Here is a 115,343-nt window from a genome sequence, read left to right as displayed (position 1 = left end):
GGCTTTTTTCCACTCGGTGAGGATCAAACCTACCGGATTGCAGGCGATGAGAAGTGGCTGGTTGGCACCTCGGAGGTACCTATGGTTACCTATTATGCGGACGAAATTGTAGAGGTTGGAGCGCCAATTAAGCTGGCTGCTGCATCGGTATGCTTCCGCAGCGAGGTCGGATCGGCAGGCAGAGATGTTCATGGCCTTTACCGTGTACATCAGTTTGCAAAGGTCGAACAGGTCATTTTGTGTAAGGCTGATCCAGCGTTGTCGGAGTCGCTGCTGCAGGAAATAACGGCTAATGCAGAGGAACTGCTTCAGTTCCTTGAGCTGCCTTATAGGGTCATGGCGGTTTGCACGGGAGATATGTCGCAAAAAACGTATAAGCAGTACGATATCGAGACATGGATGCCAAGCAGGCAAGCATACGGGGAGACGCATTCGTCGTCGAACCTGCATGATTTTCAAGCACGCCGCTCGAATATACGCTACCGTGCCGAGGATGGCTCGTTAAAATTTTGCCATACACTGAACAACACAGCAGTGGCAAGCCCGCGTATCCTCATTCCGCTCATCGAGAACCATCAGGAGGAGGATGGCTCGATTCGTATCCCAGCCGCACTTCAGCCTTATATGAATGGCTTGCAGCGATTGACCATTTGAGTAAACCAATAAAATATTCTGCCATACGGGTAATTGGCAGATTGAGCAAGGAGCCTTGTATATGAAAGAAGGCTGGGAACGAACCGAGCAGCACATTTCTCTAGACCTCAAGCAACTAAATGAATTAATTAAACCTGCTCTTTCGGGAATACGGGTTATTACAGCGGAAAGATTAAGTACCGGCTTCAGCAATTCCAATTACAAAATCATTTTGGAGGGCAGCTCGACTCCCTATGTGGTTCGTTTGTTCCGTGGAGATGGAGAGATTGCACAAAAAGAGGCGGCTATTGCAAAGCTTGTACGAGAATCCGTTCCAGTAGCTGACTATATCTACCTTGATACAAGCTGCAGTACATTCGATAAAGCTTGGGCAGTGCTAGAGTGGAAAGAAGGTTTTCTTTTACGTGATGTGTTGAAAGCAGGAACTAGTGAGGATGTAGCAGCAGCTGCATCTTCTGTCGGCAGCGTGCTAGCACGTATTCATAGCTTCACGTTTCCGAAATCTGGATTTCTAGATAAGGACTTAACTGTCACTCAACCATTCCAAATGGACGACGGCCCGTTTATCTCTTTTATCGAACAATGTCTCTACAACAGCCCATGCGGTAAATGGCTAGGAGAGGAACTTACAGAGCAGGTATGGTCTTTCTGTCAAACACATCGCTCAATATTGCCCGAAAACATGGAACCGCCGGTGCTTGTACATTCGGATTTCAATGGTTTAAACATATTGATGCGAAATGAACGGGAAGGATGCTCTGTATCTGCTGTTCTTGACTGGGAATTCGCCTTTTCGTGGAGACGGCATGCTGATATTGCCAATATGCTGCGGTATGAGGAGGACGGCTCTTTATTTGAAAATCATTTTATCCGGTCTTATCAGGAAAATGGGGGAGTTCTTAATGGAAAATGGAAGCTTCTCTCGAGGCTTGAGGACCTTGTTGCCCTGTGCGACATGCTGAGTCATTCAACCGTTGATTCCCCTAATCGGGTTCGTGATCTTAAGCGCTTAATTGCCAGAACCGTTCAACGCTATTGATAGTAAACGTTTGATTGTGGGTTCAATTGTGATTGCAAAATGAGGCAAGGTGCGTTGCGATAGCATTTCCTTGCCTCATTTTTTGTTACGCACCTACTTTAGGCAGTGGTTTGCCCTCTACAAGCAGTCCGACTCCCTCGGCACATACTCCGTATTTCTCCCAAGGGCAGGTCGTGCAGAGATGACTGATGTCCTCAGGCACCATCGTTTCAGCTACGCGGTCACAGATGGATTGCCAGCTGCCGCTTGAGCCTACTTGAAGCCCAAGCTTTGAGAGTATTGCCTCATCCAAGCTGTAGACGGTTCCCTCACAGTGGTAGGCTTTGTCCGGCGGATACGCTTTGCAAACATCGTCTGGGCCTAAAATCATCTCAATTTCAGTTTCAGGATTTACCCGCAGCTTCTCGTAAATAGCGGTCATATTTACACAGAAATCATCTGAATACCCCATGCCTCGATAACCTAGTAGACAAAGCAGATGGTGTCCTCGTAATCGAATCGTCATAGAAGTACCGCTCCTCATACTAAAAAGTCCTATATGTTAACCATTTTATCACAATAAAAGGTTTACATATAGGACTTTATCTGGTTTCACGTTATGTTAACAATCAAATTAGAGAAACGATTTATTTCCCTAAATACTTATCCTGAACGATGTTCAAATGATGAATCTCATGTCCAGCAATAATATAAGCGAGCGCTCTAGCTGAAATGTTGCCGCCATTAGCTACGCCTATGCGATGCCAAGCTTCTTCAGACAAGCCGCGCAATAAAGCGAGCGTAGCTCGGCGAACGGAAATGTAATCCTCGATAATTTGTGATAAAGACCAATCTTGAAAGGAGGCACCGTTCATGAAATCATCCTGATCATAACCGGCAAGAGGCGTCTTATCACCCCGTGCTGCGCGAAGCAAACGGTAGCTCATGACGCGCTCATTATCAGAGATGTGACCGATTACTTCCTTAAGCGTCCATTTTCCTTCCGCAAAGCGGTAGTTGGCCTGCTCCTCGGGAATATCGGAAAGCAATTCAGTCGTGCTTGCCAGCTGCTTTGTAAGCCATTCCGTAACAGATCCTTCGCCCACAAGGCCGATATACTGTTCATAATAAGCATTGTATTCTTCCGCTGACGGTCGTTGTGTCATGCGTATAGCCTCCTTCTCATATTGAAGAGCAAAATATTTTCCAAATGCTTTCATTATTTTTATCGGTTATCCGCTGCGTTTTTTATAGCGGTATTGTCCGGGCGTAATTCCCTCTTGCTTACGGAAGGAACGGATGAAGTTTTGCGGGTTGTTGTAACACAGCTTTGAGGCGATGTCTTTAATCGGCAGCTCGCTCTCTGCAAGCCACTGTTTTGCCATTTTAAAACGATACATCGACAAATATTCACTAAACGAATAATTCGTCTCCTTGCGAAAAACACTGCTCAAATAATTCGCATTATAGTGGAGTCGCGACGCGCATTCCTCAAGTGTGAGGTCGGTGTCGTACTGATGCTGCACAAGGTCAATAATTTTCTCGGAAATGTTATGGTACTGCGCCTCCTGACGATCCTTAAATATGTTAATCAACGGATAGACAACACTCGTCCAGAACCAATCATCGATCTCAGCAGACGTATGCAGTTCAAGCAGCTCCTCGAGCAGCGAGCCTTTTAATGGATGGATCTGGTTTAGGCTTACGCCTGATTCCTGCATGACAATCAGCAGGTTATTGAGCAGCCGAGCAAGCGGAATTTGATATTCCTGCGGCGATAGCTCTACGATAAATACGGCTTGCAAAAAGGCTTTTAGCAGCTCTTTCGATTTATCCTTCTCTGCCAGCTTAATGGCATCCATAAGCTCATTCTCGATATGCCCCGGATAGTTAAGGTTCAAATAATGTTTGCCAGCATTCACATTCTCATACTGAATAATGATGCCTACGCCTAGTTTCATGCGCTGCTTCAGCGCCTCAAGGCCTTCCCTATAGGCTGTCGCCAGCGACGAGAAGGAGCTGAAGGGCAAGCTCATGCCAATGCTGACCTGTACGTTAAGGTAGCTTGCAATCTGCTGCTGGAGATGCTCGGTTAACGCATATTTGGCATTGTGGAAAGCTTCTTTGCCCACTTCCGCACTGCCGATAATCGTCACAATCGTTTGATCCATAATGATTGGCGCTAGCCTCTGCTCGAAGGGGATGAGCTCCTCGATAATGTTATGCACGGCGAATAGAAGCAGCTCAAGATCATTCTTTGAGTATCGGCTGTTGTCGGTAAAATCGATTTGCAGTGTAATAGCTGCCATCGTTTTCCACTCTTTTAGCTGAGATTCGTAGCCAAATTGCGTTAGCTTCTCGGGAACTTCACTTGGCTTGATATGGCCTTGGAAGGCCTTCATGAAGAAAAAGGTGCGCACTTGATGAATATGCTGCCTAACCTCCTTCTCAAGCTCGGTTTTGGATTGGAATAAATGGGTGACGCGTTCGCCAATCGCTTGAAACTCATTTGTTTTCCGCTTCTGAATATCGGTCAGACGCTCGCCGATTTGATTCAGCAGCAATTGAATCGGTGAATACATACGCCGCGAGCCGAGCCAGGCGAGCAGCATGGACAGCATAAGCATAAATAAGCAAACATATAGCGTATACGTGCCGATTTTATTTGATTCCTTCGTCATGCCGGCAATGGATGTGGCTGAGAGGTAGACCCAGCCGTTAAGCTCGGAACGGTAATAGGTGACGGAATAATCCTTCTGATCAATCGATTCAGTAAATTGACCGGAGGGCTCAGTGAGCTGTCCCATATGCAAACCGCTTTCGAGGACGGGTTTGCCGATCAACGTTTGGTCGGGATGAAGCAGAATACGGTATTGGTCATCCAAAATCATAATTGTAGAAAAAGGGTCTTCATCGCTCTTAAGCAGCTCCTGCAAGCTGCAGGTCGGAATGTTGGCGAGCGCTAAGCCGTATTTTTCAAGCCCATTCGTCGGAAGCTTCTTCACGAGGCTTATGCTGTAGCTGCAAGCAGCACTCTCTGCTGCCTCCTCGCTATAAAACCAGCTGGATGGGTTAAGCACCCATGAGGTTCCTTCAGGTACTTGCATTAGGCTGGATAGCTCCTCGAAATATGCATATTGCTCAAAGGAATAGAGCCCGGAATTCTTGATCATCCAGTTGTGGCGATCGTTAATCAGGACGACGTCCTCAAGCTTGGTGTCAAAGGATTGCATATGGCGGATTTCGTTCCGCAAGTCATCATACATGACAAAATCGTTGACGGTGAGCGGCTGATTCATCGCTTTTTTGAGCACGGTCGAGTTAATCACCTGATTCAGCGTGTGGTTGACAGTCGTCAATTTCTGCTCTACATTTGAGTTGATTTGCATTATAAGCTGCATTTTTCCACGGTTTACATTTTTCTGGATTTCACTGGAAGAGGTTGCATAAGAGAATGCGCCGATAAAAATGACGGGAAGCGTGCTGAGCAGAAAGCCGAAGATCGTCATCTTGCTTAAAAAGGTTAAGGATCGCACAGCTATCAACACCTTCTCTAGGAATGAACGAGCATTAGCTTTATTTTAGTAAACGCATACATTTTGAGCAATAATCATCTGTCGCGCAGATAATCATTTCCTTAGATTATGAAGAGAAAAGGCTGATAAGACAAGGGGGATTAAGGTGGGAATCAGTTCACAGAACACAGGACTACGCTTAAGCTGTCGCTTTTTTATAGTGCTGCTTATCCTCTTCATATGTGCTTCATGCACCGCATCTTCTGCTCCGAATGAGCGAAGAGACGTAAATGCAAAAACGACGATTTCAATTATGGCGCCGCTCCACTTTCCCCACCCGCCAAGTGAGGAGATCATTACGCTCATCGAAGACTTAACGAATGTGAAGCTTGATATTAACTGGGTACCTGACGGTATTTACACAGATAAAATGAACACAGCGCTCTCGACCAATTCGCTTAAGAAGGCGACGTTCGTGAAGCATACCGATTATATTTTTGTGAAAAATGCGATTCGCTCGGGGTCTTTCTGGGAGATCGGCCCTTATTTGGAGCGGTTCCCGAATTTAAGGCATTTGGATAGCGGCATTTTGGGGCAGTCCGCGATTGATGGCGGCATTTACGGGCTGTACACGGAGCGGCCATCATCTAGGCAGGGCATTATTATAAGGGAAGACTGGCTGGAAAATCTCAAGCTAGACAAGCCCGGAACGATTGAAGAGTTGTATGAGGTGATCCAGCAGTTTACGCTGGGGGATCCTGACCGCAACGGGCTTAAGGATACCGTCGGGCTGGCTGATCGTAATGATCTGGTATTTGGAGCGTTTAAGACGTTAAGCTCTTATTTCGGCACACCGAACAATTGGGGTATTGTTGATAAGAAGGTGGTTCCGGAGTTCGAAACGGCAGCGTATATGGATACGATGAATTTCATGAAGCGGCTGTACGATGAACAGCTCATAAACACGGATTTTGCGGTGACGAGCAAGGAGATGCAGCGTGATAACATTATACGTGGTGCCGCAGGCGTATATATCGGCAGTATGACCGACGTGCAGCGGCTCTCGGATGAAGCGAAGCAGATTAATCCTGCAGCGAGATTTACATTAGCGAATCGCATACAAGGACCGGAAGGGTACCGTGTCTGGTCGATTCCGAACTATAATGGTCTTTATTTATTTTCCAAAAAGGCGATTCGGACGGAGGAGGAGCTGCTAGAGCAGCTTGCGTTCTTCGATTGTACGATGGATAAGGACGTTGCCAATCTTATGCGTTACGGGATAGAGGGCAAGCACTATCTTATGGAGGGGGAGCAGGTTCAACTTCCCGAAGAGACGTCGCAGCTTCGCGTAACAGAGGTCAATGCGCTTTATCCGCTTATGATTGCCGACCTAAGTAATCCGAATGTGCTGAAGGTAGCGGAGAAAGAAACGATGTGGGAGATGGCGGAGCGCCTCAGTGCAGATAACGATAAGTTTATCGTGACGGACAAGGTGATTGGACTGGATTCGAAGACGTATGATGAGAAAAGCATGGAGCTGAACAAAATTATTTCTGACGCGACGTACAAATATATTCTCGGACAAATTAGCGCCCAAGGCTTCTATCAGGAGGTCGAACGCTGGAAGCGCAGCGGCGGCAGCTTGATGATTAGCGAATATACGGATGCTTATTTCAAAAAATAATGAAAGAGTCCCATATCTAAATAGAGCAGCCAAGCAGGTTATTTATTTCCTGCTTGGCTGCTCTATTTTTTGCGAATAAAAGTAACAAAGAAGGCGAATGAGTACAAAGAACTAGTATAAAAGTATCGATTTCAAACTAAAAATTATATATAATTGTCGAAATAACTCGTAATTTGTTTAGAAATTGCATAGAACAACAGTATATAATAAGAATCTGATTTAAGTTGTTGATGGATGGCTGAAGTGAAAAGACGACATGGAGTGTGACTTAACATGAAACCTGATTTTTTCCAAGAAGTACATAAGCTCGGATATGATAACGAATGGAGATACCAGCTGCTTATACGAGGTCTGCGCAACATACAGGAAGAGAAAAAGACCCAAGGTTTTTTTAAGAAGCTGGAGAGAAGATTGGTGAACAAATATAAGAAGATCAAGATTTCCGCTTGGAAGTAAGGGACATGCTGTTATGAGTGCCCTTTCATATAAACGATAACCATGTACATGATTTGAGGGTGAAGAGCGATCTTCATCCTTTTTGTGTTGCGGCCATTATTATTCTGACACAAGTGTCACCACAAGCGGTGATAATCATTAACTCAGATGCCTCTGAAACGATACGCCATATGTACAAATGATTGTTTCGGCACTCTCTATCGTGATGGTAGCTTGAAGGGGTAGCAACCAAAACGTTATATGGAGGTCAACGCTGTATGAAGAAAAAATCGGTTTCGATTCTGATGGGCGTGGTTTTGACATTTAGCTTATTGCTCGCAGCTTGCTCAAGCGGCAGCAATAACGGAAAAAACAATACGCCGCCAGCAGTAAGCAATGACAGCGGAACAAAGACTGAGGAGACAGACAAACCCGTGGAGCCGGAGAAGCCGACCGAAATTACGATCATGCTTCCACTTAACATCGCTGAGACACCGCCAGATACAATCAAAAATGAGTTGGAAAAGCTAACGAATACAAAACTAACGTATCAATTTTTCCCGGCAGACACATATGAGGAGAAGCTGAACGCTTCCTTTGCGACGGGCTCGCTGCCTCAGGTTACTTATTTGAAAAACCAAGCGACCTTCGTTCAAATGAAGGAAGCGATTCGGGACGGTCAGTTTTGGGAAATTGGCGCTTATTTCAGCGAGTTCCCGAATCTGAGCAAGCTGAAAGAAGAGATTCTGAATAATACCAAAGTGGATGGCAAGCTTTATTCGGTATACATCGGCAGGCCGCTCGCTCGCCAAGGAATCATTTACCGTAAGGACTGGGCAGATAAGCTGGGCATCGCCGCACCGACTAACGTAGATGAGCTGTTTGCGATGATGGAGAAATTTACGACGGGCGACCCGGATGGCAACAACAAACCGGATACGATTGGTTTAGCTGACCGCAACGATCTCGTGTATGGCGCTTTCAAAACGGTTTCTGCATGGTTCGGCACGCTGAACAACTGGGGAGAGAGGGACGGGCAGCTCGTTCCGGATTTTACGACGCCTGAATATGCAGCCACGATGGATTTTATCAAAAAGATCCGTGATGCGAAATTGATGAACGTAGACTTTGCCGCTACAAGCAAAACAGATCAAGTAAATATGTTCACAAGCGGCAAGGCGGGCGTATACATCGGCTCCATGCAGGATGTTGACTCGCTGGTTAAGGACCTTGTTAAGAACGTGCCGACAGCAGTTGTTGATACACATAGCTTGGTTGCCGGACCAGACGGGAAGCTGGCATCATGGTCCATTCCGGGCTATAACAACGTAGCGTTGTTCCCGAAATCAGCAATTAAAGACGAAGCCGAGCTTAAGAAAATTTTGGCCTTCTTCGATAAGCTGATGACGCCAGAAGTGGCGAACATGATGTTCTGGGGAATTGAAGGCACTCATTATACGGTAGTGGAAGGCAAGGCGAAAGCATCGGCAGATAAAGAGCTGACGGAACGCGAGGTCAAAGGCTTTAAGGACAGCGTCATAGGCGAGCCTGAAACGAACGGCATGTACGATGGTTTCCATGAGCTTCCGGCACGAATTCATGCAGAGCAGCTCATCATCGAGAACGAGAAGATCGCCATTGCCGATCCTACTGCGCCGCTTGATTCGAAGACGTACACAGAGAAGGGTACGGAGCTTCAGGAAATTATGAAGGATGCCACTTACAAATATATTTATGGATCTATCGATAAGGCTGGATTTGACAAAGCGGTTGAGGATTGGAAGAAGCGCGGCGGGGCTCAAATTATCGAAGAATATAATGCTGCCTACAAAAAATAAAGAATAGCCCATAGAGGCTGCTCGCTTGCTCGAGCAGTCTCTAAAACCTCCCGTGGAAAGGAAGAACCCATATGCAAGAAGGTCATCAGGAAACCGCAGTTCAACTGGCAAGGGTACCTCAGCCTAGAACGAGCGAGCTTAAGAAGCGGCTTTGGAAAAACAAATGGCTTTATGTCATGCTGCTGCCGGGCGTGCTCTTCTTTATTATTTTTAAATATATTCCGATGTTTGGGCTTGCTATCGCGTTTCAGGACTATAAGCCGTTTAAGGGTATAGGCGGGAGCGAATGGGTTGGGATTAAGCATTTTGAACGTCTGTTCACGGAACCGGATTTTTTGAGCATTTTGACGAATACGCTGCTGCTGTTTGGCATGAACTTATTATTCTATTTTCCAGTCCCGATTTTACTAGCGCTAATGCTGAACGAGGTTCGATTCTCTTTTTTTAAACGAACATTTCAGACGCTTGTGTATTTGCCGCATTTTATGTCGTGGGTCATTATCGTGTCGATCAGCTTCGTCATGCTGACGTCGGACGGCGGTATTGTGAACGAGCTGCTTGTGTACTTTGGATTCGAAAAAATCAATTTCCTGCTCAGTCCCGAGTGGTTCAGACCAACCTATATCATTCAGGTTATCTGGCGGGAAGCGGGTTGGGGAACGATCATATATTTGGCGGCTATCGCCTCCGTCGATCCTGGCTTGTATGAGGCAGCGCGCATGGATGGCGCGGGTCGGCTCAGGCAGGTATGGCATATCACGCTGCCTGCGATTCGAAGCGTTATTATTATTTTACTGATTCTAAAAATCGGCGATGTGCTTGAGCTTGGCTTCGAGCATGTATATCTATTGCTGAATGCGATGAATCGCGACGTTGCCGAAATTATCGACACCTATGTTTATACAGCCGGTCTTAGGCAGGGACAATTCAGCTACAGCACGGCGATCGGCTTCTTTAAATCATTTATCGGGCTGGTGCTTGTTATAGCGGCCAATAAGCTTGCGAAGAAGATGGGCGAGGAAGGTGTCTATTAAAATAGGGCGGTCGGTCGAAGACGAAGAAAGCTTCGCTACTAAAACTTAAGGAGGGTTCAGCATGGTAGAGGATAAAACGTTCAGCGGGCGGCTTTTTTCAATAGTGAACTTCACGCTACTTGCCATTATCGCGCTCGTTACGGTGCTCCCGTTCCTGCATGTTGTTGCCGGATCGTTCACGACCAGCGCCGAGATGGCGATGAAGAAGTTCATCCTCGTGCCTACGATTTGGAGTTTTGATGCCTATAAATTTATTTTCTCGACCAATACCATTTTTCGTGCGATGACGGTTTCGACTGGCGTTACATTAGTTGGCACACTGTTCAGCATGTTCACGACAGCATTGATGGCATATGGCTTGTCGCGAAGAGATCTCGACGGGCGCAAGGGAATCATGTTTCTCGTCGTATTTACGATGCTGTTCAGCGGCGGACTCATTCCGACGTTTCTCGTTGTACGGGAGATGGGATTGATCGACAGCTATGCGGCGCTTATTATTCCGTCGGCGATCAGCGCATTCAACCTTATTATTTTGAAAAACTTTTTTCAAAATATTCCCGAAGGGCTGGAGGAATCGGCGAAAATCGACGGCTGCAACGACTTCGGCATCTTGTTCCGGATCGTTCTCCCGTTATCTATGCCTGCTATTGCGACGATTTCATTGTTTTATGCGGTAACTTATTGGAACACGTACCTCAGTGCCATTCTGTACTTGGATGACAGCGCCAAATGGCCGATTCAGGTGCTGCTTCGTCAAATCGTCGTGCTTGCTAGCGGTCTCGATTACAGTTCTGACTTAGATGCAGCAGTACCTCCGCCCGACCAGACGGTGAAGATGGCTGTCATCGTTGTAGCGACGCTGCCCATTCTGATTGTTTATCCATTCTTGCAAAAGCATTTCTCCAAAGGCGCGATGCTTGGCTCAATTAAAGGCTGATGGCGTGAGCTTGAACCGTAATAGGGAAAATGGAGAGGAGTTCTGTTTGGATGCCAAATAAAGTGAAAATGACACCGATTGAATGGGCGAGAGCTGCTTGTGATTCTTTAATGAATGCTTATTTGCCGGAAAAGCTTCCGCCTGCTGGCCGTTGGCATTATCACCAAGGCGTGTTTCTTTGCGGGATGGAGATGCTGTGGCAGGAGGAGCGGGATGACCGCTACGCTGCCTATATCAAACGATACGTAGACAAGCTAGTTGATGATAACGGCAACTTTGATTTTGCCCGTGACGAGCTGGATGCTATACAACCGGGGCTGCTCTTGTTTCGGCTTGATGAGCACGGCAGTGATCGCAAATACCGAGTCTCTGCTGATAAGCTGCGCGGCCTGTTCAATACGCTGCATCGGACCTCGGAGGGCGGCTTCTGGCACAAGGATAAATACGCCTACAATATGTGGCTGGACGGTTTGTATATGTGCGGGGTATTTGCGCTCAAATATGCTAACGCGTATGGGGATATAGGACTGCGCGATATGGTGCTGCATCAAGAGCAGTTGATGCGCCGTTATATGAGGGATGAGCAGACGGGACTGCTGTATCACGCTTGGGATGAGAGCAGGCAGATGCCTTGGGCAGATCCAGTGACAGGCTGCTCGCCTGAATTTTGGGGTCGTTCACTTGGTTGGTATGGTCTTGCGGTAGCTCAATTTCTTGATGAAATAGCAGAAGGTGAAGCGGGGTGTACCGAGCTGAAGGCTGCACTGGCTGATTTTTCGCGGACGCTTGTTAAATATCAGGATGCGGAGAGCGGTCTATGGTATCAGGTGGTGGATAAAGGTCATTTGGCAGACAATTGGCTTGAGACCTCCTGCAGCTGTTTGTTCGTTTATACGCTTGCTAGAGCATACAAGCTTGGTCTCGTTGGCGATGAGTGCTTGGCTGCGGCTAGGCGCGGGTTTGAAGGGCTTGTACGAGTGGTGCAGTCTGATGAGAAGGGTCGCTTTGTCCTGCCGGATATTTGCATCGGCACCTCGGCCGGCGATTATGAGAACTACGTCACGCGTCCAACGAGTCAGAATGATTTGCACGGCGTCGGCGCGTTCATCATGGCTTGTGTGGAGATGGAATCGCTTGTTGCTCGGAAAAAGTAGCGGATAAAGAGAAAGCTCTGCGGCTAAATGAGCCGCAGAGCTTTGTTTGTAGTTGTTGCTATGGGTTAGCAGATGGCTGTTCTCTGCTTTCTGCTTGGTTGAGAGCGATGTTCGGCTCGGTGCCCCCCATGTTGTAATAAGATGAAGGCAGGGCAGTCAGCAATTGATTAGCTGGCTAGCCATTTACCGATAGCATCAGAGGGCCATGGGATGGGCCCCTCAAACGTCATTCTACTGTAGAAACTACAATAGAATGCTCGAGCTGCGGCTGAGCGAATGGCTATGTTGCAGTAAGTGCAGCAGAATCAGTCAATTCAGCCTTGGATGCAGCAAAACCGACCCATTCTGCTGCAAAAGTGCAACGTAGTTCATTTAACTAAGACTCATGTAAGGTATCTGTTGCAGAAACTACAACGTACGTTTCAGTGCTAGCTATCTGCGACTGAGGTTACTTTTTTGATAATCCGCCTGAAGTGTGGGAGACTCATTCACCCTAGCCGTTCTAATCCTGAAAAGTAACCTATATTGGCAGCTTATAAACACACAACCTGTTAGCGCCAACCTTCGATCGAGTTGATTAGAGCACCTGCTCCAGAAACCGTGCAGCGCGCTCGCTTTGCGGCTTTGTGAAAAACTGTTCAGGTTTCGTTTTTTCAACAAGCTTGCCGTTATCCAGGAAGTAGATCGTGTCCGCAGCTTCGCGGGCGAATTTCATCTCATGCGTAACGATTAGCATCGTCATGCCGCTATCCGCAAGGCCGCGAATAACGTTAAGCACCTCTTTCACCATCTCAGGATCAAGCGCCGAAGTAGGCTCATCGAACAGTAAAATGTCGGGTTCCATAGCTAAGCTTCTCGCGATGGCTACACGCTGCTTCTGCCCTCCGGATAAGCGGGATGGATAACTATCTGCTTTGTCCGAGAGACCTACACGAGCCAGCAGCTCCATCGCCTTCTCGCGAGCTTGCTCCTGCGATACTCCTTTGACCTGAATCGGAGCAAACGTAATATTATCGATGACGGTCATATGCGGGAACAGGTGAAAATGCTGGAATACCATGCCAATCCGCTGCCGTACGCGGGCTATGTTCGTTTTGGGATCGGTAATCGGCGTTCCATCAATCGTAATCACACCGGAAGTCGGTGTCTCAAGCATATTTAAACAACGAAGAAAGGTGGATTTACCTGAACCGGACGGTCCAATGAGTGCAACGACCTCTCCTTTTTCAACGGTTGTCGTAATGCCTTTCAGCACTTGGTTTTTGCCGAAGGTTTTTGTTAAGTCGGTTACATTAATCACTGCGGCGCAGCCTCCTTTCAAGCATACGGGCAAACGATGTTAAGACGAGCACAAGCACGTAATAGATCGCGGCAATAAATAATAATACTTCGATGGAACGGAACTCAATAGATCGCACCACATCTGCTCGGCGCATCAAATCGGAAACACCAATGACGGATACGAGTGACGATTCTTTAAGCAAAGCAACACATTCATTCACGAGCGCTGGCAAAATATTACGAAGTGCCTGCGGGAAAATAATGCGCAGCATCATTTTTCGGTAAGGAATGCCGAGTGCAATGGCGGCCTCGCGCTGTCCTTTGTCCACGGCCATAATGCCGCCGCGGATCGTTTCGGACAAGTAAGCCGAGGAATTGAGTCCGAATGCTAAACCGGCAGCCATCAGCGCAGGAATGTCATAGTTGAATAGCTGCGGGGTTGCATAATAAATAATCGTCAGCTGGACAAGCAGCGGCGTGCCGCGGAATATGGATGTATAGGCGGTTGCGAACCACTCGAGCGGCTTAATACCGGATATTTTGAACAGTGACAGTACCGTTCCCCACACAAGTCCGAATAATGCGGAGACAAGGGTAAAGAGAAGCGTTACGTATACACCTTTTAGAATATAAGGAATGTATCCCTTCAGCATGCTGAAGTCGATGTTCAGGTTAAGCAGCGAATCGGATTCTTCCTTCTCAACAGTAAACCACTTCTGCACGATTTCTTCGAGCTTTCCGTTGTCCTTCATTTCCGAGAGGACGCCGTTAAACTCGCTCACAATAGGTGATTTCTTAGGAAATGCAATGGCATAACCATTGTCTGCCGATTCTGCTGGCAAGAAATGCATCGCTAGCCCTGGGTTAAGGTTGGTCATTTCTATGGCGACAGCGTCTTCTACGATAGCGGCATCGACGCGGTCGGAATTCAGCTCTTGAATCAGATCTGGAATCTTATTGAGTTTTTTTAGTGTAGCTCCCTCAATCGTTTCCGCGTATAGATCCTGCGTAGAGCCAAGCTGAGTCGCGATTAATTTGCCAGATAATGAGGCTTCAGTCTCCAGCGGCGCAGACTTTTTTGAGACGATCGTATTGCGGGCAGCGTAATAAGTATCGGAGAAATCGACATTCTGCCTTCGCTCATCCGTAGCGGACATGGCGGACATTACGAAGTCGACTCGGCCTGTCTGAAGCGCGGCAACGAGCCCATTGAAATCCATGTGTGTGATTTCCAGTTCGTATCCGAGCTGGCTGGTGATATACTTAGCAATATCGATATCTAATCCAACGATTTCACCGTTGTTTTTGGCGTCGACATTTTCGTAAGGTGGATAATCGGCAGATGTGCCCATTACAAGTTTCTTTTTTTGACCAACTGCTGGAGTGCTTGCTGCACTCTCTGCACTAACGGAATAAGCGCTGTTTTTCCCCATAGGGAAGGCTTGTCCAAGTCCGATCAGCAGAACCGTAAAGACGATGAGCGATAAATAAATGACTTTGAGCTTTTTTCGATTCATGATGTCCTCTTTCTTCTAAGTTGATAGGTTTAACAGGCTTATCTTTTATCACGAGATGAGTTTATGTCGAAAAATAGATCTGATTCAGCCGTATGCGCCTGCAACATTAGAAATTATATGGTGTTCCATATCCTTTGTAAATAACCAATAAGTCGCTTTTGTGAAAATTTCAGCATATTTATTAGTACCCACTTATAATTATGCTGAAATATTTATGCGAAAAGACTGCATTTATTGAAGATGAGGCACTTGCAAATTTCGTTTGAATATTTGAAATTTTGACAGTCGTCATTTGATGAGAATTACTGTTATAATATCCAGATAGAATGAAATCTATTTTGAAATGAAGGGAGGTGAGTACATTGTTCGAGCTTGAGCTGCATGACGTCATACCGTATCTGATTTCAATCAGTCTTCTTTGTTCTTTAGCGTATGCTTACGCTTCGCATTTGCATTCTGGTGCTTATGAGTACTGGGAACGGAGCCAGGTTGTAAGTATATTGTATAGTTTGATGCCGCAGGTATTGATTCGATCGATTCCGCTGCATCACTGGTTAGTTCGAAAGGTGAAGCGGAAAGAATCGCCTGATGACGACATAGCAGATTGTTCCAACTCGTTTGCCCAGCTATTTTCAAACAAACGAGGAGGATTTTTATGGAAACGAACAATGTATTCCCTTCTTTAAAATATGGACGTGTATTAATGGCCGGCATGATGCTGGCAGGACTTCTTCTAGTAAGCGGTTGTAGTACAGCAAGCGGTACGATCGATGGGAATACGCCGGGCATATTTAACCACTATGTCATTTATCCATTATCAGCGGTTCTTCAGTATCTTGCTGATATGTTTAGTGGAAATTATGGCTTTGCGATTATTGGTATTACGCTTTTGATCAGACTTGTTCTACTGCCGCTCATGATGCGCCAATATCGCTCTCAGAGTCAGATGAAGACAAAGATGGCGGTACTTCAGCCGGAGCTCAAAGAGCTCCAAGATAAATACAAAAACAAGTCAGATGCAGCATCCAAGCAGAAGCTGCAGCAGGAAACGATGCAGCTTTACCAGAAGCATAAGGTCAATCCGCTTGCTATCGGCTGCTTGCCGATGCTCATTCAAATGCCGATTTTGATGGGGCTATATTCTGCTATTAAGCTGACGCCTGAGCTGGCGGATCATTCCTTTCTCTGGTTTAAGCTAGGTTCGCCGGATATCGTGCTGCCGATCATCGCAGCGATCGTTTATTTTGTACAGTTCAAGGTGTCGCAGACGACGCAACCCAATGCGAATGCTGCACAGCAGAAGCAGATGGCTTTCATGGGTTATCTATCTCCGATCCTTATGGGCGTATTCGCGCTATCGGCACCGGCGGCTATCTCACTTTACTGGGTAACAGGTGGTTTATTCATGATTGCGCAGTCCTATTTAGCCAAAAAAGTGTATGCGCCGAAGGTGGATGTAGCACTCGAGGGCAGCGCCTAAATATGAAGGAGACGATCAGATGTCAGTCGGTGTACTCGCTCATTTATTCGGAAGCTTGCCGTACAAGGAGCTTGCTCCTAAAGTTGCGGAGAGCGGCTTCAGCCATGTGCAGCTAGCATTGTGGAAGGCGATTAGCGATGTCGATTTCAGCAAGCCTGGGAACTTGAGCCCAGGCCTTGCCAATGCAATCGGCGAGCAGTTCGATAAGCATGGGGTTTCGATTTCGGTGCTTGGCTGCTATGTTCATTTATTTGAACGAGACGAGCAGCTCCGCCTTGCAAATGTGAATCGCTTTAAGGAGCTGCTGCGCTATGCGAAGTTTTTTGGAGCGCCGATGGTCGCTGCGGAAACGGGACGGAATGAAGGCGGAGACTACACTGATCGAGATTGGTCTGTGATGAAGGCGACATTAGAGGAGTTAGCTGAGGAAGCCGAGAAATGGGGCGTCTTTGTCGGGTTAGAGGCGGCTAACGACCATTTGATAGGAACGGCTCCTGAGCTGGCCCGGATGCTGGAGGAGGTTCCTTCCTCCAATATTGGTGTCGTTATTGATCCCGGAAATCTGCTGACGTCTGCTAATTTTGCGAGGCAGGATGAGGTCATCGAGCAAGCGTTCGAGCTGCTCGGCGACCGTATTATCGCGGCACATGCTAAGGATCGCATTTTGCTTGAGATTGGCGAGTTGGCTACCGTAACTGCCGGCCTCGGACAGATGAATTATGAGCTGTATATGAAGCTTTTGAATCAATATAAGCCACATGTACACATCATCATGGAAGAAGCAAAAGAGCACCAAATGGCCACGTCGAAGGCTTATATAGATGGAATTCGTGCGCGGGTTTAGGTGAGTATAAAAGTAAAAAAACAGTAGACCATTGGTGTTCCCAGGGGGCTGCTGTTTTTGTTTTTGTAGTGGGTGAGATTATGTTTAGCGTGTGCTGTCCAGCTGTCGTTTCATCTAAATGACCTGTCCACTCGGTACATTTCGGAGTAACGCAAGTAATTTTGTTTTCGAATCAGCAGGAACTATTCCACGTAAAACTTGATGTTTTGTATGTATGTCGAGTGTGAATTTCGTATGAAAAGGATCTGTTTCCTTCAATTGATAACAAACAATCTCCTCCCAAGGAATGACTGAGTTTGCATGGTAAACGCCATCACTACCAATGGAATAGTTAATTTTACCGCCAGAGAATATGGTTATGAGCATAATTGGAAAAACATATGCAAACCAGTGCTTATACACGATATCGCTTATTCCAAAGATAAGCAGTATCCACAAAGTCGTAACTATGACTACATAAGCGAACACCGTTAGAGTTAATTTTTTGTCGGAAATAAGGAAAGACGGGTTATATACTTGAACATTGTTTTTTGATTTTTTAAATATCCGAAATTGTTTATGTTCATTGTAAAAGGACCAAATGAGGATCAAGCAGCTGAGTAAGTTCAATAATAATGTAAATATAAAAGCTATGTGCAATCCGGTCACTCCTCGTCATTTGCCGTAGTTGTTAGTGATAAGGGATATATATCCGTAAGTGTAGAGGAGAGATTGAAAACAGTCGAATAGGAATGGTCACTCTTCACTTGATTATAAAGATGGCAATACTTTTGCACCAAGGGACTTATTTCCTATTTCATTTAAAGTATATTTGATTTAAAAGAGCGCAAACAACGAAAGATGGATTAGTATTTTCCGAAAGAGGTTTTGCGTGAAACGAATAAACAGGAATAGTTAATAAAGGGAGTCCGATGATTGATGAAGGGGATAACATGTTTTCGAGGCGAGATTGGTTTTGCAGCTTTGCATATGCAGTATTAAAGAGTAAACTTTACTACAGAATCAAAGGAGACCAATCATGAGCCATAAAATATGGATGGGTATTGGAGTAGCTTTAAGTTTATTCTACGGATACGATTTAATCAAACAATGGATAGACACCCATGCTATATCGTATTTTCGTCTGCTGCTTTTTTTTGGTTGCCTTTTGCTTGTTTATACTCAGTGGACTGAACTGAAAAAGAAAGCTAAAAAAGATTAACTCTATTGAGGTGTAAACATTTCTAGTAGGAGGGAGGTTCGTAGAGATGACCTCATTGCGACCTATAAAGAGAAGTCAGTTAAGGATATATTTTGGGAAAAAGTATTACCGATTTAAACGTTATCTCGATTGGTACTTTGGGGAGAAAAATTTCGCGAAATGGCGCACGAATAATGAACTGCTGCCTTATCGAATTTTTGAACACCGCACACCGTTGCTGCGTAAGCTGCGGGATGTGGATATGTGGCTGCAGCATAATAAAATTACGAACCTTAGCATTGCCTCAAAAAAGTTAAGCGGCTTGGTGATCCATCCGGGCGAAACTTTCTCGTATTGGCGATTGATCGGCAACCCTGCCAGAAGAGATGGTTATGTGGATGGCATGATCCTGCACTATGGAAAGGTTACGACGGGGGTAGGCGGTGGGTTGTGCCAATTATCAAATTTAATTTATTGGATGACCTTGCATTCTCCTTTAACGATTACGGAGAGGTACCGCCACAGTTACGATGTTTTTCCCGATTCCAATAGAAATCAACCCTTTGGCAGCGGGGCAACTTGTGCCTATAATTATTTGGATTTGCAGATTAAGAATGAAACGAATCATGCGTATCAACTGTGTTTGAATTTGACTGATACACATTTGGTTGGGGAATGGAGAGCGGAGGTTCCTGGGATAAGAACATATGAAGTGTATGAAAAAGAACACTGGATCACCCACGAGTTTTGGGGCGGTTATGTCAGACATAATAAAATACATAGAAAAGTGTATAACACAGAGGAAATTCTGGTAGATGATGAATTTATTACGGAGAACCATGCGATTATGATGTATGAACCCTTATTGGGTGAAGCTACCTATTCTGTTCATGATGAGGATCAATTAGGCTAAGGGTGAACCTGAGTAGACATTTGCTACTCGGGTTCATCCTCTTAGTCATTTTACAATACATTTAAATGAGGAATAACGAGTCCGCCATATGCGAATGCGATAACAATGACGATGGCAGGATGGATATTGCGGAACTGCATCGCCCAGAAAGCGACCGCTGCAATAATGAGTGATTGAATAATACCAATGGATTCGATAGAGCTTTCAGCCATTTGCCAGGTAAGAAGCAGCATCATAATGGCGATCACGGGCTGTACAAGCAGCGTCATTCCTTTGACTACAGGCGATTGGCGATGCTTTTGCAGCACCTTAAGCAGTAGAATAAGCGCGATAGCGGATGGCACAATCGTTGCAGCCAAAGCAACAACCAAGCCGATCCAGCCGCCGACATCATAGCCGACAAAGGCAGCAATTTTAGTTGCAATCGGACCTGGGAGTGCGTTGCCGAGTGCAAGGATGTTAGAGAACTCTACCGGCGTCGTCCACCCATGGTTCGTCACGATCTCCCTGTACATAAGCGGAATGGAGGCGGGCCCGCCGCCGTAGCCAAGAACGTTGGCAATAAAGAATCCGATTATTAAATTAATCCATTCCACGAGTTACGCCCTCCTTTTGCTGCCCATTGCGGAGCTGCTTCTGCTGTTTTTTTCGTTGAAGGGCTGCAACTGTTCTTAGATGAAAAGCGCCGTAACCAAGAAATAAAAGAATGACGATAGCAGGGTGAATATGAATGCCTTGCAGCAGTCCGAATGCTAAAGCAAAAAAACCGAAGCCGACGTATTTGCCAAGTCCTTTGACGGCCCGTTCTCCGAATTCATAAGCCATCATGCCAAGCATTACGGCGATGACAGGCGTTACAGCGCCGATCATCCCTTGTATGAATGCGGCGCTGCTAAGGAACTGTACAGTCGTTAATAGAAGAATCATCGCAATACCGGAAGGAATGATATGGGCGAGAACAGACACGATGGCACCCAAAGTACCCTTTTCGCGATAACCTAGATAAGCTGCTATCTTTGTTGCAATAGGACCAGGCAGAGCATTCGCCAGCGCAAGAATTTCACCAAATTCCTCATCTTCTATCCATTTATAGTTCGTAACTGCCTCATAACGAATCAGCGGAATGACGGACGGGCCGCCGCCGTAGCCGATAATGCCTGTCTTCATCATCGCCCACGATAGCTGCATGTAGCGGTTATTCATTATTTTGCTAGCCATCATTTACAGCCTCATTCCCATTCGACTCTTGTAACGATTAATTAACACCTGACAATCGACGCTCATAATGCCGGGCAGTGTGTAAAGCTTATCCTTAAGAAAATGCTCCATTTCCTGATTGTTGCGAAATAGACCGTGCATATGCAATTTACTCGGGCCGGTCATATGGTAGAGGCTTGTAACGAACGGCTCTGTCGAGAGCTGATCAGCGACGGCGTGCAGATGTTTAGGTTCAACTTCCACATTGAAGAAAGCCGATACGCTTATGCCGATACGCTCAGGGTTAATGACGGCCGTAAACCGTTCGATTACGCCGCCATCCATCAACGCATTGATCCGAGATTGGACAGCTACGCGCGATAATCCAATTTCCTTCGCTAAGTCTGTGTAAGATATTCTTCCATTAATATTGAGCTCTGCAATGATTTTGCGATCAACTTCATCAATTTCTATCGCTTTTGGTTCATCAAAAGGTTTTTCTTGCACTTGTTCATCAGCTCCAATTGTATTTCATTATATTGCAAGGTGTCTTGTAATATCACGTTTTGATTACCATATGTATAAATATATACACATTACTATTCGTTTTCAACAAAAATGAATAAAAAGAAGTTACATTTTTATTGCCTATCATTCACTGAGATGGTATTTTAAAAGAATACACAATGTTATATTATCTAACATATAAATAAATGATTTAAGAGTTTTGTTAGAGTTATAAACATTTCTGGGGGTGGTAGACGTGAATCAATCCGTGATTGGAACAAAAACAATGGTTGTCAGCCCTCATTATTTAGCTACTGCGGCTGGCGCTCGTATGCTTGCGCAAGGCGGAAATGCCTATGATGCAGCTGTCGCTGTGAGCGCATGTCTCGCAGTCGTTTATCCGCATATGACAAGTCTCGGAGGAGATTCCTTCTGGCTCGGCTATCATCATAGTGAAGGCAAGGTCCGGGGCTATAATGCTAGCGGTCGATCAGGCTATAAGGCTAACATGGGTGCTTACGCTGGCTTGGCGGCCATCCCAAATCGGGGTATGGGCAGCATCGTAACCGTACCCGGCATGGTGGATGGCTGGGACGCGGTTCACCGTCAGTACGGTCGGCTGGGCTGGGCACAGGTGCTGGCTCCGGCCATTAACTATGCCGAAAACGGTTTTCCGATGTCGAACGATCAATATCAAAATACGGTTCATAATGAAGCAGTGCTTGCGAGAACGCTTGAAACAGCAGATATTTATTTGCCTGGCGGGCAGGTGGTCAAGGTTGGCGAGCGCTTCAAGCAGCTTGCGCTTGCGAAGACGCTGCGCCGTTTAGCTGAATTTGGGCGTGATGAGTTTTATAAAGGTGAGACAGCGAAGGAAATAACAAGTTTTCTGGGCAGACATGATGGACTCCTGACGGCGGATGATTTTGCTGATCATCATGGTGATTGGGTAACCCCGATTGAGGGCTCTTATCGAGGTTATACGCTTCATCAAATGCCTCCCAATTCACAAGGCTTTTCCGCTATTATGGCTCTTCAAATATTGGAGAAATTTAAGCTCGGCGAAATCGAGCATGGCTCGCATGATTATTATCAGCTATGCATCGAGGCGCTAAAGCTAAGCTTCCGTGACCGGAACAAGTATTTATCAGATCCTGCCTTTACAAACGTGCCGCTTGAGCGGCTTTTGGACAAAAATTATGCGGCAGAGCTTGCTGCTTCTATTGAGCTAAATCGTGCTTCATGCGAGAAATCAGAAGTGCTTGGCAGCGATACCGCCTATGCAGCGGTCGTAGATGAAGAAGGGAACTCCGTCTCCTTTATTCAAAGCTTATATTTCGAGTTCGGATCGGGCGTTGTGGCGGGCAACACAGGTGTTTTATTGCAAAACCGCGGCTCCTTTTTCTCACTTGACCAAAGTCATGTGAACAGCTTGAAGCCAGCGAAAAGGACGTTCCATACCTTAATGCCAGCTATGGCATGTCGTGATGGCAAACCTGTCGTGCTGTATGGCACGCAAGGCGGCGAAGGTCAGCCACAGACGCAAACGGCGATATTTACACGGATGATTGACTATGGCATGAATCCTCAGCAAGCGATAAATGAGCCTAGATGGGTATGGGGGAGGACGTGGGGAGAGCCTACCCAGGAGCTGAAGATAGAAGGACGGGTTTCTGCAGATGTACTAGCTACGCTTGCGCAAGCAGGGCACACGGTCAAAAAAGTGAAGGATTTCGACGGTATTATGGGCCATGCCCATGCCATTATGCGCGATGAGCAAGGATTCCTGCAAGGTGGATCGGATCCGCGCTGCGATGGCGCGGCAATCGGATGGTAAGGTTGAAAGTGGTTGAAGGGAGGCGGGGAGCTTGATGAAGCAAAGCTGGAATGTTTATGCGACGGAGCAGCTTGTGATAGAGCCTTTAGCTGAAGGTGTCTTAAGCGGCAAAACGTTTGCGATAAAGGATGTATTCGATATTGCTGGCCACGTCTCTGGAGCGGGTAACCCGGATTGGCTGCGAACTCATAATGAGGCGACTAATCATGCGGCGGTCATAAAGCGGCTGCTTAGCAAAGGCGCAAGATTAGAAGGGACGACGATTACGGATGAATTGATGTACAGCATTAACGGGGAGAATGCCCATTATGGGACTCCGGTGAATCCAAAAGCGTTAGGTCGGATACCCGGAGGCTCCTCTAGCGGTTCAGCAGTTGCGGTAGCAGCAGGCTTAGCGGACTTCGCTATTGGGACCGACACGGGAGGCTCCATTCGCGTGCCATCCGCTTATTGCGGAATTTATGGAATACGGCCTACACATGGGGCAGTAGATACGACTGGGCTTATACCGCTGGCGCCTAGCTTCGATACGGTAGGCTGGATGGCTCGCGACGCGCAGACACTTCGTAAAGTGGGAAGTGTACTGCTCGATAAGCAAGAGAAAAGTAAAGCAAGTTTCTCGCGAATGGTATTCGCCGAGGATGTATGGTCATTGACGGATGAGCATACATCCTCGGCTGCAACGCAATATTTCCCATTGCTGAGGGAATTAGTTGAGAGGCATGAACAAGCAATCGTCGCGCAAAGCGGGTTGCGGGAGTGGATGAATGCTTTTCGCACCATTCAAGGATTAGAGATTTGGCGTGAGCATCGGGATTGGATATTGCGAGAGCAGCCTGCCTTCGGACCTGGCATTGCGGAGCGATTTGCTTGGGCGAGCACATTGAAGCAAGAGAACAGTGATACGGCATACATAATGAGGGAGAAGGCACGAGCTCTTTTGGATGAATGGCTCAGGGAGGATACCGTGCTCGTTGTGCCGACTGTGCCTGCCATAGCGCCGCTGCTTGGTTTATCAGGCTCAGAGGTTGAACAGCGACGTGCACAAACGCTTGAAATGAGCTGTTTGGCGGGGCTTGCAGGACTGCCGCAGGTTACGGTTCCGATTGCAGGAGAACTTAGCTGTCCAATTGGCATTTCGTTTATAGCGGGAAGAGGCCATGATATGAGGCTGCTGGAATGGGTGGCTGATCGCGTCTCGACTCGAATAAGACCATTAAGTTAAAGAAAAGGAGCCGCTGGCGATGAAAATATCAACGGTAAAAGTGAATGGCAAGGAGCTTGCTGCGATCCCGAGCGCAAAGGGGCTTGTTCTCATCGAAACGATTAATGAGGCTGAACGAACCAGCTGGAATACGGAGCTGTTCGAGCTTATTCGACTGGGCGAGCTGGAGCCTTTAACAGAATGGTACGTAGGAGCGGGTAAGGAAAAGCTAAAGCGATTGCCAGCAATTCCTTACGAGGATGTGCAATACGCGCCACTATATCGTCACCCTCGCAAAATTTGGGGCATCGGCATGAACTACGTAAAAGATGCAGCGGAGCTTGCATTAGCAGACCTGAATGAGGAGCCGGTCAGCTTCATTAAACCGGACACAACGATTATCGGCCCGCTTGATGCCATTCAAATTCCACATGGCGTTGGGAAAATTACAGCGGAAGCTGAACTCGGCATAATTATCGGAAAAACCTGCAAAAACATAACGGTAGCCGAAGTGTATGACGTCATTGCAGGCTATACGACGACAATTGACGTAACGGCATCCGATATCCACGCTAGACATCAGCGGTACTTATCGAGAGCCAAAAGCTTTGATACCTTCTTCAGCTTTGGACCGGAGTTTATTACGAAGGATGAGTTTCCTGATTTGTTAGAGCTGTACGTGGAGACCACGATCAATGGTGAAGTTGCGCATCGAAACAAGGTGTTCAATATGAAGTTCCGTCCCTTTGCTGCCGTAGCTTTTCATTCCAGAGTGATGACGCTGCTGCCTGGCGATATTATGATGACAGGAACGCCGGGAGCTGTCGTTATTCGCGGCGGAGATATAGCAGGCTGTTATATCGATGGTTTTGAGCCGCTGCTGAATGCTGTTCAAGATTAAGCTTGCTAGGAGAATTGAAAACTGCTATAAATAAGTAAGTAAATAAAAAGTTGTTTGGAGGAGAGACGATGATCGATGTATTCCCCGCGGCATCGCGGCATTCGGCGGATCTAGGGTGGCTGCGCAGCCAACCAAGCTTCTCATTCGGAGCTTATTATGATCCGAATCGAACAGGCTTTGGTGTGATGCGTGTGTGCAATGACGATTATTTGGCTCCGGGAAAAGGCTTTGGCGCTCATCCCCACAGCGACATGGAAATCGTATCTATCGTATTGAATGGTCTAATTAGACATGAGGATAATTTGGGCAACTCGGTCGTATCCTCGTTTGGCGAGGTACAACGAATGTCAGCTGGCACCGGCGTCATCCATACGGAATTCAACGCATCTGAAGATGAGGAGCTGCGTTTGCTCCAACTTTGGTTCATGCCGCAGGAACGAGGAATGACGCCATCCTATGAAGCGATCCGATTTGATGTGAGCAAGCTGCATAATGCGCTGCTTCCTGTTGTTTCTAATCAGGTTGTAGAGCAAGCTGCCTCCATTAGTCAAGATATGACGATCTATCTGAGCAAGCTGGAGCAAGGAAAGCAGCTCGAATACGTTGTTGAGCCGGGACGCAAGCAATTTATATATATCATTGATGGTGAACTGTCGGTTCATGGAGAAACGCTCATGACAGGTGATGAGGCGCAAATTGAAGCTGTAGAAGAGCTCATGCTCACAGCTACTGCTCCAGCCTTTTTTATGCTAATCGATTTGCCGTAGGCTTTCGAAGTAAGTTTGCTATCGCAAACTTAAGCATATGCTTTCGAAGTAAGTTTGCTATCGCAAGCTTTAAGCAAAGGCTTTCGAAGTAAGTTTGCATTCGCAAACTTTTGAGGAGGGGTAAGAGATGAAACAAACGTTTCTTGTTAAACATGCGGTAGGCGGACGGATGTTTATTGATTCGAATAAGCAGGAAGTACCCTATACGCTCGTTCCGCAGGGGGAAGGCTGGCGGTTCACGGTTTCTGTGCCATGGAGCGAGGTCATTGAAGACCTGCTTGCGCATAAGACAGAGCTGAATGTATTTGTTTTCCATGAGTTTGACGATCAGCCGACGCTAAAAACCTGGTATTACGTCAAAGACGGCCCAGTTGAATATGATGCTGACGAGAATAGCCTCACGATTTTTGCAGATTCCCATATTGCTTACTACCCTCACGAGTATTCCGTTTAAAAGCTCGAAGAGATCATGTGCTTATGGTCAATAGGTTATAAATATAGACCAGTCAAACATGGTATCACATGTAGGGCTGGTTTTTATTTGTGCCAATACTTAACGGAACTCGCTAGCCAAGCTGCACAAAATACAATAGAAACCTGACACAAGGCGCTGCATAACGGCTCCCATTGCAGAAATGCAATAGAAACTGCTGCCGCAGCACGGAAAGAAACAATTTTAGACGATTCTGTTGCACGAACTGCAATGGAGCATGATTATTGTGGTGTGAGAGGGAATTCTATTGCACAAACTACACTAGAATCTGCGGCTGCGATGTGGTGCGCGACGTCTAAGGTGTTCAATACATTATCGATTACATACTTGCAGGTAAGTTAGAGGATTTATTGTACGCTGGGCAGTAAGAAACATTAATGTAGATTACATACTTTCGAGTTAGCTATCGAAGCAAGAAGTAGGCATCACTTTATGTGATATCCAATAAGTAGAGACAACTGTCTCCGCATAACAAGGTGCTGCCATCCAACAATGACAGCACCCTCTTTTGCGATGAACATCTTTTTTAGCGAAATTAGCATTTTCAGCTAATGAACATGAATAGGCTTAATGAGCGTATTCATTCATTTGTTCATGTAATGATTTATTTACTTATTGGTGCTGTGCTGTTTGGTGGCTAGTCTCTCTGCAGGGTTGCCGTTACCGTTTCTTCTTTTGTTGAGCTCGGCTTTACGCTGCGTATCCTGTACCTTTTGGACAAACTCACTCGTGCTTTCCAATTGTTGTTCCCTCCTCGGTTATGGGCATTTCTTTCAACTGCCTTTATTAGAATATCCAACATTAAAAAAAACAGGCGTTGGCATCATTTTTTTTGAAAAAATCGATAAATTGTAGCGGAGAGCTCCCTTATGGTACCGTTATATACGACAAGAACAGAGTCTTTCTCGCACAACTAGGTTGGGGCCCACCATACCTGAGAGGAATGATTGATGTGTTGTATACCAGCGTCTTATTTATTCATGTGTTAGCTGCGGTGATGGGGCTTGGAGTGGTATTTGGTTTTCCGATATTAGTGAGAATGGCGAAGACGGCTACTCAGGCTAAGTATACCCTGCAGCTATTGAAAAATTTAGAGATTTTGCCCAAGGTGGGGAGCATCAGCTTATTACTGACCGGTCTTATCATGGGGATTTTGGAAACCTCATTGTTCACGGAGGCGTGGTTTATCGCGTCAATCGCCATCTACTTGATTACTCAGATATTTGTGATCGGCATGCTGCCGAGAAACTTGAAAGCGCAAGCGGCCATCTTGGAAAATCATAAGGGAGAAGAACTCCCTCCCGAGTATAAAGCGATAACCAAGCAGTCAGCAAAAATAGAAGGCATAACGCATGTTTTTGCATTTCTGCTCATCTTACTGATGGTGTATCAGCCATTTTGATAAAGTTAATTAGCGTTTAAATATAGAGGGAAGTTATAAGATTAAATGAACTTCAGTTAACCATACGAGCGGAGCGGGAGATTTTATGTTTAGAGTCATTGCAAGGGCACAAATCAGAGAGGGCTTTGAATCGGAAGCAGTCGAAGCGGCGAAGCAGGGAAAAGCTGTTCAGCAGCTAATGGAGCAAGGGGAGATCATGACGATTGGATGCTTCAAATGTGGGCGCAACGTGTTCATTTACTGTGATAACTAGACCGAGTGCTCGAACCAGAGGAGCTGCTACCGGTGCTGCCTAGAAAGCTAAGTACGACGGGGACACCGGCGGATTGGAACGATTCCAGAATGGATACTCATTTTCAGCCGTGGGAGGATGGGCATCTATATTTCAAGCCGATCGAGCAGCTGTTTGCTTATTACTGTGCTTCTCCAAAAAAAAGGCGCTAAAGTATAGGCTGATATTTGCCTTTATTGGACGAAATATGGTACAATAAAATCAATTGCAAGTTTGAAGCAAATATTCACAATACACTGCTGTTTATAAATGATAACTGCCCCTTACTCTAAGTTCGAGGCAGTTTTTCCTTTTTTATCGCGAAGGGGGCTGACCACATGTACAATCGTAAAAAACCGCTTGAAGAAATTCCGGAAGAAAACACGAAGGTATGGACATGCGAGACGGAAGGGTGCAACAGTTGGATGCGCGATAACTTCGCGTTTGATCACGTTCCTACTTGTTTAATCTGCCATGAACCAATGGTCAGCGGCGAGAAAATGCTGCCCGCGCTCAATAACTCCAATAGTGACATGAAGACGTTGAAGAAGGGTACACCGATCATGTAGGTGTCCCTTCAGAGGCAAAGAGAAGCTGAGTTTTGCTCGGATGGCGAATGCCAACTGAACGAAGCTCAGCTTTTTTTTGTATTAATCTCAACTTTTGAATCCGTTTATATAGCTGAGCAAGATGACAGCATTTGCTGCAAAAGACGAACGCTAACGTTTGAGCTTGAACCTACAGTTAATCCGATTGCCCGCTAATTATCTCCGCTGTAGTGATGTTTCCTATAGTCGTTCGGCGTGCAGTTTGTGCGTTTCTTGAAGACACGGCTAAAATATTTCTCGTCTTGGAAGCCAACCAGCTCAGCAACCTGTGAAATTTTTAATTGCCCATTCCCCAGCAGCTCCTTCGCCCGCTTGATCCGAACCTCCGCAATAAAGTCTGACAGATTTCCGTTTGTCTCTTGCTTGAATTTACGCGAAATGTATTCCCTGCTTAAATAAAAGCGCTCGGATATATCCTGAAGCGTAATCTCCTCATGGGGATGCTGTTCAATATAGGTTGCGATGTCCTCGATGACACTTCGTTCCTTGTCATGTTCAGTCATTCTCATGGAAACATCGCATGTTTCCGTAAAGATGTCCTGCTTCCACTGCTCATAATCGAAAAATCCATGGGCATCCAAAGATAAGAGTGCCTGTTCCTCAGCTAAGTCATGCTTACTGTCACTTTTGCTTTTTTCGCTTTTGTATTCCCAAATGGACTTGGCTAACTCGAATTGCTGTCTCCAGTGGATCAGCTGCTCTAACGAAATGAAGCCAGCTTGATCAAGCGTATCGAACCATGGCTTTAAAGCGCGGCGTATCTGTTCTTTATTTCCGCTCTGTACCGCAAACTTTATTCTTTCCTCGTGCTCACTAAAGAGCAGCAGTGTGTTGTTTTGATGATGAACAGCCGCGTCAAAGGTATGGCAATACGAATCGTTAACGAGCAAGTTTCGGCGTAAAAGCGCATGCTTCGCTTGTTGATAAGCGATGGCCGCTGATGCAGGAAAGGCAGCAGAATGCCCGAGTCCAAAATGAAACCGCGTCTTGAGTATCATAAATATGGCATCATTTATTTCTTTAATCAATGCAGGCGCCGGCTCTCCATCTCCCCAGAATAGCAGCAATAGCTCTTGATCTTGTCCTCGGTGGCGAAGCGCGAAGCCGATTTCTTTGTCCTTTAGAAATTCATTGCAAATATTCGTCAAGGAGAACAACAGCAAATCGAGTCCTGAAGCGAATTTTTCTCTTATGAAGGGAGAGGTGAGCTCAAGCTTAACCAGCGCAATGCGTGCACGAGGTATGGGCTTCATAATACCCAATTCCAGTCTGAGCGTATCGGCAAAGTTAGGGTAGGAGCCAGGTTCGTTGATCAACGTTGAAAAATATTGCTCCAGGTACATCGGCTTAAGCTGATTAAGCTCGATGTTCATCCTATTTTTACGGCTTCGCTCCTGCTCCTCTGCATTATAGCTGCTTACCGCTTTCGCCAAAGCACTAATGAGCTGCTCTGCATCAATAGGCTTTAAAATATAATCGATACCGCCGTATTTTACGGCATGGCGAACGAGGCTAAAGTCGTCATGTCCGCTGATGACGATGATTTTACTAGCGGGCGCATGCTCAGCCACCCATTGCAGCAGCTCCGTGCCATCCATATTAGGCATCATCATATCGGTAAAAATAATTTCTGGCCGTTCCGTGCGAATTAATGCAGTAGCGGCCATGCCATCCTGTGCTTCGAGCAGCCTATCAATGCCGAATTCATCCCATGGGACAAGTAAACGAATCGCTTCCCTAACATGCTTCTCATCATCAATGATTAGTGCCTTCATCCTTCATTCTCCTTTGCTAGCGGAATATGAATCGTAACGGAAAAGCCCTGCGGCTTCACGTGACGCAGCTCCATAGCAGCCGTTTTGTCAAAATGCAGGCGCAGGCGCGAAAGCACATTATGTAGACCGATGCCGCCCTCCTCTTGATCATTCTGCTGCGCAGCTCCTAGCTTTGGAACCTTCTCCAGCTGAAGGAGCACCTCCTGAAGCCGCTCCTCGGATACACCACAGCCGTTATCCTGTACGGTAATGGAGAGCCATTCCCGCTGCTTATCCAAGCGGCTGCTAATTAGAAGTTCCGATGGCTCCTCAGATGATTGCACAAAGCCGTGCTTGAAAAAGTTTTCGAGGAGCGGCTGCAAAATCATTTTGGGAACGAGAATATGCCTTGTCTGCTCGTCGATCAGCAGTTGAACATGAAGAGCAGTGTCAAAGCGCTGCTTCTGCAGATCGAGATAAGCCTGTACATAATCGAGCTCCCTGCGCAGTTCCACGACCGAATCCATTGTGTTCATGTGATAGCGCATCATTTTGCCGAGAGACGTTAGGAGTGAATAGGCTTTGGTGTCGCCGTGCTGAAGTGAAACCGTACCAATCGATTGCAGCGCGTTATAAAGAAAGTGTGGATTTACTTGAGCTTGCAGCGCTTTCAACTCATTGGTTTTATTAGCAATCTCAAGCCGATATTCGGTCAAAATCAAATTGTTGATGGTCTGCATCATCGATCGAAACCGTCTTGCGAGCAGACCGATTTCATCATTGCTGTGTATATCAATCGATACGTTCAAATTACCCGTTTCAATCTTGTTCACATAACCGATTAAGCGCAGCAGCGGCTTCGTAAACCGAATCGAAATAAACAGTGTAGCTAATACAACGACACCAAGAAAAGCGATTCCGACTGCCGTATTAATGCGGGCAATGCGATCGGCAGCGCTAAAGAGATGTTTGTATGGCGTCTGCTTAATTAAATACCAGTCCATGTAGGGCGTCTTAATTCGATCATAAAAGATCATTCCTTTGAAATCTTCTTCCTTCCAGTCAAAATGCCCGCTGTCTTGTCCCGAGCCAAAAATCGTCCCGAGCCAGCTCTGCTTTGCGGATGTACCGATTTCGTTTTTGTTAGAGGAAAGCACAATTTGACCGTTGGAGTCTGCGATATAGAAGCTTTCTTCACCTCCGTCATAGAGCTGGCGGTTTAAATCCTCTAATACATGCAGCTTTACATCGATAGACAGCTCAGCGAGCAGCTCGTCACTGGGAGCGAGAAAGATTGGACGATGGAGCGTAAATACCATTTCCTCGCTTGCTGACGATTTGAGATCAACGAGTCCGTAATTATGGCTCATATGCGTAGGCTCAATAAATGCTTTCTTAAATGTCTGCGGGATAGGGACATTGTTTCGCCCAACCTTAATGTCGTCATTCCATAGTAGATACGTTGCGTTTTGGTTGACCGCATAAAGCCTTACTTTATGAAATTCACTGACGCTTTGATAGATGTTGTACAAATGATCCTTCAGCAGGTTGCGATTGCGGATGACGTCGGTAATATCGTTCGGGAATACCTCGTCCTCCATGCTGTGCTCCAAAATATAATACAAGGAGCGTGGAACGTTCATCGCGTTGTAGACAGCGAGAGACTTCTGATTGATGTTGTTCATATAGTTCATAATGTTGGTTTTCCCGAGCGACAGCAGTCGATTGTTTCGGGCAATTGCATCCTCTGTAATCGATTTGGTTGTCGCATTATAGGAGATAATCATCGAGGTTGCAATCGGCAAAATCGTAGCTGCGAGCAGCAAAAGCATGAGCTTTTTGCGAATGGTGTTAAATGGCTTAATCGTATTCATGACCGCAATCGCCCGCTTTCTGTTCAAGTCACTCTTGCATACACAGTAACCGATCATGCTGCGGATGGTCAATATAGTCCACCTACCTTATCATCATCCTCTGTGGTTTGAGGGGGGACTCGGTTTTATACTGTGAATATCAACAGATATATTCCGACATAGGGAAAGAGAAAGGGGACGAGAATGATGTCCAAAAAAATCAAGTGGAACGAATGGATACAGCAAACGGTATTTGTTGGACCGGGACTCATTGCCTTTATATTGATTGTGCTTGCGCCATTCGTGATGGGTTTTTACTACACCTTTACGGAATGGAACGGGATGGATTTGGGCAACGCCAAATGGGTAGGAATGAAAAATATAGTTAAGATTTTCTCCGACGATGAGCGTTTTTGGAATGCATTTTGGTTTACTACTAAATTTACGGTTGCCGCGGTTATCGTCACCAACCTGCTGGCATTTCTGTTATCTCTGCTGCTTACGCGAAACCTGAAGAGCCGCAACATTCTGCGAACCGTATTTTTTCTGCCTAACGTAATCGGAGGGCTGCTGCTCGGCTACATCTGGTATTTCATATTCGTAAGGGGCTTTCGTGCGATAGGGGAAGCAACGGGCATCGGGTTCTTTAACCTACAATGGCTTGGCACTCCAGATACCGCTTTTTGGGGCATCGTTATCGTATTCGTATGGCAAACAGCGGGGTATATGATGATTATTTATATCGCAGCCATGATCAGCGTGCCCAAGGATTTAATCGAGGCTGCCAAAATCGACGGGGCAGGAGCATGGCAAATGCTGCGTTCGGTAACCGTGCCGCTTATTATGCCAGCCATTACGATCTGCTTGTTCCTGACCACATCAAACTCGTTCAAAATGTTCGATCTTAACCTGTCGCTGACGGCTGGCGGACCCGGTAATGCAACGGAATCCATTGCACTAAATGTGTACCGCGAGGGACTGGTCAACAATCGGTATGGACTCGGAACGGCAAAAGCGATGATTTTCTTCTTCGGTGTTGCTTTAATTACGGTGACGCAGGTATGGTTCACGAAGAAGAAGGAGGTAGAGGCTTAATGGAAAACAGACAGCGTTATACACCTCTTATTTTATTGCTGGAGCTTATAGGGATTGCGGCTGCGCTCATCTTTTTGGCACCGTTCTACTTTTTGATCATCAACTCGTTCAAGGAGCTCAAGTTTATTTTGCTCAACGCCGCTTCGCTGCCTGAGAAGCTGGGGCTTGATAACTTCAAGCGTGCATGGGTTGCCATCGATTTTCCGACTGTGTTTCTGAATTCATTTATGGTAACTTCGATTAGCGTCCTTATGCTTGTCATCGTCAGCTCCATGATGGCTTATCGCTTGGTTAGGCGTCCGACGACCTTTAATAAAATTTTGCTGACGGTGCTTATTGCTGCCATGATCATTCCATTCCAATCGGTTATGCTGCCGCTTATGCGCATTACGTCGATGTTCGAATTACGCGGACATTTGTATGGTATCGTTATATGTTATATGGGCTTTGGCATTTCCTTATCGATGTTTCTGTATCATGGGTTCATTAAATCTGTTCCGCTAGAGGTAGAGGAAGCGGCGGTCGTGGACGGCTGCTCACCTTATGGCGTTTTCTGGCGAATCGTATTCCCGCTGCTGAAGCCGATCACGGTTACGGTCATTATTTTGAATGTGCTGTGGGTTTGGAATGATTATTTGCTGCCTGTGCTTGTCATTAATGATAAGCTGACTACGATTCCGCTCGCCGTGCAAAAGTTTTTTGGCCAATATTTGCGCAAATGGGATCTCGCCATGGCGGCGCTCACGCTTAGCACGATTCCGATTATCTTGTTTTTTTTGTTTTTACAAAAGCATATTATTGAAGGAATTACGGCCGGTTCTGTAAAAGGTTAACGATAAAAAAATTTAATATGGAAGTTATCAACATTTTACACCTAGAAGTACAATATATTCGGTGTTGTGCCACATTGTTGCACAATTATAATGACGTTGTAAGCGATACAAAAATAAGATATATAGAAAATTTGCGGGAGGTCATAAGATGAAAAAAATGTCCTTACTCATGTTAGTTGCTATTATGCTCATCGTTCTGGCGAGTGGCTGTGGAAGCAACAACAATAACGGCGCAAAGGGTACAAATGCACCAAAAGAAACAGAAAAAAGCGGTGAGACAGAGGCGACGGAAGCACCGAAGAAGAAGGACGTTACGATCAAGGTATTCCAGTTCAAAGTAGAGATTGCCGATGCACTTGCCAAAATGGCTGCCGAGTACGAGAAGGAAACGGGAGTTAAAGTAGATATCGAAACGCATGGCGGCGGTGAAGACTACAGTGCATTGCTGAAAGCAGAGCTAGCAGCGGGTGAGGAGCCTGAAATTTTCAACTCTAGCGGATGGGCAGGCTTCGATCCTTATGTGGATCGTGCGACTGACTTGACCGGTGAGGCTTGGGCGAAGGATTTGGTGGAAGCATCGAAAGCGCAAATTACGCGTGACGGAAAGCTGCTGGGCATGCCAATGAACCTTGAAGCTTACGGCTTCACATACAATAAGGATCTTTTTGCAAAAGCAGGCATCACAGATCTTCCGCAAACACTGGAGGACCTTGAAGCAGCAGCTAAAAAGCTGAAGGATGCGGGCATCATTCCATTCGCGCTTACTTCGGAGTGGTGGTCGATGGGCATTCATACGCTAAATATCGCATTCGCTAACCAAGCTGATCCAGCGGCATTTATTGAAGATGTGAAAGCGGGCAAAGTGAAGCTGAAAGACGATCCGATCATGAAGCAATGGATTCGCCTTGTGGACATTATGTTCGCGAATGGTCAAGACAATGCGCTGACAACGGATTACAATACACAGGTAGCTGAGTTCGCAGCAGGCAAATATGCGATGATTCAGCACGGCAACTGGATTCAAGGCATGATTGATGAAATTGACCCAGCGCTTAACCTTGGTATGATGGCTGTACCTCTTCAAGGAAAACCTAACGTATTTACCGGAGTGCCGAACAACTGGATCGTCAACAGCAAATCCGACCAAGTTGAAGAAGCAAAAGCATTCTTGAATTGGATGGTTACGTCGGAAACGGGCAAAAAATTCATTTCAACGGACTTCAAATTTGTACCGGCATTGTCCTCTATTGAGCCGAATCCAGAAGCGGTAGGCAAAATCGGCGGAGACTTTGCGACCTTCGCGAATGCAAACCCAGAGCAAGTGAAAAGCTGGAACTGGGATCGTTTCCCTGATGGCATCACACAGCAATGGGGTGCGGCTATGCAAGAATATCTCGGCAAGCAGATTACTAGTGATCAATTGCTTGAGAAATTCGACAAAGCGGTACAGGATATTGTGAAAAAATAATATTTTGAGCTAATAGAAGATCATGATGCTCCCGTATCTTCTATAATAGAAGAGGCAGCCCTAAGGTCATTGACCAAAGGAGCTGCCTCTTATTCGTGAGAGAACTTACCCGTAAACGAGATTATACGATGTCTCTATCCATCGCCTCGCAAATCAACATGGCGAATAGGCTGTTGGACCAAGCGAACCATTCTCGCGAGAATATGGACGGATCATCCGGATGGAAGCCCTCGTGCATAAAGCCCGTATCAGCATCCGTATTCACGAGCATATCGATAAGCTCTTTTATTTCTTCATTATTGTCGGCAGTCAGCGCCTGCATCGACAAAGCCATATGCCATACATGTCCGGCAGGCGTATGAGGGCTGCCTATGCCTTTGGCAAATTTGCCTTTAAAGTAAAACGGATTTTCGTGGCTCAGCGCAAACCTGCGTGTGTTTTGATAAATGGGATCGTCCACAGACGAATATCCGAAATAAGGAATAGACAGCAGTCCAGGTGTACCCGCATCATCCATAAGACAGTAGTTTCCATACCCATCCGTTTCATACGCATAAATTTTGCCGAATACCGGATGACTGACGATGCCGTACGCTCTGATGCCGAAGTCGATCTCCTGCCGCAGCTTTTCTGCTCTTCCCGCCAATTCTTTGTCTCCATACACTTGATCCGCAATATCCCGAATGTAGCCCAAAATAACGACGGCAAACATGTTGGATGGAATGTTGTAGCCGAACAGGCAAGCATCATCGCTTGGACGGAAGCCCGACCAAGACATGCCTGTGTAGTTGACCGGCAATCCTAACCCGTCATTTTGCAGCGTTTCGGTTTCTTTAAAGCCTGGTCGCACGAAGCGGTAAGGCGATTTCTCTTCATGTCGCTGCTCTGTTTTTATTACATTTACAATCGAGTTTAATGCTTGATAGCAGGCATCATCGAAAATATCGCTTTTGCCCGTTTCCTGCCAGTACATATAGGCGAGCTGGGTAGGGAAGCACAAGGAATCCAGCTCATATTTGCGCTCCCACATCCAAGCTGTCATATCCGATTGATCGCCTGCATTATAATGCTTGCCGCTTGCCGTTTCGTTAAACGCGTTCGTATAGGGATCTATATTAATGTAGAACATCTGACGGCGAATCACGCCGCTAATAATACGCTGCAGATCAACATCCTCCTTGGCATAGGGGATGTAATGACGAACCTGCTCCGTTGAATCCCGCAGCCACATAGCCGGAATATCTCCTGTAATGACAAAGGTTGTGCCGTCGTCCATCAGCTTGATCGTCGTCTCCAGCGTATTTGGAAAACAATTTTTGAAAAGCTTTTGCAGCTTGGGACGATGCGCAAGGCGCTGGTCCGCTTCAGATAATACGTTAATAATGGAATCTGGTAACTTCATAGGGTAAACCTCCTGATTAGTTCAATTGTAGAGAGTAGGTTATAATTTTTGCTTTTCCAATGGTTTGGCGTACTAGGCTGTTCTGGATGCTCGCGGCCTCTTGGCGGCGTTCCAAAATATCGCTTTGATAAATATGATCTACGCCAAAATTAGCTTCAAACGCCAGCTCATGCGGCTCGCCCGCAAGGTTATACCAACGAATAATGACATCGCCGCTTTGCTGCGATACTTTAAAGGCGGACAAGGCGAACCCTTTGCCTTCCCACTTCAGGGGCTCATAGGTTGCCGGGAGCGAGCCTTGTTGATTTCCGGTTTGCAGGGCGAACCAAGGGGCTTGGAATTGGTAAGCTTCCACAAATGCCTCCGAAGCAATAGCATCGCCGGCGTGCGGGAATAGGGAGAACTCTACCGTATGCTCGCCAAGACATTGCGCCTCCGGTGTCGGGAATACTCCCCAATCTCCCAGCTCAGAAACAGAACGGAGAAGCGTTACAGCTATGGTATTAGATCCATCGCGAAGCACTTCGTATTCGTTAAGACCTTTATTAGCGACACTTAAGCCGTGTTCGCCGTCCGACACACTAACAAACGCGTGTTGATGCTGTGCATTGCTTGGATTCACCCACTCTTCCGCTGGCGTCGTGTCACGGGAAGCGACCTCGAAGATCGAGTCAGCCAAATGCTTGTCAGACTTCAGCCCAGTAGGGAACAATACGCGAAGACGATGATCCTTGGCCTGATTATGGAAGGATGCCTGCAGCTGCAGCCCTTTGCCGGAATGCTCTAGGCTAACGCGAGTGACGATGCGCATCGAAACCATATGCTCTACGCGTTTGGCCTGCCGATCGCGGAAACGTACCATTTTTCGTTTTTCTGTGGTAAATGTATCATCGGCCCTGGCTGGAACTGCCCATTCATGGACAATCTCGTACGTGACCCGATAAGCTTCGTTCTCAACAAGTGTTATGGTTGCCGGGACACCCTTGGTCGTAAGAGGCTGTTCTCCCTCAGGCTGCCTGAATACATATTCATTGCCAATATCACCACAATCCTCGTAAATACCAAGTCCCGGGAATGTCTTACCGGTTACTTTATCCGTTAAATTAAAAGATCCGTCTGCTTCAAAGCTTACAGCAATATATTGATTTTCCATGCCGCTTGGGCTGGCGATTAGTGATGTACTAGGCGTTAACGCCGATGATGTAGCGGATTCATGCCAAGCATACGTTTTAAAGCCAAGTGCGGGAACCCGGCTTGCTTCAAACGTTAACTTTATTTTGCGAGCCATATAAGGCTGGCGGAATTTATCCTTCGGCAGCTCATAACCGAAATGAACGCCTAAATCCTCCACTTTGGCAGCAATAGCATAACCCTCGTCATCCAGCAGAGCCCCATTCTCCAAATGAAGCGGAAGCTTCTCAAGCCGCTCAGCAATGGCAGCAGGGTTAGGCCCTTCCTTGAAATAAGCTTTGGCAATGATTAGCTCCACGCTAACTGTACCGCTGCGCTCCCAACCCGTCATGTTGAAAATAGCAACAGGCACACTGGATTCTGCCCAGGCTTTAACCCCGCTTGTATCGATCTGTCCCGTAATTGCACGCAGGCTCTCCGCTATGATGGATTCGGCCGTATGGCGGCTCTTATCGAATCGCGTCACCATTTCCTGATGCACTTCGTCTACGCTGCAGCCGCAAATACTGTCATGAGGATGATTTTGCATAAGCGTCTTCCAGGCATAGGTCAATAGCTGATGCGGATAGCTTTGACTGCTAACCAAATGAGCAAGTGCAGCTAGAGGCTCAGCGCCTTTCTCCAGCAAGGTTTGTCCCTGTTGATTGAGCTGCTTCAAGTAAACCCGAGCGGAAGCCGTGTTGACGAGCGTACTCCATCCGTCTGTATGCTGGCTGCGCAGCTCGCCTTCGACCGTCGTCAAATGGGAAGGCAGCTGTCCCTTCAACGCTTCGATATATTGCTCAAAGCTGGAATGAACAAAGGTGACGTCTGGGAAAAGCTCGCTTGCCGTGCGGATGCCCTCGGTTAAGTTGGTCTGAATAGGCTGATGGTCACAGCCGTTCATGAATAGAAGCTCTGGTGTAGAAGCATATTTGCTGGCATCGCCTAGCCGTTTGGTCCAATAGGCTTTCGCTTCTTCTGGATCAGTCGGCACTTCCATCCCGTTGTTGTACCAGTTTGCGAAAAGCAGTCCCAGCACGGTCGAACCGTCAGGAGAGGTCCAGTGCATTTCTGAATAGGGAGATTCATAGCTGGAGCCAGTCGTTTCACCGACCATATTATCGAAGCCGGTCGGCTTAACACCCCGTCCAAACACAGCGGTATCAATATCTGCTTGTTTCAGCATTTGTGGAGCCTGCCCCATATTGCCGAAGGAATCGGGGAAATAACCAAGCTTCGAAATAACGCCATAATAAGCAGCATCTTGATGCCCAATTAACAAGTTGCGGACATTCGCCTCGGAGCTTGTCAGAAATTCATCTTGCAGCACATACCATGGACCGATAATAATCCGGCCTTCTCGAATGTATTTCTCGAGCACTTCCCGTTTCTCAGGATGAATCTGTAGATAGTCTTCAATAATGATCGTCTGTCCGTCCAGATGAAAGCTGCGGAAGCTGTCATCCTCTTCCAAGATGCGAAGCAAATCGTTCATTAGCTCTGCGAGCAGCGTATGGTGGTATTCGTAAGGCATGTACCATTCACGGTCCCAATGGGTGTGGGAAATAAGATGGGCGGTTTTGTTTGTCACGGTCAAAAGCCTCCTGAATTGGATTGGAATTGTATGCGTGTTCATAAGAGATAATTGATAACGGCTGTTCAGAAACAGGCATTCGTAAGAAAGGTTCACACATTTATCTGCAAAGCACAATATGTATCACTTGCACCCCATTTTCGGACAGCATATCTAACACATTAAGAGCGTTCTGATGAGCTCAAATAGGACAACTGTCATTGCGAAAAGCCTGTAAATCCCTATGGTTACGGCGTTTTCGAATGACAATGCAGATCATACATATTTACCGTTGCTGATGAAAACGAATACAATTTGGAATGTAAGCGCTAGTCAATTACAATGCCGTTTGCCGGTAGAGTGAAGCTGCGAATAACAACATAGAGAGAGGAGGATTCGAGAGAGATGGAAGGAAACGAATTGCAAGCTGTTCCATTAAACAAGAAAACAAGCGGAAACAAGCCGCTCGCAAAAAAGATGCTGCAAAACTGGGAGCTCTACTTATTTATGACTCCTGTCATGCTGTACTTTCTTATCTTCCATTATGGTCCGATGTACGGTATCCAGATTGCTTTCAAAAATTTCATTCCGACAAAAGGCATTATGGGGAGTCCGTGGGTAGGCTTCGAGCATTTCGAGAGATTTTTTAACTCCTATTATTTTTGGGACTTATTGTGGAATACGTTCAGCATTAGCTTATATGAGCTGGCCATCGGTTTTCCGCTGCCGATCATTCTAGCGTTAGCATTTAATGAAATTAAGAACGGCTATTTTAAGAAAACTGTGCAAACGGTTACTTATGCACCGCATTTTATTTCTGTCGTCGTAATGGCCGGGATGATCATAACATTCTTGTCGCCATCATCGGGAATGCTTGTAAGACTGATCGAGCTGCTTGGCATGGAGCCGGCTGCCTATCTTACGGATCCAAAATGGTTTAAGACGGTGTACGTCTTGTCAGGCGTGTGGCAAAGCGCGGGCTGGGGGACAATTATTTATCTTGCAGCATTGTCTGGCGTAGATCCACAGCTGCATGAGGCTGCTATCGTCGATGGCGCAAGTCGACTCAAACGAGTGCTGCACATCAACTTGCCGACGATTGTACCGACCATCACCATTTTATTGATTTTGAACATGGGCAATATTTTGGGCGTTGGCTTCGAGAAAATTTTGCTGCTGCAAAATCCATTAAATATGGGGTCATCGGATGTCATCTCTACATTTGTTTACCGAACCGGGCTAGTAGATGCACAATATAGCTTCTCTACGGCCGTGGGCTTGTTCAATTCAGTAGTGAATGCGCTTTTGCTAATTATGGTCAACAAAATTGCGAAACGCACAAGCGAAACCAGTCTTTGGTAGGAAGGAGGAGCAGAAACGTATGGTTACAGCAGTAAAAGAATCAAAGGGCGACAAGCTGTTTCTCATTTTGAACTATATTTATTTGCTACTCGCGCTAATCGTTGTGTTGTACCCGGTACTCTATATGGTCAGCGCTTCGATAAGTGATCCGAAATACGTCAATTCAGGCGAAATGTGGCTGTTTCCGAAGGGAATTACGTGGGAAGGGTACAAGCTGGTATTCGATAACGCGAAAGTTTGGAACGGATATCTCAATACGGTCATTTACACGATCGTTGGTACTCTGCTCAATCTAGTCGTTACCCTGCCTGCCGCGTATGCGCTGAGCAGAACCGATTTCATAGGACGCAAACTGTTCATGGGCATCATTCTAGTTACGATGTTCTTTAGCGGAGGCCTTGTGCCGAGTTACTTGTTAATTAAAAACCTAGGCCTCATTAACAGCATGGGTGCGCTTATTTTGCCAGTCGCGGCCTCGGTATGGAATATCATCGTGGCGAGAACCTTTTTCCAGTCTACGATTCCGAAGGAGCTGCAAGAAGCTGCACATATGGATGGGTGTACAAACTTGAAGCTATTTGTCCGTATTATTTTACCGCTATCCTCACCGATTATTGCGGTTATGGCTCTCTTTTATGGAGTAGGGCATTGGAATAGTTATTTTTCCGCGTTGATTTATTTGAATGACGAGGCGAAATATCCGCTTCAAATGATTTTGCGTCAAATTCTAGTGCTGCAGGAAATGACGGCAGAGACTACGGGTGCCGCGGTTAGCGGTGAGGTAGCGATGGCTATGAATTCCAAGGCAGATGCAGCTTCTTTGGTCAAATATGCGGTCATTATTGTATCGACACTTCCGATCATTGCTGTTTATCCGTTTTTGCAGCGTTACTTCGTACAAGGCGTCATGATTGGCTCTGTAAAGGGTTAGTTGCCTTGTTCGGAGCTTTTCCGAAGGACTTTGTGAGATAATGGACGAAGGAAATCATTCCTTTGCTTATTATATAGCTCCATTTAAATAGTATAGAGGAAAAAAGGGAGGATTTAAGAATGTACAAATCGAGAAAAGCTTTAACACTTCTGATGGCAGGAGTGATGACGGTTACATTGTTGGCTGGCTGCGGCTCGTCCGGTGACAAGGAAAAAGGAAATACGGCGGGAGCGGGAGCAGGAGCAGCTGAAGACGTGAATAAGGAAGGCTTCCCAATCGTTAACGAGAAAATCACCTTAACGCTAATGGCGCCGGACATCGGTATTCAGAACTGGAATGACATGCCGGTAATGGACGAAATGGAGAAATTGACGGGCATTAAATTTGAGTATTTGAATGCGCCTAGAGACAGCTTTGATACGAAGAAAAACCTAGTTTTTGCAAGCGGCGATTATCCTAATGTATTGTTTGGCGCAAAGCTAACTCAGGCTGAGGAGCTGAATTATGGTGGACAAGGCATTCTCATTCCACTGGAAGACCTTATTGACGAATATGCACCCAATGTGAAGAAGCTGCTTGAGACTTACCCGGATATTCGCAAATCCATCACAGCACCGGACGGGCATATTTACTCCTTGCCAAGATTTGATTTAAACCAGCCATGGTACCGCAATCCGCTTTGGTATAACGGCGACTTTCTGAAAGCGCTTGATATTAAGAAAATTCCTGAAACAACGGAGGAATTGTACACCTATTTGAAGCGGGTCAAAGAAGAAGATCCGAACGGCAATGGCCAAAAAGACGAAATTCCACTCGCTTCCTCCTCGAAGATGAGAGATTTGAGGACGTGGATTCTAGGAGCTTTTGGCGCATATGAGGAAGAAATTTATGTAGATGAGAAGGATGTTGTTCATTATACGCCTATGGAAGAGCCTTACAAGGCGTACCTGGAATATATCAATCGTCTTTGGAGTGAGGAACTGCTCGATCATGAGTCATTCTCTCAAACGGATGATCAGAAGAAAGCAAAAGCTAAAAACAATCAAGTCGGGTTGTTCTCGGAGTGGCATGCATACTTTACACTTGGCGGCGAGCCAGACACAGAAGATGTGCTGTTCAGCCCTGTGAAGAGTGATATGGTAGCAGCTCCTGCAATTGCAAAAAATAGAGGTTATTCAACAGGTGCCTTCGCAATTACGAGCAGCAACAAAGCGCCGGAAGCGTCGATGCGTTGGGTCGATTATTTGTACTCCTATGATGGAGCAATGCTGTTTGACAAAGGACCTGAAGGTACGCTCTGGAAATATACAGACAAAGCTTCAATGACGAAGGAATGGCTGCCTGTTCCAGGCGGCGGCGATCGGGAGGAATACCGCTCAACACTTACACCTAACTATGGTATTGCCGCGCCTATGGTTATTAGCGATGACCTTACAAAGGGCTTGAGAACAGAGTTCGATGAGTGGGTAACCAAGGAAAATAAGGAAAAGCTGTTGGATCGCGGTGCAAAAGTTCCGTTTCCAGCTTTGTTCTTGACTGCAGAAGAGTCGGCTGAGGTTACAAAACTTCGCTCTGACCTGAGCACTTATGTTATGCAAATGGAAGCAAAGTTTATTACAGGTCAAGATTCGATGAGCGGTTGGGATAAATATGTTGGAACGATCAAGAAAATGGGTGGAGAACGGATGGCGGAGATTTATCAGACGGCATACGACCGCTGGAAAACGAGCTAACATCTAAGTAAATAAGCCAACTCTTGCACCGGAAACGGTGCTTAAGAGTTGGCTTTGATTATGAGCATTATGACAATGATGGGCTTTACTCCACATGGTGGACTTCGGGAGCATTAAGCTTACGGTATTGCCCTGGGGTAAGGCCTGTCTCTTTCTTAAATTTACGAATAAAGTTCGGTGTATCCAAGTATCCGACTTGCTCAATAATGTCTTTAAGTGGAGCATCGGTGCTCAGCAGCAGGCGCATGACTTCCTCCATACGGCAGCGCGAAATATATTGTGAAAAGTTGAGACCTGTTTTTTCTTTAAAGCTGCGGCTCAAATAGGAAGTTGAGATCGCGTATTTCAAGGCGATATGCTCCAGACTGAGCGTGTAATCCGCATATTGTTGATCCACGTACGCTACGATATCGTCCATTAAAGAATGCTGCTCGGTTTCGGTATTTCTCTCTACCTGCGCGCAGATTTGTGCGGCTAGTCCGTTCAGCTTGTGCTCGGTTTCTTCAAGTGTTTCAAATGTAGCCAAAGACGAGATATGCTGAATGACGCTGTGCATGCCCATCTCAGATGCTGTTCGCAGCATGGCGTTCAGAAGGTCATAGCAAAAGCATCGCAGCAAGGAAACGGATAAGGACTCATTTTTCATATCATCAATTATACTGCCAATCATTTGTCTTGCTACGGATTCATTGCCTTGCTTCAAACTTTGCTCCAGCTTGAGCAGTGATTTCTTGGGAATCCAGAATGTCTCTGTATCAGGCGAGCTGAGCTCTGCCAAGTGTTCAAAGTAAGTGACATGGCCATTACCTCCTGCCAATCGGAATTCCAGCGCGGTAGCCGCTTCGATAAAGGATTGATTAAGCTCTGCCAGATTCTCGTATGGTGTACCAACCCCTAGCGATGGCAGCAGCTGCGAGTTTTCCATAATCATGAGCTTTATGGACTCAACGATTTGTTCAATCTGCTGCTGCAAAGGTACGGACTCTGATGGTACAAGGCTAACCATGAACGCAAATTGCTCTGCTGGAGAGAACTCGATGCCATAAACTCGCGAATGGAGATCCGGCAGCTCCAATTCATGGAGCATTTCCTGCATCTGCTGGCGTTCCTGACGGGAATTTTCGCCCGTATTGGAAGCATTCCAAGCCAAAATAACAGAGAAATAATACCCTTGCCCCTGCGGAAGCTCAAGTCCTGCATCCAAGACTAGCTGCTCGATCTCTGGGTCGTCAGGTTTGCCATGCTTGAGTAGAAGCAGCAAGCATTGATTGCGAACATAAGGCTCCTGTATATCTATTCGAGCATTATAATCATGAATGGTCTGCTTAATCCAATCCCATTCGTTGCTGATTTTTGCTGAATCTAATGCAGTGCTTTTGCTCTTTTGTTTGGCGAACTCCATTAAATCTTTAATGGGATGGTATTGACGCTTGGCCAATAACATAGCTGCGGCAATGCCAGTCAGTACAACGATACTGAATACAAGCAGAATCAGAGTTTGAATGTGAACGACACGGCTGAAAAATTGATGGCTCGGCATTGCGGCGACGTAAGTCCATCCATTCTCTTGCGATAGCACAGCAACAACAGACTGCTTCTCACCGTTAAGTGTCAGGCTGTGAATGCCTGGCTGCAAAGCAGAAAGGACAGATAAGTCGCCCTGCGGCATGCTTGCCCCATGATTATTGGCCGTCAGCATTTTGCCGTCCTGATCAAAGATATAGCTGCTGCCGGAAAAGTTGTTGAGGATGGAATCCATGACACCGGTCAGCTTGGACTCTTCCATCAAATAGACAACGGTTCCATAAGGGAAAGGATCATTTGGCATAATCGGAACGAGCAGAGTAAGCATAGATTCCTTGCGATAGTTAACGTTGACCTGCTCAGCAGGACGCATAATCGGACCTTTGGCTTCATTTAGGTCATGAAGCAAATCCTCTTTACTCGCATGATTAAACTGATAGGTTTGGCTAAATAAAACATCTACATTGGTGAGACCGCGAGATGAGTAAATAGTAGAATCATCATGGAAATATAGGAATAAATCTTCCAAAATGCTGCTGTTGGCTTTGTAGGTAGAAAGTTGACGAATAGCTTCCCAGCCGAAATAGGGATCACGAACCATATAAGGCGTTAATTGCTCGTCGTAGGCTATTTTGCTGGCGATTTCCTGAAGCTCTCTCATCCGGTCATCAATCGTCATTTTCACTTGATTCAATTGATTCACATTGGACTGTTCAATCTCAGAGCGAAGACCAGTGACTGCGTTTTCATAAACGAATATGGTAACTCCGGTCAAAGGGATTAGAAAGATGAGTATGTACGACAAGGCGTATTTCAGAAGTAAGCTTGATTTCAAATGATTCCAATTTATTTTGGCTCGTGACAACGAAGTTGACTTAGATGTGTGCTTTGACACGACTGTGTTCGCCTCCAGTACGTAATTGTAATCCATGTTCAATCATGATGCTTAGTCTTCCATTATGCAATAAATAGCGAATCATGGAAAGTAAAGATCCATAAACAATAGAGAAATGATAGGAGCGAGAAACATGAAAGCAGTACTATTTTATGACCCTACTTTTCCGTTAGACGGCTGTGCGCCAGATTCAGAGGCACTTCAAAAGCTGAATAGTCTGTTTAAAGTAACCGATGCGGAGGGATTGTCAGCAGCACTTAGAGAAGACGGGGTAGACTGTTTCGTTCATTTGCACGGATCGTATTTTCCGAAAGCGTCATGGCCGGATATACTCGCTTTTGTACAGCGGGGCGGGGGATTGATTCACGCAGGCGGAGCCCCTTTTAAACAGCCGGTGAGCCGGGATGGCGAGCAGTGGGAAGTCCAGCAGGAGATGACAGCGTACCATCAGGAACTATTTATTCATGAGGCGCTTGCTGTCGATCATACGCGTTCAACCGCACTGTGCCACAATCTGGAGCTGCCTTTGCTGCAGGGCAAGGAGCATTTGTTCACGATTGAACGTACGTTTGGACTTATTTTGCATGTGACGCATGAGCGGGATCAGCTGAATCAGGCTACGGGCTCGCAGGGGCCGATGAATGCACACATTCGACCGCTTCTGAAGGGAATGTCTGCTGATGGCCGGGAAGTATCGGCTCCTGTCGTTCTGATCGAGCATAACAAGGGTGATTTTGCAGGCGGACGCTGGTTATTTGTGAATCAACAGCTGACAGACCGTTTCTGGTCGGGCGCAGGTGCGGATGCTCTTGCAGAATGGGCGGCATTTTGCGCAAGGGGTGTTACTGAGCTTTGGATTAAGCCGAGCTACGCGGTTTATTATGAAGCAGAGAGACCGCATCTGACGCTTCAAGCACAGCAAACTAAATCGGCATATGGCTACGAGCAAAGCAGCAAGCAAGAGAACTGGTCGATGGCTATTTCCATTTATAAGCAAGGAGAGGCTGAGGCGTTATGGCAGCATCGTTTGAGCTTGAGAGTTGGAAGCGAAATCGAATACATAACCTTGAGTGTACCGCTTGCTGTAGAGCCGGGCTTGTATGAGATCGTGTGTGAAGCAGAAGCTGAAAGCGGAGAAAAGAGAGTACTGCGGCAGGGCTTCTGGGGGCATGACCCAGAATTGCTGAAGAGAGGTACGCCACTCGCGGTTGGTCGGGATTATTTTGAGAAAAATGGCGCTCCCTTCCCTATTGTAGGAATGACGTATATGACCTCGGATGTAGGCCGGAAATTCGTGTCTATGCCGAATGCTGCGATCTGGGATCAAGATATGGCGACGATGAAGGAAGCCGGCATCAACCTGATCCGTACTGGCTTATGGACGGCGTGGCGGCATCTTATGTTTGAGGACGGGCATGCATCGGAAGAACTGCTCAGAGCTGTGGATGCTTTTATTTTGACAGCGGCTAAGCATGAGATTGAAATGACCTTCAGCTTCTTCGCCTTTGCTCCAGAAGCTTGGGAAGGCAAAAATCCGTATCTTGATCCAAGAAGCGTACAAGCACAAAAACGGTTTATTGCAGCGATCGTATCCAGGCATAAAAACACGTCCAATGTACAGTGGGATTTGATCAATGAGCCGTCATTATTTGATCATATGCGCATTTTCTCAGGACCTCGCTCCATGCATGATCCTTTTGAAAAAGCAGCCTATGTGAATTGGCTGAAGCAGCGGCACGCATCGATTGGCAAGCTGCAGGCGCGGTGGAATATGACGAGTACAGAGCTGCCGGACTTTGAAGCGGTCACCTTGCCGGAGCAAACGGACATCGCTTTTGATATCCAAGACGTGAAGAAGCTGAAGAAAAATACGCGCTGGCTGGACTATACACGGTTTACGATGGATATGCATAACCGCTGGGTAGGGGAGCTTACGGCAACGATTCATGCCATTTCCCCGCGTCAGCTCGTGACTGTTGGTCAAGACGAGGCGCTTGGCATGGGGCCGCGTCCTTCTCCGCTAATCTATGCGGAAAGCGTCGATTACACAACAGTACACACTTGGTGGCTAAATGACAGGCTGCTATGGGACAGCGTATATGGCAAAGATCCTAGCAAGCCGACCTTGATTCAAGAAACGGGCATTATGTATGTGGAAATGCCGGATAACCGGGCGAAGCGTTCAGAGGAAGAGCTGAGGAACATCTTAGAGCGCAAATACGCATACGCTTTTGCCGCAGGCGGCGCAGGCGCGGTGCAGTGGCTGTGGAATACGAACTATTTCATGGACAACGTTTGTGAGTCGAATATCGGAGCTCTGCGGGCTGACGGGACACAGAAGCCGGAAGCGGATGTATCCTATGATTTCGGCAAATTTATTGCCCGAATTTCGAGCATGTTTGAGGAACGCCAGCTAGAGGAGATTGCGGTTGTATTTCCTTACTCCAATGATTTCTCCAGCCGCCGTTTTGCTTGCGAAGCGACAGGAAATTTAACTCGTGTGCTGGGCTACGAAATGAAGCTCCCGCATCGCGGGATTGGAGAGTTTCACTTGGAAACCTTGCAGCGAGACAAGCCGAAGCTCATTATCGTTCCGAGCGCTCACAATTTCAGCGATGCTGCGCTGACGGAGCTGCTTGCGCATGTTGAAGCTCACGGAGGCACGCTGCTGTTCACCGGACCTATTGGGCTAGATGAATACTGGAAGCCAACTTCACGGGCGGAATCGATTGTGGGACCGTATCGCTTAAGCAATATATCACGGGAAGAAACGCTGCAAATTGGCGAGCGCATCTTCAAAGCTTCTTTCGGAGGCAAGAAGATTGGCGAGCTAAACAAAGAAATCGCTTTGGACAGCAGCGGAAGCTATTCGGATGGCATTTCAACCGTTCGAACCTTATCCCATGGATTAGGCAAGGTCATGTGGTGTCCACTGCCGCTGGAGCTTAACGAGCGTACGGATACACTCATTGCACTTTATGAGGCTGCCCTGCACGAGGCTGAGGATTTGAAACCAGGCATCGTATGGGAAGCAGGCGGAGACCACCCGGGGATCTTTGGCAACAAGCTGCAATTTAAGCAGGGAAGCTTATATACTTTTATCTCGGAAGCGGGTATGGACTGTCCTGTTACTGTGCGTGATGCGCAAACCAATAAGAGCTACAGCTTCGTGCTGGAGAGTGAACGCTCGGTTCTATTTGCGACGGATTTGGAAGGCAACGTGCTGGCATCTTATCGCGATATTGTCGTTTGACCGATGTAGTAGGATTAGCTTAGACCATTGCAACGTTTATGAAGAGGCTGTTTCAAAGGTAGATAAATCTACTTTTGGAACAGTCTCTATTTCATTTAAGGATCTGCTATATAGGATGAGATTGTACCGCAAGGCTTTTTACCTTGTAGGAGAACATCTTCTTTATGTACATTGCCTCCTTTCCGACTAAGAAGTTACTTAAAATGCATTTTCGCAACTTATGGTTTCGGCATAAATCGCTGCTTACGCAAATAAAATGGTAGATGATGGGCGGGAAGCTGAGGCGAGGCGGGGATCGGATGAACAGAAGATGGATAATCAAAGGTTTGGCTATTGTTTTATTGCTGCTTGTGACCGTCTATATCGGAGTAGCGGCGATTCCGGATAAGCAACGGGAACAGCTATGGAACAACCAGCAAGGCGAGTTTATTGAGATTGCGCTCGCGAGCGGCATGATCGGCTTTGGAGTCATACTCATCATGTTAATCGTATTTGATCTTCCCGCTAGCAAAAGGGGCAAAAGCGATCGTGGCGTTGGAGTGGATGAAGCTGCTCGAACGAAGACGATGTCAAGATCAGAGATTGCCGTAACGCCTACATGGGTGCCTCCAGCCGTCCCTCTAAAAACACCTTCAATCGAGCAGATTATAGGAGCCGCAAATGCTGCAGCCGGGTCGATTCCGAATAGCCGTAATGCTGTCGTCAATATGAAGGTCATCACCGGGCATGCGCAGCATATTGGCGAGCGTGAGGAGCAGCAGGATGCTTATGGCTTCTCGTCACTCGACGATGAGGAAGCTATTGAGCATCGCGGTGTGCTTGCCGTGATTGCTGATGGAATGGGCGGTTACGCTATGGGTAAAGAGGCAGGACAGCTTGCGATCCAGATGATGCTGAACGAATATAAAGCGAAATCAGCGGAGGAGTCCATACCGAAGGCATTGGAGCAGTCGCTGCATCTTGCGAACCAAGCTGTCTATGAGATGGCGCTTAGTCATGAGCTGGAATGGAGCGTCGGAACGACGCTGATTGCGACTGTTATTCATCAAGGAGAGCTTTACTGGATATCAGCGGGGGACAGCCGAATCTATTTGTTTCGAGGGGGTGTGCTCATTCCACTGACAAGGGATCACATCTATGCGAATCGGCTGAGGGAGCAGGTTTTGGCGGGTATACTCACACAGGAAGAAGCCGGGTCGCATCCGGAACGCCATTTATTAACGAGTTACTTGGGAATCCCGCGCATAACGGAAATCGATGCCAATCAAGAGCCGCTGCTCCTTTTGCCGGGTGATCTGGTTATATTATGCAGTGACGGGCTCTATGACGATTTATCGGATAAGCTGCTGGAGGAAGCGTCGTGCTTATACCCTCCGCTTGCCGCAACTCACATTTTGCAGCATGTTCTTGCAGAGCGGAGGCCTTATCAGGATAACGCAACCATAGCTATTTTAGCTTGTGTTTAGGCTTATGGTTAGAAACACCCAGATAGTGGGTAGTATAAGGTAGATAACAGGATGAAGGAGGTATTCAAAATGGATAATGAACATGATCACGATCAACGGCATGCTAAGAGTTTAGTGACGGAAAAAGACATTGATCCTGACTTTGGTCTGTTTACGGAGGAAATGCGCGGGGGAGCTGTGCCTCATGCATCGGAGCTGCTGGAGAAGCAGCATCCGAATGAGAATGCGCATGTGCATGAATCTCATATCCCTGCTTCGCTGGATAATCGTGAGGGGCTGGTCGACGAGGTCGATACGGCAGAGGAAATTTCAGAGGAGCTGGCCTCCGTGCCAGATGCGGATGTTATGGCGAAGGACAGTCCGATCGATCCTGCGTCTCCCGGTGAGGAATTCCACGGCATTGACCTATTGAACGGCGTTGGTAATCACCCCGAGGATGAGACGGAAGAGCTCTAATTAATCCGTATATAAAGCTAGAGAGTCGGGCTCACAAAAATAGACGTCAATGTTGTATGGAATACAACATTGACGTCTATTTGCTCATTCATTGCTTAAGAATGCCAGTATTGCCAAGTGGATAACAAACATAACTCGTGTGCGAATGAGAGGAAGCTTGTGTTACAATTGAGGAACAAATGTTCTTTATGGGAGCGGTAGCAGGAAAATATGCTGATGAATGATACGGTCACGATATCGGTGAGAAACTTAGTCGAATACGTATTTCTGAGCGGTAGCATCGACGTAAGGCTAAATGCAATTGATACGATGCATGAAGGCACGAAAGCGCATCAGAGAGTGCAGCTAACCTACGGCGAACAGGATCAGAAGGAGGTCTATGTCAAAGCGGACATCCAAGTGGATGATCTGCTATTTGTTGTGGACGGACGATGTGATGGATTGCTCGGAACAGATCCGATATTGACCGTTGATGAAATCAAATCGACTGGCGGCGACTTGGATCGAATAGCGGAGGACGGTTATCCTGTACACTGGGCGCAAGCATTATTTTATGCCTATATGTACGCGAAAGAGCATGAGCAGACAGCCATGCGCGTGCAGCTTACCTATGTGCAGACGAAGACAGAGGAGGAGCGGCGGTTCACGCGTGAAGTCACCTTCATAGAGCTGGAGCAATATGTCTATGAGATTACTGCTCGATACGCTCCCTATGTGCAGCAGCTGCGCAAGCATGAGCAGTTACGGAATAAAAGCATTAACGGGCTTGCTTTTCCATTTGAGACTTACCGAGCAGGGCAGCGAAAGCTGGCAGGAGCGGTTTATAAATCGATTGAGGAAGGCGTTCGTCTATTTGCGAAGGCGCCAACTGGCATAGGCAAGACGATATCGACGACTTATCCCGCCATCAAAGCAATGGGAGCAGGCATGCTTCAGCGCTTTTATTATTTGACAGCAAGGACGACGACAAGAGCCGCGGCTGAGGACGCTTTGATGTTTATGCGCGAGAAAGGGCTGCATCTCCACGCCGTGACGATCACGGCTAAGGATAAAATATGCTTTCAAGAGGAAGTTCGCTGCGAGAAGGAGCATTGCCCGTATGCGGAAGGCTATTATGATCGAATTAACGGAGCGGTGCTTGATATATTGGAGCAGGAGACGATTATGACAAGGTCGGTCATTGAAGCCTATGCCCATAAGCATAAAGTATGTCCATTCGAATTTTCACTTGATTTGGCTTATGCGTCTGATGCGGTTGTCTGTGATTACAATTATATTTTTGACCCGCGCATTTCATTTAAGCGTCAATATGCGGAGATGAAGAAGCGGACAGCACTGCTCGTGGATGAAGCGCATAACCTTGTTGATCGGGCGCGGGAGATGTTTTCGGCGGAGCTGACGAAGGCGCCCTTTCTTGCGCTGCAGCGTGAGCTCAAGGGTACGCATGGCGAGGGTTATCGCACGGCCAAGGCAATCAACGATTATTTCATCGCGCTGCGTAAAAGCAGCGACGGGGCGCCGCATCTGATTCAGCGGCAGCTTCCCGAGGAATTAGTGGCGCTAGCGGACGCATTCGCCTCGGCTGCCGAACAGGCTTTAGCCGTCGGTGTTAGCGGGAACGGCTTGCTTTTGGATGCCTATTTTGCAGCACAAAACTTTGTGCGTACAGCCAAGTTGTTTGATGATCGTTATGTTGTTTATATCGAACTTTCGAAGAGCGACGTCCGGCTCAAGTTATTTTGTCTTGATCCCTCTCAATTGCTGCAGCAGATAGGCAAGGGCTATCGCTCGCATATCTATTTCTCTGCAACGCTATCTCCAGTCTCGTATTATATGGACATGCTGGGAGCGGGAGAAAATGATTACACGCTCGCGGTGCCGTCCCCCTTTGCAAAGGAACAGCTTGATGTAGTGATCAATCCGCTTTCTACAAGGTACCACGACCGCGATCAGTCTAAGCTGCCGATAGCGAAGCTAATCATGGAGCTGATGAGTGAGCGACCGGGTAACTATTTTGTGTTTTTTCCATCCTATGCCTATATGAATGCCGTTTACGAGACGTATATGGAGCTTAAGGAATGGTCTGTTCCTGCTGGTACGGCTTCAGATGCAGAAGTGCTGCTGCAAAGACCCGACATGGCGGAGGAAGAACGAGATCGTTTTTTAGGTACATTTCAGGCTGGGAGCGGGAAATCCTTGATTGGTTTTGCGGTGATGGGCGGCGTGTTCTCGGAGGGTGTCGACTTGGCCGGAGACCGATTGGTCGGAGTTATCGTTGTTGGTGTAGGGCTGCCGCAGCTCGGTGTAGAGCGCAATATGCTGAAGGATTATTTTAACGAGCAGGGCAAGAATGGGTATGATTATGCGTATGTGTTCCCAGGGATGAATAAGGTGCTGCAGGCTGGCGGCCGTCTAATCCGCTCGGAAACCGATCGCGGGACACTCGTGCTCATAGACGATCGGTATTTGCAAACCCAGTATCAACGGCTTCTGCCTGAAGAGTGGAAGGGGTAATCAATTGACGGAATCGGATTCCGTTTTGACTATTCGATTGAGAAGTGACGGTAATGATTCAAATCGTTTCTCTATATATACTGCAGCTGATAAGGTGACCAGCAAACCGAGCAGCGATCCGCATACGGACAAGGGAATGGCCCAGAATAACGTGGGCTGTGTGAAAAAAGGAATAAGCGCAACGGCCAAAATGGGAGGAGCGTTCCAGTTAAATCGATTGATGCAAAAAATGACGATGAGTAGTGTGAGAAGCAGCGATAGTACCCCAGGATTCCAATAATTAAGAATGGAGCCGATAAATGAAGAAAAGACGGCGCCAAGGGCGATTTTGCGAAGTTGTGATTTCTCGAACGGGCGTGAAATGAAGAGCAAGCTGAAAGCGCCCAAAGTAGGGAAGAACAAGGAATGCATATACGGAATATGTAACGAGATCCAGTAAATCATGATGATATATAAGCAGATTGCATAGGTTCTAATACGCATGCCGTGAGCTCGCCTTCTTTCCAAGTGGATTGCAACGGTTAACTTTACGCAGCATGTTACATTTTACCCTCACCGTTCTTGTACCGTCAATCATTTATATTTGTCAATTCGAATGAAAACGTTCATTCTGTTGCCGTGAGAAATTAAAATAAGCCCAGCCAAATAATCGGCTGGGCTTGCTGATAAGGAGAATACCATGCTGCTGCATAAAGGACAGACGTTGTTCAACCAAGGGGAAAGTGGGCCGCTGTTTCACTTAAAGAGCGGTTTGCTGAAAATTGTTCGCGTTCATGAAGACGGTCATCCGTTTCTAGTTAATATCATCGTACCGAACGAGATCATTCCTCATCATTCGTTAATTAGTCCTTTGCCTTATCACGGTACAGCGATTGCGCTTGTTGCTTGTGAGATCGATCTAGTATCGCCGCAGCAATGGTACGACGAGCTGAAGCTGAGTCCGGAGAAAAGCCTTGAAGTCGCACGGCTCCTTCAAAGTAAGCTGAGGATGATGCAGCAGCGAATCGATCAATTAACACAAGTGGCGCCTGCCGAAAAGCTAAGGAAGCTGCGGGAATGGTTTGCGGCATACATTGGACCCACAGCGATAACCGATGTGCTGACACAGGATGAGATTGGTCAGCTCATCGGCCTTCGCCGCGAAACGGTCAATCGGCTGCTGCGGGCGCAGCCGAGATAGGAGCAAGCTAGCTTATCGCTGCAAGTTCAAGGCTGGCTGCGGGACCGAAAAATTCATAGTGAATGTCCGAATCTGCCACGCCTATTTGCTGAAGAGAATGATTAATTGCCGCCATGAATGGAGTCGGGCCGCAGAAATAAAAGGCAGCGTCAGTATCCGTAATAATGGATTGCAGCCAAGGCAGATCAATATAGCCTTCCTTATGGAAAAGCTGTTCTTTCAGGTCTCTTTCTGTCGGCTTCACGTAGCAATAGTAGACAGAGACCTGAGGGTGTTCACTCGCAAGTAGATTCACTTGCTCCCTCATGGCATGGACATCACCGTTCTGGGCGGAATGTATAAAGGTTACCTGACGTTTCGGATCATGTTCGGTTAGTGTATTTAACATACTGAGCATCGGCGTCAACCCGACACCTCCGCTTATCAATACGACGGGACGCTCATCCGTCCGATTTAGAATAAAGTCTCCTGCAGGAGCGGATAACCATAAAGTTTCCCCCTCAACAACATGCTGGTGCAGGTAGGACGATACTTCGCCGGCGGAACGGTCTAGATAAGCGTCCTCGCGTTTAACCGAGATTCGATAGTAAGGTTTTCCAGGAGCATCGGATAAGCTATATTGTCGTATTTGCGTGTGTTCGGCGCCTTCCTTTTTGATTTTGACGGTTACGTATTGACCGGGTTCGTAGCTTGCAATGGATTGGCCATCTTCTGGAACCAAATAGAAAGAAGTGATTACATGGCTCTCCTGCACCTTCCGCGCCACTCGAAAAGCACGGAAGCCCTCCCAGCCGCCCGCCTGCGAATGTGTATTCTCGTACATTTCTTGCTCAATGCTTATAAAAGCATCCGCAATTATGCCATAAGCCTCCGCCCATGCATTTAATATTTCATCCGTAGCAGCTTCTCCAAGCACATCTTTAATCGCCATCAGCAAGTATTTGCCGACAATCGGATAGTGCTCCGGCTTCACTCCTAAGCTGCGATGCTTATGTCCAATTTGCTTCACAACCGGAATAATAGCTGCAAGGTTCTCGATATGCTGCGCTGCTGCATAAACGACGTTGGCAAGCGCGGCTTGTTGTCTGCCTTGTTTTTGGTTAGCGTGATTGAACAGGTTCAGGAGCTCAGGATGATTGGTGAACAAAAGCTGATAGAAGCGTTTTGTAATCGTCACGCCGTGAACCTCTAATACAGGAACCGTAGATTTAATAATTTGAATACATTGTGCACTTAACATGAATAACCCCTCCAATGTCTGTTTGCATCTAATATGTTTAAGTATAGACCTTAGGATGCACCAAACTATGTGATTAAGATCACAGAAATTTGCAACGATATGTGACATTTAGAACTTTCTATACGGATAGTTAATTTATTTTTTTTTTAACCAATCACTATTGACAGTAATTTCTATGGATGGTAAAGTGACTAATATATTTTAGCGAGAGGAGGATTGCGTTACATGAACACTTACAATTACATTCATTTAGCTGTAAGAAAGAACCATCATTTGAACATGAATAACGTAATCCATCCGCGCGTTGTTTCACTTTGATTAAGGGTATCCCCATCATCAGAGGCGCATGATTACGTAATCGTAATTATGCGCCTTTTCTATGCCCTCGCGAGACTTATCTAAGTCGCGTTTTTTTGAGGGGAAGAAGCGTGTCGTTACGACGACACGCTTTTTTGTGTTTTCGGGAGTAAATCGAAGGTAAACGAAGCTTGGATGGATAGCGGAAGGTGTGGTAGAGAAGCATGTTTAGTGTACTCAAAAAATTAAGCTGGTTTTTTAAATTGCATTGGAAGCGTTATACCGTTGCTATAACACTTCTAGTACTAACAGGAATTATCGATGTCATCCCGCCGTGGCTTATCGGCTATACAATTGACGGCATCCATCAGGATCTGCTCGGTCAAGCCGATTTTGATCGTGTGCTTTACGGCTGGATCGCACTTACGGTAGTAGGCTATATCATCACGTACATATGGCATTACAAGCTGTTTGGCGGAGCATTCGTGCTTGAGAAGCTGCTGAGGTCGCGTTTGATGGGACATTTTTTACGAATGACTCCAACCTTTTATGAACGCAATCGGACGGGCGATCTTATGGCGCGCTCGACAAATGATTTAGGAGCGGTTGCGCAGACAGCGGGCTTCGGCATATTGACGTTAATTGACTCGACTCTATTTATGATTACGATTCTGATTGTTATGGCAGGTTTGATAAGCGTGAAGCTCACACTTGCCGCATTGCTGCCACTTCCGCTTATGGCGCTTGCCATGAAGCATTATGGTAAAAAAATTCACGAACGATTTATGGACGCGCAAGACGCATTTGGCGATCTGAACGATCAGGTGCTGGAATCGGTATCCGGCGTTCGCGTCATTAGAGCTTTCGTGCAGGAAGAAGCAAGCGAGGCGCGTTTCAGCGCCAAAACAAATGATGTGCTTAACAAAAATATTGCTGTTGCGCGCATCGACGCGTTATTCGAGCCGACGATGAAAATACTCGTTGGAATGAGCTATTTGATCGGGCTTTGTTATGGCGGATATCTCGTATTCCACAATGAAATAACGCTCGGGGAGCTCGTATCCTTTAACGTATTTCTTGGGATGCTGATCTGGCCGATGTTTGCTATCGGTGAGCTCATTAACATTATGCAGCGCGGTAATGCTTCACTCGATCGTGTAAGTGAGACACTTGGCTATAAGCCTGACGTTGCTGATGCAGCTGCGCAGGTGAAAGTGGCGGAACCAACGTCCCTGCAATTCAAAAATGTCACGTTCCGTTATCCGTCTTCTCAAGTCGATAACTTGGTAGATGTGTCCTTTACGTTATCACAGGGGCAAACGCTTGGTATCGTAGGTAGAACTGGCAGCGGCAAGACAACACTACTGAAGCAGCTGCTTCGGGAATATCCGCTTGGACGGGGCGGCATTCATATATCTGGCGAGCCGCTTGGCAGCTTGAAAATTGATGACTTGCTAAGCTGGATCGGTTATGTGCCGCAGCAGCCAATCTTGTTCTCGAAGACGATCCGCGAAAATATTTTCTATGGCCTAAAAGAAGGCACAGATGCTGATTTGCAGCGGGCACTCGAGCGGGCTTCATTCGCCAAAGATATTAAGTTTTTACCGGATGGACTGGAGACGATGGTTGGCGAGCGAGGTGTTGCGCTGTCCGGCGGGCAGAAGCAGCGCGTTAGTATTGCGCGTGCACTCATCGCAGATCCAGAGATATTGCTGATGGACGATGCGTTGTCAGCTGTAGACGGGAAAACGGAGTCCGAAATTATTGAGGGTATCCGTACAGAAAGAGCAGGCAAGACGACGCTCATTACGACGCATCGTTTATCTGCAGTGCAGCATGCGGACTGGATTATTGTTCTCGACGAAGGACGAATTATTCAGGAAGGTACGCATGAGCAATTGCTTGAGAGAGGCGGCTGGTACCGCGAGCAGTATGATCGCCAGCAGCTTGAGGCTATTATTGAAACGTAATAAATTGGAGGCGTGAAGAGCAATGGGCAACACAGGAAAACGATTGTTTCAATACGCCATGCTTTATAAAAAACCGATCCTGCTTGCGCTTCTTCTGCTCGTGCTTGCTGTATGCGCAGAGCTGGCAGGACCGCTAATTGCAAAACGGATGATTGACCAGAATATTCTCGGCATCGAGAAGAAATGGCATGAAGTCGAGGCAAAACAAGATTATGCGGTTCTTTATAAAGATAAATGGTATAAGCGCGAGGATCACTTTGCCGCTTCGGAACAGAAGGGCAAGGAAGTTCGCGTGCTGCAGGTTGGACGTCAATTTTATTGGCTGGAGGATGCAATGGCATCCGATCAAGGCAAGCGTGTGGTAGAGGGGAACAACCTCACTGTGACAAACAAGGAAACGGGCGAAACGGTCTCGTACCCTGTAACGAAGCTCACATCACAAGAGCTGTATTCCTTCTATAAGCCGGAGTTTCCGGCATTAATGAAGCTAGCGGCTATGTATTTCGGATTTTTGCTGCTCGTTGCTGTCTTCACCTATGGACAGCGGCTTATGCTGCAAACGTCTGCGAACCGTATTGTGCGAAGGCTGCGTACAGATATTTTTGCACATACGCAGCGGCTGCCCGTAAATTATTATGATAATTTATCAGCTGGGCAGGTTGTCTCGCGGGTGACGAATGATACAGAAGCTATTCGCGAGTTGTACGTTGCAGTGTTAGCGAATTTCTTCACAGGTATTATTTATATGGTGGCTATTTATGGAGCTTTGTTCTTACTAGATGTGCGCTTAGCGCTTGTGGCTCTGCCGCTTGTGCCGATCCTCATCATATGGATTATCGTTTACCGTAAATTTGCTGCTCGTTATAATCGTATCATTAGATCGAAGTTGAGCGAAATCAACGGAATGATTAATGAATCCATACAAGGGATGACGATTATCCAGGCGTTCCGCCGTCAGAAGGAAACGACTAAGGAATTTGAGGAAATGAATGAGTATTATTACAAGTATCAAAACAAACTGCTCAGCCTCAACTCCATTACATCGCATAATCTAGTCAACGTCATTCGGAATATATTATTTCTAATTGTACTTATTATGTTCTGGGGTGATTCGCTTCGCGGAGCGGTATCGGTCGGCGTGCTTTACGCATTCATCGATTATATGCATCGTATGTTTGCGCCGATTGTCGGCATCGTAAACCAGCTATCAAATCTCGAGACGGCACGCGTATCTGCCGAACGGGTATTTAAGCTGATGGACGAGGAAGGAATCGATGTTGTTTCCGGCAAAATGGAGCGATATAAGGGTGATGTTCAGTTCGAGGATGTTTCATTTGCTTATAAAAAGGATGAGTACGTGCTGAAGCATATCTCCTTCCACGCTCGTCAAGGTCAAACGGTCGCTTTAGTTGGCCATACCGGCTCAGGCAAAAGCTCGATACTTAATCTGTTGTTCCGTTTCTATGATTCGAACGAGGGTAAGATTATAGTGGATGGCACCGATGTGCGCGATATGCCGAAGCAGCTGCTCAGGCAGCATATGGGCATCGTCCTTCAGGATCCATTCCTGTTTACCGGAACGATCGCATCGAACATTAGTCTTGATAACCCAGAGATTAGCCGAGAGAAAATTGTACAGTCGCTTCGTGACGTCGGAGCTTACGACATGTTCAGTCAGTTTCAGGGCGGTATTGATGCGCCTGTTATTGAGAAGGGAAGCACCTTGTCTGCTGGTCAACGGCAGTTGATTTCCTTCGCAAGGGCGCTGGCTTATGATCCGGCTATCCTCATTCTCGATGAGGCGACAGCCAGCATAGATACCGAGACGGAAGCCATCATTCAAGAGGCACTTGATGTACTGAAGAAGGGCCGCACGACGTTTGTCATCGCGCACCGTCTGTCGACGATTCGCAGTGCAGATCAAATTCTTGTACTTGATCGCGGTGTCATTGTGGAGCGAGGCAGCCATGATGAGCTTATGGAACAACGCGGCAAGTATTACGCTATGTACCAGCTGCAATTTGGCGCAGCATCCGCATAATAGAAAGCTGCAAAAAACGGCTAAGCGAGAGTCATCCCGCTTAGCCGTTTTTTTTGTATTGGCAAGGTCATTACAGTTCAAAGACAAAGCGTGCTGCAACGAGAGATAACCATGCTGTTCGTTGTTTATACCATTAGGTTTTGAAGCGGCTGATGGCTTCATTCAAGGTTGAAGCTAAATTGCGCAGCTGCTCAGATGAGCTTGCAACCTCCTGCATGGAGGCAAGCTGCTCTTCCGAGGCAGCAGCAACACGCTGTGAATTTCCTGCTGAGCTGGCCGTTATGCCCTCAAGCGCATCTAGTGAAGCTGCTATTTGCTCGCTTCCCGCTGACATTTGCTCCGACGCTGCAGAAACTTCCTGCACCTGACTGGACACATCGCGAATGGATGTAACGATGGAGCGGAAGGATTCGCCGGCCTGTGCTGAGATGCTCGAACCGAAGCGTGCAGCTTCGACTGATTGCTCCATAGATGAAACAGCAGTTGCTGCATGGCTTCCGATGCTATGCAATATTGATCCAATTTGCTCGGATGATTCCTTGGACCGCTCAGCCAGCTTGCGGATTTCATGGGCTACGACAGCAAAACCTTTGCCGTGCTCGCCAGCACGCGCTGCCTCAATCGAAGCGTTAAGTGCAAGCAGATTTGTTTGATTGGCTACATCGCCGATCAAGGCAAGTATGCCGCCGATTTTGTCGCTTTGCTCCTTCAATTCATGTAAGGTAGTGACTGTTTCGACTACATTGGACTCAATAGCATTCATCTGCTGCAGCGTTTGATCAATGACGGTCTCGCCTTCCGTAGCGAGTGCAGTCGTATCCGCTGCCAGCTCAGATACAGATGAGGTCGATTCTGCGATTCTTTGAATGCCGATCGTCATTTCGGTCATAGCGCGCTGGCACTCTTGCAAGCTTTGCAGCTGTGTATCGGAGCCTGAAGCAACTTCTTGAATGGCCTCCGTTACTTCTTCTGTCGCCCGGGATGTCTGCTCAGCACTTTGCTGCATATTGTAAGCTGATCCAGCGACCTCATCGGATGTAATTCGGATGCTGCCGGTGAGCTGACGCAGGCTCGCGATCATTTCATTAAAGGCATTGGAGACTTGCGCTATCTCATTGCCGCCATTGACTGAAACAGCAAGCGTCAAGTCGCCTTTCGCTGCTAAAGAGGATACTTCAGCGAGCCGTTTGAGCGGCTTCAACGTCATTCTTATGAGAACAACAATGATAAGAATGGCAATAAAGGATAGAAGCAAGGCAACCCCTAAGCTTTTCCAAAATATAAGATTCAAAGCATCGTCGAGTTGTTTGTAATCAACATCGATGCCGAATATCCCTATCACTTTACCGCTAGGGTCTTTTACCCGGGCTAAATAAGAAATCCACTGGCCGTAGTCATCTGTAACGACCTCAGTCAAGGCTGACACTTTTTTCAGCGTTTCATCGATTTTTCCTGCGAATTCGGCAGTCATTTCATACTCACCCCCTGGGCCAAGGCCTGCGGTGGAGAGAGCTTCGTTGCTCTGTATCATCTTTATAAATTTTTTACCGTCGCGCTCAATAACCTCGGGCATATACACATAAGCATTTGCAACGATATCGTTCTTAATCATTACGTCAAGCTGAAGCTTAAGCAGCTCGAACGTAGCATTATTGGTGTCGCGTCCTGCAGATACTTCGTTATATCCGAAGGTAATAAGATCGTGGCCAGCCTCGATTTGATAGCCGAGCGTTTGCCCTATCCGTTCAATTTCATCTAAATAGGATTTTTTCTGCGAGCTGTAGGACAAATACTCCGTGACGCTAATGACAATGACTAAAAGAAGGGCTAATACGATAGAGCTGGTAACGACTAAACTTCTGTCTTTTATTCGTAACATGCAATCACACCCCATAATGAAAAGTTAAGATAAGATAAGTTATCGTCGAATTATGTCGAAAAGTGAATAGTAATCAATCAGTCCATTTTTTTACAATTCATAAAATAACAACTGTAACTACATTAACAAACATCTATTAGATAAATACGGGGCTTTATGTTAGGAAAGTATTCAATTATTGCTTATATTCAGCCAACATTCAGCGGGGGTTAAAGGAGGCTTAAGTTTTACTGGCTATGCTAGATCTTGTAACAACAAACTTGAAAGTGAAAGGTGGATTATTTAATGAAGAGAGCAAAAGCAATAACAGCAGGTGCGATTGCACTAACGCTTACCCTAGGTGGCGGAGGCCTATGGGCAAGCCAATATGTAAATGCGACAGCAGCAAGCAGTGACACTCAGCAAGAGCAAGGCACACAGGCAGAGAACAACGCAGCTAAGAAGGATCATGAAGGTAGACATGGCGGCTTTGGACGCGGCTTTGAACAAATACAAGAACAGTTACTAACGTACTTAGGGCTAGATGAAGCAGCACTTCAAACGAAGTTGCAAACGTTAACGCTTACGGAAGTTGCAGCAGAGAGTGGGAAAACGCGAACAGAGCTCAAGGCAAAGCTTGTTGAATGGCTGGAGGCTGCAGAGGCGGTAAATCCGAAGCCGGACGCAGAAGCGGACAAGCTCGCGGAAACAGGGAAACAACTAGTGAAGCCGGACGCCGCTGCACTAGCAGAGAAGCTACTGGATTCCAAAGGCATAGGCTTTGGAAAGCAGGGCGGCGGTGGTGAAAGAGGCGGAGGCTTCGAGAAAAATATAGAGGGGATCGCTGCGGCACTCGGTATAACCGCGGATGTGCTTAAGGCAGAGCTAGAATCAGGCAAGACAGTAGCGGCAATCGCTGCGGAGAAGGGTGTTGCGATTGGGGTCATCATTGACTTGCAGGTGAAAGATAAAAAAGCGAAGCTAGCGGAGGAGTTGGCAGCGGGAACCATTACACAAGAACAGTATGATACTAAGCTAGCCGAGGCTGTCCAACATGCAACGGAGCATGTAAACGGAGAAATGAAGGCTCGAGGAGGACATGGCAAGGGCGGCCCTGGCGGTAAAGGACCGCGGGGCGCACGTCCGAGCAGTGATGCAGCGAAAAGTGAATCAACAACTGACGCCTCCGCAGCCGCAACTCCAACTGCATAACGGCTTAATAGGCGGTATTTAAGATTATTTTGCGTAGTTTTTAAAAGAAAGTAGAAAGGAGCCATCCCTGTGGTCTTTGACCTAGAGATAGCTCCTTTCAAGTTTTTCCTCTTACTTAAACGGACCTTCCGAGCAATAGCGCAAGCTCCTGTGGTGGCAGCGGCTTACTGAATAAATAACCTTGCAGCTCATCACACTGCAGCTTGGTACAGAAGTCCGATTCAGCAATCGTCTCCACGCCTTCCGCAACAACCTTCATGTTCATGCTATGTACAAGCTCGATAATGGCCTTTACGATGGATGATTTTTTCTCATCATTTGTAATGCCTTGAATGAAGGAACGATCGAGCTTAACGTCCGATATAGGCAAGCGCTGCAGCTGATTCAAAGATGAATAACCCGTGCCGAAATCATCGATTGAAATTTGTATGCCAAGCCCTCGAAGGAACAGAATGGTCTCGATCACTTGATCCATATTTCGCATGAATACACCCTCGGTAATTTCAAGGCTCACATATTGCGGCTCAAGACCTGTGTCCTTTAATGCTTTAACGATCATTTCAGATAAGTTTCCTTGGTAGAAATGTCTTGCTGATATGTTTACTGAAACGCATATACGCCGTAATCCCGCATCCTGCCACGCTTTATTTTGCCGGCATGCCTCGTGAAAGACCCAACTGTCGATATCGAGTATAAAGCCAGATTGTTCGGCTAGCGGAATGAATTTATCAGGTGGAATCATACCGAGCTCGGGATGACGCCAGCGAATAAGCGCTTCTATGCCACAGAGCTCGCCAGACACAGCATTAATTTTCGGTTGATAATGAAGAGAAAACTGTTTGTTTTGCAGTGCATTATAAAGCCCGTTTTCGAGCTGCATCTTCTCTGTCATGGCGGACACCAGCTTTGGCTTAAAAAATCGGTAACAGCCGTCTCCCTGCTCTTTGGCGCTGTACATAGCAATATCGGCATTTCGGATAATGGTGTCCATATCGCTGCCATCCTGCGGGTACACGCTTATGCCGACGCTAACCGTCAGGTAAAGCAGTGCTTCATCGATGACAAAAGGCTCATTGAAGGAATCTACGACTGCTTGGGCATTTGCGGCTAGCTCCTCTTCATGATCATACCGTAAGGCGAAAACAAATTCGTCTCCTCCCAAACGGAATACGCTGCAGTCATTAAACACAGCCGCTCCGAAACGTTCTGCTGCCTTGCGGAGCAAGATATCTCCTACGGCATGTCCGAGCGTATCATTAATTTGTTTAAAGCGATTAATATCAGCGAACATGATAGCTATCGGTTTTTTTGAATTTGCGTTCATAGTGATCATATCTTGAAAATGGAGTGTGAATTGCAGTCTATTGGGCAAACCAGTCAGCATATCGTAATAGGCAAGCTGATGCAATCTCTCCTCCGATTGCTGCAATAAGTAAGCCTGAGCTTCCAGCCTCTCGTTGCTCCGCTGCGACTCTTGGAACATATGAATGAGGTTGGTCGACATATGTTTGAAATTCGCAATCAAGGAATGGATCTCTACAATACTGCTTCTCGGCCATTCCACATTATTCATCTGCTGGAGTTTCAGCGGAAGATTTGTTGTCGCTTTGGCTAGCCGAGTTAAGCTGCGAGAGAGCCACCGATTAATGAGATAAGCGAGAATGGCGGCGAATACGGCAAGTCCGATCATATAAACAAAATGTGTAAAATATTTGGAAAATAAATAATTTTGATGGTTTTTAAGTGGAATATCAACGTAAACAAGCCAATCCGTTGCCCGAATTTTATCTTTATATATCAAATTGCCATCGTGCCACGTCTGAAAGTACCAGGAGTATTTTTTCTCAACTGGCATGACTAAATACGATTTATTATTTAAGGGAGTGACTCTGGTTTCTTTGGAGAGATCAAACATTTCACCCACAAGCTCTGACTTGGTGGATGCGATAATTTTATGGTCAGCATTCGTGATAGATATAATTGAGTTTCGGGTATGTTTGTTAAGCGCTAGCTGAATGAAAGCAATCTGCTCCTGTTTCTCTATCCCAATGCTAACCGCTTGCCATTTATCCAATGAGTCGGTAACACGATTGACTTCAATCGAAGATAGGCGCTCAGCATACAGACTTACTTCTTTAATAGAGCTCAAGCTGTTCATGAAAATATTGAGTAAAAAGGAAATGAATACGATGCCGATGGAAAAATGAAACAGTACCTTGCTAAAGGAATTGGGTCCTTGTTTTCCCGAGGAAAGTCCGCTCCATTTACGCAGTGGAACATACTGGTGAATAATCTCAGCGAACAGTGCATTAAATAAGCCATTCATGGCGATGATGCCTGCAATAAGAAGCAAATCTTGTGCTGAGAGCGGAGAATTAAAGGAGTAGAACCAACAGATGGCTGGCATACCGATTAAAACCCAGAATACGGCGTCAAGCCCGAACAGCTGGTTCTTATATTTGCGAAGGAGCAAGCCGACAAAGGCGGCTTCAATTAAGATGATGTAATGAAAAAGGGGTTGTTTCAATAGAAAAGTACCGATGGATAGGACAATTGCGGCGATGAAGAGTCCCTGCAAGTAACCGAATAAACGCAAGCCAAGAAGGATGAATAGACTCGTTAAAGAAAAGGTAATGCCGTACAAAAATTGAAAATGATTCGACTCGGCTGCAAGCGCGAGAAGCGCACATAAGGCAAATGCGAAAGCAATCGTCAATTGTTTGTTGTGCTGCTGAAACAATGGGTTGCTCACCGTCGGCCTCCTGGAAGTGTGACAAGGTCTATTACATTCAAACAAAAGGGTGCCGAAGCACCCAGTTTATGATATGAACATAAAAGAAATTGATTATTTTCCCTGTTATTCGACAATTTTTTCTAATATCCTGCTTTTGCGTTAAGTTGATGCTGCTAAACCTTTAAAATATCATGATCTACGTAACGCGCACCGTTTAATTCGCTAATGATGTTAATGGCAGCTTTTGCGCCATCCCCTGCAGTAACAATGGCATGTACGCTTACTCCGGCAACGGTTCCTGCTGCCCAAATGTTGTCGATATTCGTTTTACCAGCTGGATCAACCGCAATAACGGTTTTAATACGAGGCTCGGTGCCTGGTTTCGTAGAGATCCCGATATGCTCAGCTAGCTCAGTCGATACGCCCGTTGCAATAAGCACATGTTTGGCTTCATAGCTTCCGCCGTCTGTTTCCACCCGTAGGCCGTCAGTTATGGCAACGATATTTTGTACCGTTTCCTCCTTGAACTCCGCTCCGAACTTCTGAGCCTGCCGTTTGCCTGTATCAACAAGCTCAGGACCACCGATTTCCGCAATTCCGTAATAGTTTTCGAACCAAGCGCGTTTTGTCATTCCTTTGTTGTTCTCAAACACGAGCGTCTTTTTGCCTGCTTTTGCAGTAAAAATGGCTGCACTTGCTCCAGCTGGACCAGCACCAATAATTACGATATCGAACATGCGACATACCTCCAATAATGGTTGGTTTGATTACATCACTAGTATATAAATTGAGGCTTGAAAAAAGCAAATGGCTTGTTTGCCGTACAATACATTTGTTCACAATATATTCTAAATTAAGGCGTTGTTTTAAATAAATTCCTTTGATATAGTTCTATTATCGAACTATTTTACAATAGAATTAATTTCGTGGATATTTAGAAGCTGCATATGAAGGAGGACACCAGTGTGGATCGAGCGTCATTGAAACAACTGATCGATCGCTACGAGGCGGCTAATTTCCTCGTAAACCGTCGGTTAAATGCGATGATCCGCGAGCTAATGCCGGATGATCTAACGGTAGACCAGTTTTCAACACTTCGTTATTTACGGTCGAGGGAGATGAGCACTTCATCCGAATTAGCCGACATTTTTTGCGTGGGCAAAAGCTCAATAACCGCAATCATTACGCGATTATTTGATAAAAACTTGATTCAAAGACTGCCGGATGAGAAGGATCGTAGGGTTATCTACTTAGCGCTGACGGAGGAAGGTAAGCAGGTCTGCGACCGCATGGAGGATAAGATACAAGTGCTGCTGGCCAAATACATTAATCGTTTTGAAGAGCAAGAGGCGAACTTCTTTATCGAAACCTTCGAGAAGCTTGCAAAGGAAATGATGAATCCTTAGTTCTATTATATTTGAGGGGGAACAAAAATGAGAACCGTTTTGAAGTTTAGATGGTTTGTTTTGGTGTTGTGGCTTGCTGCAGCAGTAGGTCTGATGCTCAGTGCGCCGAATATGGAGGAGCTTGTTCGTACGAAAGGGCAGATTAATGTACCTGATGGTTATTCTTCTTCAGTAGCTAGCGAATTGGAGAAGTCTATTGGCGGAGGCGATAGCGCCAGTGCCAGCAGCGGAATGGCCACCGTGCTTGTATTCCATAAGGATGGTGGTCTATCTGACGCCGATTTAGTGGAAGTGAAGAGTGGAATCGATAAGCTGAAGAGCAAAGGCGAGGCTATTGGCGTACTTTCCGTGACGACTCACTTTGATACCAAAGAGCTTGAGGAGCAAATGGTATCCAAGGACGGAAGCACCGTTCTTGCACTCGTAAATGTCGAGGCTGGCGACCGTGAGCTTGCTGAACTAAGAGACGGACTCTATGAGACGATTTCGGATGTGAAAGTGGAACATTATTATACGGGCAACTGGCTGATCTCTGAGGATGTTGTGCAGAGCTCGCAGGAAGGGCTTAAGAAAACAGAGTTCATTACACTTGGTTTTATATTAATTATTTTGTTTGTTGTATTCCGTTCTGCAATTGCGCCGCTCGTACCGCTTGTAGCAGTCGGTTTTACTTACTTAATTTCGCAATCCATTATTTCATTTTTAGTCAAATATTTCGATTTCCCCCTTTCGAACTTCACGCAAATTTTCTTGGTTGCTGTACTATTTGGAATCGGGACTGACTATTGCATCCTGCTTATTAGCCGCTTCAAGGAAGAACTGACGCATAGCGGCGGCGATAAGACAGAAGCAATTGTGCAGACTTACCGTACGGCGGGAAGAACTGTTTTATTTTCTGGCTTAGCGGTGCTTGTTGGCTTCTCTGCAATCGGATTCTCGACGTTTATGCTTTACCGCTCGGCGGTTGCCGTTGCAGTCGGGGTAGCGGTGCTGCTTATCGCTTTGTTTACGATCGTACCGTTTTTTATGGCGGTGCTGGGCACAAAACTGTTTTGGCCGGCAAAAGGATCATTGGAGCATAAGCCGAGCAAGCTGTGGGGTACAGTAGGTAAGTTTTCATTAAAAAGGCCTTTGTGGGCACTCGTTATTTTGGCTGTCATTATCGTACCTTTCCTTACGGCATACAAAGGCACAATCTCTTTTAACTCGCTTGATGAGATTGGTGACAAATATGACTCCGTTAAAGCGTTCAACATTATTTCGGATAGCTTTGGACCTGGCGATTCGCTGCCTACGACCGTGGTGGTCAAAGCCGATAAGCCAATGGATACGCCAGAGGGGCTTGCTGTACTGGAGCAAATCAGTCGCGAGCTTGCGAATTCGGGGGGCATCAAGACTGTTCGCAGCGCAACTCGTCCGACAGGTGAAGTGATGGAGCAATTTCTCGTGTCGGATCAAGTCAGCACCCTTGAGAATGGACTTGGTCAAAGCGGCGAAGGCTTGGGCAAAATCGGGGATGGTCTCTCAGAGGCAAGCAGCGCGTTAAGCGAGAATGCGCCAAAATTAAATGAAGCCGTTGATGGCGCGGGCAAGCTCGTTAATGGCACGAATGAGCTGAAGGCTGGAATTGTACAGCTCGGCACAGGTTTGAAAAAGATTCAACAAGGGCTGCAAGATGGATCTGCAGGCGCTGGAGAGCTTACTGAAGGATTGAAGCAGGCGCAAGCGAGCGCGGAGCAGCTGGCGGGCGCGAGTCGTAAATTGCTTAGCAGCTATGAGCAGCTAGGCGGCGGTCTTGGTCAACTTACAGGCGCTTATAGCGCCATTGCCTCTGAGCAGGCGAAGCTTGCGAGCGGTTTATCTGGTGTAGAGCAAAGTCTGACAGGACTACAGGAGAGTTACCCAGAACTGCAAAACGATGAGACTTTCAAACAAACATTACTTGCACTTGGTAAGCTGCAAGAAGGAGCAGCAGGCATCAGCGGGCAGTTGTCGCAGCTCAATGAACAGCTGACAGGTATTTCGGCTGGCATGACGCAAGCAAATGCTGGTTTCTTACAAGCAAGTGAAGGACAAACGGCACTTGCTTCAGGTTTTGGCAAGCTTGCTGCAGGGCTAGGAGAACTGCAAAAAGGCATTGAGCAGGCAGCTGCAGGTCAAGGTCAAATTGTCTCGAAGCTGCCGGGCGTCACGCAGGGCTTTAATGAACTATCAGATGGACAGAAGGAGCTTCAAGCAGGCTTCGCATCTTTAAATGATCAACTAGGTGAATTGACCAGCGGTTTGGATCAAAGCGTTGACGGCTTAACGCAGGTAACGGATGGTCTGACTTCTGCTGGCGGCTATTTGAACAGCCTTGCCGAATCGCCGAATAAGCAAATGACAGGCTGGTATATTCCAGATGAAGCTATTGCGAACAAGGAGTTTCAGACTGCCCTTAATGTGTATATGTCGGAGGATCGCCAAACGGCAAAATTCGACGTCATATTTAACGGCAATCCGTATGCACAGGAAACTATGGCTCAGATCGATGGGCTGGAAGCAGCCGCTAAACGCGCCATTCAAGGCACAGATTATAGCGGAGCACAGGTGGCTATCGGCGGAGTAACAAGCATGAATAACGATTTGAGCAATATATCAGCATCGGATTATTCTCGTACGGTCATTCTTATGCTGATCGGGATTTCGATCATTCTTATCCTATTGTTCCGCTCGATCGTCATGCCGCTTTATATGATCGCATCGCTCCTCGTTACATTCTATTCCTCGATGGCGATTGCGGAGGTCATTTTCGTAAGGCTGCTTGGGCAGTCAGGCATTAGCTGGGCGGTTCCTTTCTTCGGATTTGTCATGCTGGTCGCACTCGGAATTGATTATAGTATTTTCTTGATGGATCGCTTTAAGGAGTACCGCCATCTATCACCTCAGGAAGCGATACTCGAAGCGATGAAAAACATGGGTACGGTTATTATGTCTGCGGCCGTTATTCTAGGCGGAACATTCGCAGCGATGCTTCCTTCAGGAGTAATGTCGCTCCTGCAAATAGCGACGATCGTGCTTTGCGGATTGTTCATCTATGCTTTATTGATGCTTCCGTTGTTCATTCCGGTTATGGTGCGTACGTTCGGACCAGCTAACTGGTGGCCGTTTATGGGGCGCAGACAGGAAACAGAACAAACGGATCGCGTTCATAGCGGTCACACACTTAAGGGGCATCATGTCTCACATGATTCAACCCATTAATCGTTAAAATGGAGGGTTATCCAGGGTCTTTGTCACAAAGACCCATGCGATAACCCTTTTCTTGTTATACTTAACGTCTAGCCAGATCGTATGGATTGATTTCTGCATTCGCATACGATGCGCGTCCATTAAGAAATGCGCTGATTTGCTGCTGTTGCTCGCTTAGCAGACGTTGGAGCTTTTCGGCTTGCTCCTTGCTGGCGGAAGCTTCTTGCTCGGCTCGTGTTACCAGTTTGAGCAGAATGAAGGATTCATTCGATAGTCCGAGCTTAAGGCGTATTTTCTCATTCCGGATGAATTCGGTTTTTGGCGAGGGGCTGCCGTCCTCGGTTGTATTGCCCCTTGTTTTATCGGGAAGCAGCTGCAAGGCGGAACGGCCTTGCTCGGTAATCATATAGACCTTCTTGCCGCCGTCCTCTAATTGAACAGAGACGAATCCGCATTCAACAAGCATTTGAAGCGTGGGATATATGGAACCAGCGCTCGGTACATAGAGTCCGCCAGACTGCTCCTCTAGAGCCTTCATCATCTGGTAGCCATGCATCGGCTGAATGATAAGCAGCTTCATTAGTGCAACCTTCACGCCGCCGCGGCCAAAATAACGCTTGCTGCTGCGCTGATTGGCGCTGGGCTTTTCCGTACTATGTTGATGATGCACCTTGGAGGCATCGTTTTTAGTCGTCGTCATGTCAAGTCACCTCGGTCTTATCATAAGGATAGTTCGGAATCGTCAACTCTAACTGGTGTTGTGAAACGAAAAGGATCGCTTATCAGCTGTAATTGGAATAAGCTTACTCCTCTTACAGCATTGACAATGATAATTATTATTATTTACAATTTAAAAAATAATATTGTTTATTAAGGATGTGAGCGCGCATGACGCAGCAACCGAATCAAACAAAGTACGGTGAAATGTCCTATATCGGCACGGAGGAAGTAAAGCTCCCGTCGTTGCAGCATATGCAGCTGAACAATAGGGAGGAGCAATGCTTTGCGTTTGTGCTTCAACATAAAGTAAAGGTTGCCATTGTGAAGGAGGAGCAGCACACGACTAAAAAAGCAGTTGGCGGGGAGCTGTTTCTCATTCCGTCCCATTGTGAATGTACGCTGCTTAATGAGGGTAACCAGCTAGCTGAAATCGTGCTTATCCGCTTCCGAAGCGAGTCGCCAGCAGCCGTCACAGAGACGCTCCCTTACCGAGACAGCATGGGACTAAAGCTGCTGCGGATGCCTCAAGCCAGAAGCTGGCTTCAGGACTTTCAAAGCGACTGCGGCACTGACGATGCAGGTTTATACTATCAGCTGCAATCACAGCTTTATGCAATGGTCGCAGCGCTTATTCAATCCGTCCATCAGCCGAGAGAGACCGAAGCTGATTTAATTGGCTACGTCGAGCAAGCCAAGCAGTTCATGATTGAGCAATTAAGCTCACCGATGGATATGGAGGAGCTTGCAAGATCCTCAGGTGTGAGTACAAGTCGTTTTTATCAAGCCTTTCGCAGCTATACGGGACTTACTCCGCTTAAATATATGACCAAGCTGCGGCTGGATGCTTCTATGCGTATGCTCTCGGGTACGTCCTCTTCGATTGTCGACGTGGCACATTCCGTCGGTTATCCTGACGAGTACTATTTTAGCCGGTTGTTTAAGAAACATATGGGACTGGCTCCTACGGAATACGCCCAGCTTGCGAAGAAACGAGTAGCAACGCTTGTATCTGTGTTTGCAGGGGACTTATCAGCTATCGGCATGCCAACTTGTTTGTCTTTTATTCGTCTGAACAATCATCAGCATGAAAAGGTACTTCAGCAGCTGCGTGAAGCGGAACCGGATTTAATATTGGCGGGTATGCTGGATGAGGATATGTACGCGGCATGTTCGGCTATTGCGCCTGTTCTGATGCTCGATTGGAAGGCCTACTCCTGGAAGGAGCGGCTGATCGAGATTAGCGAAGTGCTAGGTTTGTCCACGGTAGCAGAGCGCTGGTTATCCTATTATGAGATGAAAGTTGAAAACGCACGTACACAGCTCAAAAACAGTCTAGGCGATGAGCCCATCCTAATTGTTCATGCTGGAAAAACTGGCTTTCGTATATTTGGCCCGCGCCGCCGCAAGATGAAAGACTTTTTTTATGACGATTTACAAATGTCATATCCGAAGTCAGCACACCAGATTGGGTTTCTCGATACAAGCTCGTTAAGGGAGATTGCTGATCTGGGCTGCAGCAGTGTTCTCTTCCTAGTACCAGCGGAGTCTTCCCGTGATTACTGCAATCAGCTGGAAGCGCGTTGGCGCCGCTTGAGGGAAAAGGATGCACGAAGAAGATGTATATTTATCGGTTATCATGACCGGCTAAATTATAATCCTACCGTCCATGATGGGCTCATCGATGAGACAGTGAGGCATGTGATGAGTTATGCGCAATAGATGCGAGCAATCGTCCTATTTATTTACTGTGATATGCTGCAAAAAAAGAAGAAGACAGCTGTATTGTTATAAGCACGTGTAACCGATAAATAAAGTAATGGTTATGAATCATTATTTTTTGATCGGGAGGGATTTTATGAAGCTCACTGAAATGGGCAAGGTACTATACCCGCTCTCGTTAATCATCATGATATCTATCATAAGCGGTTGTACGCTTAATTCAGATAGTCCGGAACAGCTCGAACAGACAACAACACCGGGTAAGGTGACCTTAAAGGTGGTTGAGAGTCTGATGACACCTCTGCGGACAGTAGAATTCGATAAAATAATTGAACAATTTGAAATGGACAATCCGAATATCGAGATTGTGAGAATAACGCCAGATTACGACACGGCTGATCAGACGATATTGTCGATGCTGGAGCAGCAGCAAAAGGTCGATATCGTGGAAGTGCGCGACGTTACGGTACATCAACTTGCAGCGCGCGGTCTGATTACAAGCTTGGAGAGCTATATTTCATCATGGAGCAATTATATGCTTCTTAATAATAATGCAAAGCTGATGTCTAGGGATGTAGGCGATGTCACCTTTTACATTCCGAGCAGTCTCTATCAAGTGATGCTCTATTACCGCAAGGATTGGTTCGATGCCAAAGCGCTGCAAATTCCAGAAACATGGGAACAGCTCTTTTTTGTCGGTAAGCAGTTGACGAAGCCGGAGGAAGGGATATACGGCTTTTCCTTTCGCGGCGGCAGAGGTGCGGCTAATACATTGTCTACTATTATTCAAGACTATAACGGAAAGAATGTCTCCATAAGCGATTCCATGTTCAAGATGGATGGTACGACGATTTACTCAGGTGATCACGCAGCTGAGGCTATTGAGCTTTACCGAAAGATTTATGCTGAGATTTCAGATCCAGCGTCCATAGATTGGGGTTTCAATGAACAGGTTCAGGCGTTTGTGAACGGCAAAGCGGCTTTGCTTATACAGGATTCAGATGTGATGGGTGTTATTAAGGAAAAGCTAAAGAACAACCAGTGGGCAACAGCCCCTTTGCCAACCGGACCTGATGGGATCTCGCATTACAACATGGGTGCAGCCGGCTGGGGGATTGCTTCCGGGTCTAAGCATAAAGATGAGGCTTGGAAATTCATTTCTTATCTGTCGTCGATCGAGAACAATCGCGCCTTTGCTGATGCATCAGGAGTCATTTCCATCTATAACAATACGATTGAAGAAGAAAAGTATTCTACAGGGCCGTATGCCCCTTATATGTTGATGGCAAATAACCCAGACCGTTTTCAAGGTGTAAAAAAACCGAGCCATTATAAAAATTATAGTGATTTTTTTCAAATGGGTACAGATGTGGGTCGACAGTATTTGATGAATACGATTTCGACGGAAGAGTTGCTGAAGCAGTTCGATGTTTTTTGGCAGCAGCAGAGAAAGCCGGAAGGAGATTAAACGAATGGAGGATGCAGCGGGCATGCAAGAAACAAGTGCCTGACGGCACCTCCTTTTGTTTGTAGGAATAGGGATTCGAATATCGTATGAAGCGAGTTGGACAGGGCAACATGTAAGGATAGATCTTGTGCCTTGACCAGAATAGAGATACGCATATACGATAGTAGAAGTTATCTTTTTTTTATCGCTAGCTAGCGATTGCAGGACAATAAGGAGGAACATTTGTGAAGCAGTTATTAGTTGTTTTTACAGGCGGGACCATTGGAAGCAAGAAGCAGGGAAAAGGCATCGATGTTAATGACGCGGGCTCATACTCGCTTATAGATGATTATAGCAATAGTGCTGAGCAGCGAGATGATATCAAACTTGATGCGATACAGCCGCTTAACTTGTTAAGTGAAAATATGACGACAGAGGATTGGATCGCGCTTGCAGAAGCTGTCCGAGGTGTAGATTCAGAGGTATATGCTGGTTTAGTCATCACTCATGGTTCGGATACACTGACCTATAGCGCTGCGATGATCGGCTATTTGTTTGCAGATACCAAAATTCCAATTGTGCTGACAGCAAGCAATTACCCCGTTGACGATGAAAGAAGCAATGGACGCCGCAACTTTGCGAATGCGATCGACTTTGTTGCGGATATGCAGCTGCCGGGCGTATTTGTCATTTACGAAGATGATAAAGGTATTCCGCTTGTTTACCTTGCAACGAGAGTGACGCAAGCTGCCTCCTTCACGGATCAATTTGGCAGCCCCTACGGAGTGCCGTACGGAAAGATGGCAGACCGTGTGTTCAACTGGCTTGAGCATGAGAGAAATCCTAGTCCTGAAGCACTGAAGACCAAGCTTAAAGCATCTTTTGCTTGGGAGCCGGACACACTTAAACTCGATTCCAGCATCGTTTATATTAGGCCATATCCGGGCTTGAACTATTCACTATATGATTTTACAACGATTCGGCCGAAGGCTATTCTCCATGATCTGCATCACTCGGGCACAGCAAGCGCGATAGAGGAGGGACCATACTCGCTTCCTGCGTTTATTGCGAACTGTACAGAGCTTGGCATTGATGTATACATATGTCCGATTCGAGATCGTTCAGCTGCCCTTTACTCGTCTTCACTTCGTTTAATAGAGGCGGGTGCGATTGTCATTGAGAAGCTGTCGGTTGAGGCTGCCATAACTAAGCTCATGCTCGCATATGGCTTATATGATGATAAAGCTCAGGCAAAAACTTTCGTTACTGAAAGTGTTTTGTATCACGAACATAACGAGGTGTAAAATGATCATAGAAAAGCTGGTGTTATTGACCGAAAGAGCAGCAAGTATTTTGCCTTTTTACAGAGATGTGCTGGGATTGCCGGTTATTCGCTCCGAGCAAGGCAGCTTTACGGTGCAGGCCGGCTGGAGCGAGCTGACATTTCAAGAGACAGGCGATCAAGCCGCTGCAGCATATTGTTATCACTTTGCTTTTACGATTCCAGAGAATAAATTCACGGAAGCAAAACAGTGGATTGAAGCGCTGGTTCCGATTGGTACGGAGGATGGGCAGGATGTGTCATATAGTGAATCTTGGAACTCGCATTCTGTTTATTTTGAAGACCCGTCGGGTAATATTTTAGAGTTGATTGCTCGCCATACGATGGATAATAGTGTTGAGCGTCCCTTTGACCCGCCACAAGACATTCTTTGTATCAGTGAAATTGGCGTAACGACAAGCGACGTCCCCACAGCAGTAGATCAATTTGCAGAGCTCGGCATCATGACCTATAAGACGCGCAGCGACAATTTTAATCCGATCGGCGATGACAACGGCATATTTATCGTGGTTGAGAAAGGCAGACGCTGGCATTTTACGAACAAGACGGCAGAGAGCTTCCCGGTTCGTGTAACCGTGCGCGGGCTTGGTGAGCTGTATTTGGAGGAAGGCGAGCAAGGCCTGTTAATTAAAAATAAAAATTAGAGGAGCGTTTCAATTATGGGAGAGCATGTAAAGGTAGGGGACCAGGTCCCGAATTTCAAGCTGCAGGCATCAAACGGCAAAAGTGTGGAGCTAGCCGACTATGCGGGCAAGAAGCTCGTTATTTATTTTTACCCGCGTGATATGACGCCTGGCTGCACAACGGAATCATGTGACTTCCGCGACTTTAACGGTGAGTTTGGCGCGAACAATGCGGAGGTTATCGGAATCAGCCCGGATGATCTGGCTTCTCATGAGCAATTCGTGGATAAGCATGAGCTACCGTTCTTATTGCTGTCTGACACAGAGCATACGGTCTCAGAGCTATTCGGCGTGTGGAAGCTGCGGAGCTGGAATGGCGAGGAATTTATGGGTATCGAGCGCTCCACCTTCCTGCTGGATGAGCAGGGTAAGCTTGCTAAGGAATGGCGCAGCGTAAGTGTAGACGGGCATGTCAAAGAAGTTCTTGAAGCGGTAAAAGGCAGCTAACCATCTTTATTTATGAAAAAAAAGGCTCCTCTCGAAGCGCAATAATCCGCTTCAAGGGGAGCTTTTTGGTTTTGATTATTTCGTTTTCCAAGATGGCAATTGACTGACGTAGCTGTCGGAAAGGTTGAGCAGCTCAAGCGCACGCTGATATTCATCCTCTGTTGCCACCTGTTCCTTAATACCGTCGCCGGCTAAGGAGTAGTGAGTACCGTCCTCATATCCACTGCCTGACATGAATAGCTCTTTGCTGCTTAAGAATGAGCCTGTCGGGAGATAATAACGTTGTGGCAGTACATTATACGTTTGATTGAACAAGTCTTGGCCGAAGTGGATATGATCATCCAAGGAAATGCCAAGCATATTCGCAATCGTAGGCAAGACGTCTACTTGACCGCCAAGCTGATCGAATACTTTACCCTCTGTTACGCCTGTCGATGCTACAACGAGCGGAATGTTAATCATATCGGTATAGCCGTATTCATGACCATAAATTTCAGCCATTAGCTCCTTGTCATTACGGTCCAGCGAGTATACTGGAAGGCCGAGATGGTCACCGTATAACAAGATCAAGCTGTTATCCCAAATACCGCGTTCCTTCAAATCTGCAATGAACTCGCCAAGCGCGAAGTCAGCATAGTTTTGTGCGCGGATATAATCACCAACAAAGGTTTTCTCATAACGCTCAGGGAGCGTCATTTTGTATTTCTCTGCTGGAATTGTAAACGGATGATGTGAAGTCATTGAAATAACATGCGAGTAAAATGGCTTGCCATTCTCGCTCATACGTGCCATCTCAGCAGCTGTTTTCTTGTAAAGCTGCTCATCGGAAGCGCCGAAAAACACAGCATCTTCATCTCCAAAAAACTTTTGATCGTAGTAACGATCAAAGCCAAGTGCCTTGTAAAGCTCTCCGCGGTTCCAGAACTCGACAACATTCGTATGGAACGTTGTTGTATCATATCCGTTTGCTTTCAGCATCTTCGGCAAGCTCGGAAGTTCCTTGTCGGCATAAATCATCGTTGCTGCGCCGCGTGGCGGAATATAGAAAGAAGTGTTGACGACGAACTCAGCATCAGATGTATTGCCTTGACCGACCTGCTGATAGAAATGCTTGAAGTAATAGTTTTCATTGACTAGCTTATTGATGTTGGGCGTAATTTCTTTTCCGTCAATCTTCAAGTTAACGAGGAAGTTTTGAAACGACTCCATTTGAATGATAATGACGTTTTTGCCTGCTGCCGTTTTCCATAGCTGCGGCGTAGCAGGTGTTTCAATTTTTTTAACGGAATTGATTTTTTCTTGTGTAATATGGTTTGGATCAACATAATCTATCGATTTGTTCTTGAAAATCATATATGCCTCGTAATTGAGTATTCCCATTTGCTCCGCTTTAACAATTTCATTCATGCTGGCGCGGTTTGGCAAAATGTTGAAGAGGCAAAGCGCGATTGAGATGCTGAACAACGCAAGGACAAGTCGTTTACTTTCCTTGACGGTGCTTTGTTTCTTCCAATTCACTGCTTTCTTTGGACGAAATAATAACACAGCCATAATGATAATATCGATAAAGATTAGCAAGTAGTAAGGATCCATGAGTGAAAATACGCTATTTTTAACCGCTGTAACTTGGTTGACCTGCTCCAGCGCGAGATAGGTCACAATAACACCGTAATACTTGTAATACATAATGACAGCAAATAGAATGAGCGTCATCACTAGATTTGCGATTAAATAATAAATAAGTTTGCGTTTAGAAGAGAACCACTCTATAAGACAGTAAACAATGAGGACAAACGGAATTTCTTTTAGAATAGTAGTCCACGAAAAACCGTCCTCGAAGATGACCATCCATGCTAGGTAGCTTTTGAGAAGCATAATAAACGAGAAAAAAAGAATGGGACGAGTGCTTAATAATCGTTTTGGAGTTAAAAAAGTCATATAACCGCCTACCTTTCACAGCAAAAACTGGCCATCTCACAGAGGCAGCCAGACAGCTAATTTTAATATACGTTCGTTTTGTAAATTCTTATCCATTATGCTCCTAATTATAGTCGAATGTCAAAAGGCAAAAGGCACCTCCATGCCCAATCAAAATATTTTTTAAATAGCGAATTATTAAGACTTTTTGTTTATTCCTATTCATGTCAACATTTCCATGCTATTAGATTGAAACATTACTGTAGTTTTAGTAGTCTATTAATTAACTACTATTAAACAAACCATGATTACAAGTGTAATTACATGAAATATATGTAAAAATAATGTTGGAGGCTTATCATGAAAAAAACAAGAAGGCTGTTGCTGTTTATTATTGTATGCGCGGGAATAGTGTTTGGTTACTCTTTATTTAATAAGGATGAGACAACAACGATTCCACCAAAACAAGCTTCTGCTGATGGCAACGCAGACAGTGGAGAATTGTCGGGCAGTATTGGGGAAGATCCGAGCGATGATACACCAACAGCTACTGAAAAGCCAACAAACACCAACAATCCAGATTCGGGCAATGAGGGAAAAGGTGAGAATGAGGCTGGCTCTGGGCAAACAGAGCAGACAGAAGACGGTATAGTGGTTATCGCCAAACCTGCGGAAATTTCGGTACTCGTCAATAAGCAGCATAAGCTGCCAGAGGATTACAATCCTACGGATCTCGTTTATCCTGACGTTCGATTTATTTTTTCCGAGAAAATAGAAAAACGCAAGATGAGGCAGGAAGCAGCCACGGCGCTTGAGAAGCTGTTTGCAGCAGCAGAGGATGACAACATCCTACTCGCTGGTGTATCCGCTTATCGTTCGCATAAGACGCAAACAACGCTGTTTGATCGCTATGTGAAGAGGGATGGACTCGAAAAGGCAAGAACTTATAGCGCTCTACCTGGTACAAGCGAGCATGAAACGGGACTAGCGATCGATGTATCGGGAAGTGACGGCAAGTGTGCGGCAGCCGATTGTTTTGCTGATACAAAGGAAGCGCAGTGGCTTATGAAGTTTGCACATGAGTACGGATTTATTATCCGGTACTTGAAAGGCAAAGAAAAGATTACAGGCTATCAATATGAGCCTTGGCATTTGCGTTATGTAGGTACGGATGTGGCCACTGAGATTATGGAGAGCGGAGAGGTGCTGGAAGAGTATTTTGACGCGGTTCCTGTCACAAAATAAGAAGCAATAGTGCAGCGCAAGCTGTATTCGTACAAGCCTAAACGATTGTTCATTAAGGATAGTCGCTTGCGCTGCTCACTATTGGTAATGCCATTCGTTAGATCTTTGCTTCAAACGTTTTGCAATCTGTTTCTTCGGAGTTGCTGGCTTGCTTGCCGCGATTGCTGACCACATAAATAGAAGAGGCGCCGCAGTGGTTTCCTGCTGCCCAGAACTTGCATGAATTCACTTCGCACAGTACATCCTTAGCCATTGACAATTCACCTCCTCTCTATATAGGATGGACAAACGATATATCGTTTTATACTCAGGAAGGATGGATAGATATGGGAGTTAAACTTTATTTTAATCATGACGCCGGTGTAGACGACCTGGTATCACTATTTCTTCTATTGCAAATGAAAGATGTTGAGCTGCTTGGGGTATCCGTTATTCCTGCCGACGGCTATTTAGAGCCAGGCATTAAAGCCAGCAGCAAAATTATTGATCGCTTTGGCGACCCTGTCAAAAATAAATCGCTTGAAGTGGCTAGATCAAATTCACGCGGTGTAAATCCATTCCCTGCTGAATGGCGTATGCATACGTTTTTTGTGGACGCGCTGCCTATTTTGAATGAATCAGGAACGATTCGCACGAATGTATCTGCGCTGCCAGCGCATCAACATATGATTGAGCAGCTTCGCAAGTCGGATGAGAAGGTGACATTGCTATTTACAGGTCCGCTTACTGATTTGGCAAGAGCACTCGATGAAGCTCCGGATGTGGAAGCGAAGATTGAGAAGCTTGTCTGGATGGGCGGTACGTTTAATGAAAAGGGCAATGTTCAAGAGCCAGAGCACGACGGAACAGCAGAATGGAATGCCTTCTGGGACCCTGAAGCTATGCATCGCGTATGGGCAAGCAGCATTCCGATTTTGCTCGTAGCGCTTGAGAGCACGAACAAAGTACCGCTTACGATGGATGTACGCAATCGCTGGGCATCGCTTCGCAAGCATGAGGGTCTTGATTTTGTCGGTCAATGTTATGCAGCTTGTCCACCGCTTGTTTATATGGAGACCAACTCGACTTATTATCTGTGGGATGTGCTTACGACAGCTGTTGTCGGCAATCCGGATCTCGTAGAAATTAAGACTGTACACAGCGGCGTGATTAAGGATGGACCTAGCCAAGGCCGTACAGTGGAAGTAGAAGGCGGCCGCCCAGTCAGCCTTGTTTATGATGTTGATCCCGTTCGATTCTTCGATTATATTACCGACCTTTCTGCAAGTGCGGTAAGCTATAATATCTAACAAGACTAAGCCCTGAAAATAAAAAGCGCAGCCTCGAATGAGTTAGACTCATTCAAGGCTGCGCTTTTTTTCATTAATCCATCTCATAAATGGAGCCTGATTTGCTGGCATAAAGCTCGGCGTACACCTTCTCGGCGTATGCATCGGTCATGCCTGAAATATAATCCGCAACAAATCGCGGCCAGCTCCATTTGTTCTTATGGATCTCATAATTCTCTATCCAGTCTGGCGGAATAATGAGGCGTCCGGAATCGGGAACTTTGAAGCTGTCCCATAGCCGTCTTATCATAATCTCACTGCGCATTTGCAAGCGCTGAACGCGGAAATCCTTAATGAGTGTTACCCACGCAAGCTTCTTCAGTATTTCCATTGTGCGAAGCAATTCGATATCCTGTTGTCCATTGTTCACGAACGTGACTTTTTTCCAGCTGCGCGTGGTATCGTCTATGATGCCGACCTTGCCGGCGAACAAGCTGACCCAGCGTGCTTTCATCTCCCGCCTAGTACGAGAGGCTTCGCGATCACAGCTTACGTAAAGTTCTTGCCACTGCTCGAAATAGGAAACGAGTACACGCTTCACCATCGCAGGGATGTCCACCTCTCCCCAGCCAATTCCGGTATTTCCTTTATCGTCGACAATTTCCTGAACAACATGGTCGATCAGCCTGCTATCCTCGAAAAAGGTGCGGTTCATTTGAATTTTCCCGGCACGAATTCCGTCTTCAATATCATGGGTGGAATATGCAATGTCATCGCATAGATCCATAAGCTGTGCTTCCAGTGTCGAACAGCCGTCAGGAATTTGCCATGAATGGCGGAGCTGAGCGATTTCTCCCCACTCTGTACTATAAAGACCTTTAAGTCGACCGGGCTCACTGAGACTAAATGGGTATTTATTAATAGCAAGTAAGACAGCGGCGGTCAAATCAAGGCCGCTTCCGCTTCCTGCGCGTTTCTCTAGAAACATCAATATCCGAAAATTTTGCGCGTTTCCCTCGTATGGAATGCCATACTCCTCCATGAGCAAATGGTTGAGCACTTCTTCACCTTTATGTCCAAAAGGGGGATGGCCCAAATCATGTGCGATCGCGGCAATCTCGACGACAGCGGGATCTAATATTAGCCCTGGATGCTCCTTGCGCGCTAGGAAATCATATTGTTTGCCTAACCTGCGCGCAACCTCGCGTGCAATCTGCGACACTTCAAGAGAATGGGTTAGCCTCGTTCTATAGTAATCGCCCGTACCTGCACCAAATACTTGTGATTTACCTTGCAGACGGCGGAAAGCGGGGGATTGAATGAGTCTTGCATAATCTCGTTCATACTCATCTCGCTCCTCGCTTAAAGTACCGAGCGCTTTCTCGTCCAATCTAAGCTTGCGTATGTCCATCGTAAGTCCTCCAGTGCCACTTATGCGGGTATTATTGAAATATATAAGCCCATCTATTACATGTTGTAGACAGGTTTTTTTACCTCTCAAATTCGGAAAAATGCTTTGTTGCTTGAATTGTAGCATATAATGAGGCTTGAACATACACCGTGCTTGGAGTATGATCGCATTAGCTTTTACATAAAACTGAGGTGCTATAATACGGATGGTCATCATGCAAAACGCATCTGCAATTATTATGCTGCTAAACATTTTTTTGGCGATTACGGTTATCTTTCTCGAGAGGCGCAGCGCAAGCACAACTTGGGCTTGGCTGATGATTCTTTTCTTCATCCCCGTTTTCGGCTTTGTTTTGTATTTAATATTAGGGCAGAAGGTACGTAAAAGAAAGCTGTATAAGCTGCTTGGCGACAGTCAGCGCATTATCGAGCACACGGTCGAGAGGCAAATGCGCCAGCTGCGAGACGATGAAATTGTATATAATGATCCTGTGATGCGAAGTTACCAAGACATGATCTATATGAGTCTGAAAACGAGCTATGCGGTATATACGAGCAACAATGCGGTTGAGATCTATACGGAGGGCAATCAGAAGTTTGACGCGCTGCTCAAGGATATTCAATCGGCTCAGCATCATATTCATCTCGTCTACTATATCGTCCGTGACGATGAACTGGGCAGAAGATTGGTTAAGGCGCTCGCAGAGAAAGCGGCAGAGGGCGTTGAGGTTAAGTTTTTGTATGATCATATAGGAAGCTCCAAATTGCCGAAGCGTTATTTTGCGGAGTTGATTGCAGCCGGCGGCCGGGAAGCGGCGTTTTTTCCATCGCGAATTCCTTATTTGAATTTAAAAATCAATTATCGCAATCATCGCAAGCTCGTTATCGTTGACGGTCAAGTCGGTTATATTGGCGGCTTCAACATCGGAGATGAATATTTAGGATTAAACGAGCATTTTGGCGAATGGAGAGATACGCATCTCAGAGTTCGTGGTAATGCAGTGCTGCAGATGCAGGCGCAGTTTCTTATGGATTGGAATTTGGCGGCTTCCAGCCGAATAGAGCTTAACGAGCGGTATTTCCCGATTATGAGCGATGATACGGGAACGATTGGCATGCAGCTTGTGGCGAGTGGTCCAGATACGCAATATCAACAAATTAAAAATGGCTATATCAAAATGATTTATTCAGCTCGAAAAACGATCAGCTTGCAAACGCCATATTTTGTACCTGATGAAAGTTTGATGACCGCGCTGAAGATCGCTGCTTTGTCCGGAGTGGATGTGCGTATTATGCTGCCGAGTAAGCCAGATCATTTCTTTGTATACTGGGCAACTCATTCTTATTTGGGAGAGCTTCTCGCAGGCGGAGTTAAATGCTATATGTACGAGAAAGGGTTCCTTCACGCAAAAACGCTTGTCATCGACGGCAAGGTGGCGTCCGTTGGAACGGCCAATGTCGATATTCGCAGCTTTAAGCTTAATTTTGAGATGAATGCGTTTATCTATGATACGCAGACATCGGCAAAGCTGCAACGCATTTTTGAGGATGATGTCGAACATTGCACGCAGCTAACGGAAGCTGTTTATGCCAACCGGCCAATCATAAATCGGTTGAAAGAATCGATCTCCAGACTACTCAGTCCCATCCTATAGACACACATAAGAAGGGCTTCTGCTTATCTAAGATAACCAGAAGCCCTTCACCTGCTTGGTAGAAAACTATTCAATTTATTCTAACGCTCCAATCCGCTGTTTGCCTCTTCTTCGTCCTTTCGAATTTGTTACAAACCCTATCGACTTCGATCCTAATTTTATTGACCTCGATCAACTTCCTTTCGATTTGTTTCAAATCCTTGTTCCTCATAAGTACTTATCATTCATATGGTCGACTACATCCTCATTCGCTATTGTCCCAGCATGTCCGGCAATGATTGAATGAATGCTCCTTCCCGAGTTTGTGAGACATGCATCGCTAACCTACTTCAATGGGCTATCCCCTCTCGTTTAAGATAAGCTTAGTATACACCTTTGTTTGAATTTTGTAAATATTCAGATTATTCAATTCGACAAAAAATTTTAATTGTTTTTTGGTGTTAGTTCAAAGCTTAAGGTAGGGAGGGGCTTGCCTCTAACGGACTGGAAGTCGTTATTTATGATGAATAGTGCTCAGAATGGATTGTAACGGACGTAGCAGTCGATACTTTTGATGAATAGAGTTCAGGCTGGAGTCTAACGGCACAGAATGCAATATTTATGATCATTAGAGTTCATGCTTGCCTCTAACGGACGTATAAGCCGCTATATATGATATTTGAGTCCAAACTGAATTCTAACGGACACTGAATCCGCTATATGCTTGAAATAGAGTAAAATCATATCACTTGAAGCCAAATAGCGACCTGTATGTCCGTTACTTTTGCAAAAAGAGTGAGATTGATGCAAATAAGGTCTCTGGTGTCCGTTACTTCCTTCCGCGAGGTGTTTTTTGAGGTTGGTTTGGGCTCTTTTTAGTCATTCAATTCCGTATTGTTTTGTAAGGCACTGATTTTGGTTATAAGCTGTCTTTTTAAAATTAGGATGATAAAGGAAAGCTAGTGAGGTTGACCGTTTTGACCCTTCAATTTATACTTAGTCTAAAATCAGTAACAAAAGGAATGATCTTATTATGAATAAAATTAACTTAACGATACAGCGCAAAGCTATCTTTGAAGTCGTACAGCATGCTCCAGACCATCCGACGGCGGCCGATGTCATTGAACGACTGAGAGGCAAAGGCTTCAACTTCGCTTACGGCACCGTGTACAACTCATTGCGTTATTTGACGGATGTGGGGCTCATTAGAGAATTGAAGCTTGGAGAAACGGTCAGCCGCTATGACGCTCGAACGGATGAGCATCAGCATATCGTGTGCACTGTGTGCGGCCGCGTGGATGAGGTTTTGACTGAATTACCTAATGAGTGGATGGAGAAGGTGGCCTCGGAGACGAAATATAAGATTGAGCATGTACAAGTCGTATTAGAGGGGGTTTGTGAACAATGCGCGACGAAACAATCATAATAAACAACGAGTATTTAAATGAGGGTATACCGCTCGACCAGAGCGCAGCAGCAGCTGGCTATTCAGAGGAAGAACTGCTGCAAAGCGGGATGCTTTGCTCCATAACGAAGCGGGTCATGATTATTAGTCCGTTTCCAGAGAGGGTCAAAAGCTTGCTCGTTGCGTTGTCATCCGAATGCTTTGATGTGTTTTCGCTGCATGATTTCAATAAAAACATGCTGCAAAGCTTGCAGCCGGAGCTTCTCGTATTTGATGCGATCCCTGTAGCTCAAGCTGCCGCAAGCCATACGCTTCAGGCAGGTGTAGAACTGGTGGAAGCGGCTGAGAGGCATGCGGTTCCTGTCCTTATTTTGATGGATCAGAAATCATATGATAGTCGTGAGACTTTTGCCCTTGGTGCATCCGAGCTGTTAGTCTGGCCGGCTAAACCTGAGCAAGCGATAAAACAAATCAACCGTATGCTACTAAATAAGCCAGTAACCGTTGCGAAAGCGGATAGCGATATACGAGAGTTTAAGGATATCCAGGTTGATCTCAAGAAGATGACCGTTGATCGGGCAGGGCTGCGCATAGACCTTACGAAGACGGAATATGATCTGCTTCTGCATTTCATAACATCGGACGGCTCCGTCTTAACGCGTGAGTCGCTGCTAGATACCGTTTGGGGTTTGCATTTCTATGGAGGAAGCAACTTGGTGGATGCTCATATTAAAAGTCTACGCAAAAAACTAAAGGACAGCGCTGTAGCACCAAAATATATTGTTACCGTGCGCGGGGTAGGTTACCGGATTGCGGATATTCGCGACTAATCGGTAGGTGTGTATCATTTTGGGACATGAATTCTCAAGATGGCTGCGTTTCATGAAATATTCATGTTTCATTCATTAGGCTTTCATGACAGTCGACCGACTATTCGATAAGATTATATTATAGATTTAGATCAAGTCTAAATATATAAAATAATCGATGAGGTGCTATCATGGAAAACTATATGACAACGAATCAAGGCGCGCCCGTTGGCGATAATCAAAACTCGCGTACAGCAGGGCAGCGCGGGCCTACTCTAATAGAGGATTACCATTTACTTGAGAAGCTTGCGCATTTTGACCGCGAGCGTATTCCAGAGCGTGTCGTGCATGCACGAGGAGCAGGCGCACATGGAGTATTCCGCACGGAGGTTAGCATGAAGGGTCATACAAAGGCTCATTTTATGCAGGAGCCAGGAGTAGAGACGCCTGTATTTGTACGCTTTTCAACGGTTATTAATGGAACAGGCTCGCCGGAGACGGCGCGCGATCCACGAGGCTTCTCGGTAAAATTTTATACGCAGGAAGGCAATTATGATATTGTAGGAAACCATTTACCGGTATTTTTCATTCGTGATGCCATGAAATTTCCTGATATGGTACATTCCTTAAAGCCGGCGCCAAATACGAATGTCCAAGAGCCTGCGCGCTATTGGGATTTCATGACACTCTCTCCTGAATCCACGCATATGCTCACTTGGTTGTTCTCGGATGACGGAACGCCTGCTACTTATCGTGAAATGGACGGATTCGGCGTTCATGCCTTCAAGTGGATTAATGACGAAGGAAAACCGACCTATGTTAAATATACTTGGAAGTCGCTGCAAGGAGTAAGGAACTTTACAGCAGCGGAAGCGAGCGTTATGCAGGGCAAGGACTTTAACCATGCGACACGTGATTTGCATGATGCGATAGAGCTCGGCAACTTCCCAGAGTGGGAGCTTCATGTACAGCTTATGCCTGTCGATCACGTCGAACGGTATGCGTTCGATCCGCTAGATCCGACGAAGGTATGGCCAGAGGATATGTACCCGTTGCAAAAGGTAGGCACGATGACGTTGAATCGCAACCCAGTAAACTATTTTGCAGAGGTTGAGCAATCAGCCTTCTCACCAGGAACGCTTGTGCCAGGAATCGAACCATCGGAGGATAAACTGCTGCAGGGTAGATTGTTCTCATATCCTGATACACAGCGGTACCGCCTTGGAGCGAACTACCTGCACATTCCGGTAAATTGTCCGTATGCACCGGTACGCAACCATCAACGAGATGGTGCAATGACGATGCAGGCAGACCCTTCTCCAGTGAACTATGAGCCTAACAGCTCATCAGAGAGTCCGAAGGAAAAGCAGGTTTATGCTGATTCACTCGCGCCTCTTCAAGGGTCGGCTGGCCGTCAAAAAATTGACAAAACGGACGATTTCACACAAGCGGGCGAGCGCTATCGTTCACTGTCTGAAGAACAACAAGCGAATCTACTTGCCAATCTGACTGGTGAGCTCGAGCAGACTAATGACGATATAAGACTCCGCGCCATCTGCAACTTCTTCCGTGCCGATCGCGAATTAGGCATGAAGCTTTCGCAAGCGCTGGGCGTTGATATCCGCAAGTTTATGCCACAGAGATAAACAAGAAGCAACGGGGGAAACATCACACAGAGGCACGCCGATTGCGTACTTCTGTGTCTCCCTTCTACATGCAGCAATTCATCCTTAGATCCACTTGAACCTACTAACGAGCTAAAAAGCAGAAACCTCCAGTTACAAGATTGAGTAACCGCGAATTCACGAACCGTAAGCTATCAACCCGCCCGCCACAAACGATTTGACTGAGATTCCACGAGCCAACGAAACCACCGACCACCAACCAACCACCAATCACGAACCACGAACCACCAACCACCAACCACCAACCACCAACCACCAATCACGAACCACGAACCACGAACCACCAACCACCAACCAATCACCATCCAACCACGAACCACGAACCACGAACCACCAACCATCAACCACGACCGACCAACCACCAACCACCAATCACCAATCACCAACCAATTACCAACCAATCACCATCCAACCACGAACCACGAACCACGAACCACCAACCACCAACCACGAACCACCAACCACCGATCATCGACGACCAACCACGAACCACGAACCACCGACCACCGATCATCGACGACCAACCACGAACCACGAACCACCGACCACCGACCACCGATCATCGACCATCGACCACCGACCACCGACCACCGACCACCGACCACCGATCATCGACCACCAACCAACCACCAACCAACCACCAACCACCAACCACGAACCACGAACCACCGACCACGAACCACCAACCACTGATCATCAACCACGACCGACCAACCATCAACCGACCAACCATCAACCATCAACCACGACCGACCAACCACCAACCACGAACCAAACTAGCCAATTTATGTAACGCAACTAACACTAACAGGAAAACCTCCAGCTAATTTTGCTGTTCTAGCCGATTCTACTCATTTAGAAGGAAAACCTCCTGTTAATTGGTTGGATATTAGCAGATTCAGGAGATATAGCACATATTAACTGGAGAAATTCCTGTTAAGATGATATTTATTTGGATGAAGGATGAATTAGCAGGAGAAATTCCGGTTAAGTTACTTTTTATTGACGAAAATGAATAAGGTAATAGCAATTTAACTAAATCTCAGATGCGAAGTGTTCGTTCATATGAGGCGGATGAGGTTGATTTTTTTTCGGCACCAAATAGACCTGATAAATGCTCAAAAGAATAATAGAACAATACTATTCTTATCATTCCAGATGTCTTATAATTAAAGACAAGAGACGAAGAACGTCCCGTTAACACTCATCAGTGAGTGGTAACGGGACGTTTTCTTTTTCTAGAGAGGATGATTGAAAGTGACCTATGAGGAAGCGCATCGCTCATTTATTCAATATCATGTAGATAAACGGGCAGGTGAACGTCGAGGCAGGCTGGAAAGAGGCCATGGCCATGCCGAGTCGTTATTTCTACGTAATGTATGGTGGCCTCTTTGGGGTGACTTTCAAAGCCTACATCCCGAGTATGAAGTTATGGATTGGCGAGGTAGATCCTATTTTGCAGATTTTGCGTGGTTCTCGGGTACGGTGAGGCTCATTATTGAGATAAAAGGATTTGCTTCACATGTCCGAGACATGGATCGATTGAAATATTGCCATGAACTAAACCGAGAAACCTTTTTGCATGCGATGGGCTACCCGGTCATCTCTTTCGCTTACGATGATGTAGAGAAGAACCCTGAGCTATGCATGACAATGCTTAAAATGGTTATGAGCAGGTACCAGGCTAGGCAAGCGCCGACAACACGTATTCAACTAGCAGAGAAAGAAATTATACGGCTTGCTATTCAGCAGGCTCGTCTTATCAGGCCGAAGGATGTGGAGCGGCATTTTGAAATTGATCATAAAACGGCAGTTAATTTGTTGAAAAAGTTATGCTCAAAAGGTGGGCTGATACCTTTTTATCGTGGCAGTAGACAACGAGTCATAGGGTATGAAATTGCTCATGATTTTCTTAGTTTCCTGGATTAATTGGTCAATTCAGTATTGCGCCAAGCTTCTTTCTTGCATCACAGCGGCCATGACGCTAGAGAATAGTGTTTTATTATGAGGAATAGAGCAGTCTGTTTTTCTGGCAAGAGGAGAACGTTCCGCAGGAGGGCTACCTTGCTTTAGGCTATAATGTAAGTTTGCGATGTTTATGGTTTTGAAGTACGATGGAATAAAGAGTGATTTATTGTTGCCTTGTAAAGGATTAAGAGCGCTTTCGCTATTATAAAAATAGGGCATCCACACCATGAAAACGGGGGTTGTTAGCGGTGCTGCTGTCAACGCAAGTGATTCAAGTCGGTTCCATTATCATTTCAGCTTTGGCCGGTCTTACACTTATCATCCTTCGTATGCGCGCTGGTAAACGGCCGACCTCATTGCGCAAAATCATTATACCGCCGCTCGGCATGGCGACAGGCTTCATCATGTTTGCCTTCTCGCAGACGCATATTCCGTGGTTTTGGGGATTAGCCTCTTTTTTGACCGGCATGCTGATCTTTGCATTTCCGTTAATCGTGACGACCCGTTTGGAGCGCGTTAAATCCGAAATTTACGTAAGACGATCGAAGGCGTTTGTTTTTATTATGCTGACGCTGTTCATTATCCGGCTTTCCCTTCATAGTGTTGTCGAGCAATATATGTCGATTCCGCAAACCGGGGCGGTATTCTATTTGCTAGCTTTTGGTATGATTTTACCTTGGCGGATGGCAATGATTAGTGATTATATGAGGCTCAAAAAAGTAGAGATGTAGGTTGAATGGGGGAGAATGTATGGATTCGAAGCTGACGGAACGAGTAAAGCTGACCCAGAGTAAACTTAGAAGACGGACACTATCAGCGATTTTTCAAGAATTTGATCAAAAAATAATGAAGCTTGAGCGCGGTAAACGTGAAGAAAAGTATCTTAAAATGTCGGAAACGCCATTTTCTTTTTTTCGCGGCAGCGCTTATTTGTTTTATTTTGACGCATCTCGGATATGGTTTCCCTATCACACGCCAGAGGGCCGTCCAACTTGGATTCAGGGTGATCTGCACTTTGAGAACTTTGGTGCTTTCCGCAATGAACAAGGCGCATTGGTCTATGATGTGAACGATTTTGATGAAGGTTACTTGGGCTCATATTTGTATGATTTAATGCGAATGTCGGTAAGTATAGCGCTCGTCGGTAGGCTTAAGGGGCAAAACCATGCTAGTCAAATTAGCTCCATTGAAGCATATTTACTGGCCTACTCCAAGCAGATGCGACGTTTCGCAAAGGGGAAGGATGACCCAGGTACATATGCGATTGACATCGAACGTGCGGAAGGTCCCGTCAAGAAGCTGCTAAAAAAACTGCAAAAACGTAAGGACCAGCATTTCCTAGAAAAGGTGACAGCGCTCGTACAGGAGCATAGGAAGTTTTCGACGACAGATGAAATTGTATCTCCAACCGATGAGGAGCGTGATGCTTTGCTGGAAGCATGGCCTATGTATTTGGCTACCGTCAAAGCAGATGACACAGAGGAATTACTTCATTTTCAGGTGAAGGATATTGCTGTGAAGCATGGCTCGGGAACAGCATCTATTGGACTCGACAGATACTATGTGCTAATTGAAGCTGGTGAAGACGCGCAAGGCGAGGACGATATCGTGCTTGAAGTGAAGGAAGTGCGTGTGCCGGTTCCGGCGTACTTTATGTCTTATGATGAGACATTCTGGTCCATGTTTGAGCATCAGGGTCAACGTGTGACAATGACTCAGAGAGCGATGCATCATGAGGCAGACCCCTATCTTGGATGGCTTTCCATTGGAGATCGTCAGTTTTATGTGCGTGAGCGATCACCGTATAAGAAGCGACTTAAGCTTGAAGCTCTTGATACGGCAGGAGATTTCTTATCGGTTACGACGAGTATGGGCAGGCTGACTGCCAAAATGCATGCGCGGGCGGATGCCGATGTAGCGCAAGGTATTCTTGCTTATCACAGTGAGATTGAAATTGTGAAGGCGATGGGCAATGACGAGGATGCTTTTTGTACTTCAATTGCCAATTGGGCCATTTCCTATGCGGATCAAGTGGAGCAGGATTATACTTTATTCACCGAATGGCTGGGCAACAGAAAGAAGCAAACGCAATTATAAATTAGATCATCAGAGCAGGACTGCACTCATGCGCGAGAGAACGCGCAAGAGGGGCGGTCTTTTTTTTTATATTAGTTTTAAAAAAATCACTTGCTAGCAGTACCGTAGTATACCGAGCGGAAAATAATCTTTCGTTAAAGAATTCGGGTTTGACAGTCTTTTGTTTTTCATGGTATTCTATGTTAACAATTAAATTGCATACAATTTAATTTATTGAAACTCACATAGAATAGAGGAGGCAAAAAGCAATGAGCATTTACTCGCATGAGCTGCAGGGCATTAACGGTCAACAACAAAGTATGGAACAATATAAAGGTAAGGTGCTAATTGTCGTCAATACAGCAAGCAAATGCGGCTTTACACCGCAGTACGCTGAATTACAAAAGCTATATGTAGAATACAAAGACCAAGGTCTTGAGATTCTTGGTTTTCCAAGTAATCAGTTTGGTGAACAGGAGCCGGGTGCAAACTCAGATGTCCAAAGTTTTTGCCAGTTGAACTACGGGGTGACATTCCCGCTTTTTGAGAAAACTGATGTTCGGGACGAAACTGCTCATCCTCTATTCAAGCAATTAACGGAAGATGCTCCTTTTGAAGGTTTTGACACAAGCAACCCTAGCGGTAAAATGCTTAATGCTTTTCTTTCGGAGAAGCTGCCTCATTATCTCGAGGGCAACTCAGTCAAATGGAACTTCACGAAATTCCTGATCGATCGTGAAGGGAATGTCGTAAAACGGTTCGAATCGACCGATGAACCTTCCGATATGAAGGCCAATATCGAGCAGCTGCTTTAGTGCTCCCTCACTAAAAAATGAAATACATGCGGCTTCCCGGCGAAAAAAAGCCCATTTAATGGTTGTTTTAGTCGTTTTGTAGGCAAGACTGGCGTTTGATGGCGAGTGGATGCCTTGTTATCGTACATTTTCCCGTATGAGGGACTATGCTTCGACACTAATTTCGTTTAGCTATAATGTAGAGATTGTTATCCTAGAGCTCGTTATAGCAAACGAAATTAAAGCCTAGAGTTAAGCAGAAGAAGCTAGAAGTATCTTAGTCCTTTGAGAAACATACAATAGAATCCTGTTTCACAGGTTAACGAAGATGATTCATCGCTATCATATGGTAGGTGCAATCTTGATTATGGAAGCAGAGAACTGTGAAAAGCATAATCTAAACCTCAACGTTAATGAAGTGTGAAATAGCGGACAATAGAGCATTTTCAATGGGGACAGCATCCTAATCATACACCGCTTCTCAGGTGAAAAAGATCGGCTCTACCGCAAGTTTAGGAGTCAATGGTTAGTCTTATTTTCAGGTCATACAGTGGCTCCAGTGCTTCATCTTTTCAAAAATAATTCTACTTATAAGATACTCCTTTACCTGGGATTAAGGGTTGGAAATGGACAGAAACGATTATTCGTTCTGTCCATTTTTTTATGTCTAATGATACCTGAAGAAGCGTTATATTGAGACTTTTCTCATTTGATATTTAGGTTAAAAATATGCAAATAGTTTTACGAGGGTTTTGAGGATTTAAATATAATAATCTCTTAATTTATCTGGATTTTATACGATTTAAAATGGTTATATCCTAAGTTAAAATTAAGGTTTGTTTATGCATAAATAATTATTTTCCTCTCGCATCGATCAGGACTGCATGTATAAAACTTAAGTGGAACGAGGCTGTGGGTAGAGAGTGTGAAATATGTGGGGTGTAAGTAATTGGTTTCAAGCTTCCGACCAAGAGATATTTACTCTTGTTCCGAGGGCTTGATCGCGGCGGCAATATAGGAAAAACTCCTGCTATATACAGCAGGAGAATCAAGGTTTCCTTATGAAGCCTATGCACGGTCAGTATGTATGCATGTAGATATATTTTTCAAAAATGGTCATACTACCCATCAGTACAGTGGATGAATAGCGGAGAGCGCAGCATTTAGGAGGGGGAGCACATGAAGAAGCAAGATCAAACAGAATCCTTGCAAGGCGAAGGACAAGGACAAGGTGCCAAGGAGAGGTTTACATCCTCGGGATTTATTTTGGCGGCAATCGGAAGCGCAGTTGGTCTTGGGAATATGTGGAAGTTTCCTTATATTACGGGCCTATACGGAGGCGCGGCTTTTTTCTTGCTCTTCATTATATGCCTGCTGCTCGTCGGCTTGCCGGTGTTGCTGGCTGAACTGGCAGTAGGCCGGGGCGGACGCGGCAATGCGTCTACTTCATTCATTCGGCTTAGCGGCCAAAAGATTTGGGGCGGCTTTGGTTTTATTACCGTATTGGGTGCGTTCGTTATTTTGTCCTTTTATGCGGTAGTCGCTGGCTGGACCTTGCATTACGCATTGTTGTCCTTTACGGGGAAACTGTTTGAGCATCAAGATTTTTCAGTGCTGTTCAGCGATTTTAATGCAAGCTGGATGCCTGTGTTCTGGCAATTCATCATTATGCTTCTAACAGGCTTCGTCATCATCCGTGGCGTGTCGGCTGGCATCGAAAAGTTTAATAAGATTTTTATCCCGGGGCTCGTTATTTTGCTCATTGTGCTTTGTGTGCGGGCACTGTCATTAGAGGGAGCGGCGGAGGGAGTATCCTTTTTTCTGAAGCCTGATTTTAGCAAGCTGACAGCAGAGTCTGTGCTTGTGGCGCTCGGTCATGCGTTTTTCTCCTTGTCGCTTGGCATGGGGGCGATTATGACTTACGGTGCTTATGTTGATAAGCGGCAATCGCTTGGGATGGCTACGGTAGCTATCGGTCTCGGCGACTTAATCTACGCGTTTCTAGCAGGCTTGATCATTTTCCCAACAACGTTCGCCTTTGGATTAGAACCTTCTCAAGGTCCTGGACTCGTGTTCGTAGCGCTGCCGGCTGCATTCTCAGCCATGCCGCTAGGATGGTTGTTTGGCGGTTTGTTCTTCTTGCTGCTATCCTTTGCGGCGCTTACTTCAACCGTTTCCCTGCTTGAAGTGCCAGTAGCATTCGTTCGTGAGGCATTCGGCTGGAGCCGCAGATTCTCCGTTATCTTGTTGACCTTTCTGTGCTTCCTTGTCGGAGTGCCATCGGCTTTATCTCTTGGAGACAAAGTACCTTGGCTTACGTTTGGAGGAAAGTCGTTTTTTGATTGGGTGGATTTTGTATGCTCGAATATCGTGCTGCCGCTCGGAGGGCTGGTGGTTACCTTGTTTGTCGGCTATGCATGGAAAGGAGCGGCTGAGGAATCAGGTTTGACTGCGTGGTGGCTTCGGTTATGGGGATTCATGCTGCGTTACGTGGCGCCTATTTTGGTACTGCTTGTCTTTCTCTACTCGTCTGGCGTCATTCGGTTTTAAGATCGGTTCGCCAGCTTGCTCAGAAAGTGGTTCATATATACAGAGTATTATAATTTCACGGGAATTTGTGTATTATAAGAGGATAAATATTTTCCGTGGGAAAGGTTGGTCGCAGATGGAGAATGCAGTAGAGAACAAGTCCTCATCCTCGAATTTTATAAAAAACATTGTAGTCGAAGATTTGAAGAGCGGCCATGTGCAAGAAATTGTCACTCGTTTTCCGCCAGAGCCGAACGGCTATTTGCATATTGGACATGCCAAGTCGATTTGTCTGAACTTTGAGCTGGCAGACGAATTTAAGGGCAAGACAAATTTGCGTTTCGATGATACGAATCCGATAAAAGAAGATACAGAGTATGTGGAATCTATTCAAGAGGATGTCCGCTGGCTTGGCTTCGAGTGGGACGAGCTTCGTTTTGCGTCGGATTATTTTGAAGAGCTATACAACCGTGCGGTGCTTCTTATTCAAAAGGGTAAAGCTTATGTATGCGATCTGACGGCTGAGCAAATGCGCGAGTTTCGCGGTACGTTGACAGAGCCAGGCAAGGAAAGTCCTTATCGGAACCGTACAGTAGAGGAGAACCTTGATTTGTTCGCACGCATGCGCGCAGGTGAATTCAAGGACGGCGAAAAGGTGCTTCGCGCCAAGATTGATATGGCTTCTCCGAACATTACTTTGCGTGATCCGGTTTTATATCGTATTTCGCATACGCATCATCACCGCACGGGCGATGCTTGGTGCATCTATCCGATGTATGACTATGCTCACCCGCTAAGCGATGCGATTGAAGGCATCACGCATTCCATTTGTACGCTAGAGTTTGAGGATCACCGTCCACTCTATGATTGGACAGTAGCTGAATGTGAGATGGCGTCCACACCTCATCAATATGAATTTGCCCGTTTGAACGTAACGAACACCGTTATGAGCAAACGCAAGCTTAAGCAATTGGTGGATGAAGCGGCTGTAGACGGCTGGGACGATCCACGTATGCCAACGATTAGCGGCTTGCGCCGCAAAGGCTACACACCGGAATCTTTGCGTGCTTTCTGCCGTGAGATCGGTGTGTCGAAAAGCAACAGCCTTGTGGATGAGCGCAACCTTGAGCATTTTATAAGAGAAGACTTGAAGCTGAAGGCACTTCGTACAATGGCGGTATTGCGCCCGCTTAAAGTGGTCATTACGAACTATCCAGAAGGCCAAACCGAGCTGCTCGATGCGGAAAACAATGCAGAAAACGAAGAGATGGGAACGCGTCAAATTCCGTTTTCCCGTGAGATTTATATTGAACAGGATGATTTCATGGAAAATCCTCCGAACAAATATTTCCGTCTATTCCCTGGCAATGAAGTGCGTTTGAAGCATGCATACTTTATTACTTGCCAAGAGGCCATTAAGGATGTAGAGGGCAATGTGATTGAGCTGCACTGTACCTATGATGTGAAGACGAAGAGTGGTTCTGGCTTTAATGAACGTAAAGTGAAAGGGACCATTCACTGGATAGAAGCTTCTCAAGCCATTGCTGCTGAGTTCCGGTTGTTTGAGCCGCTTATTACGAGCGAAGCAGAAGATGAAGGCAAACCTTTCATGGAATGCATCAACCCGAATTCACTGGAAGTGCTGCAAGGTTTCGTAGAGCCCAATATGAAAAATGCAGTCGGCAGCGACAAGTTCCAATTTTTCCGTCACGGCTACTTTAACGTAGATCCGAAGGATACGACTGGTGAGAAACTTGCTTTCAACCGCATCGTTTCACTGAAGAGTTCGTTCGATCCGTCCAAGGCGTAAGCCGGAAAATAATAGAAGCCTGCCTTGCCTGAGCGCTCGGCAGGCTTTCTTTCTGTTCAGAGGGAGGGTGAGAAGATGGCAAAGCACAACATTCATGGCTTGATACTAGCTGGCGGTTTAAGTACGAGGATGGGGGTCGATAAAGCGCTGCTGATTATTGAAGGTAAGCCGCTGCTGTACCGGCTCGTAGAACAACTCACGGGACTCGTGCAGCATGTGGTTGTTTCGGTAGGGTCGTTGCAGCGTGAAGCGCTTTATCGTGAGAGCCTTGAAGAATTAGGAGAGAAAGTTAGTTTTGCGTTGGATCGTTACCCAGAGTGCGGCCCGTTATCGGGGTTGCATGCAGGCTTGTCAATGATTGCTGAGGGTTACGTATTTGTTATGGCGTGCGATATGCCGCAATTGTCAGAAGCATTGTTTTCTGAGCTTCTCGCTTATGTGGACAAAGGAGTAGATGTGATCCACACACCTAATCAACCTTTTCACGCCCTATATCATACTAGAATTGTGTCGCAAATAGAAGAAGCGCTAGAGGATCGGGATTTCCGTTTAATGGGACTGCTGCGCCGGCTTCAAACGCTCGAGGTTACTCCGCAAGAGCAGCGTGGCGCGTCTATTTTTACCAATCTCAACACGCCTGCCGATTATAACAAGTACCGAATGGAACAAGGGTTTTGAAGAAACGGTGTCTCCATAGAAGGAATCTATCATGTAAGCATAGATGCTTAATCATTCGGCGTTGTGATATAATTTGTCAAAGTTGGAATAGGCCTATTTAAAGCAGCATCCATCTAGACGTAGAAGGGTAAGAGGTGGCGAGCATGACCAGAGAGCTCAAATATGAAATTATCGATGCGCAGCTAAGTGATCTGGAGCGTATTGTTGATATCTATAATTCAACAATTGCAAGCAGAATGGTGACGGCGGATCTTGAGCCTGCTACTGTAGCTAGCAAAAAAGCGTGGTTTGATGAGCATTCTCCTAATTTCAGACCGCTATGGGTACTGCTCATTGAAGGGGAAATCGCAGCTTGGTTTAGTTTTCAATCGTTTTATGGCAGACCAGCTTACAACGCAACAGCTGAAATCAGCATTTATATAGCAGAAGAATACCGCAAGCTTGGTCTTGGTACGGTTTTGATTCAGAAAGCGATCGAGGAAAGTCCGCGGTTAGGGATAAGTACGCTGCTTGGTTTTGTGTTTGGACATAATGAGCCGAGCCTCGCTCTGCTGCGTAAGTTTGGATTTGAGGTTTGGGGTCATTTGCCAAAGGTAGCTGTGCTGGATGGTGTAGAAAGAGATCTGGTGATCTCGGGGAGGCGTATATGAAGCGAACGCTTGTGATTAGTGATATTCATGGATGTTATACACCGTTTAATGATTTGCTTTCACTTATGAATTATTGTCCCGGTGAGGATCAGCTTATGCTGCTTGGCGATTTCGTTGATCGGGGTCCGCAAAGCAGGGACGTGGTGGAGCAAGTCATCAGCTTAGTTCAAAAGGACGGGGCAATTGCCGTTCAAGGCAATCACGACGAGAGGCTCGTTGATGTTATGCTGGAGCGGAGTGAGCAGGCGCTGCTTAAGTTTACTGGCCATGGCGGCAGGCAAACCGCAGAGAGCTATGCTGGAATTAAGCAAGGTCCAATCGAGTATGTCATCGATCAAGCCAAAATAGCCGTTCAAGAGCGTTACGCGCATCACATGACTTTTTTGGATAACCTGCCTTATTATCATGAGGATGAACACTTTATATATGTGCATGCGGGTCTTAATCCTAATTACTTGAATTGGAAAGAGCAGCCTGCCAGAGACTTTCTTTACATAAAGCAGCCGTTCCTTGAGAGGCCAACAAATGTGAGCAAAACAGTTATTTTCGGCCATACCAAAACCATCGATATTCATGGAAAACCAGATATTTGGTTCGGCACAGGTAAGATTGGCATTGACGGAGGATGTGCTACAGGCCATCAGCTTAACGGACTGGTGATTACAGGAGCGGCAGAGTTTAAAGTCTATTCCGTGCCTTGGAGACTGTAAGCGATGCGGAGGGATTCGAAAGCCATATTCAAAAGCTCGCTGCTGAATATGTTGATTATCGCAATTGCTTTGTTTTACACCTTAATGATGTGCTGGCTATTATTTTACCGAGGCCGTTACTTTGGCGAGGGGTACAACTATAATCTGGTTCCGCTTTATACGATAAAAAAATATATCATCCACTATGATCATTTCAACCCTGATATTTGGTTCAAAAATTTATTCGGAAACATTGTCTTATTCATACCGATTGGCATATTCCTGCCCTTATTAAATAAGAAGTACTTGAAAGTATTTAGACTTACCTTTGTCACCGTTATGCTGATCGCAGTCGTTGAGCTTACTCAAATGTTGACGCGGGTGGGCAGCTTCGACATCGACGATATTATACTTAATACGTTTGGCGCGCTGCTTGGGCTTCTGATGACTAGGCTTGTCGTTCGTCAGGCACTGTAATTAACAAACCCGTTAATGTTAAAATAAATGAAAAAAAGCGATAGAAATGTCGAGTACGAAAGGAAGAATTGCCATTGAGTAAATTTTGGAGTCCGCTGACCGCTTCGCTAGTGCCTTATGTCCCAGGCGAGCAGCCTAAGGATAAAACCTATATTAAACTGAATACGAATGAGAATCCGTATCCACCATCTCCGAAGGTAATCGATGCCATCAAAGGGGCTGCGAATGCAGATTTGCGCCTATATCCGGATCCTACCTGCGATGATCTAGTGAAAGCGGCTGCTTCCTATTACGGCTTGCGAGCAGAGCAAGTATTTGCGGGCAACGGTTCCGATGAAATTTTGGCTTTTGCGTTCGCTGCTTTTTTTGATCCGGATAAGACGATACTGTTCCCTGATATTACGTACAGCTTCTATAAAGTGTATGCAAAGCTATATGGTTTGCAAACAGAGCTTATTGCGCTGGACGAGCAGTTTAACGTACAAATCGAGGCGTTTCATCCGGATAACGGAGGTATCATTATACCGAACCCGAATGCACCGACAGCTCAATTGCTCCCGCTCGAAAATATTCGTACATTGCTTGAAAGCAACCCGAATCAGGTTGTTATTATTGACGAGGCCTATATTGACTTCGGCGGACAATCAGCGGTGGAGCTTATCAAGGATTATCCGAATTTGCTCGTCGTTCAAACACTCTCGAAATCCCGTTCACTCGCTGGCCTTCGCGTTGGTTTTGCTTTTGGCAGCGAGGAATTGATTGATGGGCTGAATCGAATCAAAAATTCATTTAATTCATATACGATGGATCGGCTTGCTTTAGCGGGTGCCATTGCTTCATTCGAGGATGATGCTTATTTCCGAGAAACGACGGAAAAAGTCATTGCAACTCGTGAGCGTGTAACGGAGCAGGTACAGGAGCTCGGCTTTGTTGCAACGGACTCGAAAGCGAATTTCGTCTTTATTTCGCATAAGACCCTAGCAGCTAAGGACATTTTTGTACAGCTGCGCGATAAAGGCGTGCTTGTTCGGTACTTCGATCAACCTCGGATTAATGAGTATTTGCGGGTTAGCATCGGAACGGACGAAGAAATGGATGCCTTTACTCAGGCACTTCAAGAAATTGTAGGCATGTAATGGAAGAGGCCACGAAGGAGCCAATGTTGTTTCGGCGATCGATGCGGTCGGTACTGATATTGAGTGCCATTTATGCCGCTTTGAGTAATGTGTTTTTATATACAGCTTATTTTTATAGCGGAATTGTGGAGCGGAGCTACATCATTTGCACGATCATGATTATCGCGTTTGCTTTACCCATCGTAAAGCTATTTCGAAATCAGCATTGGTACTTTCCGATCTTCATCTTCTTGTTCTGGATCCCGTTTAGCGTTCTTCTTGCATTTGTGCTCAGCCAAGTGCTGCCTCTATCGGACAATACGGTCGATTTTGGATTGCTGCTTGTTTATTTCCTTATTTTGAACGTTATCGTCACGCTCCTTGGCATTGCATTAGGCATGATCTTTAATGCAGGCTCTATGCTGTGGAGAAAATATAACCGAACCTCAAAGCAATAATTCAAAAGCCATGCATGATCTCCACCAAAAAGGAGCATGCATGGTTTTTTTTGTAAAAAGGTTTGTATAACTTGACTAAATGATAATATCGTCTTAAAATTTGTGAGACTAACGTTCGTTAGGAAGGGGAACGAACTCAGATCGGAGGGAATTACATGAGTGCTGAACCTACAACGGCGGAACGAATAAAGCTTGCAGCGCTGACGATGTTCACGGAATCAGGCTACGAGGGAGCATCTTTGTCAGAGATTGCTAAGGCTGTGGGCATCAAGACGCCATCCATATATGCACATTATAAGTCCAAAGAACAATTGTTCTTGCAGCTCATTCAAGAAGTGATCGTTGAAGAACATAATCAGTTTATAGAGCTTCTTCAAGATATGGAGCAGGATCCGATTAAGGAGCAGGTACACCGATTGTTTACTTTTTTTACCGATCTCGTTCATTTAACGACGGGTCAGGCTTTCTTAAAGAAAACAATGCTTGTACCACCGCGGCACTTGCGGGATCAGCTCAATCAAGATCTGTTGCGATATGAGTATGAACTGAACAAGGGTTTAATTAGCGTGCTGGAAAAGGGAGCTTCACAGGGGTTGTTTAACCTAGAAGAGGCGGAACGATTAATTGCTACCTTCTATGTATGCGTAGATGGCATCCTTGTCGAAAACCAAATATATGAGAAAGAGCTGTTTGAAAAAAGGAAGAAAATGGTATGGCAATCATTATGGCAGATTTGGACGATGACAGCGAGAAGGGATTGAATAAAATGCAGTGGGTCTTTTTATTATTAGCGGGGTTTCTTGAGGTGGGCTGGACGTTTGGCCTTAAATATTCGGAGGGCTTTACGGTGCTCGTTCCAAGCATAATTACGGTGGTATTGCTAGTAATAAGCTTTATGTTGTTTGCGCGCGCGATGCGAACGATCGAAATCGGCGTCGCTTATGCCATGTTTACGGGAATCGGAACGGTTGGTACCGTCATTGCAGGTATCCTTATCCTTAACGAACCGGCTGATTTCTGGCGCTTGTTCTTTATCGCATTGCTAGTTGGGGGCATTGTCGGACTTAAGCTTGTATCAAGTGATAAGCCAGCTCCAGATAAGACACTGATGAGTACGAACAACTTAGAAAAACAGAAGGTGGGTTCTTAAAATGGCATGGGTCTTCTTAATTATATCAGGCTTTGGAGAGGTCGCCGGCGTTACCTTCATAAAGCTCTCCGATGGCTTTAAACGTTGGAAGGGGACCGTAGGGGCGATTGGCGCTGGTTTCGTAAGCTTTTTCTTTTTATCTAAAGCATTGCAGACCATTCCGATTAGTACGGCTTATGGTATATGGACTGGAATCGGCTCAATAGGCAGCGTGGTGCTCGGTATGTTTATTTTTGGAGAGTCGAGGAACTGGCGTAAGATGTTATTTTTATCCATGATTATTTCAGGGGTTATTGGTCTAAAGGTTGTAAGCGGAGGCCATTAAGATCAAGTATGCTGCGAGACCGTGCTGAAGAGCTGAAAAGCTTTTTGGTGCGGTCTTTATTTTTGCAGCCGCTGGTCTTACAATGAAAGGAAAGCATGTATGTAGATAGGGAGAAGAGGAGTACTTACAATGGAGGAGAAGCAGCTGAATACGTTTATTGCTCTTATGGAGCGGTCATTGCTCTCAGAGCTTGTGCTTGATAGTGTTGATCCAACAAATCCAATTAGAGTTGTGGAGACGCCGTTCGGCTGGAAACTACTTGGAGCGGGCAATTACGCCGGCGTATTTACACATCATGATTACTCGGATATTGCTGTGAAGGTTTATGCGCCTGGCCGTGATGGCTGGGAGAGTGAATGCGAGGTTTACCGGCGAATTGGTAATCATCCTGCATTTTCAACTTGTTATCATGCGGGTGAATATAAAGGTCATTATTATTTGATTTTAAAGCGACTAAAGGGAAAAACCTTATATCAGTGCATCATTGATGGAGTAGCTATACCAACAAAAGCAATAGACGATATTGATCAAGCGCTGGATTATGCAAGGTCCCGCGGTTTGTATCCTCATGATGTGCACGGGAAAAATGTAATGATCAAGGATGGACGGGGTATCGTGCTGGATATTTCTGATTTTCTGAAGGAAGAACCTTGTACGATGTGGGAGGATTTGAAGAAGGCCTACAACCGTATCTATATGCCTTTTCTGTCCAAAAAGCCGATTCCGGTACCCGAATGGGTGCTGAACGGCGTTCGCAAAGGCTACCGCGTTATGCGGAATTCTTCCATAGTAGGACGCTCGTCCTAGAAAAGTAACACAAGCAGCGGCTGCCCTCTGAGGGAGCCGCTGCTTGGCAAAGCTTTGCCACACATTTTAAAGCTCCTCGTCAAACGCGTCCAGCAGCCTTTTGGCGAGATCGGCATCCTTTTTAAGCACATGAATCCGTTTCAAGGAATTGCCCTCAATGGTGATTTTGGATTTCAAACCATTTGTTTTGAAATGGGCCTCCAATCGGTCAATGAGCTCCGATCTAGAACCCCCTTCCGTACGAACGACTATCCATCGATTCCAAAATAACGCCATTTTGCGTCACCTCCTTAAAGTTTTACATAGTAAAACTAGTGTAGGAAGCCATGTGCCCTTCAGCTTTGTCTTCATGCTCAATACCGAATAAGGTAGCACTATTCATATTTATTCAGGGAAAGTGTTCAAACATGACTAAGAACGAAAAAAAACCTTTTCCTTCAATCCAAAATCTGATGGAGAATAACGATATTGCCCATGCAGCATCCTAAGAAAGCAAGATGGCGACCTGACTATTGACAAACTTAACTGTAACGGATAAAATTACAGTATAAAGCAGGGAGGCCCTTAAACAGTGAACAGCGAATTTACGATTGCCGTACACAGTCTCGTTTACTTGGCTTATTTACCGGAAAGAATGGCTAGCAGTGATATGATCGCCGAGAATGTCGGAACACACTCTGCTCGCGTTCGCAAGGTAATGGGTGGTTTGCGCCGCAGTGGATATGTGGATACGCGCGAAGGCTCAGGAGGCGGCTATAGGCTGACGATTGACCCGAGTGTAGTAACACTTGCTGATATTTATCGCGTGATGGCACAAGGCTCGCTTATTCCGAGTTGGTGCTCGGGCAATCCAGAGATGGATTGTGTCGTTGGATCGAATATGAATCAAGTGATGTTCGGCATATTTTGCACAGCGGAGAAGCAGTTGGAAAGTCATTTTAGCGCGATAACGATTCAGGATGTGTTGAAACAAATTCACGCATGCGGTTAGCAAATGATGTTTCAATTAGCGGTGAGACGGGTATTCCCTTTATCATACACATTGTTTGGAGAGGATGATTGAAATGGCAGTAGCATTGACGAAAGAAAACTTTAACGAGTCCATTCAAAACGGCGTTTCCCTTGTAGATTTCTGGGCACCTTGGTGTGGACCTTGCAAAATGCAGCTTCCGATCGTTGAGGAGCTTTCCGCTGAGCTGGAAGGTCAAGCTGTAATTGCAAAAATTAACGTTGACGAACAGCCGGAGCTTGCTTCACAATTCGGCGTTATGAGTATCCCAACATTGATTTTGTTCAAAGACGGTCAACCCGTTGACAAAATGGTTGGCGTACAATCAAAAGATGCATTGAAAGCAAAAATTTCCGGCCAAATGTAAGCAACATTTTTTAATAAATAACCGTCTTAATATCGTCTGGTATCAGTGAGCAACTGGTGGCAGGCGATATTTTTTTTTCTGGAAACTCTCATTTTTACTATCATAATATTGGTATAAAAGGTATTTAGTGCTTACGGAAAAGTGGGCCTAATTAAGCGAAAGTTAAGGAAATAATAAGGGATATTACCAAGCTTATCTGTTGCTTTATACTAGTTTAGTTAGTAGAATTAAAATAATTGTACGCAGCAGCGTGCCCAAACTTTGATTTATGGAGTGGTGATGTAGTGAACGCAGTCAGTACGAAAAAGGACAAAACGGTTACCGGTGAGTCCCTGCGGCAAGGTATAACATCTTCAAAAATATTAATCATTATTCCGGCTTATAATGAGGAACACAGCATAAGCCATGTGATACATGATGTGAAGACGCATTGCCCATCTGCTCATATTCTGGTCATCAATGACGGCTCGAAGGATCGTACACGTGAAGTAGCTGAAGCGAACGGCGCTTCTGTTGTCACACTTCCGACGAATCTAGGTATCGGTGGCGCTATGCAGACCGGCTATCGTTATGCTCACCGTTATGACTATGATGTTGCTGTTCAAGTGGATGGAGACGGTCAGCATAAAGCAGAGCAGCTTCACTTGATTTTGGATCCAGTGCTTAGCGGGAAAGCAGATTTGGCGATTGGCTCGCGCTTTATCGAACAAACCGGTTTCCTTTCCTCCGCGACACGGAGAGTCGGTATAAAGATTTTGTCTACCATTGTTAGTGCAATGACACGCAAACGGGTGCTGGACGTAACCTCAGGGTTCCGCGCTGCTAATAAACGTGCGATTGCCGTATTCCAAAGCGATTATGCGACAGACTATCCAGAGGTGGATTCGATCGTGCTCATTCATCGCAGCGGTCTGCGTACAAGTGAGGTAGCGGTTGTTATGGAAGCACGTACAGGTGGGACTTCATCTATAAATGCTATGCGTTCGGTGTATTATATGGTTAAGGTCACGTTATCGTTGTTCATTCGCAGCTTGAAAGCAACGAAGCCGGTCGAGGTTCAATCTTAGAAAAATGCTTACGATGAGAGTTTGCTCTAAATATAAGAAGGTAAAAGTTTGAACTTTATACCTTGCTTATATTTCTTTGCGAAACGAGCTCTAGCCGCCAGATTCTGGCACAAGCCGTTTACGCGTGGCAAAACTTAGTTGATGCTTACGATGAGAGTTTGCTCTGCAAACTTTAAGGAGGATACACCATGCAAGCCTTGTGGATTATCACAAGTGTGGTTTTTTTGTTTGTGCTGATTATGTTGATTAACCGGAGATTGCTCCGTGAGCAATACTCTATGCTGTGGCTTTTGTTTGGTGTAGTGATGTTGATATTGTCCGTACGTGTTCAAATTATTGATACTTTAGCTCATGCGATTGGTATTGCTTATGCGCCGGCACTGCTTTTCTTGGTCGGTATTTTGTTCTGCATTATGCTCATTTTGCATCTTACAGTCATCGTATCCAAATTATCGGAGAAGGTCATTCGTCTTACACAAGAGCTTGGTATTTTACATCACGAGCTACATGAACGCAAAAGGTCGGATTCATAATGGCATATATCATATTGTTTCTTAATATTTTGCTACTTGTTTCGGGCCAATTATTGTGGAAAACAGGAATGAACAAAATGGATACGGCGAAGGGCGACACATGGGTCTCGTTATTGTGGTCGCCACATATTTGGTCGGGACTTGTTTTGTACGGGATTGCTACCGTTCTCTGGTTGTACGTACTTAAGAAGCTGCCGCTTAGCTTAGCCTATCCGCTGCAAAGCTTGGCTTATATAATAGCGCTGGTTGCAGCTGTATTTATATTTAATGAATCGGTACCGCTGCAGCGCTGGATAGGCGCAGCCATTATTTTGGCGGGTGTAATCGTGCTCGCTTGGAAATAAGCCGCTTTATCATTGGGGAGGATCAATTTACGTGGTGGAATGGGTTAGGAAAAACAAAGCATGGACGATAGCGATCGTTCTTATTTTTATGCTTGCCTTGTGGCTGAGGGTTGATTTTCTTACATCGGTCAAACATAACATTTCACATGATTCGAAGTATTACGAAGAGATGGTGCACCGGTTGGTGGATAAAGGCATTTACGCCTATAAGGAAGAGGTTCCGAATGCAAGGGTAACGCCGGGTTATCCTCTCTTTATGACAGGTATGTATGTGGTGGCTAATCAGATAGGTGTAGAGCTGTTCCCGCTTATTCGCTGGGTTCAGGTGTTAATCAGCATGGCTACACTAGTTCTCATCTATATGATTGCGATGCAAGCTACAAGGAATAAATGGGTTGCGATAGTATCACTGTTTATCAGTGCGATTTATCATCCTTTTATTTGGGCGAACGGAGCCGTTCTTACTGAAACGCTGGCATTGTTTTTCTTAATGGCCTACTTATCCATGCAGCTATATGCCTTTCGGACTGAACGTAAGCGGGACGCTGCGTTAGCGGGTGTTTTATTAGGTCTTACTGTACTTGTAAGAGCGGAATTTTTACCGATATTTGTACCTTTGTACGGCGTGTTTTTGCTTCAGAAATGGTTCAAAAAGAAATCGGGTTTGCAGACCGAGGCAACATCCAAATGGGCGATTTTCAAAAAAGTTCTATTGCTAGGGGTTATTACTGGTCTTTGCCTATCGGCTACGATGCTTCCTTGGTGGATACGGAACGTCGTTACGTTAAATGAGTTTGTCTTGACAGCTTCCCAGTCTAATCCATTCAAAGCGGGTACTTATCCGAATAAAGATTATACAGACAAGATCGTAGATCCTACGGGAATGACTCAGGATGAAGTTGCTTGGGCCCGCATTAAAGCTGGCTTCACGCAGCAAACTTGGAAATACGTCAAATGGTATACAGTAGGAAAGCTCAAATATACGTATACGCACATGTTCTTCGGTTCCGGGCATTCGCCAATCTATAATGCCTATCCGAAGGTAGCTTACTTGCATGTACTGATTATATACAGCACGATCATTCCGCTGCTTGCGCTTATATGGAGATGGAGACATCCAGCAGCCATGCTTGCGGTGGTCATCTTCGTTATGACGATGATTAGACTCGTGTTCGTACCGGAATACCGTTATAACTTCACGGTTATGCCGTTGATTATTATATTGTTCTCATGGCTCTGCATTTATATTTTGCAAAAAATATGGGCATATATTGAACATAGAAGAACAACCTAGCCGTATTAACTGTATATTGCAAAAGACTGCCCTACGGACATGTGCCGAAGGCAGTCTTTTTTCTATTATTGTGCAACTTCCATAATGTTTAGCGCGTCTAATTTATGAATAAATTGGAAAAGCATTGGAGGGTGAAACAGTGAAGATCAATAATCGGAAGAGGCTTGCCGTTATGCTATCAACAGCGATGCTTATGAGCATAATGCCCGCATCGGTATTTGCTGAGAGCTTAAACAAGCCAGCAGGGACGAATGCAGCAGCACAAGCCGTGACATCGTCGGAAGGAGACATCATGAAAGAAGGATTAGCAGCTCCAGTTGATGTAGCGATAACGAAGGAGAAGGCAGAAGCGCTGGCAAGGCAGTACGTGAGCATTCCTAAGGAGTATGTTCTCCAAGGGGCTAGTCTCAATATGGAAATGATGGCTGGCGGCAAACGTAATGCTTGGGGACTCGACTTCGTGAAGAAAGTGAACGGCAAGCATTTGGGGAGCATTTATGTGCGTATTCATGCGGATAAAGGCCAGCTCCTTGAATTCAACTCTTATACTGATAACCCATCTGCCAAACCAACGTATCCTCTTAAGGTTGAACGTGATGCCGCACAGCAAATTGCGCTCCAATTCATAGATAAAATAGCAGCTGATTATAAAGGAAAAATTCAATATAACCCTGATTATGGTGTAAAACTGCGCCCGCCGCTTACTGGTGAGGTCGTACATTCGATTCGATATGACCGTTTGGTCTATGATATCCCCTATGTGGATAACTACATTGAGCTTGAAGTGGATAGTGAGGGGCATATTCGCAGGTACTCTTTGCAGTGGGATGATACGATTAACTTCCCGAAAGTTGATGCAAAACTGACTATGGAAGAAGCAAATAACAAGCTCCGAGCAGCTGCTGCACCGCAGCTAGCTTATATCGTGCCTTACAATATGCAGGGGAAAAGAAAGCCTTTGCTAAGTTATGAACTGCAGCCTATATCGATCGATGCTGTTACTGGCCAGTTAAAGGACCAATCGAGAGACAGTTACTTTAGAGCGGGGACGATATCGGAAACACCGGTGTCCGAGAAACCTTTAGGAGATGAGCCTAAGGCGGGAACAGTTACCGAGAAGCAAGCAATTGATGCGGTAAAAGCTGCTTTTGCGCTGCCTGCTGGAGCGGAGCTGAACGGTTCCAATTACAGTGAAAATAATAATGAGAGCACAGGTGAAACAGAAGCGTATTGGCAGCTGAATTGGACTGTAAAAAAGGATGGCAAGGAGATTGGCTCAGCGTCAGCCTCAGTTAACGGGCGTACTGGAGACGTTCGCCATTTTAATGCATATATGTATAACGAGCAAAGCCAGTCTGGCAGTCCAAAGGTGACGCTTGAGCAAGCATCTGCATTAGCAGTGGACGCGATTAAGAAGCGCTTGCCTTGGCTGACTGACGAGCTTTATTTTGTTAAACCTGATCCGAAGCAATATGAGGGGCTCGACGCAGGAGAACCAAGGCAATACTATTTCAATTTCGTGCACAAAATTTATGGCGCAGCGGTTGAATACGACAACGTCAATTTGGCCATCCATTCGAGCACTGGAGAAGTAGTAAATTATGATGCCAATTTGTCGAACTTTGATTATCCAGCTCAAGCACCTGTTTTGATTAAGAAGGAACAGGCTGTTGACAGCTGGCTCGACTATTATCGAACACAGCTTACGTACCGGCTTGTACAAAACTTCTCATGGAACGGGCAACCTATTCCAATTGAGAAATATAAGTTGATGATTGCTTCAGGCGAAATAAGAGGCGACGAGGTTGAAAAGTCAACTAATGCTGAACTTGTTTACCAACTTGTACCAAGACTAATGGATGAATCGGTATTTCTTGATGCAGAAACAGGTGGCTGGCGCAATCGGGAAACAGGTGAAGTTACGCAGCTTGAGAAGCCGAAAGCGAAGGATATTGAGGGACATTTTGCGCAGCGACAGCTTGAGCTAATGGTTGCTTACAAAGCGCTTGATGTGAAGGATGGTCTTGTGCGTCCCAATGAAGCAGTTACACGTGGAGAGTTAATTAAAATGCTTGTGCTTGCACGAAGCAGCGGAGTATCACCGCTCTCGATGTCCTTCAGTAATCAGCTTATGGGTAAAGCTTCATTTAATGATGTAGCTGCGGACTCCAGCTATTTCGTGTATGTAGAAAGCGCATTGGAACAAAATTTGATTGATGTTGGCGATGGTTCCTTTAACCCTAGCGGTAAAGTATCCCGTGATGAAATGGCGGAGCTGATCGTTCGAGCACTTGGTTATAATGCACTTGCGAATTACGATCATATATTTAAAGCCTCGTTTAAAGACTCGGCTGAGATTGAAAACAAGGGGCAGGCGGCAATTGTGGTAGGTCTTAAAATTATGAGCTTGTCGGATGGTAAGTTTTTGCCTAAGAAGCAGGTGACGCGAGGTGAAGCTTCGGTAGCATTTTTCCGTTACCTTCAATCACGCGCTGAGCTGCAAGAGGCCCCCCTACGCATGTAACGTAATACTAAAACAAGAAACCTGGATTCTACGAGACGTGCGGCGTGCTTGTAGAATCCAGGCTTTATTTATATATATGGAGCCATAGTTTACATGTGTTTCATTTCACTGGACGAAAGTTAATCGGTTTTCTTCTTTTTTGAGCTAAAATTTGTTACAGACTTCGCATCCTCAATCGTATCATTGACGAATGCCATATCCTGGTTTTTGGCTTTCATATTCGTCGTCCCTTTGTAATTTCCTTTATGAGTCTGATTTTCCATAAGTTTGCCTCCTTAAATTTTAGGTGCTTTTATGCACGGATCAAGCCAGCACCAACATAGTATTTCCGCAGCCCGGCTAATCATTCTGAATCTTCATTTGCCAAGGAAGCCAGCAAATGCCACTTAGGCTTAACGGATGGCACTTTCAAAGTAGGTGACGCTGGGGTATAATAGCTGGAGTTGTTTACTTTCGGGAAAATAGGGGTGTCTTATAGCATGGCATTGAAAGCAGGAATAGTAGGTTTGCCCAACGTCGGCAAATCAACATTGTTTAACGCAATTACGCAAGCAGGCGCAGAATCTGCCAATTATCCTTTTTGTACAATAGATCCTAACGTTGGTGTTGTTGAGGTACCGGACGAGCGTTTGGACAAGCTGGTTGAGCTAGTTGTTCCTAAGAGCATCGTACCTACGGCGTTTGAGTTTGTAGATATTGCCGGCTTGGTTGCTGGCGCGAGCAAGGGCGAAGGTTTGGGCAATAAATTTTTGGCGCATATCCGCGAGGTAGATGCCATTGTTCATGTGGTTCGCTGCTTCCAAGATGACAACATTACGCATGTATCGGGTAAGGTAGATCCAATTAGCGATATCCAAACGATTAATTTGGAGCTTATTTTGGCGGATATCGATTCAGTTGATAAAAAAATTGAACGCTCCCGTAAAAATCTTAAGGGTGGGGACAAGAAGGTTGCTCAGGAAATCGAAGTGCTTGAACGCATTAAGGAAGCGTTGTATAACGACATGCCTGCGCGCAGCCTGGAGCTGAGCGATGATGAGAAGCTGCTTGTTCGTGATTTGCATTTGTTGACAATGAAGACGGTATTGTATGCCGCTAACGTGAGCGAAGACGAGGTTTCAAATTCAGACGGCAATGAGTACGTACAAAAAGTACGCGAGTTCGCAGCTGCAGAGGGCGCAGAAGTAGTGCCAATCAGCGCGAAGGTTGAAGCTGAGATTGCTGAGCTTGAAGGCGAAGACAAAGAAATGTTCCTTGAGGAGCTGGGCATGTCGGAGTCGGGCTTGAACCGTTTGATCAGTGCTGCGTACAAGCTGCTTGGTCTATACACGTATTTCACGGCGGGTGTACAAGAGGTTCGCGCATGGACGATTCGCAGCGGAACAAAAGCACCGCAAGCGGCTGGCGTTATTCATACCGATTTCGAACGTGGATTCATTCGTGCTGAGGTTGTTTCCTTCACGGATCTTGCAGCTGCTGGTTCCATGGTAGCGGCTCGTGAGAAGGGGCAAGTTCGTCTCGAGGGTAAAGAATACGTCGTGCGTGACGGCGATGTTATCCATTTCCGTTTTAACGTGTAAATATTAGGGGAATAATAGAGCCCTGTAAGTGCAGCTTTGCGCTTACAGGGCTTTGCTGCTGTTAGCGCCACAGCTTGATGTCCAGTAACCAATGGCTGTTGCTTGGCATATGAAGATTGAAGCGGTTCGTAAAAATAGGCATGATTAGCTGGCTGTAAATCGAAACCAGCAGTCGATAGAAATTCGATGGTATGGTATAATGAACATTATCCTAATGGAATAAACAGAGGTGAATGATCGTGTTTGACCGTTTAGAAGCACTCGCAAACCGGTATGAGAAGCTGAGTGAGCTGTTGTGTGATCCGGATGTATCCAGTGATCCCAAACGGCTTAGAGAGCTTTCCAAGGAGCAGTCGGATTTACAAGAGGCATATGATGCCTTTACGGAATATAAACAAGTTACCGAGCAGCTGGGCGACGCTAAGCTGATGCAAGCTGAGAAACTCGATGACGAAATGCGTGAAATGGTTAAAATGGAAATCGACGAATTGAGCAAGCGTCAAGCTGAGCTTGATGAGCAAATTCGTATCGTTCTATTGCCGAAGGACCCTAATGATGACAAGAACGTTATTGTCGAAATTCGCGGTGCGGCTGGCGGAGATGAAGCTGCTTTGTTCGCATATGAGCTATATCGTATGTACACGAAGTTTGCGGATGCTCAAGGCTGGCGCGTAGAGTTGATGGACTTCAGCGAAAATGACGTTGGCGGATTCAAAGAGGTTATCTTTATGATTACGGGCAAAGGCGCGTACAGCAAGATGAAGTTCGAAAGTGGTGCACATCGCGTGCAGCGTATTCCTGTAACGGAATCGGGCGGACGTATCCATACATCGACTTCGACGGTAGCTGTTATGCCGGAGGTTGAAGATGTAGAGGTTGAGATTCTCGACAAGGATATTCGTATAGATACTTTCTGTTCCAGTGGAGCAGGCGGACAGTCTGTTAATACAACGAAATCTGCGGTGCGTGTATTGCATGTTCCAACGGGTATTATGGCCACCTGTCAGGATGGCAAATCACAAAATGAGAACAAGGCGAAAGCACTTGCAGTGCTTCGTGCACGTATTTCCGATGTTCGCCGCCAAGAAGAAGAAGCAAAATATGCGGGCGAGCGTAAGAGCAAGGTCGGAACGGGAGATCGCAGCGAACGTATTCGCACATACAATTTCCCGCAAAGCCGTGTAACGGATCACCGTATTGGATTGACGCTTCATAAGCTCGATTCAGTTATGAACGGCGATTTGTCAGAGGTTATTTCTTCTCTGACGATTGCAGAGCAAGCTGATCTTATGGAACGTGAAATGGCTTAACAATGTTGCGCTAGGTCGCTGGTTGCTTATCATAAGCAATCAGAGGTCTGGCGTTTTATTCGGTTTGGGGAAGCGATGCAAGCGTACGATGCGAATGTGTGAGATGACGGCTTGCTGTTGGCTGGGGTATAGCAGTGAGCTTAGTTTGTTGTAGTAAGCTGAGAAGTGGTACTGGGGAATAGAGTGGCGGCAAGTAATGCGTGACGGAATAGACTTTAGATTTGAAAGGGCGATACAGGGATGAGCAAGCATTCGGAGGAGCAATGGTTCGTTGAGCCGCTAACGTTGCGGCAAGCTTGCATGCAAGCGACCGAGATCCTGCAGTCGGAAACGGTGGAAGAGCCGCGCAACAATGCTGAGCTATTGCTCATGCATTTGCTACATATGGACCGAGCTGCGCTGCTTCGTGATGGCGGTGAATTGTTTCCTATTGAGCGGTTAGCGGATTGGGAAGGCCTCGTACGGCGTAAGGCAGCTGGGGAGCCGGTTCAATATATTATTGGTGAGCAATGGTTTTATGGCCGGCCATTTACAGTCACGCCTGCGGTACTCATTCCGCGTCCGGAGACGGAGCTGCTCGTAGAAGCGGTGCTTGACGCAGCGGATCTTATTTGGCCCCCTGCGATGATTGCAGGGGAAATGCAGCCGCCGACAATTGTCGACGTCGGCACAGGCAGCGGCGCCATCGCCGTAACGCTAGCTACGCAGCGTCCCGCATGGCGCGTATGCGCATCCGATCTATCGCCGGACGCGCTGGCAGTCGCCCGCACGAACGCGATCCGCCATGAAGCTGCGGATCGTCTGAAGTTCGTGCAGGGCGACCTGCTCATGCCCTTTATAACTGGGCATGAGCAGAGTGAACTCCGGCACGACGAGCTGCGCATCGACGTGCTCGTATCCAACCCGCCGTACATACCGGCGGCTGACATGCAA

At 46.1% G+C, this 115,343-nt stretch carries 99 protein-coding genes (2 of these 99 running past the window's edge); 74 read left to right on the top strand and 25 right to left on the bottom strand.

Going from position 1 to position 115,343, the window contains the following annotated elements; translation table 11 throughout:
- Both serS and AC787_RS15320 read left to right on the top strand, forming a co-directional pair.
- A protein-coding gene (gene serS / locus AC787_RS15325) for a serine--tRNA ligase (protein ID WP_054025570.1) crosses the window boundary here: on the top strand, window positions 1-654 show its 3' portion. Its footprint begins 624 nt before the window's first position; only the last 654 of its 1,278 coding nucleotides appear in the window; the start codon falls outside the window, past its left edge; its stop codon occupies window positions 652-654.
- 61 nt (window positions 655-715) lie between these two features.
- A complete protein-coding gene (locus tag AC787_RS15320) occupies window positions 716-1,693 on the top strand; it encodes a phosphotransferase family protein (RefSeq protein ID WP_054025569.1) in 978 nt (325 codons plus the stop codon).
- Window positions 1,694-1,778: 85 nt separating this feature from the next.
- On the opposite strand, the gene AC787_RS15315 is transcribed toward AC787_RS15320, so the two are convergent.
- The 3 genes from AC787_RS15315 to AC787_RS15305 all read right to left on the bottom strand — a co-directional run bounded on the left by AC787_RS15315 (window position 1,779) and on the right by AC787_RS15305 (window position 5,208).
- Entirely contained in the window at window positions 1,779-2,198 is a 420-nt protein-coding gene (locus AC787_RS15315) for a DUF1284 domain-containing protein (protein ID WP_054025568.1), read from the bottom strand.
- A 121-nt stretch (window positions 2,199-2,319) separates the two neighbouring features.
- Window positions 2,320-2,838 carry a DinB family protein gene (locus AC787_RS15310; RefSeq protein ID WP_054025567.1) on the bottom strand — a complete coding sequence of 173 codons (519 nt, stop codon included), beginning with the start codon at window positions 2,836-2,838 and terminating at the stop codon, window positions 2,320-2,322.
- A gap of 66 nt (window positions 2,839-2,904) precedes the next feature.
- Window positions 2,905-5,208: an AraC family transcriptional regulator gene (locus AC787_RS15305; RefSeq protein ID WP_054025566.1), complete on the bottom strand. Its 2,304-nt coding sequence runs from the start codon at window positions 5,206-5,208 to the stop codon at window positions 2,905-2,907.
- A gap of 145 nt (window positions 5,209-5,353) precedes the next feature.
- On the opposite strand from AC787_RS15305, the gene AC787_RS15300 reads away from it, so the two are divergent.
- From AC787_RS15300 to AC787_RS15275, 6 genes are all read left to right on the top strand, one after another.
- Window positions 5,354-6,871 carry an extracellular solute-binding protein gene (locus AC787_RS15300; RefSeq protein WP_235560986.1) on the top strand — a complete coding sequence of 506 codons (1,518 nt, stop codon included), beginning with the start codon at window positions 5,354-5,356 and terminating at the stop codon, window positions 6,869-6,871.
- A 273-nt stretch (window positions 6,872-7,144) separates the two neighbouring features.
- Window positions 7,145-7,327, top strand: coding sequence for a hypothetical protein (locus AC787_RS15295; protein ID WP_054025565.1), 183 nt, complete (start codon window positions 7,145-7,147; stop codon window positions 7,325-7,327).
- 257 nt (window positions 7,328-7,584) lie between these two features.
- On the top strand, window positions 7,585-9,144 hold the full coding sequence (locus tag AC787_RS15290; RefSeq protein WP_054025564.1) for an extracellular solute-binding protein: 1,560 nt from the start codon (window positions 7,585-7,587) through the stop codon (window positions 9,142-9,144).
- A gap of 71 nt (window positions 9,145-9,215) precedes the next feature.
- Window positions 9,216-10,178: an ABC transporter permease gene (locus AC787_RS15285; RefSeq protein WP_054025563.1), complete on the top strand. Its 963-nt coding sequence runs from the start codon at window positions 9,216-9,218 to the stop codon at window positions 10,176-10,178.
- A gap of 61 nt (window positions 10,179-10,239) precedes the next feature.
- Window positions 10,240-11,115: a carbohydrate ABC transporter permease gene (locus AC787_RS15280; RefSeq protein ID WP_054025562.1), complete on the top strand. Its 876-nt coding sequence runs from the start codon at window positions 10,240-10,242 to the stop codon at window positions 11,113-11,115.
- Window positions 11,116-11,165: 50 nt separating this feature from the next.
- Window positions 11,166-12,269, top strand: a complete 1,104-nt coding sequence (locus AC787_RS15275; RefSeq protein ID WP_054025561.1) for a glycoside hydrolase family 105 protein — start codon at window positions 11,166-11,168, stop codon at window positions 12,267-12,269.
- Between the two features lie 577 nt (window positions 12,270-12,846).
- Here the strand turns inward: AC787_RS15275 and AC787_RS15270 are convergent.
- Both AC787_RS15270 and AC787_RS15265 read right to left on the bottom strand, forming a co-directional pair.
- Complete coding sequence (locus AC787_RS15270) at window positions 12,847-13,569, bottom strand: amino acid ABC transporter ATP-binding protein (protein WP_054025560.1); 723 nt, start codon at window positions 13,567-13,569, stop codon at window positions 12,847-12,849.
- The gene (locus tag AC787_RS15265) at window positions 13,562-15,067 is read right to left on the bottom strand and encodes an ABC transporter substrate-binding protein/permease (RefSeq protein ID WP_054025559.1); all 1,506 of its coding nucleotides are present in this window, start codon (window positions 15,065-15,067) and stop codon (window positions 13,562-13,564) included. The genes AC787_RS15270 and AC787_RS15265 overlap by 8 nt, the downstream gene beginning before the upstream one ends.
- A gap of 655 nt (window positions 15,068-15,722) precedes the next feature.
- On the opposite strand from AC787_RS15265, the gene yidC reads away from it, so the two are divergent.
- The 4 genes from yidC to AC787_RS15235 all read left to right on the top strand — a co-directional run bounded on the left by yidC (window position 15,723) and on the right by AC787_RS15235 (window position 19,484).
- Window positions 15,723-16,547, top strand: coding sequence for a membrane protein insertase YidC (gene yidC / locus AC787_RS15255; protein WP_054025557.1), 825 nt, complete (start codon window positions 15,723-15,725; stop codon window positions 16,545-16,547).
- 19 nt (window positions 16,548-16,566) lie between these two features.
- Entirely contained in the window at window positions 16,567-17,391 is an 825-nt protein-coding gene (locus AC787_RS15250) for a sugar phosphate isomerase/epimerase family protein (protein WP_054025556.1), read from the top strand.
- Window positions 17,392-18,409: 1,018 nt separating this feature from the next.
- Window positions 18,410-18,592 carry a hypothetical protein gene (locus AC787_RS15240; protein ID WP_054025554.1) on the top strand — a complete coding sequence of 61 codons (183 nt, stop codon included), beginning with the start codon at window positions 18,410-18,412 and terminating at the stop codon, window positions 18,590-18,592.
- A 46-nt stretch (window positions 18,593-18,638) separates the two neighbouring features.
- Window positions 18,639-19,484: a VanW family protein gene (locus AC787_RS15235; RefSeq protein WP_054025553.1), complete on the top strand. Its 846-nt coding sequence runs from the start codon at window positions 18,639-18,641 to the stop codon at window positions 19,482-19,484.
- Window positions 19,485-19,534: 50 nt separating this feature from the next.
- Here the strand turns inward: AC787_RS15235 and AC787_RS15230 are convergent, their stop codons facing one another.
- From AC787_RS15230 to AC787_RS15220, 3 genes are read right to left on the bottom strand one after another with little or no spacing between them, the layout of a single operon-like run.
- Window positions 19,535-20,080 (bottom strand): chromate transporter, encoded by a 546-nt coding sequence (locus tag AC787_RS15230; protein WP_054025552.1) that lies wholly within the window; start codon window positions 20,078-20,080, stop codon window positions 19,535-19,537.
- Window positions 20,067-20,705, bottom strand: a complete 639-nt coding sequence (locus tag AC787_RS15225) for a chromate transporter (RefSeq protein WP_414730947.1) — start codon at window positions 20,703-20,705, stop codon at window positions 20,067-20,069. Before AC787_RS15225 ends, AC787_RS15230 begins: the two co-directional genes overlap by 14 nt.
- Window positions 20,706-21,188 carry an Lrp/AsnC family transcriptional regulator gene (locus AC787_RS15220; protein ID WP_054025551.1) on the bottom strand — a complete coding sequence of 161 codons (483 nt, stop codon included), beginning with the start codon at window positions 21,186-21,188 and terminating at the stop codon, window positions 20,706-20,708. It abuts the gene before it with no gap.
- A 256-nt stretch (window positions 21,189-21,444) separates the two neighbouring features.
- Between AC787_RS15220 and ggt the strand changes: the two genes are divergently transcribed.
- From ggt to AC787_RS15195, 5 genes are all read left to right on the top strand, one after another.
- Window positions 21,445-23,025 carry a gamma-glutamyltransferase gene (gene ggt / locus AC787_RS15215; RefSeq protein ID WP_414730946.1) on the top strand — a complete coding sequence of 527 codons (1,581 nt, stop codon included), beginning with the start codon at window positions 21,445-21,447 and terminating at the stop codon, window positions 23,023-23,025.
- 34 nt (window positions 23,026-23,059) lie between these two features.
- On the top strand, window positions 23,060-24,250 hold the full coding sequence (locus AC787_RS15210) for an amidase (protein ID WP_054025550.1): 1,191 nt from the start codon (window positions 23,060-23,062) through the stop codon (window positions 24,248-24,250).
- A gap of 19 nt (window positions 24,251-24,269) precedes the next feature.
- Window positions 24,270-25,130, top strand: coding sequence for a fumarylacetoacetate hydrolase family protein (locus AC787_RS15205; protein ID WP_054025549.1), 861 nt, complete (start codon window positions 24,270-24,272; stop codon window positions 25,128-25,130).
- A 68-nt stretch (window positions 25,131-25,198) separates the two neighbouring features.
- Window positions 25,199-25,897: a pirin family protein gene (locus tag AC787_RS15200; RefSeq protein WP_054025548.1), complete on the top strand. Its 699-nt coding sequence runs from the start codon at window positions 25,199-25,201 to the stop codon at window positions 25,895-25,897.
- A 127-nt stretch (window positions 25,898-26,024) separates the two neighbouring features.
- Window positions 26,025-26,351 carry a hypothetical protein gene (locus tag AC787_RS15195; RefSeq protein ID WP_054025547.1) on the top strand — a complete coding sequence of 109 codons (327 nt, stop codon included), beginning with the start codon at window positions 26,025-26,027 and terminating at the stop codon, window positions 26,349-26,351.
- Window positions 26,352-26,998: 647 nt separating this feature from the next.
- Here AC787_RS15195 and AC787_RS15190 read toward each other — a convergent pair.
- Window positions 26,999-27,130 carry a DUF4023 domain-containing protein gene (locus tag AC787_RS15190; RefSeq protein WP_054025546.1) on the bottom strand — a complete coding sequence of 44 codons (132 nt, stop codon included), beginning with the start codon at window positions 27,128-27,130 and terminating at the stop codon, window positions 26,999-27,001.
- Between the two features lie 212 nt (window positions 27,131-27,342).
- Between AC787_RS15190 and AC787_RS15185 the strand changes: the two genes are divergently transcribed.
- From AC787_RS15185 to AC787_RS15180, 4 genes are all read left to right on the top strand, one after another.
- Window positions 27,343-27,792, top strand: coding sequence for a DUF2269 family protein (locus AC787_RS15185; RefSeq protein ID WP_161807544.1), 450 nt, complete (start codon window positions 27,343-27,345; stop codon window positions 27,790-27,792).
- 85 nt (window positions 27,793-27,877) lie between these two features.
- On the top strand, window positions 27,878-28,045 hold the full coding sequence (locus tag AC787_RS34105) for a hypothetical protein (RefSeq protein ID WP_161807543.1): 168 nt from the start codon (window positions 27,878-27,880) through the stop codon (window positions 28,043-28,045).
- Window positions 28,046-28,077: 32 nt separating this feature from the next.
- Window positions 28,078-28,236 (top strand): hypothetical protein, encoded by a 159-nt coding sequence (locus AC787_RS34370; RefSeq protein WP_162531872.1) that lies wholly within the window; start codon window positions 28,078-28,080, stop codon window positions 28,234-28,236.
- 165 nt (window positions 28,237-28,401) lie between these two features.
- Entirely contained in the window at window positions 28,402-28,632 is a 231-nt protein-coding gene (locus AC787_RS15180; RefSeq protein WP_053373644.1) for a cold-shock protein, read from the top strand.
- 191 nt (window positions 28,633-28,823) lie between these two features.
- Here the strand turns inward: AC787_RS15180 and AC787_RS15170 are convergent, their stop codons facing one another.
- The gene (locus AC787_RS15170) at window positions 28,824-30,446 is read right to left on the bottom strand and encodes a response regulator (RefSeq protein ID WP_054025543.1); all 1,623 of its coding nucleotides are present in this window, start codon (window positions 30,444-30,446) and stop codon (window positions 28,824-28,826) included.
- Window positions 30,443-32,371 carry a sensor histidine kinase gene (locus AC787_RS15165; protein WP_054025542.1) on the bottom strand — a complete coding sequence of 643 codons (1,929 nt, stop codon included), beginning with the start codon at window positions 32,369-32,371 and terminating at the stop codon, window positions 30,443-30,445. The genes AC787_RS15170 and AC787_RS15165 overlap by 4 nt, the downstream gene beginning before the upstream one ends.
- 114 nt (window positions 32,372-32,485) lie before the next feature.
- On the opposite strand from AC787_RS15165, the gene AC787_RS15160 reads away from it, so the two are divergent.
- The 3 genes from AC787_RS15160 to AC787_RS15150 all read left to right on the top strand — a co-directional run bounded on the left by AC787_RS15160 (window position 32,486) and on the right by AC787_RS15150 (window position 35,674).
- Entirely contained in the window at window positions 32,486-33,373 is an 888-nt protein-coding gene (locus tag AC787_RS15160; RefSeq protein ID WP_054025541.1) for a carbohydrate ABC transporter permease, read from the top strand.
- Window positions 33,373-34,206 (top strand): carbohydrate ABC transporter permease, encoded by an 834-nt coding sequence (locus AC787_RS15155; protein WP_054025540.1) that lies wholly within the window; start codon window positions 33,373-33,375, stop codon window positions 34,204-34,206. Before AC787_RS15160 ends, AC787_RS15155 begins: the two co-directional genes overlap by 1 nt.
- Window positions 34,207-34,354: 148 nt before the next feature.
- Window positions 34,355-35,674, top strand: a complete 1,320-nt coding sequence (locus tag AC787_RS15150; RefSeq protein ID WP_054025539.1) for an ABC transporter substrate-binding protein — start codon at window positions 34,355-34,357, stop codon at window positions 35,672-35,674.
- A 121-nt stretch (window positions 35,675-35,795) separates the two neighbouring features.
- Here AC787_RS15150 and AC787_RS15145 read toward each other — a convergent pair whose 3' ends face one another.
- On the bottom strand, window positions 35,796-37,076 hold the full coding sequence (locus tag AC787_RS15145) for a glycoside hydrolase family 125 protein (protein WP_054025538.1): 1,281 nt from the start codon (window positions 37,074-37,076) through the stop codon (window positions 35,796-35,798).
- Window positions 37,077-37,092: 16 nt separating this feature from the next.
- Window positions 37,093-39,885: an alpha-mannosidase gene (locus tag AC787_RS15140; protein ID WP_054027081.1), complete on the bottom strand. Its 2,793-nt coding sequence runs from the start codon at window positions 39,883-39,885 to the stop codon at window positions 37,093-37,095.
- Window positions 39,886-40,227: 342 nt separating this feature from the next.
- Between AC787_RS15140 and AC787_RS15135 the strand changes: the two genes are divergently transcribed.
- The 3 genes from AC787_RS15135 (at window position 40,228) to AC787_RS15125 (ending at window position 43,848) form a co-directional block, all read left to right on the top strand.
- Window positions 40,228-41,184 (top strand): ABC transporter permease, encoded by a 957-nt coding sequence (locus AC787_RS15135; RefSeq protein WP_054025537.1) that lies wholly within the window; start codon window positions 40,228-40,230, stop codon window positions 41,182-41,184.
- Between the two features lie 19 nt (window positions 41,185-41,203).
- Window positions 41,204-42,115 carry a carbohydrate ABC transporter permease gene (locus tag AC787_RS15130; protein WP_054025536.1) on the top strand — a complete coding sequence of 304 codons (912 nt, stop codon included), beginning with the start codon at window positions 41,204-41,206 and terminating at the stop codon, window positions 42,113-42,115.
- A gap of 119 nt (window positions 42,116-42,234) precedes the next feature.
- Window positions 42,235-43,848 carry an extracellular solute-binding protein gene (locus AC787_RS15125; protein WP_054025535.1) on the top strand — a complete coding sequence of 538 codons (1,614 nt, stop codon included), beginning with the start codon at window positions 42,235-42,237 and terminating at the stop codon, window positions 43,846-43,848.
- An 85-nt stretch (window positions 43,849-43,933) separates the two neighbouring features.
- Here AC787_RS15125 and AC787_RS15120 read toward each other — a convergent pair whose 3' ends face one another.
- Complete coding sequence (locus AC787_RS15120) at window positions 43,934-46,267, bottom strand: helix-turn-helix domain-containing protein (RefSeq protein ID WP_235560985.1); 2,334 nt, start codon at window positions 46,265-46,267, stop codon at window positions 43,934-43,936.
- Between the two features lie 133 nt (window positions 46,268-46,400).
- Between AC787_RS15120 and AC787_RS15115 the strand changes: the two genes are divergently transcribed.
- From AC787_RS15115 to AC787_RS15100, 4 genes are all read left to right on the top strand, one after another.
- Window positions 46,401-49,520, top strand: a complete 3,120-nt coding sequence (locus AC787_RS15115) for an alpha-amylase family protein (protein ID WP_235560984.1) — start codon at window positions 46,401-46,403, stop codon at window positions 49,518-49,520.
- Window positions 49,521-49,819: 299 nt separating this feature from the next.
- Window positions 49,820-50,986: a PP2C family protein-serine/threonine phosphatase gene (locus AC787_RS15110; RefSeq protein ID WP_054025533.1), complete on the top strand. Its 1,167-nt coding sequence runs from the start codon at window positions 49,820-49,822 to the stop codon at window positions 50,984-50,986.
- 69 nt (window positions 50,987-51,055) lie between these two features.
- The gene (locus tag AC787_RS15105; protein WP_054025532.1) at window positions 51,056-51,442 is read left to right on the top strand and encodes a hypothetical protein; all 387 of its coding nucleotides are present in this window, start codon (window positions 51,056-51,058) and stop codon (window positions 51,440-51,442) included.
- 216 nt (window positions 51,443-51,658) lie between these two features.
- Complete coding sequence (locus tag AC787_RS15100) at window positions 51,659-53,956, top strand: helicase C-terminal domain-containing protein (protein WP_054025531.1); 2,298 nt, start codon at window positions 51,659-51,661, stop codon at window positions 53,954-53,956.
- On the opposite strand, the gene AC787_RS15095 is transcribed toward AC787_RS15100, so the two are convergent.
- Window positions 53,957-54,439 (bottom strand): HPP family protein, encoded by a 483-nt coding sequence (locus AC787_RS15095; RefSeq protein WP_054025530.1) that lies wholly within the window; start codon window positions 54,437-54,439, stop codon window positions 53,957-53,959.
- Between the two features lie 196 nt (window positions 54,440-54,635).
- Here AC787_RS15095 and AC787_RS15090 point away from each other — a divergent pair, with 196 nt between their 5' ends.
- Window positions 54,636-55,136: a Crp/Fnr family transcriptional regulator gene (locus tag AC787_RS15090; protein ID WP_054025529.1), complete on the top strand. Its 501-nt coding sequence runs from the start codon at window positions 54,636-54,638 to the stop codon at window positions 55,134-55,136.
- A 7-nt stretch (window positions 55,137-55,143) separates the two neighbouring features.
- Here the strand turns inward: AC787_RS15090 and hmpA are convergent, their stop codons facing one another.
- Complete coding sequence (gene hmpA, locus AC787_RS15085; RefSeq protein WP_054025528.1) at window positions 55,144-56,376, bottom strand: NO-inducible flavohemoprotein; 1,233 nt, start codon at window positions 56,374-56,376, stop codon at window positions 55,144-55,146.
- A gap of 521 nt (window positions 56,377-56,897) precedes the next feature.
- On the opposite strand from hmpA, the gene AC787_RS15080 reads away from it, so the two are divergent.
- Both AC787_RS15080 and AC787_RS15075 read left to right on the top strand, forming a co-directional pair.
- Window positions 56,898-58,643 carry an ABC transporter ATP-binding protein gene (locus AC787_RS15080; protein WP_054025527.1) on the top strand — a complete coding sequence of 582 codons (1,746 nt, stop codon included), beginning with the start codon at window positions 56,898-56,900 and terminating at the stop codon, window positions 58,641-58,643.
- Between the two features lie 22 nt (window positions 58,644-58,665).
- Entirely contained in the window at window positions 58,666-60,684 is a 2,019-nt protein-coding gene (locus tag AC787_RS15075) for an ABC transporter ATP-binding protein (protein ID WP_054025526.1), read from the top strand.
- Between the two features lie 133 nt (window positions 60,685-60,817).
- On the opposite strand, the gene AC787_RS35385 is transcribed toward AC787_RS15075, so the two are convergent.
- Entirely contained in the window at window positions 60,818-61,891 is a 1,074-nt protein-coding gene (locus AC787_RS35385; protein ID WP_414730984.1) for a methyl-accepting chemotaxis protein, read from the bottom strand.
- A 957-nt stretch (window positions 61,892-62,848) separates the two neighbouring features.
- Between AC787_RS35385 and AC787_RS15065 the strand changes: the two genes are divergently transcribed.
- Window positions 62,849-63,754, top strand: coding sequence for a hypothetical protein (locus AC787_RS15065; protein WP_054025524.1), 906 nt, complete (start codon window positions 62,849-62,851; stop codon window positions 63,752-63,754).
- A 115-nt stretch (window positions 63,755-63,869) separates the two neighbouring features.
- Here the strand turns inward: AC787_RS15065 and AC787_RS15060 are convergent, their stop codons facing one another.
- Together AC787_RS15060 and AC787_RS15055 are read right to left on the bottom strand one after the other, a co-directional pair.
- Window positions 63,870-66,506, bottom strand: coding sequence for an EAL domain-containing protein (locus AC787_RS15060; RefSeq protein WP_054025523.1), 2,637 nt, complete (start codon window positions 66,504-66,506; stop codon window positions 63,870-63,872).
- A gap of 155 nt (window positions 66,507-66,661) precedes the next feature.
- The gene (locus AC787_RS15055) at window positions 66,662-67,225 is read right to left on the bottom strand and encodes an FAD-dependent oxidoreductase (protein ID WP_054025522.1); all 564 of its coding nucleotides are present in this window, start codon (window positions 67,223-67,225) and stop codon (window positions 66,662-66,664) included.
- Window positions 67,226-67,453: 228 nt separating this feature from the next.
- Here AC787_RS15055 and AC787_RS15050 point away from each other — a divergent pair, with 228 nt between their 5' ends.
- Complete coding sequence (locus tag AC787_RS15050; protein ID WP_054025521.1) at window positions 67,454-67,894, top strand: MarR family winged helix-turn-helix transcriptional regulator; 441 nt, start codon at window positions 67,454-67,456, stop codon at window positions 67,892-67,894.
- 27 nt (window positions 67,895-67,921) lie between these two features.
- Complete coding sequence (locus tag AC787_RS15045) at window positions 67,922-71,137, top strand: MMPL family transporter (RefSeq protein WP_054025520.1); 3,216 nt, start codon at window positions 67,922-67,924, stop codon at window positions 71,135-71,137.
- A 70-nt stretch (window positions 71,138-71,207) separates the two neighbouring features.
- Here AC787_RS15045 and AC787_RS15040 read toward each other — a convergent pair whose 3' ends face one another.
- Window positions 71,208-71,825: a PadR family transcriptional regulator gene (locus AC787_RS15040; RefSeq protein WP_054025519.1), complete on the bottom strand. Its 618-nt coding sequence runs from the start codon at window positions 71,823-71,825 to the stop codon at window positions 71,208-71,210.
- 188 nt (window positions 71,826-72,013) lie between these two features.
- On the opposite strand from AC787_RS15040, the gene AC787_RS15035 reads away from it, so the two are divergent.
- The 5 genes from AC787_RS15035 to bcp all read left to right on the top strand — a co-directional run bounded on the left by AC787_RS15035 (window position 72,014) and on the right by bcp (window position 77,483).
- Window positions 72,014-73,564, top strand: coding sequence for an AraC family transcriptional regulator (locus AC787_RS15035; RefSeq protein WP_054025518.1), 1,551 nt, complete (start codon window positions 72,014-72,016; stop codon window positions 73,562-73,564).
- A gap of 136 nt (window positions 73,565-73,700) precedes the next feature.
- The gene (locus AC787_RS15030) at window positions 73,701-75,032 is read left to right on the top strand and encodes an ABC transporter substrate-binding protein (protein ID WP_054025517.1); all 1,332 of its coding nucleotides are present in this window, start codon (window positions 73,701-73,703) and stop codon (window positions 75,030-75,032) included.
- 224 nt (window positions 75,033-75,256) lie between these two features.
- On the top strand, window positions 75,257-76,315 hold the full coding sequence (locus AC787_RS15025; RefSeq protein ID WP_054025516.1) for an asparaginase: 1,059 nt from the start codon (window positions 75,257-75,259) through the stop codon (window positions 76,313-76,315).
- 1 nt (window position 76,316) lies between these two features.
- Complete coding sequence (locus AC787_RS15020; RefSeq protein ID WP_054025515.1) at window positions 76,317-76,997, top strand: VOC family protein; 681 nt, start codon at window positions 76,317-76,319, stop codon at window positions 76,995-76,997.
- Window positions 76,998-77,012: 15 nt separating this feature from the next.
- Complete coding sequence (bcp, locus tag AC787_RS15015; RefSeq protein WP_054025514.1) at window positions 77,013-77,483, top strand: thioredoxin-dependent thiol peroxidase; 471 nt, start codon at window positions 77,013-77,015, stop codon at window positions 77,481-77,483.
- A gap of 75 nt (window positions 77,484-77,558) precedes the next feature.
- On the opposite strand, the gene AC787_RS15010 is transcribed toward bcp, so the two are convergent.
- Window positions 77,559-79,421, bottom strand: a complete 1,863-nt coding sequence (locus AC787_RS15010; RefSeq protein WP_054025513.1) for an LTA synthase family protein — start codon at window positions 79,419-79,421, stop codon at window positions 77,559-77,561.
- Between the two features lie 339 nt (window positions 79,422-79,760).
- Here AC787_RS15010 and AC787_RS15005 point away from each other — a divergent pair, with 339 nt between their 5' ends.
- Window positions 79,761-80,645: a M15 family metallopeptidase gene (locus tag AC787_RS15005; protein WP_054025512.1), complete on the top strand. Its 885-nt coding sequence runs from the start codon at window positions 79,761-79,763 to the stop codon at window positions 80,643-80,645.
- A 97-nt stretch (window positions 80,646-80,742) separates the two neighbouring features.
- On the opposite strand, the gene AC787_RS33290 is transcribed toward AC787_RS15005, so the two are convergent.
- Window positions 80,743-80,898, bottom strand: coding sequence for a DUF1540 domain-containing protein (locus tag AC787_RS33290; RefSeq protein WP_076266302.1), 156 nt, complete (start codon window positions 80,896-80,898; stop codon window positions 80,743-80,745).
- 73 nt (window positions 80,899-80,971) lie between these two features.
- On the opposite strand from AC787_RS33290, the gene AC787_RS15000 reads away from it, so the two are divergent.
- The gene (locus AC787_RS15000) at window positions 80,972-81,934 is read left to right on the top strand and encodes a nucleoside hydrolase (RefSeq protein ID WP_054025511.1); all 963 of its coding nucleotides are present in this window, start codon (window positions 80,972-80,974) and stop codon (window positions 81,932-81,934) included.
- A gap of 73 nt (window positions 81,935-82,007) precedes the next feature.
- Here the strand turns inward: AC787_RS15000 and AC787_RS14995 are convergent, their stop codons facing one another.
- Window positions 82,008-83,324, bottom strand: coding sequence for a deoxyguanosinetriphosphate triphosphohydrolase family protein (locus tag AC787_RS14995; RefSeq protein WP_054025510.1), 1,317 nt, complete (start codon window positions 83,322-83,324; stop codon window positions 82,008-82,010).
- A gap of 205 nt (window positions 83,325-83,529) precedes the next feature.
- On the opposite strand from AC787_RS14995, the gene cls reads away from it, so the two are divergent.
- The 20 genes from cls to AC787_RS14890 all read left to right on the top strand — a co-directional run bounded on the left by cls (window position 83,530) and on the right by AC787_RS14890 (window position 104,382).
- The gene (gene cls, locus AC787_RS14990) at window positions 83,530-84,978 is read left to right on the top strand and encodes a cardiolipin synthase (protein WP_054025509.1); all 1,449 of its coding nucleotides are present in this window, start codon (window positions 83,530-83,532) and stop codon (window positions 84,976-84,978) included.
- A 1,012-nt stretch (window positions 84,979-85,990) separates the two neighbouring features.
- Complete coding sequence (locus AC787_RS14985) at window positions 85,991-86,383, top strand: transcriptional repressor (RefSeq protein ID WP_054025508.1); 393 nt, start codon at window positions 85,991-85,993, stop codon at window positions 86,381-86,383.
- A complete protein-coding gene (locus AC787_RS14980) occupies window positions 86,362-87,192 on the top strand; it encodes a winged-helix domain-containing protein (RefSeq protein ID WP_054025507.1) in 831 nt (276 codons plus the stop codon). Before AC787_RS14985 ends, AC787_RS14980 begins: the two co-directional genes overlap by 22 nt.
- Window positions 87,193-87,362: 170 nt before the next feature.
- Window positions 87,363-88,817 (top strand): catalase, encoded by a 1,455-nt coding sequence (locus tag AC787_RS14975; RefSeq protein ID WP_054025506.1) that lies wholly within the window; start codon window positions 87,363-87,365, stop codon window positions 88,815-88,817.
- Between the two features lie 1,296 nt (window positions 88,818-90,113).
- Window positions 90,114-90,785, top strand: coding sequence for a DUF559 domain-containing protein (locus AC787_RS14965; RefSeq protein ID WP_054025504.1), 672 nt, complete (start codon window positions 90,114-90,116; stop codon window positions 90,783-90,785).
- 287 nt (window positions 90,786-91,072) lie between these two features.
- On the top strand, window positions 91,073-91,555 hold the full coding sequence (locus tag AC787_RS14960; protein WP_063847532.1) for a CcdC family protein: 483 nt from the start codon (window positions 91,073-91,075) through the stop codon (window positions 91,553-91,555).
- Window positions 91,556-91,574: 19 nt separating this feature from the next.
- Window positions 91,575-92,921 (top strand): DUF2252 domain-containing protein, encoded by a 1,347-nt coding sequence (locus AC787_RS14955; RefSeq protein ID WP_054025503.1) that lies wholly within the window; start codon window positions 91,575-91,577, stop codon window positions 92,919-92,921.
- A gap of 248 nt (window positions 92,922-93,169) precedes the next feature.
- Entirely contained in the window at window positions 93,170-93,715 is a 546-nt protein-coding gene (locus AC787_RS14950) for a glutathione peroxidase (RefSeq protein WP_054025502.1), read from the top strand.
- 1,158 nt (window positions 93,716-94,873) lie between these two features.
- Entirely contained in the window at window positions 94,874-96,244 is a 1,371-nt protein-coding gene (locus tag AC787_RS14945) for a sodium-dependent transporter (protein WP_054025501.1), read from the top strand.
- 115 nt (window positions 96,245-96,359) lie between these two features.
- The gene (locus AC787_RS14940) at window positions 96,360-98,033 is read left to right on the top strand and encodes a glutamine--tRNA ligase/YqeY domain fusion protein (RefSeq protein WP_054025500.1); all 1,674 of its coding nucleotides are present in this window, start codon (window positions 96,360-96,362) and stop codon (window positions 98,031-98,033) included.
- Window positions 98,034-98,108: 75 nt separating this feature from the next.
- Window positions 98,109-98,711 carry a molybdenum cofactor guanylyltransferase gene (locus AC787_RS14935; protein ID WP_054025499.1) on the top strand — a complete coding sequence of 201 codons (603 nt, stop codon included), beginning with the start codon at window positions 98,109-98,111 and terminating at the stop codon, window positions 98,709-98,711.
- Window positions 98,712-98,854: 143 nt separating this feature from the next.
- Window positions 98,855-99,361 carry a GNAT family N-acetyltransferase gene (locus AC787_RS14930; RefSeq protein WP_054025498.1) on the top strand — a complete coding sequence of 169 codons (507 nt, stop codon included), beginning with the start codon at window positions 98,855-98,857 and terminating at the stop codon, window positions 99,359-99,361.
- Window positions 99,358-100,071 carry a metallophosphoesterase family protein gene (locus AC787_RS14925; protein WP_054025497.1) on the top strand — a complete coding sequence of 238 codons (714 nt, stop codon included), beginning with the start codon at window positions 99,358-99,360 and terminating at the stop codon, window positions 100,069-100,071. Before AC787_RS14930 ends, AC787_RS14925 begins: the two co-directional genes overlap by 4 nt.
- Before the next feature lie 3 nt (window positions 100,072-100,074).
- The gene (locus tag AC787_RS14920) at window positions 100,075-100,527 is read left to right on the top strand and encodes a VanZ family protein (RefSeq protein ID WP_054025496.1); all 453 of its coding nucleotides are present in this window, start codon (window positions 100,075-100,077) and stop codon (window positions 100,525-100,527) included.
- Between the two features lie 74 nt (window positions 100,528-100,601).
- A complete protein-coding gene (hisC, locus tag AC787_RS14915; RefSeq protein WP_054025495.1) occupies window positions 100,602-101,663 on the top strand; it encodes a histidinol-phosphate transaminase in 1,062 nt (353 codons plus the stop codon).
- Window positions 101,664-101,686: 23 nt separating this feature from the next.
- Window positions 101,687-102,100: a hypothetical protein gene (locus AC787_RS14910; protein WP_152970639.1), complete on the top strand. Its 414-nt coding sequence runs from the start codon at window positions 101,687-101,689 to the stop codon at window positions 102,098-102,100.
- Window positions 102,101-102,255: 155 nt separating this feature from the next.
- Window positions 102,256-102,861 (top strand): TetR/AcrR family transcriptional regulator, encoded by a 606-nt coding sequence (locus AC787_RS14905; protein ID WP_054025493.1) that lies wholly within the window; start codon window positions 102,256-102,258, stop codon window positions 102,859-102,861.
- The gene (locus tag AC787_RS14900) at window positions 102,813-103,250 is read left to right on the top strand and encodes a multidrug efflux SMR transporter (RefSeq protein WP_321166118.1); all 438 of its coding nucleotides are present in this window, start codon (window positions 102,813-102,815) and stop codon (window positions 103,248-103,250) included. The genes AC787_RS14905 and AC787_RS14900 overlap by 49 nt, the downstream gene beginning before the upstream one ends.
- 1 nt (window position 103,251) lies before the next feature.
- Window positions 103,252-103,575, top strand: a complete 324-nt coding sequence (locus AC787_RS14895; protein WP_054025492.1) for a DMT family transporter — start codon at window positions 103,252-103,254, stop codon at window positions 103,573-103,575.
- A 129-nt stretch (window positions 103,576-103,704) separates the two neighbouring features.
- Complete coding sequence (locus tag AC787_RS14890) at window positions 103,705-104,382, top strand: protein kinase family protein (RefSeq protein ID WP_054025491.1); 678 nt, start codon at window positions 103,705-103,707, stop codon at window positions 104,380-104,382.
- Window positions 104,383-104,448: 66 nt separating this feature from the next.
- On the opposite strand, the gene AC787_RS14885 is transcribed toward AC787_RS14890, so the two are convergent.
- Window positions 104,449-104,658, bottom strand: a complete 210-nt coding sequence (locus tag AC787_RS14885; protein WP_054025490.1) for a hypothetical protein — start codon at window positions 104,656-104,658, stop codon at window positions 104,449-104,451.
- 295 nt (window positions 104,659-104,953) lie between these two features.
- Between AC787_RS14885 and AC787_RS14880 the strand changes: the two genes are divergently transcribed.
- From AC787_RS14880 to AC787_RS14850, 7 genes are all read left to right on the top strand, one after another.
- On the top strand, window positions 104,954-105,373 hold the full coding sequence (locus AC787_RS14880) for an RrF2 family transcriptional regulator (RefSeq protein ID WP_054025489.1): 420 nt from the start codon (window positions 104,954-104,956) through the stop codon (window positions 105,371-105,373).
- Window positions 105,374-105,446: 73 nt separating this feature from the next.
- The gene (gene trxA, locus AC787_RS14875; RefSeq protein WP_054025488.1) at window positions 105,447-105,758 is read left to right on the top strand and encodes a thioredoxin; all 312 of its coding nucleotides are present in this window, start codon (window positions 105,447-105,449) and stop codon (window positions 105,756-105,758) included.
- 284 nt (window positions 105,759-106,042) lie between these two features.
- Entirely contained in the window at window positions 106,043-106,825 is a 783-nt protein-coding gene (locus AC787_RS14870; RefSeq protein ID WP_235560983.1) for a glycosyltransferase family 2 protein, read from the top strand.
- Window positions 106,826-107,013: 188 nt separating this feature from the next.
- Window positions 107,014-107,358 (top strand): DUF2304 domain-containing protein, encoded by a 345-nt coding sequence (locus AC787_RS14865; protein WP_054025487.1) that lies wholly within the window; start codon window positions 107,014-107,016, stop codon window positions 107,356-107,358.
- Entirely contained in the window at window positions 107,358-107,702 is a 345-nt protein-coding gene (locus AC787_RS14860) for an EamA family transporter (protein WP_054025486.1), read from the top strand. Before AC787_RS14865 ends, AC787_RS14860 begins: the two co-directional genes overlap by 1 nt.
- 31 nt (window positions 107,703-107,733) lie before the next feature.
- Window positions 107,734-108,996: a phospholipid carrier-dependent glycosyltransferase gene (locus AC787_RS14855; RefSeq protein WP_054025485.1), complete on the top strand. Its 1,263-nt coding sequence runs from the start codon at window positions 107,734-107,736 to the stop codon at window positions 108,994-108,996.
- Between the two features lie 139 nt (window positions 108,997-109,135).
- A complete protein-coding gene (locus tag AC787_RS14850; RefSeq protein WP_054025484.1) occupies window positions 109,136-111,520 on the top strand; it encodes an S-layer homology domain-containing protein in 2,385 nt (794 codons plus the stop codon).
- Window positions 111,521-111,639: 119 nt separating this feature from the next.
- Here AC787_RS14850 and AC787_RS34465 read toward each other — a convergent pair whose 3' ends face one another.
- Entirely contained in the window at window positions 111,640-111,783 is a 144-nt protein-coding gene (locus AC787_RS34465) for a hypothetical protein (protein ID WP_162839312.1), read from the bottom strand.
- A 216-nt stretch (window positions 111,784-111,999) separates the two neighbouring features.
- Between AC787_RS34465 and ychF the strand changes: the two genes are divergently transcribed.
- The 3 genes from ychF to prmC all read left to right on the top strand — a co-directional run.
- Window positions 112,000-113,100, top strand: a complete 1,101-nt coding sequence (gene ychF, locus AC787_RS14845; RefSeq protein WP_054025483.1) for a redox-regulated ATPase YchF — start codon at window positions 112,000-112,002, stop codon at window positions 113,098-113,100.
- A gap of 239 nt (window positions 113,101-113,339) precedes the next feature.
- Window positions 113,340-114,410: a peptide chain release factor 1 gene (gene prfA / locus AC787_RS14840; protein WP_054025482.1), complete on the top strand. Its 1,071-nt coding sequence runs from the start codon at window positions 113,340-113,342 to the stop codon at window positions 114,408-114,410.
- 240 nt (window positions 114,411-114,650) lie between these two features.
- Window positions 114,651-115,343, top strand: the 5' portion of a protein-coding gene (gene prmC, locus AC787_RS14835) for a peptide chain release factor N(5)-glutamine methyltransferase (protein ID WP_054025481.1). It continues 258 nt past the right edge of the window; the window shows 693 of its 951 coding nt (coding positions 1-693); it begins with the start codon at window positions 114,651-114,653; its stop codon lies beyond the right edge, outside the window.

Source organism: Bacillus sp. FJAT-28004 (assembly GCF_001280845.1).
Taxonomy (GTDB): Bacteria; Bacillota; Bacilli; order Paenibacillales; family Paenibacillaceae; genus Pristimantibacillus.
Note: the sequence above shows the minus strand (reverse complement) of the source record. Positions and strands in the feature narration are given on the sequence as shown.

Excerpts from the sequence above, each read along its gene's own strand:
- AC787_RS14955 (WP_054025503.1), top strand. The coding sequence starts at position 91,575 with ATGGATTCGAAGCTGACGGAACGAGTAAAGCTGACCCAGAGTAAACTT.
- AC787_RS15235 (WP_054025553.1), top strand. The coding sequence starts at position 18,639 with ATGACCTCATTGCGACCTATAAAGAGAAGTCAGTTAAGGATATATTTT.
- AC787_RS14930 (WP_054025498.1), top strand. The coding sequence starts at position 98,855 with ATGACCAGAGAGCTCAAATATGAAATTATCGATGCGCAGCTAAGTGAT.
- AC787_RS14905 (WP_054025493.1), top strand. The coding sequence starts at position 102,256 with ATGAGTGCTGAACCTACAACGGCGGAACGAATAAAGCTTGCAGCGCTG.
- AC787_RS15035 (WP_054025518.1), top strand. The coding sequence starts at position 72,014 with ATGACGCAGCAACCGAATCAAACAAAGTACGGTGAAATGTCCTATATC.
- AC787_RS15160 (WP_054025541.1), top strand. The coding sequence starts at position 32,486 with ATGTCCAAAAAAATCAAGTGGAACGAATGGATACAGCAAACGGTATTT.
- AC787_RS14945 (WP_054025501.1), top strand. The coding sequence starts at position 94,874 with ATGAAGAAGCAAGATCAAACAGAATCCTTGCAAGGCGAAGGACAAGGA.
- AC787_RS15055 (WP_054025522.1), bottom strand. The coding sequence starts at position 67,225 with ATGTTCGATATCGTAATTATTGGTGCTGGTCCAGCTGGAGCAAGTGCA.
- AC787_RS15180 (WP_053373644.1), top strand. The coding sequence starts at position 28,402 with ATGTACAATCGTAAAAAACCGCTTGAAGAAATTCCGGAAGAAAACACG.
- AC787_RS15225 (WP_414730947.1), bottom strand. The coding sequence starts at position 20,705 with ATGATGGCTAGCAAAATAATGAATAACCGCTACATGCAGCTATCGTGG.
- AC787_RS15275 (WP_054025561.1), top strand. The coding sequence starts at position 11,166 with ATGCCAAATAAAGTGAAAATGACACCGATTGAATGGGCGAGAGCTGCT.
- AC787_RS15150 (WP_054025539.1), top strand. The coding sequence starts at position 34,355 with ATGAAAAAAATGTCCTTACTCATGTTAGTTGCTATTATGCTCATCGTT.
- AC787_RS15020 (WP_054025515.1), top strand. The coding sequence starts at position 76,317 with ATGATCATAGAAAAGCTGGTGTTATTGACCGAAAGAGCAGCAAGTATT.
- AC787_RS15280 (WP_054025562.1), top strand. The coding sequence starts at position 10,240 with ATGGTAGAGGATAAAACGTTCAGCGGGCGGCTTTTTTCAATAGTGAAC.
- AC787_RS34465 (WP_162839312.1), bottom strand. The coding sequence starts at position 111,783 with ATGGAAAATCAGACTCATAAAGGAAATTACAAAGGGACGACGAATATG.
- AC787_RS14885 (WP_054025490.1), bottom strand. The coding sequence starts at position 104,658 with ATGGCGTTATTTTGGAATCGATGGATAGTCGTTCGTACGGAAGGGGGT.
- AC787_RS33290 (WP_076266302.1), bottom strand. The coding sequence starts at position 80,898 with ATGGCTAAGGATGTACTGTGCGAAGTGAATTCATGCAAGTTCTGGGCA.
- AC787_RS15010 (WP_054025513.1), bottom strand. The coding sequence starts at position 79,421 with ATGACTTTTTTAACTCCAAAACGATTATTAAGCACTCGTCCCATTCTT.
- AC787_RS15205 (WP_054025549.1), top strand. The coding sequence starts at position 24,270 with ATGAAAATATCAACGGTAAAAGTGAATGGCAAGGAGCTTGCTGCGATC.
- AC787_RS15105 (WP_054025532.1), top strand. The coding sequence starts at position 51,056 with ATGGATAATGAACATGATCACGATCAACGGCATGCTAAGAGTTTAGTG.
- AC787_RS15005 (WP_054025512.1), top strand. The coding sequence starts at position 79,761 with ATGAAAAAAACAAGAAGGCTGTTGCTGTTTATTATTGTATGCGCGGGA.
- trxA (WP_054025488.1), top strand. The coding sequence starts at position 105,447 with ATGGCAGTAGCATTGACGAAAGAAAACTTTAACGAGTCCATTCAAAAC.
- AC787_RS15170 (WP_054025543.1), bottom strand. The coding sequence starts at position 30,446 with ATGAAGGCACTAATCATTGATGATGAGAAGCATGTTAGGGAAGCGATT.
- AC787_RS14860 (WP_054025486.1), top strand. The coding sequence starts at position 107,358 with ATGGCATATATCATATTGTTTCTTAATATTTTGCTACTTGTTTCGGGC.
- AC787_RS15000 (WP_054025511.1), top strand. The coding sequence starts at position 80,972 with ATGGGAGTTAAACTTTATTTTAATCATGACGCCGGTGTAGACGACCTG.
- AC787_RS15075 (WP_054025526.1), top strand. The coding sequence starts at position 58,666 with ATGGGCAACACAGGAAAACGATTGTTTCAATACGCCATGCTTTATAAA.
- AC787_RS15285 (WP_054025563.1), top strand. The coding sequence starts at position 9,216 with ATGCAAGAAGGTCATCAGGAAACCGCAGTTCAACTGGCAAGGGTACCT.
- AC787_RS14995 (WP_054025510.1), bottom strand. The coding sequence starts at position 83,324 with ATGGACATACGCAAGCTTAGATTGGACGAGAAAGCGCTCGGTACTTTA.
- AC787_RS14890 (WP_054025491.1), top strand. The coding sequence starts at position 103,705 with ATGGAGGAGAAGCAGCTGAATACGTTTATTGCTCTTATGGAGCGGTCA.
- AC787_RS15030 (WP_054025517.1), top strand. The coding sequence starts at position 73,701 with ATGAAGCTCACTGAAATGGGCAAGGTACTATACCCGCTCTCGTTAATC.
- AC787_RS14895 (WP_054025492.1), top strand. The coding sequence starts at position 103,252 with ATGGCATGGGTCTTCTTAATTATATCAGGCTTTGGAGAGGTCGCCGGC.
- AC787_RS14985 (WP_054025508.1), top strand. The coding sequence starts at position 85,991 with ATGAATAAAATTAACTTAACGATACAGCGCAAAGCTATCTTTGAAGTC.
- AC787_RS14935 (WP_054025499.1), top strand. The coding sequence starts at position 98,109 with ATGGCAAAGCACAACATTCATGGCTTGATACTAGCTGGCGGTTTAAGT.
- AC787_RS14980 (WP_054025507.1), top strand. The coding sequence starts at position 86,362 with ATGCGCGACGAAACAATCATAATAAACAACGAGTATTTAAATGAGGGT.
- hmpA (WP_054025528.1), bottom strand. The coding sequence starts at position 56,376 with ATGTTAAGTGCACAATGTATTCAAATTATTAAATCTACGGTTCCTGTA.
- yidC (WP_054025557.1), top strand. The coding sequence starts at position 15,723 with ATGGAAACGAACAATGTATTCCCTTCTTTAAAATATGGACGTGTATTA.
- AC787_RS34105 (WP_161807543.1), top strand. The coding sequence starts at position 27,878 with ATGTTTAGAGTCATTGCAAGGGCACAAATCAGAGAGGGCTTTGAATCG.
- AC787_RS15290 (WP_054025564.1), top strand. The coding sequence starts at position 7,585 with ATGAAGAAAAAATCGGTTTCGATTCTGATGGGCGTGGTTTTGACATTT.
- AC787_RS15320 (WP_054025569.1), top strand. The coding sequence starts at position 716 with ATGAAAGAAGGCTGGGAACGAACCGAGCAGCACATTTCTCTAGACCTC.
- AC787_RS14950 (WP_054025502.1), top strand. The coding sequence starts at position 93,170 with ATGAGCATTTACTCGCATGAGCTGCAGGGCATTAACGGTCAACAACAA.
- AC787_RS14900 (WP_321166118.1), top strand. The coding sequence starts at position 102,813 with ATGGCAATCATTATGGCAGATTTGGACGATGACAGCGAGAAGGGATTG.
- AC787_RS14925 (WP_054025497.1), top strand. The coding sequence starts at position 99,358 with ATGAAGCGAACGCTTGTGATTAGTGATATTCATGGATGTTATACACCG.
- AC787_RS15250 (WP_054025556.1), top strand. The coding sequence starts at position 16,567 with ATGTCAGTCGGTGTACTCGCTCATTTATTCGGAAGCTTGCCGTACAAG.
- AC787_RS15315 (WP_054025568.1), bottom strand. The coding sequence starts at position 2,198 with ATGACGATTCGATTACGAGGACACCATCTGCTTTGTCTACTAGGTTAT.
- AC787_RS14920 (WP_054025496.1), top strand. The coding sequence starts at position 100,075 with ATGCGGAGGGATTCGAAAGCCATATTCAAAAGCTCGCTGCTGAATATG.
- AC787_RS15200 (WP_054025548.1), top strand. The coding sequence starts at position 25,199 with ATGATCGATGTATTCCCCGCGGCATCGCGGCATTCGGCGGATCTAGGG.
- AC787_RS15145 (WP_054025538.1), bottom strand. The coding sequence starts at position 37,076 with ATGAAGTTACCAGATTCCATTATTAACGTATTATCTGAAGCGGACCAG.
- AC787_RS15310 (WP_054025567.1), bottom strand. The coding sequence starts at position 2,838 with ATGACACAACGACCGTCAGCGGAAGAATACAATGCTTATTATGAACAG.
- AC787_RS15210 (WP_054025550.1), top strand. The coding sequence starts at position 23,060 with ATGAAGCAAAGCTGGAATGTTTATGCGACGGAGCAGCTTGTGATAGAG.
- AC787_RS15115 (WP_235560984.1), top strand. The coding sequence starts at position 46,401 with ATGAAAGCAGTACTATTTTATGACCCTACTTTTCCGTTAGACGGCTGT.
- AC787_RS15130 (WP_054025536.1), top strand. The coding sequence starts at position 41,204 with ATGGTTACAGCAGTAAAAGAATCAAAGGGCGACAAGCTGTTTCTCATT.
- AC787_RS14865 (WP_054025487.1), top strand. The coding sequence starts at position 107,014 with ATGCAAGCCTTGTGGATTATCACAAGTGTGGTTTTTTTGTTTGTGCTG.
- AC787_RS15110 (WP_054025533.1), top strand. The coding sequence starts at position 49,820 with ATGAACAGAAGATGGATAATCAAAGGTTTGGCTATTGTTTTATTGCTG.
- AC787_RS15125 (WP_054025535.1), top strand. The coding sequence starts at position 42,235 with ATGTACAAATCGAGAAAAGCTTTAACACTTCTGATGGCAGGAGTGATG.
- AC787_RS15095 (WP_054025530.1), bottom strand. The coding sequence starts at position 54,439 with ATGCGTATTAGAACCTATGCAATCTGCTTATATATCATCATGATTTAC.
- AC787_RS15040 (WP_054025519.1), bottom strand. The coding sequence starts at position 71,825 with ATGACGACGACTAAAAACGATGCCTCCAAGGTGCATCATCAACATAGT.
- AC787_RS15065 (WP_054025524.1), top strand. The coding sequence starts at position 62,849 with ATGAAGAGAGCAAAAGCAATAACAGCAGGTGCGATTGCACTAACGCTT.
- AC787_RS15135 (WP_054025537.1), top strand. The coding sequence starts at position 40,228 with ATGGAAGGAAACGAATTGCAAGCTGTTCCATTAAACAAGAAAACAAGC.
- AC787_RS14975 (WP_054025506.1), top strand. The coding sequence starts at position 87,363 with ATGGAAAACTATATGACAACGAATCAAGGCGCGCCCGTTGGCGATAAT.
- AC787_RS15100 (WP_054025531.1), top strand. The coding sequence starts at position 51,659 with ATGAATGATACGGTCACGATATCGGTGAGAAACTTAGTCGAATACGTA.
- ychF (WP_054025483.1), top strand. The coding sequence starts at position 112,000 with ATGGCATTGAAAGCAGGAATAGTAGGTTTGCCCAACGTCGGCAAATCA.
- AC787_RS14910 (WP_152970639.1), top strand. The coding sequence starts at position 101,687 with ATGTTGTTTCGGCGATCGATGCGGTCGGTACTGATATTGAGTGCCATT.
- AC787_RS15140 (WP_054027081.1), bottom strand. The coding sequence starts at position 39,885 with ATGAACACGCATACAATTCCAATCCAATTCAGGAGGCTTTTGACCGTG.
- AC787_RS15045 (WP_054025520.1), top strand. The coding sequence starts at position 67,922 with ATGAGAACCGTTTTGAAGTTTAGATGGTTTGTTTTGGTGTTGTGGCTT.
- AC787_RS15195 (WP_054025547.1), top strand. The coding sequence starts at position 26,025 with ATGAAACAAACGTTTCTTGTTAAACATGCGGTAGGCGGACGGATGTTT.
- AC787_RS15295 (WP_054025565.1), top strand. The coding sequence starts at position 7,145 with ATGAAACCTGATTTTTTCCAAGAAGTACATAAGCTCGGATATGATAAC.
- cls (WP_054025509.1), top strand. The coding sequence starts at position 83,530 with ATGGTCATCATGCAAAACGCATCTGCAATTATTATGCTGCTAAACATT.
- AC787_RS15265 (WP_054025559.1), bottom strand. The coding sequence starts at position 15,067 with ATGAATCGAAAAAAGCTCAAAGTCATTTATTTATCGCTCATCGTCTTT.
- AC787_RS35385 (WP_414730984.1), bottom strand. The coding sequence starts at position 61,891 with ATGACGTTGAAGCCGCTCAAACGGCTCGCTGAAGTATCCTCTTTAGCA.
- bcp (WP_054025514.1), top strand. The coding sequence starts at position 77,013 with ATGGGAGAGCATGTAAAGGTAGGGGACCAGGTCCCGAATTTCAAGCTG.
- AC787_RS15080 (WP_054025527.1), top strand. The coding sequence starts at position 56,898 with ATGTTTAGTGTACTCAAAAAATTAAGCTGGTTTTTTAAATTGCATTGG.
- AC787_RS15240 (WP_054025554.1), top strand. The coding sequence starts at position 18,410 with ATGAGCCATAAAATATGGATGGGTATTGGAGTAGCTTTAAGTTTATTC.
- AC787_RS15155 (WP_054025540.1), top strand. The coding sequence starts at position 33,373 with ATGGAAAACAGACAGCGTTATACACCTCTTATTTTATTGCTGGAGCTT.
- AC787_RS15090 (WP_054025529.1), top strand. The coding sequence starts at position 54,636 with ATGCTGCTGCATAAAGGACAGACGTTGTTCAACCAAGGGGAAAGTGGG.
- AC787_RS14940 (WP_054025500.1), top strand. The coding sequence starts at position 96,360 with ATGGAGAATGCAGTAGAGAACAAGTCCTCATCCTCGAATTTTATAAAA.